This window comes from Mesorhizobium sp. P2_E7 (assembly GCF_056403855.1).
On record NZ_JBFUER010000001.1, the window covers coordinates 2,746,364 to 2,860,543 of the forward strand.

Annotated in this window: 103 protein-coding genes, 1 tRNA gene and 2 pseudogenes (1 of these 106 running past the window's edge); 51 read left to right on the top strand and 55 right to left on the bottom strand. The window is 62.6% G+C overall.

What is annotated here, in order from left to right:
• Together AC1DYC_RS13575 and AC1DYC_RS13580 are read right to left on the bottom strand one after the other, a co-directional pair.
• Positions 1–992, bottom strand: the 5' portion of a protein-coding gene (locus tag AC1DYC_RS13575; RefSeq protein ID WP_477406994.1) for a coiled-coil domain-containing protein. 160 nt of this gene lie to the left of the window's left edge; 992 of the gene's 1,152 nt are visible here — the first part of the coding sequence; it begins with the start codon at positions 990–992; its stop codon lies beyond the left edge, outside the window.
• Positions 993–1,291: 299 nt separating this feature from the next.
• Positions 1,292–1,828, bottom strand: a complete 537-nt coding sequence (locus AC1DYC_RS13580; RefSeq protein WP_235984549.1) for a DUF1134 domain-containing protein — start codon at positions 1,826–1,828, stop codon at positions 1,292–1,294.
• A 392-nt stretch (positions 1,829–2,220) separates the two neighbouring features.
• Here AC1DYC_RS13580 and chpT point away from each other — a divergent pair, with 392 nt between their 5' ends.
• Positions 2,221–2,850 (top strand): histidine phosphotransferase ChpT, encoded by a 630-nt coding sequence (gene chpT, locus AC1DYC_RS13585; RefSeq protein ID WP_477406996.1) that lies wholly within the window; start codon positions 2,221–2,223, stop codon positions 2,848–2,850.
• Positions 2,851–3,110: 260 nt separating this feature from the next.
• Positions 3,111–3,479, top strand: coding sequence for a response regulator transcription factor (locus tag AC1DYC_RS13590; protein ID WP_477285557.1), 369 nt, complete (start codon positions 3,111–3,113; stop codon positions 3,477–3,479).
• A gap of 87 nt (positions 3,480–3,566) precedes the next feature.
• Here AC1DYC_RS13590 and ctrA read toward each other — a convergent pair whose 3' ends face one another.
• Positions 3,567–4,262, bottom strand: a complete 696-nt coding sequence (gene ctrA / locus AC1DYC_RS13595) for a response regulator transcription factor CtrA (RefSeq protein WP_006203583.1) — start codon at positions 4,260–4,262, stop codon at positions 3,567–3,569.
• 450 nt (positions 4,263–4,712) lie between these two features.
• On the opposite strand from ctrA, the gene AC1DYC_RS13600 reads away from it, so the two are divergent.
• Positions 4,713–5,090 (top strand): flagellar export protein FliJ, encoded by a 378-nt coding sequence (locus tag AC1DYC_RS13600; protein ID WP_023669945.1) that lies wholly within the window; start codon positions 4,713–4,715, stop codon positions 5,088–5,090.
• Positions 5,091–5,193: 103 nt separating this feature from the next.
• Here the strand turns inward: AC1DYC_RS13600 and AC1DYC_RS13605 are convergent, their stop codons facing one another.
• A complete protein-coding gene (locus tag AC1DYC_RS13605; RefSeq protein ID WP_477406998.1) occupies positions 5,194–5,598 on the bottom strand; it encodes a winged helix-turn-helix transcriptional regulator in 405 nt (134 codons plus the stop codon).
• A 95-nt stretch (positions 5,599–5,693) separates the two neighbouring features.
• Between AC1DYC_RS13605 and AC1DYC_RS13610 the strand changes: the two genes are divergently transcribed.
• The gene (locus AC1DYC_RS13610) at positions 5,694–6,623 is read left to right on the top strand and encodes an NADP-dependent oxidoreductase (protein WP_477407000.1); all 930 of its coding nucleotides are present in this window, start codon (positions 5,694–5,696) and stop codon (positions 6,621–6,623) included.
• A 63-nt stretch (positions 6,624–6,686) separates the two neighbouring features.
• Here the strand turns inward: AC1DYC_RS13610 and sciP are convergent, their stop codons facing one another.
• Positions 6,687–6,962 carry a CtrA inhibitor SciP gene (gene sciP, locus AC1DYC_RS13615; RefSeq protein ID WP_013529904.1) on the bottom strand — a complete coding sequence of 92 codons (276 nt, stop codon included), beginning with the start codon at positions 6,960–6,962 and terminating at the stop codon, positions 6,687–6,689.
• Positions 6,963–7,219: 257 nt separating this feature from the next.
• Here sciP and mnmA point away from each other — a divergent pair, with 257 nt between their 5' ends.
• On the top strand, positions 7,220–8,410 hold the full coding sequence (mnmA, locus tag AC1DYC_RS13620) for a tRNA 2-thiouridine(34) synthase MnmA (protein WP_477407002.1): 1,191 nt from the start codon (positions 7,220–7,222) through the stop codon (positions 8,408–8,410).
• Positions 8,411–8,563: 153 nt separating this feature from the next.
• On the opposite strand, the gene AC1DYC_RS13625 is transcribed toward mnmA, so the two are convergent.
• On the bottom strand, positions 8,564–9,523 hold the full coding sequence (locus AC1DYC_RS13625; RefSeq protein ID WP_023683623.1) for a Gfo/Idh/MocA family protein: 960 nt from the start codon (positions 9,521–9,523) through the stop codon (positions 8,564–8,566).
• A 364-nt stretch (positions 9,524–9,887) separates the two neighbouring features.
• Here AC1DYC_RS13625 and AC1DYC_RS13630 point away from each other — a divergent pair.
• A tRNA-Met gene (locus AC1DYC_RS13630) sits at positions 9,888–9,964 on the top strand.
• Between the two features lie 29 nt (positions 9,965–9,993).
• On the opposite strand, the gene AC1DYC_RS13635 is transcribed toward AC1DYC_RS13630, so the two are convergent.
• Positions 9,994–10,305: a hypothetical protein gene (locus AC1DYC_RS13635; RefSeq protein ID WP_477407004.1), complete on the bottom strand. Its 312-nt coding sequence runs from the start codon at positions 10,303–10,305 to the stop codon at positions 9,994–9,996.
• 358 nt (positions 10,306–10,663) lie between these two features.
• Here AC1DYC_RS13635 and AC1DYC_RS13640 point away from each other — a divergent pair, with 358 nt between their 5' ends.
• Positions 10,664–12,256, top strand: coding sequence for a hypothetical protein (locus AC1DYC_RS13640; protein WP_477407006.1), 1,593 nt, complete (start codon positions 10,664–10,666; stop codon positions 12,254–12,256).
• Between the two features lie 143 nt (positions 12,257–12,399).
• On the top strand, positions 12,400–13,269 hold the full coding sequence (locus AC1DYC_RS13645; RefSeq protein WP_477407007.1) for a hypothetical protein: 870 nt from the start codon (positions 12,400–12,402) through the stop codon (positions 13,267–13,269).
• 388 nt (positions 13,270–13,657) lie between these two features.
• Here AC1DYC_RS13645 and AC1DYC_RS13650 read toward each other — a convergent pair whose 3' ends face one another.
• The 9 genes from AC1DYC_RS13650 to AC1DYC_RS13690 form a co-directional block, all read right to left on the bottom strand.
• Positions 13,658–14,365 (bottom strand): ABC transporter ATP-binding protein, encoded by a 708-nt coding sequence (locus tag AC1DYC_RS13650; protein ID WP_477407009.1) that lies wholly within the window; start codon positions 14,363–14,365, stop codon positions 13,658–13,660.
• The gene (locus AC1DYC_RS13655; RefSeq protein ID WP_477407011.1) at positions 14,362–16,080 is read right to left on the bottom strand and encodes a branched-chain amino acid ABC transporter ATP-binding protein/permease; all 1,719 of its coding nucleotides are present in this window, start codon (positions 16,078–16,080) and stop codon (positions 14,362–14,364) included. The genes AC1DYC_RS13650 and AC1DYC_RS13655 overlap by 4 nt, the downstream gene beginning before the upstream one ends.
• Entirely contained in the window at positions 16,067–16,936 is an 870-nt protein-coding gene (locus AC1DYC_RS13660) for a branched-chain amino acid ABC transporter permease (RefSeq protein ID WP_477407013.1), read from the bottom strand. Before AC1DYC_RS13660 ends, AC1DYC_RS13655 begins: the two co-directional genes overlap by 14 nt.
• A gap of 150 nt (positions 16,937–17,086) precedes the next feature.
• Positions 17,087–18,271, bottom strand: coding sequence for an ABC transporter substrate-binding protein (locus AC1DYC_RS13665; RefSeq protein WP_477407015.1), 1,185 nt, complete (start codon positions 18,269–18,271; stop codon positions 17,087–17,089).
• A 34-nt stretch (positions 18,272–18,305) separates the two neighbouring features.
• Positions 18,306–19,391: a CobW family GTP-binding protein gene (locus AC1DYC_RS13670; RefSeq protein WP_477407016.1), complete on the bottom strand. Its 1,086-nt coding sequence runs from the start codon at positions 19,389–19,391 to the stop codon at positions 18,306–18,308.
• A complete protein-coding gene (locus AC1DYC_RS13675) occupies positions 19,378–21,042 on the bottom strand; it encodes an amidohydrolase (protein WP_477407018.1) in 1,665 nt (554 codons plus the stop codon). The genes AC1DYC_RS13670 and AC1DYC_RS13675 overlap by 14 nt, the downstream gene beginning before the upstream one ends.
• A gap of 61 nt (positions 21,043–21,103) precedes the next feature.
• The gene (locus AC1DYC_RS13680; protein WP_477407020.1) at positions 21,104–21,877 is read right to left on the bottom strand and encodes an SDR family NAD(P)-dependent oxidoreductase; all 774 of its coding nucleotides are present in this window, start codon (positions 21,875–21,877) and stop codon (positions 21,104–21,106) included.
• Positions 21,874–22,671, bottom strand: a complete 798-nt coding sequence (locus tag AC1DYC_RS13685) for an SDR family oxidoreductase (RefSeq protein WP_477407022.1) — start codon at positions 22,669–22,671, stop codon at positions 21,874–21,876. The genes AC1DYC_RS13680 and AC1DYC_RS13685 overlap by 4 nt, the downstream gene beginning before the upstream one ends.
• Before the next feature lie 3 nt (positions 22,672–22,674).
• The gene (locus AC1DYC_RS13690) at positions 22,675–24,060 is read right to left on the bottom strand and encodes a transaminase (protein WP_477407024.1); all 1,386 of its coding nucleotides are present in this window, start codon (positions 24,058–24,060) and stop codon (positions 22,675–22,677) included.
• Positions 24,061–24,220: 160 nt separating this feature from the next.
• On the opposite strand from AC1DYC_RS13690, the gene AC1DYC_RS13695 reads away from it, so the two are divergent.
• Together AC1DYC_RS13695 and AC1DYC_RS13700 are read left to right on the top strand one after the other, a co-directional pair.
• Positions 24,221–24,967 (top strand): IclR family transcriptional regulator, encoded by a 747-nt coding sequence (locus AC1DYC_RS13695; RefSeq protein ID WP_477407026.1) that lies wholly within the window; start codon positions 24,221–24,223, stop codon positions 24,965–24,967.
• Between the two features lie 103 nt (positions 24,968–25,070).
• On the top strand, positions 25,071–26,030 hold the full coding sequence (locus AC1DYC_RS13700; protein ID WP_477407028.1) for a helix-turn-helix domain-containing protein: 960 nt from the start codon (positions 25,071–25,073) through the stop codon (positions 26,028–26,030).
• Between the two features lie 60 nt (positions 26,031–26,090).
• Here AC1DYC_RS13700 and AC1DYC_RS13705 read toward each other — a convergent pair whose 3' ends face one another.
• On the bottom strand, positions 26,091–26,816 hold the full coding sequence (locus AC1DYC_RS13705; protein WP_477285493.1) for an SDR family oxidoreductase: 726 nt from the start codon (positions 26,814–26,816) through the stop codon (positions 26,091–26,093).
• A gap of 220 nt (positions 26,817–27,036) precedes the next feature.
• Here AC1DYC_RS13705 and AC1DYC_RS13710 point away from each other — a divergent pair, with 220 nt between their 5' ends.
• Positions 27,037–27,861: an AraC family transcriptional regulator gene (locus AC1DYC_RS13710; RefSeq protein ID WP_477407030.1), complete on the top strand. Its 825-nt coding sequence runs from the start codon at positions 27,037–27,039 to the stop codon at positions 27,859–27,861.
• 36 nt (positions 27,862–27,897) lie between these two features.
• Here AC1DYC_RS13710 and AC1DYC_RS13715 read toward each other — a convergent pair whose 3' ends face one another.
• From AC1DYC_RS13715 to AC1DYC_RS13765, 11 genes are all read right to left on the bottom strand, one after another.
• Positions 27,898–28,875, bottom strand: a complete 978-nt coding sequence (locus tag AC1DYC_RS13715; protein ID WP_477407032.1) for a branched-chain amino acid ABC transporter permease — start codon at positions 28,873–28,875, stop codon at positions 27,898–27,900.
• A 2-nt stretch (positions 28,876–28,877) separates the two neighbouring features.
• Positions 28,878–29,771, bottom strand: a complete 894-nt coding sequence (locus AC1DYC_RS13720) for a branched-chain amino acid ABC transporter permease (protein WP_477407034.1) — start codon at positions 29,769–29,771, stop codon at positions 28,878–28,880.
• A 3-nt stretch (positions 29,772–29,774) separates the two neighbouring features.
• Positions 29,775–30,485, bottom strand: a complete 711-nt coding sequence (locus AC1DYC_RS13725; RefSeq protein ID WP_477303880.1) for an ABC transporter ATP-binding protein — start codon at positions 30,483–30,485, stop codon at positions 29,775–29,777.
• Positions 30,478–31,215 carry an ABC transporter ATP-binding protein gene (locus AC1DYC_RS13730; protein WP_477407035.1) on the bottom strand — a complete coding sequence of 246 codons (738 nt, stop codon included), beginning with the start codon at positions 31,213–31,215 and terminating at the stop codon, positions 30,478–30,480. Before AC1DYC_RS13730 ends, AC1DYC_RS13725 begins: the two co-directional genes overlap by 8 nt.
• Positions 31,216–31,332: 117 nt before the next feature.
• Positions 31,333–32,535, bottom strand: coding sequence for an amino acid ABC transporter substrate-binding protein (locus AC1DYC_RS13735; RefSeq protein ID WP_477303365.1), 1,203 nt, complete (start codon positions 32,533–32,535; stop codon positions 31,333–31,335).
• Positions 32,536–32,568: 33 nt separating this feature from the next.
• Positions 32,569–32,961, bottom strand: a complete 393-nt coding sequence (locus tag AC1DYC_RS13740) for a nuclear transport factor 2 family protein (protein WP_477407037.1) — start codon at positions 32,959–32,961, stop codon at positions 32,569–32,571.
• Between the two features lie 16 nt (positions 32,962–32,977).
• A complete protein-coding gene (locus AC1DYC_RS13745; protein ID WP_477407039.1) occupies positions 32,978–33,772 on the bottom strand; it encodes a MoaF C-terminal domain-containing protein in 795 nt (264 codons plus the stop codon).
• Between the two features lie 9 nt (positions 33,773–33,781).
• The gene (locus AC1DYC_RS13750) at positions 33,782–34,570 is read right to left on the bottom strand and encodes an SDR family NAD(P)-dependent oxidoreductase (RefSeq protein ID WP_477285508.1); all 789 of its coding nucleotides are present in this window, start codon (positions 34,568–34,570) and stop codon (positions 33,782–33,784) included.
• Between the two features lie 198 nt (positions 34,571–34,768).
• Positions 34,769–35,356 carry a YceI family protein gene (locus tag AC1DYC_RS13755; RefSeq protein WP_477407041.1) on the bottom strand — a complete coding sequence of 196 codons (588 nt, stop codon included), beginning with the start codon at positions 35,354–35,356 and terminating at the stop codon, positions 34,769–34,771.
• A 34-nt stretch (positions 35,357–35,390) separates the two neighbouring features.
• On the bottom strand, positions 35,391–36,284 hold the full coding sequence (locus AC1DYC_RS13760; protein WP_477407043.1) for a hypothetical protein: 894 nt from the start codon (positions 36,282–36,284) through the stop codon (positions 35,391–35,393).
• Positions 36,281–36,457 (bottom strand): hypothetical protein, encoded by a 177-nt coding sequence (locus AC1DYC_RS13765; RefSeq protein ID WP_477407044.1) that lies wholly within the window; start codon positions 36,455–36,457, stop codon positions 36,281–36,283. Before AC1DYC_RS13765 ends, AC1DYC_RS13760 begins: the two co-directional genes overlap by 4 nt.
• 42 nt (positions 36,458–36,499) lie before the next feature.
• Between AC1DYC_RS13765 and AC1DYC_RS13770 the strand changes: the two genes are divergently transcribed.
• Positions 36,500–38,002 (top strand): aldehyde dehydrogenase family protein, encoded by a 1,503-nt coding sequence (locus AC1DYC_RS13770; protein WP_477407046.1) that lies wholly within the window; start codon positions 36,500–36,502, stop codon positions 38,000–38,002.
• Positions 38,003–38,006: 4 nt separating this feature from the next.
• Positions 38,007–39,596 carry a GMC family oxidoreductase gene (locus AC1DYC_RS13775; RefSeq protein ID WP_477407048.1) on the top strand — a complete coding sequence of 530 codons (1,590 nt, stop codon included), beginning with the start codon at positions 38,007–38,009 and terminating at the stop codon, positions 39,594–39,596.
• 5 nt (positions 39,597–39,601) lie between these two features.
• Here AC1DYC_RS13775 and AC1DYC_RS13780 read toward each other — a convergent pair whose 3' ends face one another.
• Positions 39,602–41,089: an aldehyde dehydrogenase gene (locus tag AC1DYC_RS13780; RefSeq protein ID WP_477407050.1), complete on the bottom strand. Its 1,488-nt coding sequence runs from the start codon at positions 41,087–41,089 to the stop codon at positions 39,602–39,604.
• A 15-nt stretch (positions 41,090–41,104) separates the two neighbouring features.
• Complete coding sequence (locus tag AC1DYC_RS13785) at positions 41,105–42,547, bottom strand: APC family permease (RefSeq protein ID WP_477407052.1); 1,443 nt, start codon at positions 42,545–42,547, stop codon at positions 41,105–41,107.
• A gap of 177 nt (positions 42,548–42,724) precedes the next feature.
• On the opposite strand from AC1DYC_RS13785, the gene AC1DYC_RS13790 reads away from it, so the two are divergent.
• From AC1DYC_RS13790 to AC1DYC_RS13805, 4 genes are read left to right on the top strand one after another with little or no spacing between them, the layout of a single operon-like run.
• A complete protein-coding gene (locus AC1DYC_RS13790; RefSeq protein ID WP_477407054.1) occupies positions 42,725–43,489 on the top strand; it encodes an IclR family transcriptional regulator in 765 nt (254 codons plus the stop codon).
• Positions 43,490–43,519: 30 nt separating this feature from the next.
• Positions 43,520–44,782: a Tm-1-like ATP-binding domain-containing protein gene (locus AC1DYC_RS13795; RefSeq protein WP_477407056.1), complete on the top strand. Its 1,263-nt coding sequence runs from the start codon at positions 43,520–43,522 to the stop codon at positions 44,780–44,782.
• Positions 44,779–45,444: an HAD-IA family hydrolase gene (locus AC1DYC_RS13800; RefSeq protein WP_477407058.1), complete on the top strand. Its 666-nt coding sequence runs from the start codon at positions 44,779–44,781 to the stop codon at positions 45,442–45,444. The genes AC1DYC_RS13795 and AC1DYC_RS13800 overlap by 4 nt, the downstream gene beginning before the upstream one ends.
• A gap of 24 nt (positions 45,445–45,468) precedes the next feature.
• Positions 45,469–46,836, top strand: a complete 1,368-nt coding sequence (locus AC1DYC_RS13805; RefSeq protein ID WP_477407060.1) for an aminotransferase class III-fold pyridoxal phosphate-dependent enzyme — start codon at positions 45,469–45,471, stop codon at positions 46,834–46,836.
• A gap of 80 nt (positions 46,837–46,916) precedes the next feature.
• On the opposite strand, the gene AC1DYC_RS13810 is transcribed toward AC1DYC_RS13805, so the two are convergent.
• Positions 46,917–47,783, bottom strand: a complete 867-nt coding sequence (locus AC1DYC_RS13810) for a helix-turn-helix domain-containing protein (protein ID WP_477407062.1) — start codon at positions 47,781–47,783, stop codon at positions 46,917–46,919.
• Positions 47,784–47,879: 96 nt separating this feature from the next.
• Here AC1DYC_RS13810 and AC1DYC_RS13815 point away from each other — a divergent pair, with 96 nt between their 5' ends.
• Both AC1DYC_RS13815 and AC1DYC_RS13820 read left to right on the top strand, forming a co-directional pair.
• Complete coding sequence (locus AC1DYC_RS13815; RefSeq protein ID WP_477408296.1) at positions 47,880–49,424, top strand: 4-hydroxyphenylacetate 3-hydroxylase N-terminal domain-containing protein; 1,545 nt, start codon at positions 47,880–47,882, stop codon at positions 49,422–49,424.
• Between the two features lie 24 nt (positions 49,425–49,448).
• A complete protein-coding gene (locus AC1DYC_RS13820) occupies positions 49,449–49,958 on the top strand; it encodes a flavin reductase (protein WP_477407064.1) in 510 nt (169 codons plus the stop codon).
• Between the two features lie 183 nt (positions 49,959–50,141).
• Here the strand turns inward: AC1DYC_RS13820 and hpaR are convergent, their stop codons facing one another.
• The gene (hpaR, locus tag AC1DYC_RS13825) at positions 50,142–50,546 is read right to left on the bottom strand and encodes a homoprotocatechuate degradation operon regulator HpaR (RefSeq protein WP_477408298.1); all 405 of its coding nucleotides are present in this window, start codon (positions 50,544–50,546) and stop codon (positions 50,142–50,144) included.
• A 224-nt stretch (positions 50,547–50,770) separates the two neighbouring features.
• On the opposite strand from hpaR, the gene AC1DYC_RS13830 reads away from it, so the two are divergent.
• From AC1DYC_RS13830 to hpaH, 5 genes are read left to right on the top strand one after another with little or no spacing between them, the layout of a single operon-like run.
• Positions 50,771–51,157 (top strand): 5-carboxymethyl-2-hydroxymuconate isomerase, encoded by a 387-nt coding sequence (locus AC1DYC_RS13830; protein ID WP_477303397.1) that lies wholly within the window; start codon positions 50,771–50,773, stop codon positions 51,155–51,157.
• A 29-nt stretch (positions 51,158–51,186) separates the two neighbouring features.
• Entirely contained in the window at positions 51,187–52,704 is a 1,518-nt protein-coding gene (hpaE, locus tag AC1DYC_RS13835) for a 5-carboxymethyl-2-hydroxymuconate semialdehyde dehydrogenase (RefSeq protein ID WP_477407066.1), read from the top strand.
• A 13-nt stretch (positions 52,705–52,717) separates the two neighbouring features.
• The gene (hpaD, locus tag AC1DYC_RS13840; protein WP_477303401.1) at positions 52,718–53,698 is read left to right on the top strand and encodes a 3,4-dihydroxyphenylacetate 2,3-dioxygenase; all 981 of its coding nucleotides are present in this window, start codon (positions 52,718–52,720) and stop codon (positions 53,696–53,698) included.
• A 19-nt stretch (positions 53,699–53,717) separates the two neighbouring features.
• Positions 53,718–54,593: a fumarylacetoacetate hydrolase family protein gene (locus AC1DYC_RS13845; protein WP_477407068.1), complete on the top strand. Its 876-nt coding sequence runs from the start codon at positions 53,718–53,720 to the stop codon at positions 54,591–54,593.
• A complete protein-coding gene (gene hpaH, locus AC1DYC_RS13850) occupies positions 54,590–55,393 on the top strand; it encodes a 2-oxo-hept-4-ene-1,7-dioate hydratase (RefSeq protein WP_477407070.1) in 804 nt (267 codons plus the stop codon). The genes AC1DYC_RS13845 and hpaH overlap by 4 nt, the downstream gene beginning before the upstream one ends.
• A gap of 69 nt (positions 55,394–55,462) precedes the next feature.
• On the opposite strand, the gene AC1DYC_RS13855 is transcribed toward hpaH, so the two are convergent.
• From AC1DYC_RS13855 to AC1DYC_RS13910, 12 genes are all read right to left on the bottom strand, one after another.
• On the bottom strand, positions 55,463–56,284 hold the full coding sequence (locus tag AC1DYC_RS13855) for a D-glutamate cyclase family protein (protein WP_477407072.1): 822 nt from the start codon (positions 56,282–56,284) through the stop codon (positions 55,463–55,465).
• A gap of 158 nt (positions 56,285–56,442) precedes the next feature.
• Entirely contained in the window at positions 56,443–57,258 is an 816-nt protein-coding gene (sctT, locus tag AC1DYC_RS13860) for a type III secretion system export apparatus subunit SctT (RefSeq protein ID WP_477407074.1), read from the bottom strand.
• A 10-nt stretch (positions 57,259–57,268) separates the two neighbouring features.
• Positions 57,269–57,538 (bottom strand): EscS/YscS/HrcS family type III secretion system export apparatus protein, encoded by a 270-nt coding sequence (locus AC1DYC_RS13865; protein WP_477407076.1) that lies wholly within the window; start codon positions 57,536–57,538, stop codon positions 57,269–57,271.
• Positions 57,539–57,554: 16 nt separating this feature from the next.
• Positions 57,555–58,208: a type III secretion system export apparatus subunit SctR gene (gene sctR, locus AC1DYC_RS13870; protein ID WP_477288481.1), complete on the bottom strand. Its 654-nt coding sequence runs from the start codon at positions 58,206–58,208 to the stop codon at positions 57,555–57,557.
• Positions 58,201–59,301, bottom strand: coding sequence for a type III secretion system cytoplasmic ring protein SctQ (sctQ, locus tag AC1DYC_RS13875; RefSeq protein WP_477407078.1), 1,101 nt, complete (start codon positions 59,299–59,301; stop codon positions 58,201–58,203). Before sctQ ends, sctR begins: the two co-directional genes overlap by 8 nt.
• A 111-nt stretch (positions 59,302–59,412) precedes the next feature.
• Positions 59,413–59,886, bottom strand: a complete 474-nt coding sequence (locus AC1DYC_RS13880) for a hypothetical protein (RefSeq protein WP_477303415.1) — start codon at positions 59,884–59,886, stop codon at positions 59,413–59,415.
• A complete protein-coding gene (locus tag AC1DYC_RS13885) occupies positions 59,873–61,231 on the bottom strand; it encodes a FliI/YscN family ATPase (RefSeq protein WP_477407080.1) in 1,359 nt (452 codons plus the stop codon). The genes AC1DYC_RS13880 and AC1DYC_RS13885 overlap by 14 nt, the downstream gene beginning before the upstream one ends.
• Positions 61,228–61,845 (bottom strand): type III secretion system stator protein SctL, encoded by a 618-nt coding sequence (sctL, locus tag AC1DYC_RS13890; protein ID WP_477407082.1) that lies wholly within the window; start codon positions 61,843–61,845, stop codon positions 61,228–61,230. The genes AC1DYC_RS13885 and sctL overlap by 4 nt, the downstream gene beginning before the upstream one ends.
• Entirely contained in the window at positions 61,842–62,456 is a 615-nt protein-coding gene (locus tag AC1DYC_RS13895) for a SctK family type III secretion system sorting platform protein (RefSeq protein ID WP_477407084.1), read from the bottom strand. The genes sctL and AC1DYC_RS13895 overlap by 4 nt, the downstream gene beginning before the upstream one ends.
• Positions 62,456–63,295: a type III secretion system inner membrane ring lipoprotein SctJ gene (sctJ, locus tag AC1DYC_RS13900; RefSeq protein ID WP_477408300.1), complete on the bottom strand. Its 840-nt coding sequence runs from the start codon at positions 63,293–63,295 to the stop codon at positions 62,456–62,458. Before sctJ ends, AC1DYC_RS13895 begins: the two co-directional genes overlap by 1 nt.
• Positions 63,296–63,305: 10 nt before the next feature.
• Entirely contained in the window at positions 63,306–63,920 is a 615-nt protein-coding gene (locus AC1DYC_RS13905) for a hypothetical protein (protein WP_477407086.1), read from the bottom strand.
• 17 nt (positions 63,921–63,937) lie between these two features.
• The gene (locus AC1DYC_RS13910; RefSeq protein WP_477407088.1) at positions 63,938–64,582 is read right to left on the bottom strand and encodes a type III secretion protein; all 645 of its coding nucleotides are present in this window, start codon (positions 64,580–64,582) and stop codon (positions 63,938–63,940) included.
• A gap of 475 nt (positions 64,583–65,057) precedes the next feature.
• Between AC1DYC_RS13910 and AC1DYC_RS13915 the strand changes: the two are divergent.
• Together AC1DYC_RS13915 and AC1DYC_RS13920 are read left to right on the top strand one after the other, a co-directional pair.
• Positions 65,058–65,503, top strand: a pseudogene (locus tag AC1DYC_RS13915) (L,D-transpeptidase).
• 3 nt (positions 65,504–65,506) lie between these two features.
• A complete protein-coding gene (locus AC1DYC_RS13920; protein ID WP_477407090.1) occupies positions 65,507–66,421 on the top strand; it encodes a LysR family transcriptional regulator in 915 nt (304 codons plus the stop codon).
• Between the two features lie 46 nt (positions 66,422–66,467).
• On the opposite strand, the gene AC1DYC_RS13925 is transcribed toward AC1DYC_RS13920, so the two are convergent.
• Both AC1DYC_RS13925 and AC1DYC_RS13930 read right to left on the bottom strand, forming a co-directional pair.
• A complete protein-coding gene (locus tag AC1DYC_RS13925; RefSeq protein ID WP_477407092.1) occupies positions 66,468–76,481 on the bottom strand; it encodes a LysM peptidoglycan-binding domain-containing protein in 10,014 nt (3,337 codons plus the stop codon).
• A 589-nt stretch (positions 76,482–77,070) separates the two neighbouring features.
• Positions 77,071–77,931, bottom strand: a complete 861-nt coding sequence (locus tag AC1DYC_RS13930) for a MurR/RpiR family transcriptional regulator (protein WP_477407094.1) — start codon at positions 77,929–77,931, stop codon at positions 77,071–77,073.
• 216 nt (positions 77,932–78,147) lie between these two features.
• Here AC1DYC_RS13930 and AC1DYC_RS13935 point away from each other — a divergent pair, with 216 nt between their 5' ends.
• The 6 genes from AC1DYC_RS13935 (at position 78,148) to AC1DYC_RS13960 (ending at position 83,422) form a co-directional block, all read left to right on the top strand.
• Entirely contained in the window at positions 78,148–78,324 is a 177-nt protein-coding gene (locus tag AC1DYC_RS13935; RefSeq protein WP_477303437.1) for a hypothetical protein, read from the top strand.
• An 89-nt stretch (positions 78,325–78,413) separates the two neighbouring features.
• Complete coding sequence (locus AC1DYC_RS13940; RefSeq protein WP_477407096.1) at positions 78,414–79,406, top strand: FHA domain-containing protein; 993 nt, start codon at positions 78,414–78,416, stop codon at positions 79,404–79,406.
• Entirely contained in the window at positions 79,403–79,837 is a 435-nt protein-coding gene (locus tag AC1DYC_RS13945) for a hypothetical protein (RefSeq protein ID WP_477407098.1), read from the top strand. Before AC1DYC_RS13940 ends, AC1DYC_RS13945 begins: the two co-directional genes overlap by 4 nt.
• 17 nt (positions 79,838–79,854) lie before the next feature.
• Complete coding sequence (locus AC1DYC_RS13950) at positions 79,855–80,166, top strand: tetratricopeptide repeat protein (RefSeq protein ID WP_477332766.1); 312 nt, start codon at positions 79,855–79,857, stop codon at positions 80,164–80,166.
• Positions 80,163–82,322: a type III secretion system export apparatus subunit SctV gene (sctV, locus tag AC1DYC_RS13955; protein ID WP_477407099.1), complete on the top strand. Its 2,160-nt coding sequence runs from the start codon at positions 80,163–80,165 to the stop codon at positions 82,320–82,322. The genes AC1DYC_RS13950 and sctV overlap by 4 nt, the downstream gene beginning before the upstream one ends.
• Before the next feature lie 59 nt (positions 82,323–82,381).
• Positions 82,382–83,422, top strand: a complete 1,041-nt coding sequence (locus tag AC1DYC_RS13960; protein WP_477407101.1) for an EscU/YscU/HrcU family type III secretion system export apparatus switch protein — start codon at positions 82,382–82,384, stop codon at positions 83,420–83,422.
• A 35-nt stretch (positions 83,423–83,457) separates the two neighbouring features.
• Here the strand turns inward: AC1DYC_RS13960 and AC1DYC_RS13965 are convergent, their stop codons facing one another.
• A complete protein-coding gene (locus tag AC1DYC_RS13965) occupies positions 83,458–84,462 on the bottom strand; it encodes a putative hydro-lyase (RefSeq protein WP_477407103.1) in 1,005 nt (334 codons plus the stop codon).
• 400 nt (positions 84,463–84,862) lie between these two features.
• Positions 84,863–85,636, bottom strand: a complete 774-nt coding sequence (locus AC1DYC_RS13970) for a DeoR/GlpR family DNA-binding transcription regulator (RefSeq protein ID WP_477407105.1) — start codon at positions 85,634–85,636, stop codon at positions 84,863–84,865.
• 105 nt (positions 85,637–85,741) lie between these two features.
• Here AC1DYC_RS13970 and AC1DYC_RS13975 point away from each other — a divergent pair, with 105 nt between their 5' ends.
• From AC1DYC_RS13975 to AC1DYC_RS14005, 7 genes are all read left to right on the top strand, one after another.
• Positions 85,742–86,383, top strand: a complete 642-nt coding sequence (locus tag AC1DYC_RS13975) for a TIGR00725 family protein (protein WP_477407107.1) — start codon at positions 85,742–85,744, stop codon at positions 86,381–86,383.
• A gap of 80 nt (positions 86,384–86,463) precedes the next feature.
• Positions 86,464–87,243 carry an ABC transporter permease gene (locus AC1DYC_RS13980; protein WP_477407109.1) on the top strand — a complete coding sequence of 260 codons (780 nt, stop codon included), beginning with the start codon at positions 86,464–86,466 and terminating at the stop codon, positions 87,241–87,243.
• Positions 87,243–88,286 carry an ABC transporter ATP-binding protein gene (locus tag AC1DYC_RS13985; RefSeq protein ID WP_477407111.1) on the top strand — a complete coding sequence of 348 codons (1,044 nt, stop codon included), beginning with the start codon at positions 87,243–87,245 and terminating at the stop codon, positions 88,284–88,286. The genes AC1DYC_RS13980 and AC1DYC_RS13985 overlap by 1 nt, the downstream gene beginning before the upstream one ends.
• Positions 88,287–88,310: 24 nt before the next feature.
• A complete protein-coding gene (locus AC1DYC_RS13990; protein ID WP_477407113.1) occupies positions 88,311–89,384 on the top strand; it encodes an extracellular solute-binding protein in 1,074 nt (357 codons plus the stop codon).
• Positions 89,385–89,447: 63 nt separating this feature from the next.
• Positions 89,448–90,278, top strand: a complete 831-nt coding sequence (locus AC1DYC_RS13995) for an ABC transporter permease (RefSeq protein ID WP_477407115.1) — start codon at positions 89,448–89,450, stop codon at positions 90,276–90,278.
• A 686-nt stretch (positions 90,279–90,964) separates the two neighbouring features.
• Positions 90,965–91,168 (top strand): Flp family type IVb pilin, encoded by a 204-nt coding sequence (locus AC1DYC_RS14000; RefSeq protein ID WP_477407117.1) that lies wholly within the window; start codon positions 90,965–90,967, stop codon positions 91,166–91,168.
• Between the two features lie 506 nt (positions 91,169–91,674).
• Positions 91,675–93,807 carry an adenylate/guanylate cyclase domain-containing protein gene (locus AC1DYC_RS14005; protein ID WP_477407119.1) on the top strand — a complete coding sequence of 711 codons (2,133 nt, stop codon included), beginning with the start codon at positions 91,675–91,677 and terminating at the stop codon, positions 93,805–93,807.
• 165 nt (positions 93,808–93,972) lie between these two features.
• Here AC1DYC_RS14005 and AC1DYC_RS14010 read toward each other — a convergent pair whose 3' ends face one another.
• On the bottom strand, positions 93,973–95,790 hold the full coding sequence (locus AC1DYC_RS14010; RefSeq protein ID WP_477407121.1) for a patatin-like phospholipase family protein: 1,818 nt from the start codon (positions 95,788–95,790) through the stop codon (positions 93,973–93,975).
• A 341-nt stretch (positions 95,791–96,131) separates the two neighbouring features.
• Here AC1DYC_RS14010 and AC1DYC_RS14015 point away from each other — a divergent pair, with 341 nt between their 5' ends.
• From AC1DYC_RS14015 to AC1DYC_RS14030, 4 genes are all read left to right on the top strand, one after another.
• On the top strand, positions 96,132–97,319 hold the full coding sequence (locus AC1DYC_RS14015) for a magnesium transporter (protein WP_477407123.1): 1,188 nt from the start codon (positions 96,132–96,134) through the stop codon (positions 97,317–97,319).
• 493 nt (positions 97,320–97,812) lie between these two features.
• Complete coding sequence (locus tag AC1DYC_RS14020) at positions 97,813–99,057, top strand: tetratricopeptide repeat protein (RefSeq protein ID WP_477407124.1); 1,245 nt, start codon at positions 97,813–97,815, stop codon at positions 99,055–99,057.
• An 88-nt stretch (positions 99,058–99,145) separates the two neighbouring features.
• On the top strand, positions 99,146–99,871 hold the full coding sequence (locus tag AC1DYC_RS14025) for a FecR domain-containing protein (RefSeq protein ID WP_352586370.1): 726 nt from the start codon (positions 99,146–99,148) through the stop codon (positions 99,869–99,871).
• A gap of 15 nt (positions 99,872–99,886) precedes the next feature.
• Positions 99,887–101,839 (top strand): CHASE2 domain-containing protein, encoded by a 1,953-nt coding sequence (locus AC1DYC_RS14030; RefSeq protein ID WP_477407126.1) that lies wholly within the window; start codon positions 99,887–99,889, stop codon positions 101,837–101,839.
• A gap of 439 nt (positions 101,840–102,278) precedes the next feature.
• On the opposite strand, the gene AC1DYC_RS14035 is transcribed toward AC1DYC_RS14030, so the two are convergent.
• Entirely contained in the window at positions 102,279–102,992 is a 714-nt protein-coding gene (locus tag AC1DYC_RS14035; protein ID WP_477407128.1) for a LacI family DNA-binding transcriptional regulator, read from the bottom strand.
• Between the two features lie 336 nt (positions 102,993–103,328).
• Here AC1DYC_RS14035 and AC1DYC_RS14040 point away from each other — a divergent pair, with 336 nt between their 5' ends.
• The 6 genes and pseudogenes from AC1DYC_RS14040 to AC1DYC_RS14065 form a co-directional block, all read left to right on the top strand.
• Positions 103,329–104,294: a substrate-binding domain-containing protein gene (locus tag AC1DYC_RS14040; protein WP_477407130.1), complete on the top strand. Its 966-nt coding sequence runs from the start codon at positions 103,329–103,331 to the stop codon at positions 104,292–104,294.
• A gap of 98 nt (positions 104,295–104,392) precedes the next feature.
• Positions 104,393–105,448: an ABC transporter permease gene (locus AC1DYC_RS14045; RefSeq protein ID WP_477407132.1), complete on the top strand. Its 1,056-nt coding sequence runs from the start codon at positions 104,393–104,395 to the stop codon at positions 105,446–105,448.
• An 11-nt stretch (positions 105,449–105,459) separates the two neighbouring features.
• Positions 105,460–106,284, top strand: coding sequence for an ATP-binding cassette domain-containing protein (locus AC1DYC_RS14050; RefSeq protein WP_477407134.1), 825 nt, complete (start codon positions 105,460–105,462; stop codon positions 106,282–106,284).
• Between the two features lie 88 nt (positions 106,285–106,372).
• Positions 106,373–107,374 carry a Gfo/Idh/MocA family oxidoreductase gene (locus AC1DYC_RS14055; protein WP_477407136.1) on the top strand — a complete coding sequence of 334 codons (1,002 nt, stop codon included), beginning with the start codon at positions 106,373–106,375 and terminating at the stop codon, positions 107,372–107,374.
• Positions 107,371–108,330, top strand: a complete 960-nt coding sequence (locus AC1DYC_RS14060) for a sugar phosphate isomerase/epimerase family protein (RefSeq protein WP_477407138.1) — start codon at positions 107,371–107,373, stop codon at positions 108,328–108,330. The genes AC1DYC_RS14055 and AC1DYC_RS14060 overlap by 4 nt, the downstream gene beginning before the upstream one ends.
• A gap of 1 nt (position 108,331) precedes the next feature.
• Positions 108,332–108,550: pseudogene (locus tag AC1DYC_RS14065) on the top strand (hydroxypyruvate isomerase); the annotation flags it as partial.
• Here the strand turns inward: AC1DYC_RS14065 and AC1DYC_RS14070 are convergent.
• Positions 108,519–108,986 (bottom strand): methyltransferase, encoded by a 468-nt coding sequence (locus AC1DYC_RS14070; protein WP_477407139.1) that lies wholly within the window; start codon positions 108,984–108,986, stop codon positions 108,519–108,521. The pseudogene AC1DYC_RS14065 and the gene AC1DYC_RS14070 overlap by 32 nt on opposite strands.
• A 225-nt stretch (positions 108,987–109,211) precedes the next feature.
• Here AC1DYC_RS14070 and AC1DYC_RS14075 point away from each other — a divergent pair, with 225 nt between their 5' ends.
• Complete coding sequence (locus tag AC1DYC_RS14075) at positions 109,212–109,871, top strand: L,D-transpeptidase (RefSeq protein WP_477408302.1); 660 nt, start codon at positions 109,212–109,214, stop codon at positions 109,869–109,871.
• A 9-nt stretch (positions 109,872–109,880) separates the two neighbouring features.
• Positions 109,881–110,393 carry an OmpA family protein gene (locus tag AC1DYC_RS14080; protein WP_477407141.1) on the top strand — a complete coding sequence of 171 codons (513 nt, stop codon included), beginning with the start codon at positions 109,881–109,883 and terminating at the stop codon, positions 110,391–110,393.
• 79 nt (positions 110,394–110,472) lie between these two features.
• On the opposite strand, the gene AC1DYC_RS14085 is transcribed toward AC1DYC_RS14080, so the two are convergent.
• The 4 genes from AC1DYC_RS14085 to AC1DYC_RS14100 all read right to left on the bottom strand — a co-directional run bounded on the left by AC1DYC_RS14085 (position 110,473) and on the right by AC1DYC_RS14100 (position 114,117).
• Positions 110,473–111,267: a bestrophin-like domain gene (locus AC1DYC_RS14085; protein ID WP_477407143.1), complete on the bottom strand. Its 795-nt coding sequence runs from the start codon at positions 111,265–111,267 to the stop codon at positions 110,473–110,475.
• A 133-nt stretch (positions 111,268–111,400) separates the two neighbouring features.
• Entirely contained in the window at positions 111,401–111,919 is a 519-nt protein-coding gene (locus AC1DYC_RS14090) for a DUF5943 domain-containing protein (RefSeq protein ID WP_477407145.1), read from the bottom strand.
• A gap of 12 nt (positions 111,920–111,931) precedes the next feature.
• Positions 111,932–113,206 (bottom strand): metal-dependent hydrolase family protein, encoded by a 1,275-nt coding sequence (locus AC1DYC_RS14095; protein ID WP_477407147.1) that lies wholly within the window; start codon positions 113,204–113,206, stop codon positions 111,932–111,934.
• 26 nt (positions 113,207–113,232) lie between these two features.
• Positions 113,233–114,117, bottom strand: a complete 885-nt coding sequence (locus tag AC1DYC_RS14100) for a fumarylacetoacetate hydrolase family protein (protein ID WP_477407149.1) — start codon at positions 114,115–114,117, stop codon at positions 113,233–113,235.
• Between the last annotated feature and the right edge of the window lie 63 nt (positions 114,118–114,180).

The window sequence follows — 114,180 nt, forward strand, 5'->3', positions numbered from 1 at the left end:
ATCTGTTCGCGCAACGCATCGCTGGCATCATTGCCATTAATAATGGGCTTCGCGACTCCAGCAGCGCCGAGCTCCGTCTTCAACCGCTTGTTCTCCCGCGCCAGGGTCGTCAGCCTGGCTTCCAGTCGCTCGCGATCGCCTTCGAGCTTGGCGAGCACCTTGTCGACCTCATCGTTCCTCGCGGGGACATTGTCCTGAACACCAGTCAGACCAGCAGCCACGGCGCCTCCCCCTGCCTCGCCCTTTAGCCGTTCGCGAAGCCGGGCCAGGTCCTTTTCGCGGCGATCGAGCTTGTCCTCGCGATCGGCAAGCGTGGCGAGCAGGCGCTCGAGCTTCTTCTCGAGGTCGGCGGTTCTCTTCTTCTCGGCCTTCAGCACGTCGCGCGTGGCCTTGCCCTCGGCGACGACTTCCTGATGGCGCTTGTCGGCTTCCTTGCGCTGGCCGCGCAGCACCGAAATGTCGTTGGCAAGCTTTTCCAGCTCGGATTCGCGCGCCACCAGTTCGATCTGGCGGTTGCTGGAGGAGAAGGAAGCGTCGTCATACATGTGCTCAAGCTTTTCGAGCTCAAGCGCGCGCTTTTCCATCAAGCGCTCGGCTTGTACGAGCTTGTCCGTCAGCTGCTGTATCTGCTGCTCGCGATGCAGGAGCAGTTCGTTTTTTTCGCCGAGCTCCGAAAGCGCCTGCTTCTTGTCCTTGCGCTCGACCGCCAAGCCTTTCAGCGCCTCGCGCCCGCGACTGATCTCGACGAGCTGCTCATTGGCCTGCTCACGCAGCGTCTTGACGCTCATTTCGAGCCGGCGCGTCGTCATGGCGAACTCGGCCCGCACGCTGTCCTTGTCGGCCTGGATCTCCTCCAGCGTTCGGGGCACAGACGCCTCGACGCGCTTGCGTGTCAGCGCGACCGCTCGCCGCCAGATGGCCGGCGCAACCAGCAGCGCCAGAAAGCCGGCGCACAGAAAGCCGAGGGCGAAGAACAGGATCGACTGGACCAAGGTGACTACCCGTTACGGGCGGGCCGCTATTCGGCAACCGCCAAGTCTGGACTTTGCCACGTTCGCATGACGCAAATCCAGCGCTGCGGCAAGAGTATGCCGCAGGTTCGGCTTGTGACCTCACAAAATGCGCTCGATGGCATGATCTCGGGCTGAGGGCATGTTGAGATTCAGGTCAGGCCGAGCCGAGAATGGCTGATACCTGCGCTTCCGGTACTCACGGACCAATGTCCGCTCCGTTCCGGTTCTCGGTATCAACCATTCTCGGCTCGGCCTGACCTGAATATCAATATGCCCGATCAGAAGGGGTTCCAGGTCGGCCTCTGCGTCAGCTTCAGATAGCCGAGATTGACGCCAAGCCGCGCGCCGACGCCGGTGCGGATCGGCACCAGCAGCACCCTGTTGTTCTGCAGCACGTTGAAGCCGACGCCGGCCACGACATAGGCAGAACCGGCAACGCCGCCGAACCGGTTATAGAGATTGCTGACGTCGTCGAGATTGTAGACGAGCATCATCACCCGCGATCCCTCGCCGCCGAAATCCCAGCCGAGCGACGGACCTTGCCAGAACACCTTATGGTCGCCGGCATTCTTGGTGTAGAGCGTGCCTTCGCCATAGGTCAGGCCGCCGATCACCGCGCCGGAACCCTCTTCGCCGAGCAGATAGCCATTGGGCAGGCCGTAGGAGGCAAAAATCTTCTCGACGACGGTGGCGAGACCGCCCGACGTCGCGCCGAAGAACTTGTGGCCGGAATCGACGATCTCCTGAGCGGTGTATTCCTGCGCCCGCGACGCAGAGGTTGAAAAGGCGAGAGCGCCCATGAGGGCAATCGCCATGAAGAAGACACGGACAAAGGTCCGGTCGTAGAATCGGGAAACCATGCTTCCAATCTCCGTCAGGGAGCACTTTCGCCGACGCCTCGCACCCCGCACGGCTCTTTAGGCGGCCGTTAAGGATGACTGTTACGGGCAAACTATGCCGTAATCCTTTTTCAACCATTAACCTCCCACATGAACATGGCGGTTCGAAGGCTGTTCTGACCGTCTGCGCGGGCTCCCATCCTGTGTAAACTCGCCATTTTTGCTAACGAGAATTGTGGATTTGTTGCTGCACGCCCGGGCGCTGTGTATTCAGAAGCGCTGGGGAAAGGGCGTGATTCGGGTGGGTAAGGCGCGGCTGACGGTCGCGTGGCCACCAGGACGTGAATTTTTAGCAGGGATTTTCGCCGATGGCCGAGCTTTTCTCTCTCTCCGCACCAGATCTCGCAGCGCTGTTGTGCAGCCGTGTCTGCCACGACATCATTTCGCCGGTGGGAGCCATCAACAACGGCCTTGAACTCCTCGACGAGGGCGGCGCCGACGAAGACGCCATGAAGCTGATTCGCCAGAGCGCCAGAAACGCATCGGCCCGCCTGCAATTCGCCCGCATCGCCTTCGGCGCCGCCGGTTCGGCCGGCATGATGATCGACACCGGCGACGCCGAGTCGGTCGCCATCGCTTTCCTGAAGAACGAGAAGCCGGACCTGGTCTGGAACGGGATTCGCGCCCTGCTGCCGAAAAACAAGGTCAAGCTGCTGCTCAATTTGCTGCTCGTCGCCAACGCCGCCATCCCACGCGGCGGCAAGCTTGTGGTCACGCTGGAAAGCCTCGACACCGAGCCGCGCTTCGCGCTTGCCGCCAGTGGTCCGATGCTGCGCGTGCCGCCGAAATTCCTCGAACTGCATTCCGGCAACAAGCCCGAGGAGCCGATCGACGCTCATTCGGTCCAACCCTACTACACGCTGCTCTTGGCGCGTGAGGCCAACATGACGATCTCGATCCACGCTACCGCCGAAGAGATCGTGCTGTCCGCGGCCTGACGATCCGTGGCCGTTTGCCGGCTCGACCGACAGCCAAGAACAAACCAAGTATTTTTCGCCACTGATATTTGCGGGCTTGGCCGAAATTCAGAACAGCCAAGTTTCATCGCCTGTGGCGCGTCCGCGGGCACGGGCGCGCAAACGACATTTTTGCAAAAACTTTACCTAACGGCTTTTCGGCTTCTTTACCAGATCGGCCTAAGATGCATTCCGATACCCCGGATGCCGCCGGTTCGCCCCAAGGCAAAGAGGACCCGGAAATGAAGCGCTGCATGTTTGTCGACGATTCAAGTGTGATCAGGAAGGTCGCAAAACGGATTCTTGGCGGCTCCGACATGATTGTGATCGAAGCGGCCACCGGACTTGACGCGGTCGAGATGTGCGCCGCCGAAATGCCCGATGTCATTGTCGTCGACGGCGCCCTGCCCGACATGCAGGCGGTCGATGTCATCCGCCAGGTCCGCGCCATGGAAAGCGCGATCAAGCCGCAGATCCTGATTTCGCTGGTCGAGGTCGATGTCGCCTCGATCATGAAGGCAAAGCGTGCCGGCGCCCAGGGCTATCTCTTGAAGCCGTTCAATCGGCCGCAACTGCTCGAACGCTTTCGTACCCTGAAGATCGCCGCCTGATTCGGGTCGAGGTCGAACGGAAGGGACAGCAAAAAAACCCGGCCTGAGCCGGGTTTTTTGCATTGAATTCAATCAGATGGTGTTCGCTCAGGCGCTGACGCGGATGTCTTCCGGCTCGCGCAGCACATAGCCGCGGCCCCAGACCGTTTCGATGTAGTTCTGGCCACCGGACGCAGCGTCGAGCTTCTTGCGCAGCTTGCAGATGAAGACGTCGATGATCTTCAATTCCGGTTCGTCCATACCGCCATAGAGGTGGTTGAGGAACATTTCCTTGGTCAGCGTGGTGCCCTTGCGCAGCGAGAGCAGCTCCAGCATCTGGTATTCCTTGCCGGTCAGATGCACGCGCTGGCCACCGACTTCGACGGTCTTGGCATCGAGATTGACCACCAGGTCGCCGGTGGTGATGACCGACTGAGCATGGCCCTTGGAGCGGCGCACGATGGCGTGGATGCGGGCGACCAGTTCGTCCTTGTGGAACGGCTTGGTCATATAGTCGTCGGCGCCGAAGCCGAGGCCGCGCACCTTGTCCTCGATGCCGGCCATGCCGGACAGGATCAGGATTGGCGTCTTCACCTTGGAGAGGCGAAGTGTCCGCAAGACCTCGTAGCCTGACATGTCGGGAAGGTTGAGATCGAGAAGAATGATATCGTAATCATAAAGTTTACCGAGATCGACACCTTCTTCGCCGAGGTCGGTCGTATAAACATTAAAACTTTCGGATTTGAGCATCAGCTCGATGCTCTGAGCGGTTGCACTGTCGTCTTCTATCAGCAGAACGCGCATTTCATTCCCCTTTTCTGCCGCCGGACCATGTCACGACCCATCCGGGACCGGAGCAGTGATTGCCTGAACAGAAGGCTGCCATCGAATGGTTAACAAAACCTAATTCCGCACCCAGGACGGTACCAGATTTTTTAACCGCTTTCTACACCCTCTTGAATCTAATGATGAATCACAGAACCAAATCGCTAATGCAACACATTAATAAGTCGGACTAAGTGACTCAAGGGACTCGCTGGCCGGCTTCCGTATCGGGAGCCGGAATTTTTACCCGGCCTTAAGTCCTCGCCCTTATGATTAACAATGCCCGTAAACGAATGGTTACCGCCGGCAAAAAACTTTAGGAATTTGTTTCCCATAGTTCGGGGAATGCCGGTGGATACGGGTGGCGCCAGGCCCTGGCGGGCGGATTGGACGATATGTGCAGGTGTGCGTTTGCGGGAGTACCGAATCATGAAGTCACGTGAAAACCTCGTTCGGCTGAAGCAGTTTCAGGTGAATGAGAAGCGGCGGCAGCTGCTGCAGCTCGACATGATGATCGCCGAGTTCGAGCGCATGGCCGTTGAACTGGAGCTTCAGATCACCGCTGAAGAGAAGAAGGCCGGCATCACCGACATCAATCATTTTGCCTATCCGACCTTCGCCAAGGCGGCGCGTCTGCGCCGCGACAACCTCAGAAACTCGCAAAGCGACCTCGCCCAGCAGCGAAGCGCTGCCGAATCATTACTCGGCGAAGCTGAAGCGGAGCTTTCCAAGGCCGAAATGCTGGAATCGCGTGACACCAAGATCCGCGATGCGGAACTCGGCGGCCGCAGCGCCATGATCGGCTGAAGACCGGGTTCGACCCAGCCGGCGCCGACTGACGCCGTGCTTTGCGTGTAGCCGCGCCAAAAGGCTCGAGCGCTGCTGATCTGGCCGCAAGGCGGCCGCAGCCTCACACCTGTGCCTGCAATTCCCCATCCTGGATCGCAGCCGCCCTTGCCCGCGCCTCCTTGATGTCGGGCACATGCTCTTCCGACCAGGACCGTATCTGGGTGAGCAGCCCCGCCAGGTTCTGGCCAAGTTCGGTCAATTCATATTCGACCCGCGGCGGAATCACTGGAAAGATCTCGCGCCGCACCAGCCCGTCGCGCTCGAGAATGCGCAGCGTCTGCGTCAGCATTTTGGGCGTGATGCCTTCCAGCCTGCGCGCCAGTTCGCCATTGCGCATCCGGCCGCGGCGCAATGCGCAAACCACCAGATAGACCCATTTGCTGGCCAGCATTTCGAGCACGGCGTGTGAAGGGCACGTCCGCTGGAACGCATCATAGCCGAAGCCACAATCATTGTCACTATCCATGGGGTACCTATATATAGAAAAGGTACATACTAGACAAGAGAATATTACTATCCAAATGATAGCGGCATAAAGAACCCAATCAGGAGAGATATCCCATGCGTGCCGTTGTCCAGAATTCCGTCGGCGAACCCGACGTGCTCGTCATCGCCGATCGTCCAACCCCTTCGCCCAAGTCAGGCGAAGTGCTCGTTCGCGTCCACGCAGCCGGCATCAATCCGGTCGATGGTGCGGTGCGCGCCGGCTATTATCCATTGCTGGGCGAGCCGCCCTTCACCCTTGGCTGGGATATTTCAGGCACGATCGAGGCGGTTGGCCCGGGCGTCAACGGCGGCCTCAAGGTCGGTGACGCCGTGTTCGGCATGCCGCGTTTTCCTAAGCAGGCCGCGGCCTATGCGGAACTTGCCGTCACCCCGGTCGATGAAATCGCACCGAAGCCGCAAGGCATCGACCACAATCAGGCCGGCGCGCTGCCGCTGGCCGGGCTGACCGCCTGGCAAGGCCTTGTCCGCCATGGTGGGCTGAAGCACGGGCAGCGCGTGCTGATCCATGCCGCGGCCGGCGGCGTCGGGCATCTGGCGGTGCAGATCGCCAAGGCGCGAGGCGCCTATGTCATCGCCACCGCCAGCCCGGGAAAACTCGATTTCGTCCGCTCGCTCGGCGCCGACGAGGTCATCGACTACACCAAGGGCGATTTTGCCGCCGAGGTCGGCGACCTCGATCTGGTGCTGGACCCGATGGGCGGCGACCATGCCGACCAATCGCTGACAGTCCTGAAGGATGGTGGCGTCCTGGTGTCGCTGCTCAACGTCCACGACACCACCCGGGCCAAGGCTGCGGCGCGAAACATCCGCGTCGAGCGCATGTCCGTGGTGCCTGACCGCGAAGGCCTCGTTGAGCTTGGCAAACTGGTCGATGCGGGAAAGCTCACTGTCCATGTGGCAAAGGCTTTTCCGCTCGAACAGGCAGGCGCGGCGCACGCCTTTCTCGCCACCAGGCCGATCGGCAAGGTGGTGCTGACGGTCTGAAACAGGCCTTAAGACAGGCAAAAGGGCGCGGTTACCGCGCCCTTTTCTGTTGAGATCCTGGCTCTAGTGCCGGTATTGCTGGATGCGCGTCGTGCGCAGCCCGGCAAGGCCGTATTCGTCGATCGACGCTTGCCAGGACAGGAATTCCTCGGTGGTCAGCTTGTAGCGCTGGCATGCCTCGTCGAGGCTCAAAAGCCCGCCGCGAACCGCAGCAACCACTTCCGCCTTACGCCGGATAACCCAGCGACGTGTATTCGTCGGCGGCAGATCGGCAATCGTAAGAGGGCTGCCGTCAGGCCCGATAACATATTTGACTCGCGGTCTAACAAGATCGGTCATCGTACTCTCTACAAAAAACTCAAAGACCCAATCCCCACCACATTACCGCCACAGCTTTAAAAATTGCCTAAGCGAACCCTAATGACTAGGTAAGGATCATGAACGCCGCGTTAGTCTTTTCGTCGGCATTTGAGTGAACGGCCGGGAGACGCGCAATTTTCCCGCGAAATCGGCGCTGCCGCAAAGCTGGCGCCGTTGATGTGGTTGACCTATATTCGCGCCACTGCCATTGAAGCGCCGCGCAGAACGAAAGAACCATGAACAGCCTCGACCTTCCCGCCAGCCCGCAAAACACCCGCGTCGTCGTCGCCATGTCGGGCGGCGTAGATTCGTCCGTCGTCGCGGGCCTTTTGAAGCGCGAGGGCTATGATGTCGTCGGCGTCACGCTGCAGCTCTACGACCATGGCGCGGCAACCCACCGCGCCGGCTCGTGCTGCGCCGGCCAGGACATTGACGACGCCCGCCGTGTTTCCGAGACATTGGACATCCCGCATTACGTGCTCGACTATGAAGAGCGCTTCCGCAAGGCGGTCATCGATCCCTTCGCCGAGAGCTACGTCGCCGGCGAGACGCCGATCCCGTGCGTGTCCTGCAATCAGACGGTGAAGTTCGCCGATCTGCTGGCCACCGCCAAGGACCTTGGCGCCGACGCGCTCGCCACCGGCCACTACATCCGCTCCGGCGCCAATGGCGTCCACCGCGCGCTCTACCGCCCGGTCGACGCCGACCGCGACCAGAGCTACTTCCTGTTTGCCACCACGCAGGCGCAGATCGACTACCTGCGCTTTCCGCTCGGCGGCCTGTCGAAGCCTGCGGTGCGCGCCATTGCCGAAGAGATGGGGCTGACCGTCGCCGCCAAGCAGGACAGCCAGGACATCTGCTTCGTGCCGCAGGGCAAATATTCCGACATCATCGCCAAGCTGAAGCCGGCTGCCGCCAATCCGGGCGACATCGTCCACATCGACGGCCGCGTGCTTGGCCGCCATGACGGCATATTGCGCTACACGATCGGCCAGCGCCGCGGCATCGGCATCGCGTCTGGCGAGCCGCTTTATGTCGTCCATCTCGATGCCGACCGGGCCCGCGTCATTGTCGGCCCGCGCGAGGCGCTGGAGACGCACAAGATCTACCTGCGCAACATGAACTGGCTGGGCGATCGCTCGCTGTCGGACATCCCGGCGGCCGGCATGGAGCTGTTTGCCAAGGTCCGCTCGACGCGGCCGCCGCGGCCGGCCGTGCTGCATCACCGCGCCGGCGCGACATGGGTGGAGTTGGTCGACGGCGAGTCCGGCATCGCGCCCGGGCAGGCCTGCGTGCTCTATTCCGATGACGGCAACGAGGCCCGCGTCTTCGGCGGCGGCTTCATCGAACGCTCCGAGCGCGGCGCCGAGGCCGAAGCCATGCTGACCCGGCTCGCCGCCCGTCCGGCACAGGTTCCCGCGGAATAGGTTCTGCCCTCTCAGAGGCCGTTTCGAAATTCGCTCTGGCGAGTCATATGGTGGTGGTTTCGAGAACCGGAGCGGAGCGGACATTCGGGTCCGTGAGCACCGGAAGCGCAGAAAACGCCATCAGATGGCCGCCGGAGTAGACCGGTCTCGGTCTCAGGACTTGGTGTGGGTGACCGTGCCCGCGGTCAGGATGCGCAGCACCCTGATGGCTTCCTCGCCGCTGGTGCGCGGCTCGGCCCGCGTCTCGATGCACTGGATGAAGTGCTCCAGCTCGCGCGTCAGCGGCATGCCCTGGCCGACCGCGACATAGGACGGCTCGTTGGTGGTGAAGGCCCACTGGCCGCTGTCTTGCCACACCGCGTGACGATAGACGGCAAGCTTGCGCTCCCACGGCTCGACATCGTCGAACACCGCCATCGCCTTGGTGCCGACCACGGTCAGCCGCCGCTCGCGGTAAGGGTTGAGCCGCGAGGTGAAGAGATGGCTGCGCAATCCGTTGGGAAAGCGCATATGCAGATGCGCAAAGTCGCTGAGATTGTCGAGCAGTGCCGCTCCCTCACCCCTGACCTCGATCGGCTCGGTGCCGGTGATGGCCAGGATCATCGACAGATCGTGCGGCGCCAGATCCCACAGCGCATCGTTTTCGGTGTGGAATTTACCGAGGCCGAGGCGATGCGAATGAATGTAGCGGACTTCGCCGAGCTCGCCATTGTCGATCAGCGCCTTCAGCGTCTCGAAGGCGGGATGGAAGCGCAGGACATGGCCGACCATGAACACGCGGCCATTGTCCTTTGCCGCCTGCACGGCACGCTCAGCGTCGGGCACCGTCAGCGCAATCGGCTTTTCCACCAGCACATCCTTGCCGGCTTCAGCGGCGCGGACGGCGAGATCGGCATGGAATTGCGGCGGCAGCGCCATGACGATGGCGTCGATATCGTCACGCACGAACAGCTGGTCGGGCTCGATCGCCAGGCAGTCCTGCTCGCTGGCAAAACCTTCGGCCCGCGCCCGGTTGGCATCGGAAACCGCATGCAGCGCGCCGAGCGCCTTGAGGGTGCGGATGTGGTTGCTGCCCCAGTATCCGCAACCGAGGACTGCAATGCGCGGCTTCATCAGCTTCAAACTCTAGATTTCTTGGCCGAGACATAGCGACGTGCCTCGCCGAACTCAACCCCGGGGACCAGAGCATGGTCCCGAAAAGTGGGAACCGGTTTTCTCGGACAAGCGGGGAACCCGTTTTGTCCAGAGACCATGCTCAAACAAAGACTGGAGCCCCGTCGCGACTCCATCGGGATGGAACAGGCTCTAGCGTCAGATGTCTGCCCGGCAAAGCTTTTCGCCCGGCGACAATATGCCGGCATGGTCGACGCATCGATGCTTGACAGGCTCGCCCTCCCAACCTTATATCCGCGCGACCTTGGCGAACGCCTCGAAATGCCTTTCGATTTAAGGCGCATTTCGGGCCTTTCGCCGCCCTGGCGGGGTAGCTCAGTTGGTTAGAGCACGGGAATCATAATCCTGGGGTCGGGGGTTCAAGTCCCTCTCCCGCTACCACCGCTCCCCCCGAAGGGAGACGCGTTGTTTCAGGTCCTGTTGACCATCGCCGACAGATAGCCATCAATCACGATCGCGCGCTGCTCACCCGGCTTTGGCGGATGAACGGTCACTGCTGACACGATCGAACGGAGGTGTTTCCTCGCCCCTTCCGAGACCAAGCCATTGGTTGCGATAGCGTCGGCAAGGGCTTCGAGGTCGCGTGCGTAACGCGCCACAAGTGCCGGTTTCAGCGTCACAACCTTGGGCGGTTGAGGCAGGACGGCCAGCGCAGCTTCGAGCTGCTGGCGCTCGGCGCGCAGCTCGGGTAGGCGCTGCTCGGCTTCGGCCTCGGAGATCATGCCGTGCAATCGCCCTCGCAATCGCATTCCGGGAAATTGCTGCAGACGTGCTGCTGCTTCCCGTCTGGTGCCACCGTCAGCGGCGTCAGATCGAAAGGGGGCCACTGCGGGATTCGTTCAGATCATCAGGGCGAAAGGCCTGTGCGCCACAAGCGGTTGAGCCGGTCGATTGCGTCGCGCCCGCTCATGGCAGCAACCAGCCGACCGCGACGAAGGGCGTCGCGAACATGAGAATGCTGGCGACGGTCAGGCCGCCCTGCACTCACCATCTGACCGTCTGGGCCCAGCCAAATTTCGTGGCCCAATGAAACCGCGCTATACGCTTCGGTTGTGCGGTCAACTCAGCGGGTTAGATCAAATGGACGACGACGAAATTCCTCCGAACAGGGTCACATTCAGAAACATCGAGGAAAAAGCGAACTCTCTGCGTGAATTATTGACGGAACCCATCTTCTCTAGATTGATGCGCGGCCATGAAAAGTATGCCAGCGCGGAAGATTTAGAAGCTCGCTTTCGGGCAATGAACGCCGTCCACCCGTTCGTACACGCTTGGTATGAAACATTGGACAGCGCAGCTAAGTCACTCGCGGCCGGCTCTATGCAAATTTCGGAGGAAGCGACATTTTTGCTTGAACTACAATTCGCTCTCTATTTTCATAAATCGAGTGAAAGTTACGCAGAGATACTCAAGAGGCTAATCGATAAAAAGCAATTCTTTTCCACATTATTTGAATTATTTATATCTGGCACATATTCATTTGAGTTGGGGCAAGATGTTAATTTCGTTCCAGAGAGCACTGTCCACGGTGAAAAGCGGCCCGACCTCGTGTTCAAATCAAGTGACGGTGCTCTCGTTTATCTTGAGTGCAAAAGCATGCTCGACGACGTGCGAATTGAGCAGCGAGTTTGGTTGGATATTCAGGCTGCTATTGCTAGGAAATTGGAAAATTCGCCTATGGGTCTTGCGGTGGTCATACGCGCTAATAGTAGGATTAAAGCGCGCGACGGCGACGCCATTATAGTAACAGCCTCCGACATGATCGATAATTATCCGCGACGGACACGTGCGGGCACAGATGGCTTCGCACTGCGAGTTTCCCAGATTTTGGAAGTCGGCCAGCACATGGAGTTGCCGTTTGAAGTTCACGCCCTTGAGGGCGCAGATTCGATGATGGGAGGCGCCGAGTATTACGAGGCAGAAATTGAGGGAGTCACAAAAACGTTTGCCCGAAAGCTCTGGAAGATCGATACATTTACATTCCCGGACACGAAGCAGTCAGAACGAATCATTGGCCTCATTAAGAATGCCAGCAAAAAACAGCTCCCGCCTGACGCCCCGGGCATAATTCATCTGCAGATTCCATATCGAGATCCGCGCCACTTTCAGTCGGTTCTGGATGAAGTAAAGAGCGCAGTCGATGACGAGAGCTCCAAGCGGGCTCATATATGCGCTATTGTAATAACAGGGCGCTTTCAAGACAAAGGAAAGCACAAGAAAGCGGGAAGCGATCCGATCCTCACTTTTCATTCCGTCATTCCAAACTATAACGCCAAATTTGTCCTTCCGAAGGATTTTCGGTTGCTGGGATCTCATCCTGATATGGTGATCACCGACGAGAATGACGTCGAAAGACCATTTGAAATGGGTGAGGAAGGAGGCCTGCTGACAGAGTTTGCGCCCGAAACAGAGTTATCGGACCATGGGGGCGTTCATATTGTCCAATATTGCTCTCAAGATGGCCGACAACAGATCAACGTTTGGCAAGATTTTAACAACCGTGCACGGGTGGAAATATGGCACGAGAAGGCCGGACACCACACGTTGGATGTCGATCTGAGTGCGATCCGGTTGAACCAACCGAACAAGGCGTTGGTGACCTGGAGTAAGCGAGGCATCAGATTCGTCATCAACGGGAATGAGGTGATCAAGTCGTACAGCGGCGACGATTGACCGCCCCCAAGCCTGGATTGGCTTTTTAGCCCCTAACCCTTCTTGACCTCGCCGCTATCGAGCCGAAAGGGTGAATTCCTATCAGAACGCACATGATACGTTGGCTTCGTCCAGATTATCATTATTGGATTTCGGAGCGGTCGATGACAATGAAACCGGAGCCTTTAACCGCTCCTTTCGAAAAGATCGAAAGGGCCAAAGCCCAAATCGAGGAGTTCAATACCGCGCTCGGCTTGTTTCTCAAAACCGCTCAGCATCGAATCACGCCCCACCCAGATGTTGACAGTCCAAATATTGTCCTCAGGTTCAAGCTTAAGGGCAGTGTTCCCAACCGATTGGCGGTAATCGCGGGGGAGATCCTCCATAACATCCGGACCCCCCTGGACCAAATTCTTGCCGCCGTTGCGGTCAAGCACGGTTGGACGCAGGGAGATGTTTTTTACCCCTTCGGCAGGAACCAGCAAGAATTCGAATCCCAACTGATCCGAGTAAAAAAGCTCCCTCCTGACGCAATCCAAATGATCAAAGAAACCAAGCCCTATTTTTCTGGGGGCGCCCCACTTTTGGCGGGCGTCCATTTCCTCAACAAAAGTGACAAGCATCGTGTTGGTTTGGTGCCAATCGCCATGCGGTGCGCCACGGATATTCAAGCTCTTATCGTTTCAGAAGGACGTGTGCTCACAGTCGGCCCCCGCAAGGGTCGTCACTTCATAAGGGACGAAGACAACAACCTTAGCCAACATATAACCGCGAACCAGCCCCGCATGGAGTTTGTCGATGGTAAAGCGAAAATTATCCTTGAAGTCGAAGGACCCGCCACGGTCGAAGATTGCATGGAGATCATGACGGTGACCCCCACCACGAAGTTTGAGGCGGACCTTCAGCCCACCTTCAACGTAGCGTTTGGCGACCTCGAGGGATTTGAAAGAGAGCCTGTTGTGAGCACCCTCTACCAGATGCGAGCTCTCGTCGAGCTCATCTTGCTGACGTTCGAAAGACGATTTTTCTTTTAGCGCCTGCCAACCCTCGCCGCTGGACCGTCTCGACCCAGCCAAACGGGACTTGAACCGGGGGGGGGTGGGGACGAAACGGGCTCCCGCTTCCACTACTCCCCCCGACGCTTTGACTCTGTTGGGGAAGGCTTTCTCGCGTGATGTGTCGTCATCGTGTGATGCGTCCTCGCGCCTGTGGGCATTCGCACCCCGCGGGCATTGCACCAGAATCATCCTGCACTATGGTGTCGGCGATACTGTCTCGATACGAACCGCCGATGCGCACCACCAGGACGGCCCCCCGAATCCCTCGATCTCCACGGCGCGTGTGATCCGCATCAAGGTGTCGCCCGGTTGGTGTGTCCGTGCGGCATCGGGAATGCTTTACGCCTTCCGAAGGGACCAGCCGTCAAGCCGCCTCCGCGGCTCCGCCGAGATAGAGCCGGTGCAGTTCGTCCGGCGATTGGCTGAGCTTCGCGCAGTCGCCGTCATAGACAACGCGGCCACGGCGCATGACATAGGCGCGGTTACCGATCGACAGAGCGAGCGCGGCGAACTGTTCGACCAGGAGCACGGCGAGCCCGTCATCGGCGAGCTTGCGCACCGCGCTCATCAGTCGCGTGACGATGACCGGGGCGAGGCCCGCCGACATCTCGTCGATGAGCAGCACCTTAGGCCGGGTGAGAAGCGCACGCGCAATGACCAGCATCTGCTGCTCGCCACCAGACAGCAGACTTGCTTTCACCGCGCGGCGCTGCACCAGTTCGGGGAACAGCGCATAGGCTTCCTCGATGTCGGCGCCCGGATGCAGGCTGACGCGCAAATTCTCTTCCGTGGTGAGCTGACGGAAGACTGTGCGCCCCTGTTCGACATGCGCAAGGCCCTCGCGCGAACGAGCGCCAGGGCGCGCCTTTTGCAGTTCGCGGCCATCGATGACGATGGTGCCGCCGGCGATCGGGATGATGCCCGACAGGCCTTCGAGCAGCGTTGTCTTGCCGGCGCCATTGGCGCCGAGCACAACGCTGATCGCGCCGCTCTCGGCGACGAGATCGACCGAGCTGACGACCGGCAATTCGGCACGGTTGATCGACAGGTTGGAAACGACGAGCCTGCTCATGCCGCCACGCTCTCTTCCTCGATGCCGAGATAGGCTTTCTTCACCGCACGGTCGCCAAGCACCTTGGCCGGCGGACCGGAAGCAATGACCTGGCCGAAATCGAGCACGGTGACTTCCGAACAGACTGCCCGGACCAGATCCATGTCGTGCTCGACCAGAAGCACCGCCGAGCCGAACAGCTTTGGGATCTCGACGATGCGCTTGCCGAGCCGCAGCGTCTCTTCATGCGACTGGCCGGCGGCCGGCTCGTCGAGCAGCACCACGGCGGGGCGCGCCGCAACGACGCCGGCGACATCGAGCAGGCGCCTGGTGCCGGCATCGACCGAGGCGACCAGCGTGTCAGGATGCGGGCAATCCAGCCAGTCGAGCACCGCCTTGGTTTCGCCGGCCGACAGTCCCTTCGCCGCCAACGCCAGATAACCACCGACGGTGAGTTCCGGCGCGATGCGGGTGGTCTGCCAGCTGCGGCGAACGCCGGCACGGGCGCGCTTGCTTGCCGACATGCCTTCGAGCGGCTGGCCGCTCAAGCTGATGCGGCCCTCATAGGACGGCAGGAAGCCGGCGACCGCGTCGATGAAGGTCGATTTGCCGGCGCCGTTCGGACCGATGAGTCCGGCCACCGTGCCGGCGGCAACGGTGAGGCGGACATTGTTCAGCGCGACCACGCTGCCATAGCGGACCGTCAGCCCATCGATGGCGAGCGCAGCCCCTGCCGGACGCTGGACCGCCGACGGCAAATCCTGCGCGTTCGCCGCAGTGCTTTTCAGCGCCCGAACCGGCAGCAATTTGCGGAACTGGCGCCGGAAAGTCTCGCTCATCGTCTCGCCGGACGCCAGCGCCTGGGTGGCGCCGACGGCGAACAGCACATTGCCGATGTCCTGCGGCCAATCCAGGCGACGCAGAAGCTCCGGGAACATGACGACGAGCAGACCGCCGATGATCGCGCCTTCGGCGAAATGCGCGCCGGCCATCACCGACACCGCATAGAGCGAAAGCGACTGCATCATGCTGAAATTTTCCGAAACCAGCGTGCCGAGATAGCCGGCAAGCAGGCCACCCGAAATGCCGGCGACGAAGGCGCTGATGGCGAAAGCCGAGAGCTTGGCCGTGGCGATGCTGACGCCATGCGCCGCGGCGGCACGCTCAGAATGCCGGACCGCCAGCCAGGAGGCGCCGAGCCGCGAACGGCTGACGAATTCAAGCGCCACCGCAATCGCCACGTAGAACAGAAGCACAAAGACGAAATAGCCCTCGTCGCTGTCGAACAGTTCCGGCCGCGGCACCTGCAGGAAATCGGTCTGGCCGGGGTAGGTCATGGTGGCCAGAATGGTGTCGAAGGCGGTGGCGAAGGACAGCGTGACGATGGCGAGGTTGATACCGCGCAGGCGCAGCGCCGGCAGGCCGATGGCAATGCCGAACGGCACTGCCGCCAGTCCACCGATCAAGGTCCACACGGCCAGGCCGCCGGGCGCCTCGGCGAGGTTGAGATAGCCGACCGTCCAGGCGCCGACACCGGCGAATGACATCTGGCAAAGCGCGATCATTCCGGTGCGGCCGGCGACGAGGCCGAGGCTCTGCAGCGCAACGCCAGTGATCAACACCGAGGTTGCGAGGAACACCCAATAGGGCGGCAGTAGGCCAGCAAGGGCGGCGGAGCCGGCGACAAGTGCGACGACGATGATGGCGAGCGAGGCTCGCAGACTAGCGCGCTTCATCCCAGCGGGCCTCCCGCTGTGACCAGAGAAGAACGGCAAGCACCACCAGGAACGGAATGGCGCTGCGGTACTGGCTGATGGAATCGACCGAACTTGCCAGCCCTTCGACGACACCGAGTGCAATGCCGCCGGCAAGTGTCCACCAGAAGCTGCGAAAGACGCCGACCAGTGCCGCCGCCAGCGCCGGCACCACCAGCAGGCTGAGTGTCATGAAATTCGGCGAGCGCTGCGGCGCGATGATCATCAGCGCGAAGGTGGTGAAGGCGCCCGTCATGCCCCAGACGAGCAGTGACAATAGCTGCACGCGCACGCCGAGCAGTTCCGCTGCCATCGGCCGGTCCGCCAGCGCACGCAAATTGAGGCCGACCTTGGTCCTGTTGAGGAAAAGGTCCGAGAGGACCGTGAACAACACAGCCAGCCCGATGGTGAGCACCGAGGCGATGGTCACCTCGACGCCAGCGAGGCGAAAGGCGGAGCCGGGGAAGAGGTCCGGCATGTTGTGCGGATGCTGGCCGCCGGTGAGGCGCAGCCCGATGGCGATCAGGCCGACAAGCAGTGCGACCGTGACCGCCGCCTTGGTCGAGGCGCTGGCCTCGCCGAACCACCGCGTCATGATGAAGCCGATCGCGGCCCCGGTGAGCGTGCCCGCCGCAACGCCCGCCAGCACCGATGGCCAGATCGGAAAGCCGGCCTCGAACAGCGCGATCAGCACGAAGGTGCCGGCGGTGCCGATGGCGGCTCCGGTAAAATTCACCACGGCGACAAGCCGGTAGGTGAAGACGGCGCAGACACCGAGCAGCGCATAGGTGCCCCCGGCTGTCAGTCCCGCCACGGCGGATGTGAGCAATGCGTTCATCGTTTTCCCGATTTTGGAAAGCGGGCCAGCGTCGGCCCGACATATTTGTCGAGATCGGCGCTGCCCCTCATAGTCCTGCCGGATATTTCTCCCTGTAAACGGGGAGAAAGAGCCTGACCGCAAGAGGCAGCGCCGACGCCCGGGAGGACCTCACTTGGCCTGAGGCAGTACGACCCAGTCCGGCGTTTCGACCTCCCAGGCGCCACTCTCGAGTTTCATCACCTTGGTCGCTTGCATCGGCGAATGCGTCTTGTCCTTGCCGAAGACGTAGGCGCTGCCGGCAAGCGGATTGGTTAGCGGCTGCATGTCGTGCAGGGCTTGGCCGACGCTTTCGCGTGTCACCTCGCCATCGATGGAGGCGACCACTTTGAGGAACAGTTCAGCGGCGAGATAGCCGCCCTGCGAGAAGGCGGTGAGCGGACGGCTCGCCTTCTGCATGTCGGCGATCCACTGCGCGTTCGCGGCGGAGCCCTTCTCGGTATAAGGCTCCCATTCGGTGCCGGCATAGATCGGCTGCTTGCTGTCGGCCAGCGCCTTGGCGACCTCTTGCGTGTAGCCCGGCGCCAGGAACAGCCAGTTGATGCCAGAGATCTTCTGCGCGTCGACCGTCTTGATCAGCTGCACCACCTGCGGTTCGACCTGGTTGGTCAGCACCGCATCGCAGCCGGCGTCGCGCGCCTTGATGACATAGGGCGTGAGATCGCCCTGGAAGGGCAGCGTCAGGTCGAGCAGATGGATCTTCTGGCCGCTGATCGTCTCCCAGTTCTCGATCGCCTTCTTGTAGGCCTCCTGGGTGCCGCCGATGATGATGAAGAAGGCGCAGAGTTTCTTCGCCTTCAGCTCGTTGGTGGCGTAATAGGCCATCGCGGTCGACAGCGTGTAGGGACCGACATTGACCGGCGCGACATTGGGCGAGGAGAAGCAGGCGGCGTCGACGCCAAGGCCCTGGACCGAGAGGATCTTCTTGCGGCTGTAAGTGGCGGAGTTGACCGCGCAGTCGAGCAGGCTCGCCGAGCCGACCAGCGCCACCGCTTCCTTGTTGTCGATAAGGTCGCGCGCAGCTTGTGCGGCGACCGCCGGATCGGCCTTGTCGTCGGCGATCGTGTAGTCGATCTTGCAGCCATTGATGCCGCCGGCGGCGTTGACCGCGTCGAAAGCGGCCTGCGTTGCCTTCGGCACCTCGCTGAAATCAGCAGGCCCCGTGACGGTCGATACGGCGCCGACCTTGATCGCGCCGTCCTTGCAGGTCGGACCTGCGGCGAAAGCCGTACCAGCGACAGTGGAAAGGCCGATGCCGGCCAGTGCCGCGGTGAGAAGTCTCGATTTCCAATGCATCTTTGTCTCTCCCATTTTTGTCATGCGGTTTTGGTCAGGCGGCGGCGCGCACCGGCGCGGCGATGCTGGCGGGGTCGATGGCGGCAAACTTCACCAGCGTGCGCGCTATGGTCTCGCGCTCGATGTTGCGCACGATGAACACCAGTCGGGTGCGATGATCGGCGGACGGCCAGCGCTCGAGCCGCGTCGGCGGATGAAACACGTGCTGTACGCCGTGCAGGACAAGCGGCCGCTCCGGCTGGTCGGAGACATAGACAAGGCCTTTGAAGCGCAAGAGATCCTCGCCCCTCAGCGCCGCGACATAGTCGAGCCAGCGGGCAAAGGCGCTCCACTCGACAGGCCTGTCGATGACGAAGCTGAACGACTGGATGCCGTGATGCGCGTCGTGATGATGGTCGTGATCGTGGCAGTCTGGCCCGCAATGGTGATGGCCATGCGCGACCGCTTCCAGCCTTGCGGCGACGCGTGTCACGTCGGCCGCAGCGTCGGCGGGCAAGCTTGCCAGCAGATCGAGATTGACCTCGCCGTTCAGGGCAATGATTTGCTCGACAGTCGGCGCCAGATGCTCCAGCCGATGCCGCAGGTCAGCAAGCGCATCACCCGCCAAAAGATCGGTCTTGGTGATCAGCAGCCGGTCGGCGACCGCGACCTGCTTGGCCGCTTCCGTGTGGCGCGCAAGTGTCGTCGCGCCGTTGACCGCGTCGACCGTGGTGACGACGCCGCCAATGCGAAAGCTGGCCGCAACCTCATTTTCGGCCATCAGCGTGTGCAGGATCGGCGCCGGGTCGGCGAGCCCGGTCGTCTCGATGATCACCCGGGACAGCGGCGGCGTCTCACCCGCCTGGCTCTTGCGGTCGAGTTCCTTCAGCGTGGCGATAAGATCGCCGCGCACCGTGCAGCAGACGCAGCCATTGTCGAGCAGCGTGAACTGTTCGTCGCTCGCTTCGATCAAAAGATGATCGAGGCCGACTGCCCCAAACTCGTTGACGATAACAGCAGCGCCCGTCAGCGACGGCTGGCGCAGCAGACGGTTGAGCACCGTCGTCTTGCCGCTGCCGAGAAAGCCGGTGAGGACCGTCACCGGGATCCTGCCATCGCTGCTGGGATCAGGCGCGTTCATAGACCACCCTCCCCTCGAACCAGGTCGCCAGCACTTTGGTGTCCGCGAGATCGTCCGCCGGCGTTTCCAGCACGTTACGGTCGAGCACGATGAGGTCGGCCGACTTGCCGATCTCGATCAAACCGACAGTGTCGCCGAGGCCGATGGCGCGGGCCGAGTTGATGGTGAAGATTTCCAGCGCCGTCGCGACATCGATCGCCTGCTCCGGCCAGAGCGCGGCACCCGGGAATTCGCCGCTTGGATTGCGGCGCGTCACCAGCCCCTCAATGCCATCCCACGGGTCGGGGTTCGGCATCACCGGCCAGTCGGACCCGCCGGCAAGCAGTGCGCCGGCGGCCAGCAGATCCTTGTTCGGCCAGAAGCGCAGCGCGCGCGCCTCGCCCATGGTCTGCTTGTGGCCTTCGAGAAAGCTGGTCGGATACCACAGGAAAGGCGAGAGATCGGCGACGACGCCAAGTTCGGCGAAGCGGGCAATGTCCTCCGGCGCGATGTAGCTCGCATGCGCGATGTGGTGCATCACTTTGGTCGGCCCGTTGAAGGAGCGCACGACATCGATGGCATCGAGCGCCTGGCTGACGGCGGCATCACCGGCGCAATGGATTTTGACGCCGAGGCCGAGCTTCTCGCATTTGCCGACCCAGCGGATCAGCTCCGGCACGGTGACGATTGTCGAACCGCGAAAACAGCAGCCGACTACCGCATCCTCGATATAGGGCTCGTGGAAGGCTGCGGTGCGCGCGCCCGGCACGCCGTCGAGGAAGATTTTGACGAAATCCGGCTTGGCATGAGTGCCGCGATAGTGTTCGCGCAAGGCGATCAGTTCGTCGCCGGCAATGCCGAACATGAAGGAAGGCTCGACCGCCGGCATCGCCGACACGGACCAGGCAGTAAGCTCACCGCGATCGTCGAGGCCTTTCAGCGCCGCCAGCACCGGCTGCATGGCGGCGGCGTCGAGGAAAGCGGTGACGCCATAGGAGTTGAGCGTCGCGATCGAGCGCGCCATCGCCGTGCGGCCCATTTCGTCTGTGTAGTGGCCGGACAGCGCAATGGTGCGCTCGATGATACCGGCGGCGGTCTCGATCATCATGCCGGTCAGTGCACCGGTCGCAGCATCGCGGCCAATCGAGCCCTTCTCCGGATCCGCCGAGGCGGCGGAAAGGCCGGTGAGCGTGAGTGCCGCCGAATTGACCCAGCGGTTGTGATAGGTGTCGTCGCGCAGCATCACCGGCCGGCCGTCGCTTGCGCGGTCGAGCGCCGCCAGCGCCTCCAGCGTGTTCAGCTTAGGCAAGAGATCGCTGCCCCACTGGCCGCCGATGATCCAGGATCCTTCGGGCGCCTTGGCCGCCGCCTCGCCGACGCGCGCGATCAGCGTCTCGAAGCTCGACGTCGGCGGGAAGCGCAGTTCGAACAGTTCGGCAATGCCACCCATCATCAGATGCGCGTGCACGTCGACGATGCCCGGCATCATCATGGCGCCCTTGAGGTCGACGACGCGCGTCGAAGCGCCTGTCAGCGCCGCTATATCGGCGCCTTCGCCGACCGCGATGATACGTCCGCCCTTGACCGCGATGGCCGAGGCCCAGGGCCGTTTGCGGTCCAGCGTGTAGATGCGGCCATTGGTGAAGACCAGCTCGGCACTTCTGTCAGGCATTCTTTCTCCTCCCATTTCGATGGCCAGCGCCTCCACGCCAGCTGATAGATTTCAGCTCGTCTCACACCGCCCGGCTCTGCGTCGGCGCGCGGCCGCCGCCATCCGCCACCAGCACCGCGCCGGTGACGAAGGACGCATCGTCGGATGCGAGGAACAGGCAGCAGGACGCGATCTCTTGCGGCTCGGCGACACGGCGCAGTGCGATGCGGCTGGTGAGTGCTACGAACTCTTCCTCCGATGTCGAGCCGTTGGCGGCTGCGGCCACCTTCATCTCGTAGACGCTCATCGGCGTGCGCACCCAGCCGGGCGCAACTGCATTGGCGCGGATGCCATCCTGGCCATGTGCGAAGGCGAGCGAGCGCGTGTAGGAAACCAGTGCCGCCTTGCTGGCCGAATAGGCGGCGTTCTGGCCGCTGGCGTTGAAGGCGCCGACCGAGGCGATGTTGACGATCGCGCCGCCGTTCTTTTTCAACAGCGGCAACGCTGCCCGGCACACCATCATCGCGCCGGTGACGTTGACGGCAAAGCTCTTCGCCCAGGTTTCGTCGCTCAGCGTCTCCGGCTCGTCGAGGATCATTACGCCAGCGGCGTTGACGACGATGTCGAGTCGGCTGGCGCAGGCATCGATGGCTCTGGCTATATCCTCGCCATTGGTGATATCGCCGCGCACGGCAATGCCGCCGCTTGCCTTCGCAGCCTCGTCCAGAACCTCGCCGCCGTGACCGAACACCACCACCTCGGCGCCGCGGCGCCCGAACAGTTCAGCGGTGGCCCGGCCCATGCCGGTGGCGCCACCAGTGACCAATGCCTTGCGGCCTTCGAGACGCCGGCTCATGTGAGCCCCCAGTGCCGCTCGACGGCATAGCCCGTCTCCGGCAAGGTCGAGCCGCCGTCGACGACGATGGTCTGGCCGGTCGTGTATTTCGCCTGCTCGGAAGCGAGATAGAGCATGGCATAGGCAATGTCGTCGGCCTCGCCGAGATGGCCCATCGGAATGAACTGGCCGAGACGGCCCGTCACCTCCGGCTTGCTCATCGTGCCGCGTCCAGGCTTGGCGATGAAGCCGGGCTCGACGCCGTTGACGGTGATGCCGTCGCGCGCGAACTCGAAGGCCGCGCCCCGGATGAAAGCGTTGACGCCGGCCTTGGCCGCCGAATAATGCGCGCCACCGGCCATAGCCACACGCGCCGAGACCGACGACGTCACGAGGATGCGGCCAAAACCGTTTTTGCGCATCGCGGGCGCCACCGCCTGCGCCAGCCAGAAGCATGCCTTCAAATTGATCGCCAGCGCCTCTTCGAGCTTGTCTTCATCAAGCTCTTCGATTGACGCCCAGGGACAGCCGCCGGCATTGTGAACCACGATGTCGAGCCGACCGGTCTCGCCCATAATAGCGCCGACAAGTTGAAGCAGCGCTGTGCGGTCAAGACCGGATAGCGCGACGGCACGAACGGACAGGCTTCGCGCCGTGAGGTCCGCCGCAAGCGCCTCGGCGACATCGAGCGTGCGGTTGGCGATGATCACCGACGCTCCGGCCTCTGCGAGTCGCGTGACGATGGCGGCGCCGATGCCACGTCCGCCGCCGATGACCAGCGCTGTCCTGCCCTTGAGGTCGAACGGGTTCGCCATCGCTCAGACGACGCCGCGAACCAGATCGACGAAGCGGCCGAAGACCTCGGTATGGCGCTCGACATCGGCTGGCGACGTCGCCGGGCACATCAGGAACATGGTGTGGAACGGCGTGACCAATATGCCTTCATTCATGTAGAAAGCATGCAGCAGCGTCTCGAGATCGCCGCGCCGGCCGGCAATGACATCGGCACCGCTGCGCGGTGGCTGCGGCATGAACATGATCTCGGCGCGAGCGCCGGTCTGCGTCACATGCCAGGGCAGTTTGTTGGCGCGGATCACGCCCCACGCCGCCTCGGCCAACCGCGTCGCATTGGCGATCATGATCTCGAAATTCGCAGGCGTCAGCACCTCTTCCAGCACCGCGCGCATGGTGGCGATGGTGAGAGCATTACCGGCGAGCGTGCCGCCAATGCCCAGATGCGCCGACTGGCGCACGCGCGGATTGACCAGTGGCACGATTTTCCACAGCCGCTCGGCGATCTCCTGCGAGACGCCGAAGATGCCGGCTGGAATGCCACCGGCGATCGCCTTGCCGGCAACGAGAATATCAGGCTCCAGCCCGTGCAGCGCTGTGTAGCCACCGGGGCCGCTGGAGATGGTGTGCGTCTCATCGATGATCAGCACCGTGCCGGTGCGCCGCGTGATCTCGCGCAACGCCTTGTGAAAACCATCGGCGACCGGGATCATGCCGAAATTGGTCATCAACGGCTCGGTCAGCACGCAGGCGACATCGCCATGCGACAGCGCTTCTTCCAAGGCTGCGACATCGTTGAACTCGACCACCCTGGAAACAGTGGAATGATCGACGCCGTTGGGATGGATCATGTTGCGCATGCCGATCCTGCCGTCGCGAATCTCGACATGCGCCTCCTCGACGCCGCCGTGATAGCAGCCGGAGAAGACCAGCACTTTTGCGCGCCCGGTGATCATGCGTGCGATGCGGATGGCGCCGCGATTGGCATCGGTGGCCGAGGTCGTCAGCGTCCAGTAGGGCAGGCCGAAGCGGCGCGTCAGCTCGGCGCCGACCCACAGGCTCTCTTCCGTGGGCAGCATCATCGTGGTGCCGTTTTGCAGCTGGCGCACCGCGGCGCGCGTCACCGCCTCGGGTGCATGGCCGCACATGCCGCCCGTGTCGCCAAGCGCGAAGTCGACATAGTCGTGGCCATCAATGTCCCTGATATGCGCGCCGCGCGCCGAGGCGGCATAGACCGGGAAGCCGCCGGCCCAGCGCCGCATCCAGTGCGACGGCCCGCCATAGAGGAAGTGTGTCTTGCCCTCTTCCCACGCCGCCGCCGAACGCGGATGCGTGTCGAGGAACCGCGCCTGCTCGCGATCGAGCAGCTCGTCGATTGATGCGGCATGCGCATCGCTTCTGCTGGCAGCCATCACAGTGCTGAACTCTCCCTCGCGCGATTTTTCGGGGCACAAGACCGCGCCCACATCGGTTCACTATTTGAACCTGTGTTTTGTATGTTATAGACACACTGCCGACAGGAATGAGCGCTGTCAAGTTAATTCACATGCGAAGTATCTCGGAGAATGCACAATGAGCACGGTGAGCAAGGCGGTGTCGTTGCTGGAGCTGTTCACCCTAACGGAACCCGAGATCGGCCTGTCCGACCTCGCCCGCCGGGCCGGCCTCGACAAGGCCACCGCCAGGCGGCTCTTGATGGCGCTCGCCGACCACCGGCTGATCGAACAGGAGCCGCAAAGCCGGCACTACCGACTGGGCGCCGGCCTGTCGCGGCTGGCCCGCATCCGCGACGCGCATTTTCCTTTCGTGCGGCTGGCAACGCCCATCATCCGCGAGTTGTCGCTCGAGACCGGCGAGACGGTGCACCTGACGGAATTCAGCGCCGGCGCGTTGATCACCGTCCATGTCGAACTGTCGGTCAAGGCCAACCGCGTCAATGTCGATGTCGGCCAGGTGCTGCCGCTGCATGGCACGGCGTCAGGCATCGCCTTCCTCGCGGCGTCGCGCCCCGAAGTGGTCGGCGCCTATCTGGAAAAGCCGTTGCAGGCCTTCACGGCACACACGATGACGCGGCCTGCCGCTCTGTCCAAGGCGGTCACGCTTGCCGCCTCACGCGGCTATTCGCGCAGCGCCCAGGGCTATGAGGAAGGCGTGCACAGCATTGGTGCGGCGATCCTCGGCGGCGACGGCCAGCCGATCGGCACGCTGGCGATCGCCTCGCCCGTCTCGCGCATCGACGACGCGATTGCGGCGAGCCAGGGCGCGGCGGCGATCAGGGCGGCCGGGCAGATTTCGGCGCGGTTGACCGGCGAGGCATGACGCAATCTCCGCCGTTGCGGCGAAGATGATTAGCATGTTAACTTCCCTGCCGGTTGCACCGGCTCTGGCCTTGCTGCTCAATCCTGCGAAGACAGGAAACGGAATGAAGATGGAGGAGACTATGCACCATGTCAGCGTCGCCGACGGCGAGGCATTCCTGTCGGCATCGCGGATGCTGTTCGGCCCAATCACGCAGCGCTTTTCGCGCGGCGAGGCACCGTCGTTGCCCAAACTGGTCTCGGTCAATCTCGGCGCCTGCCGCCTGTCCGAGATTAAGGCCAAGTCGCATCTGGTCGTCAATGACCGCGCCTTTTGGCGCAGCTTCGATCCCGACGCGATCAAGATCCTGATGCAGCTGAAAGGCCGCAGCCGCTTCGAACAGCAGCAGGTCGCCGTCGATCTCGGCCCGCGCGCGGCGATTATCTACGACCCGGTGCGCAGCTACTCGCTGCAGAACCTCAGCGATGTCGACCAGTTGATCCTGCAGGTGCCGCGCTCGACCTTCGGCGACGAGACGCTGGCGCGCCTCATGGCGCCGCTGCCGCTACCAGGCGAAGACGACAGCCTGACCCATATCGTCTCCGGTCTGATGCAGATGGCGATCGGCGCGGCGCACAAGCTCGACGAGGCTGCCTGCCGCCGCGTCGGCGAAAGCCTGATCCAGCTCGTCAACGGCCTGATCCAGGCCAAGCCTATGGCGCCTGAATTCCGCCGCTCGCCGCTGGAGGCGCTGCGCGAGCGCATCGTCGCCTATATCGACGCCAACCTCGCCCGCAGCACGCTCTCGGCCGAAGACATAGCCCGCCACATGGGCTGCTCGCGCCGCTATCTGCATCGTGCCTTCGAGGGCGAAGGCGCCACCCTGGAACGCTTCGTCTGGGACAGGCGGCTGGAGCGCAGCAAGGAAGAATTGCTGTCACCGGCGCGGGCGTCGGCATCGATCTCCGAAATCGCCTTTGCCTGCGGGTTCAATTCGAGCGCGCATTTTTCGCGGGCGTTCAAAAGCAAGTACGATGTGGCACCGCGGGAATTGCGGGAGCGGATGATGTCGGTGGTGCATTAGGGGCATGCCGTTTGCCGGATTTGGTGAGCGTTATGGCTCACCGAAATCCGGCAGCAGCTTCTACATATTGGCGGCGGTTGGCCGCACGATCACTTCGTTGACGTCGACCCCATCGGGTTGGTCGAGCGCGAAACGGATGGCGCGCGCGATGGCGTCCGGTGTCAGCGACTTCTGCCGCCACTCTTTCAGAGCCGTGGCAACCTGGGGATCACTGATATCGTCGCCCAGTTCGGTTGCGGTCACGCCGGGAGAGATGATGGTGGCGCGGATGTCGTCATGCTCCTGCCGCAGCCCTTCGGTGATCGCCCAGACGGCATATTTCGTGCCGCAATAGACAGCCGCGGTGGGCAGCACGATATGCGCGCCGACCGAGGCGACGTTGACGATGTGCCCGTTCTTCTGGGCGACGAAGCGCGGCAGCACCGCGGCGATCCCGTTCAGCACGCCGCCAATGTTGACATTGATCATGCGAGACCACTCATCGCGCTTCAGCGCGGCAAGCGGCGATAGCGGCATGACGCCGGCATTGTTGACCAGCACATCGATCCGCCCGAATTCGGCATGGGCGGCCTCGGCGAAGGCGTCGAAGCTTGCCGCATCCGTCACGTCGAGTTCGCGCCACGCGACGCCTTTGCCGATTTCCGCGGCCAGTGCCTTGAGCCGCTCGGTGCGGCGAGCTCCGATGAACAGTCTGGCACCTGCCGTGGCAAGTTCCCGAACCGTCGCTTCGCCGATGCCGCTCGAGGCACCGGTGATGAGCACAACCTTGTCTTTAAGTCCCGTCATGATCGTATCCTTTTCGCTGCGGTGACGGGGAGATAAATGGCGGCGAACCGGCAAAAGGCGGTAGCGCGATCGTCCAAAGAGTTTGCACGATCCTCCAAATGAGCGCGAAACGGCTTGCAACATTGGGCGCCATGGAGATTTATGCGGCATGGATAAAATCGACGAACTCGCCCGGCTGATCTCCCGCTTTGCCCCAAATTCGGGAATGGAAGGCACCAAGGTGCCACGGCTGACGCTCATTCGAGCCAATCAGCCCAGCGCGCCAATTCCCGCGGTCTACGAAGCATCGCTTTGCATAATCGCCCAGGGATCGAAGCGCGTTTCGCTCGCCGACCAGAGCGTGGTCTATGACGCAGCAAGCTATTTGCTGGTCTCGGTCGACCTGCCGCTGGTCGGGCATGTTCTGGAGGCGAGTCCAGCGGCGCCCTACCTTTGCTGCAAGATCGATTTTGACAGCGCTGCACTGGCCGAGTTGCTGGTGAACGAAGGACGTGCTGCCCCCGGCAGGGACCTGCCGGTGCTGGCGACCTATCCGAGCGACCCCGACCTGATCGATGCGGCCTGCCGGCTGGTCAGGCTGCTCGATCGCCCAGAAAGCATCGCTGTTCTGGCGCCGCTGATCGAGCGCGAGATTCTCTACCGTCTGCTCACCGGACCGCATGGCGCGACGCTGCGCCAGATGGCGTCGGTGGACAGTCATCTGAACCAGGTCAGTCGGGCCATCGCCAAGATCCGCAATCATTTCCAGGCGCAGCTGCGGATCGACGAGATCGCCGTCGCATCAGGCATGAGCCCGTCGTCGCTTCATGCCCACTTCAAGGCGATCACGCGCATGACCCCACTCGAATATCAGAAACAGTTGCGGCTGCAGGAGGCGCGACGGATCATGCTTGTCGACGGGGCAAGCGCAGGCACGGCCGGCTTCGCGGTAGGCTATGACAGCCCGTCGCAATTCAGCCGTGAATATCGCCGCCTGTTCGGCGCGCCACCCCGACAAGACATCGACCGCCTTCAGGCCGTGCCCGGTTCAGCTGCGGCCTATTGAGCGGCGCCAGCAGGAGCACGGCCGATCAAGGGCAAATCAGGCGCCGGTCGCCCTCGCCCTGCCGGCAAAACTACGCATCAGACCCTTTGGCAGAAATAGCATCGCCAGGATGATCGTCAGGCCTGAAATCACCGGGTGGTAATCCGGCACGACGATCTTGGCGAGGTCGAACACCGCATACATCACCAGCGCGCCGAGGATGGGGCCAAGCACTGTGCCGGTGCCGCCGACCACGGTCATCATCAGTGGCAGGAGCATCCAGTCGAGGTCGAAGACGGAGTCCGGCCCGACATGGAAGATGTAGAAGGTGTAGAGGCTGCCAGCGACGCCGGCGATGAAGGCACTGCCGGCGAAGGCGGCGACCTTGACCTTCAGCACGTCGATGCCGTTGGCCGACGCCGCCATCTCGTCGTCACGCACGGCGATCAGCGCCAGCCCGTAGCGCGAACGCATCAGCGTGCGGATGGCGAGCGCGGTGGCGACCATCAGGCCAAGCGCGACCCAGTAATGCGGGCGCAGCGTGTCGAAGGTGCTGGCCGGCGCGACAATGCCGAACGCGCCGCCGGTGAAGTCGCCGCCATTGACGAAGAGCACCTTGACGATCTCGCCGAAACCCAGCGTGCCCAGCGCGAAATAGTCGCCGCGCAGTTTTGACAGCAGCGGCAGGCCGATAATGGCTGCGGCGATGGCCGCGACCACGCCGCCCAGCGCCATCGTCACCGGATCGAAATAGTAGATGCCGGGATGGCTGTCATAGAGCGAGCCCCAGAGATAGTTGCCGCTCCACAGGATGGCGGTGGTGTAGGCGCCCAGCCCGAAGAAGGCATGGCTGCCGAGGCTGATTTGACCGCCGAAGCCGGCGACCAGATTCCAGCTCTGCGCCATGATGGCGTAAAGAAAGACGAAGAACAGAAAGGAGAAGGCGTAGGCGTCGACAGCGCCGGGGAGGAACGGCACCAGCGCGAGCGCGGCGACGACAACGACGGCGATCCATTGCATGGCTTGATTCATCATTCTCAAGCCTTCTTGTAGGGTCGGCTGAACAGGCCTTCAGGCTTGAACATCAGCACCAAGAGAAACACGCCGTAGGCGATCGCGTTCGTCCAGCCGCCGGAGATGAAGAACTGGACATAGGCTTCGATCAGGCCGAGCAGGATGCCGCCGGCGAGCGCGCCGCTGACGTTGCCGATGCCGCCCAGCGCCAGCGCCACCAGCGCCTTCAGGCTGAAGATGAACCCGGCGAACGGGTTGAACGGAAAGGTGGTGGCCACTGCGACGCCGGCGGCGCCGGCCAGCGAAATGCCGATGGCAAAGGCAATGGCATTGACGCGGTGAGGACTGATGCCCATCAGCGTCGCGGCATCCATGTCTTCCGAAGCGGCGCGCACCGCCTTGCCGATGATGGTCTTGCGCAGGAACAGCACCACCAGCCCGGTGCCGGCCAGCGCAATCAGGAAACCCATCGAGCGGGTGAACGAGGTGCGCACGCCGAGCAGCTCAACGCCTGTCGCGGTATAGGAGGTGACCACGGCAGCGGTGTTACCGCCCCACACCACCGTCATCAGGTTCTGCACCAGAAACATCAGGCCGACGGCGATCAGCAGCGAGACGTTACGGTCGGCCTCAGCGGCAGCCTTGCGAAACAGGCCCTGATAGAGCAGCCAGCCGACGCCGAGCCCTACCGGAACGACGATGACGAGCGACAGGAACGGGTCGATGCCGAGGCCGTAAAACAGCGCCCGCACGAAATAGGCGGCGAGGATGATCATCGCGCCTTGCGCCAGAAAGATCAGCCGCATGGTGCCGAAGATGAGGCTGAGGCCCACCGCGGCGACGCCGTACATGGCGCCGCCAAGCGCGCCGTTGAGCGACAGCTGGAGGAGGATGTCGGGGGACGGAATGCTAGACATCATCTACTCCAACACGCCCATATAGGCCTTCTGGATTTCAGGATCGGCGATGAGCTCGGCGCCGGTGCCTTGCATGGCAAGCGCGCCGGTCTTGAGCACGAAGGCGTAGTCGGCGACCTTCAACGCCTGGTGGATGTTCTGCTCGACCAGGAGGATGGTGACGCCCTGGCCGTGCAAGGTCTGGATGAGCGCAAACATCTGCTGCACGACCAGCGGGCTCAGGCCCAGCGACGGCTCGTCGAGGATGAGCAGCGACGGCTCCGACATGGTGGCGCGCGCGATCGCCAGCATCTGCTGCTCGCCACCGGAGAGCGAACCGGCTTTCTGGTTTGCGCGTTCCTTCAGGCGTGGAAACAGTGCATAGGCTTTTTCCAGCAATTCATTGGTGCGCGGTCGCGCCTTTGGCTGGAAGGCGCCGAGCTCAAGGTTTTCCAACACCGTCATCTGGCGAAACAGGCCGCGCCCTTCCGGCACATGGGCAATGCCCATACGGGCGATGGCTTCAGGCGCTTTGCCGACCAGCGACTGGCCGGACAATCTGATGTCGCCGGCCTTCGGCGTCAGCAGGCCGGAGACGGTTCTGAGCAGTGTGGTTTTGCCCGCGCCATTGGCGCCGACAATGGCGACGATGGTGCCGGCATCGACATGCAGCGACACACCCCAAAGCGCGCCGACATCGCCATAGGCGACCTTGAGGTCGCTGATTTCAAGCAGCCGGTTCGCCAAGATAGGCCTCGATCACTTTGCGGTTTTGCGTGACGTCGCGCGGCGTGCCGTCGGCGATCTTTTCGCCATGATCGAGCACGATCACCCGGCCGCACACTTTCATGATGGCGTCGACCTTGTGTTCGACCCACAGCATCGAAATTCCCTTCTCGTCGCGGACGCGGCGAATGACATCGACCATGCGCTGGATCTCGGTCGGGTTGAGCCCGGCCATCGGTTCGTCGAGCAGAAGCAGCGCCGGCTCGGAGGCAACGGCGCGCGCGATCTCCAGCATGCGGCGATCGGACAGCGTCATATGCGCGGTCAGCATATCGCGCCTGTCGGTCAGGCCGACCAGTTCGAGCGCGGCGTTCGCCGCTTCGCTCGCATGCTTGACGCGCCCCCCAGCTCCATAGACGGCGCCGACCATGACATTCTCGAAAGCGGTCATGGTGAGGAAAGTGCGCACCAGCTGGAAGGTGCGGGCGATGCCCAGCCGCGAGATACGATGTGGCGCGATGCCGGTAATATTCTGGCCACGAAACAGCACCTTGCCTTCGCTCGGCGCATAGAGGGCGGTGATGACGTTGAACAGCGTCGACTTGCCGGCGCCGTTCGGACCGATCACGCCGATCAGCTCGTTGGCACGAACCGCGATGTCGATGTTGTTGAGCACCACAAGCCCGCCGAAGCGCTTCTTGACCGCCTCGAGGCGCAGCAAGGTTTCGTCAGGCTGCATCGTGTTTCCGTCTCTCCGGCGATACTTCTCGCGTGTGGAAATTGTTTGAGGTCAGCGCCGCCCCTCACCTGCCTGCCGGCATCCTCTCCCCGTGGAACGGGGAGAGGAGCGCTGTGATCAGCGCTTGTCCCAGGCCGGCGCCGGCTTGTAGGTCCAGGTGCCGTCCGGATAGATCAGCTGGTGCTTGCCCTGCCACCATTGCGTCGCGACGCTGGGGATCAGCGCAAAGCCGGTCTCGTCGAATTTGAGATCGCCGACGACGGTGTCCTTGAACTCCTGGCCGAAGATGGCGTCATGGATTGCCGAGGCATCGGTACTGCCGGCCTTCTCGATCGCTTGCGCCAGCACCTGGGCGTTGGCGTAGAAGGCGCCGACGGTGACGGAGTCCTTCTTGAACTCGGCCTCGTAGCGATCGCCGAGTTCCTTGGCACCCTTGTAGGGGTAGCTCGCCGACCAGAAACCGTCCGTCATGATGTAATCGGAATCCGCGCCGAGCGCTTCGTGGAACTCGCCGGTCCAGGTGCCCTTCCAGCCATGCAGATAAGGCACGGAGAAGCCGAGCTCCTTCATCTGTCGCAGCAGCGTGACGGTGTCGGCGGGTGACCCGAAGACCAGCATGGCATCGACATCGGCAGCCTTGAGCTTGGTGATCAGAGCCGAATAATCGGTGGCGCCGATTGCCCATGGGTCGTCGACGGCGAAGGTGTAGCCGTATTTCTTGGCCGCCGCCTCGAAGGCGCCGCCAAAGCCCTTGCCGTCGGGCGAATCTTCCGAGACCAGCGCCGGATGCTTCGGCTTCTCGTCGGCCGGCAGCTTGTCCCAGATCTCGAACGGCACTTCCGCACCTGGTCCCGGATGGAAGAAGAACAGTGCGGAATATTTCAGTTTCAACGGCTGCCATTCGAACGGGAAGGCGGTCGTGATCATGTAGAACTTCTTGTATTTTTCCGCGACGATGGCGCCGGCAATGTTCATCGGCCCGGAATGGGTCGACAGCAGCGCATCGACCTTCTGCACCTTGATCAGGTTTTCCAACGCCGAGGCGACCTTGCCCTCCGAGCTTTCATCGTCGGCGACGACCAGCCGCACCTGCAGCTTCTTGCCCGCCACGGTGATGCCGCCCGCCTTGTTGATGTCGGCGACGGCCTGCTCATAGGCCCATTTCTGTTCCTTGCCGTCGCCGGCCAGTGGCCCGGTCAGCGAGATCGGCGCACCGATGACGATCTCGTCGCCGGCGGCATAGGCAGCCCCCGCGCCGCCGAGCGCCAGTGCGCTCGACAGCGCCAGGCCCGCCAGCATTGCCTTCAGATTGTTTCCCATTTCATCCTCCCAGTTGTGATCGGTCAGGCCGCCTCAAACCATCGCGGCCGCAACCCGTTTGGTGTCGGTGAACTGTTCGAAGCTGACGGCCTTGCCGTCCTGCATTTCCCAGACATGGACGACGCGCGCGGTCATCGGCCTGCCGGTCTTCTTGTAGGTGCCGGAATAGGTGCCGACACCAACGATGGTCGTGCCGCCATCGACCAGTTTCTCCAGCGCGAATGTGTAGCCGTCCCAGTCTTCGCCGATGCGCTTGAAGACACCCGCCATGACGGCGTCCGGGCCGACATAGGTTCCGGCATAGGGAAAGCCGGCCATCTCGGTCCAGGCGGTGCCGCTGGTAAGCGGCGCCATCATCGCAGCCAGATCTTTCGCGTCGGAGCCGGCATAGTGCGCCTTGATGGCGTCGTAGTTCTTGTTGCTCATGGTTCTCTCCCAGCGCTCAGACTGGTTCCTGGCCGCGGTCGTAGACGGTCCGCGATTTCTTCTCGATGAAGGCGCCGGCGGGCTTGTTCTCGATCGTGCCTTGGCTGGTGATCCCCAGGAATTTGCCGGTCGAGCGCATCGTGTCCCAATTGTAGAAAAACAGCGACGCGACCGGGATGATGAACTCGCGGAAGCCGAAGACGTAGAGGTTATCGGCGAATTTCCAGGTGGTGGCGAGATCGACGTCGCCATGGCCGCGCTGGAGCCCGACCAGGTTCTGCCAGGCATAGCGCTCGGAGCTCAGATAGATGTGCTCGTAGACGTGGTTGGGGCTGTACGTGTAGTGCGCCGTCAGCCCGACCAGATCGCGCGTCGGCGCCGGCTCGCGCCCGGTCGGCGGCACGGAAGCGTCGCCGAGCACGCCAGCGGCATAGACCTGCGCCACGCGCGGCTCGCCGGGCGCTTCCGCGGCCTCGCGCACACGCTCGCGCACCGACAGAACGCGACGCGTGGCGGTCGAGACGATGAAGGCTTCATCCTCGGCCGGGCTGGCGGCGAAAGTCATGTTGATGAAGAACACCTGCGGCGCCACTTCCAGCGCCTCGTACCAGTCGACGCCGGCATCGCTGCCCTCGCTCCACGCCACCGTGTCGGCGGCGGTGAAGGCGAGATCGATGACACGGCCGCTGTTGAGCGTGATCTTGAAGGTCTGGCCGACAAGCGCCTTGGACGTGGCCATCCGGTTGGTAGCGATGCCGGCGGCAAAGTCGTCAAAATGTTTCCAGTCGGCGGGTCTGTTCTGGTCGTTCATGGCAAATCCTCAGTCGGCAAAGGCAAGCGTTGGCAGGTCGACGACGGTGGCGCCGCCATCGACGGTCAGGATCGAGCCGTTCATCATCGACGCCTCGCCGGAAGCGACGAAGCAGATGACGTTGGAGACCTCTTCCGGCGTTGCCGGGCGGCCGAGCGGCACATCCTTGGTGACGAGCCTGTAGGCCTCGTCGATCGAGCCCAGCCCATGCTTGTCGACGATCACCTGCATCTGCTCGTCGGCCATGCTGGTCGCCACCCAGCCGGGGCAGATCGTGTTGGTGCGCACGCCCTGGCGGCCATAGTCGCGCGCCAGCGATTTGCCGAAGCCGATGCAGGCATGTTTCATGGTGACGTAGCCGGCCGCGGCCGGCCCGGCGAAGAGACCGGCAATCGAGGCGACGACGACGATGTTGCCCTTCTGCGCAATGAGGTCCGGCAGGCATTCGCGGGCGCAGACGAAAGCGGTGTCGAGATTGAGACGTGTCGCGAGCGCCCAGGTCTCGTCGCTCATCGTCACCGTCGGGCCAACGCCATGGCCGCCGGCATTGGCGACCAGAATGTCGACCGGGCCGAACCTCTCGTGCACTTCGGCAAGCGCGGCGCGCACCGCCTTGGCATCGGCGGCATCGCCCTGCACCACCAACCCGCCAATGTCTCTGGTGACGGCTTCGAGCGGTTCGCGCCGCCGCCCCATCAGCACCACTCTGGCGCCGTCGGCGGCCATCCGCCGCGCGACAGCTGCGCCGATGCCGGTGCCGCCGCCGGTGATGAAGGCCGTCTTGCCGGAAAATCTCATCGCTGCTGTCCCTAGGGCGCAAGGCCCAATGTCGCTGTTCGTCGAGGCCAAGTGTGCGATGGACGCGCGTTGCGCGTCTTGTCCGAGCGGGAACTTTGTTTTGACTGAGCGCGCACTTCAGCCCTACCCCCGGACGTGCCGCGCGACCTCCCGGTCGCACGGCGGCCACCGCACACCCCCGGAGCAATTCGCAGTGGCCTATTTCTTCACCGCCTCAAGATCGATGACGACGTCCACCTCCGGCCCAAGGCCAAACCCGTCGGCGGCCTTGGCCATCGGAAAGTCGGCCGCGCTCAGTTTAGCCGTGGCGCTGAAGGCCGCTTTGGTCAGTGTCGCATCCCACGGCGCCGGGGCCTCGTTGATCAGCTTCACGTCAAGTGTGATCTCCTTACCGACCCCGCTGATGGTGAGATTGCCGGTGACCTTGCCGGTCTTGTCATCGACCTTCTCGACCTTGGTGCTCTCGAAGCTGATCGTCGGGAATTCGGCGGCGTTGAAGAAGTCGGGTCCCTTCAGATCGCTGTCGCGCTGCTCGAAGGCGGTGTGGACAGAGCCGACATCGATCTCGGCCTTGACGCTGCTCTTGGTGACATCGGCCTTGTCCATCACAATCGCGCCCTTGACGGCATCGAACTGGCCATGCGCGATGCCATAGATGCCGTGCTTGATGGTGAAGGTGACCCAGGCGTGCTGGCCGTCGATCTCGTAAGTGTCGGCATGCGCCGATACGGCAAGCATCGATGCGCCGGCAAAAGCGAGCGCGGCAATCAGGTTCTTCGGTGTCACATGTCTCTCCATTGGTTGGCGTGTTGAAACGGGTTCAGGAAAAGCCGAGGGCAGCCCCATGCGGTGCCCAGATGATCGCCACCAGGATGGCCAGCATTGCCGGCAGGGCGATCAGCAGGCCGGCGATGAGCGGCCGCAACGGCCGCGCGCCGGGAAGGAAGCGCTGCAGCGGACCGGACACCAGCGCGGCAGCGATCAGCGGCAAGGGTGAGAGTATGAGTGCCATGGGATTTGCCTTGGGCGCCAGCAGCGCCACCTGGATCAGCACCGTGGCAGTAGCGTAGAGGAGCAGGAAGGCGACACTCTTGCCCCAGGCGGCAGCTGTGCCGCCGCGCAGCGTCGCCAGATACTGGACGAGGCACCAGCCACCGACCAAGGCGGCAAGCGCCCCGAGCAATTGTCCTGTTACGATGGAAGCGCCAAGCACCGAAACGATGGCGCCGGAGAGCGCCATGGCAAGCACGGCGGCCGGCACAAGGAACGGCGCTTCGACTTCAGGCGATGGCGATGCGCGCAGAGCCATCGCGACAGCACCGCCGACGGTCGCCAGCAGGCCGACAACGATGGCGGCAATCATCTGCAGATCGAGCGCGCCGGCGCCGATGCGCCGCCAGCCCAGCCAGAGAAATGCCGCCACCAGCGCCGCCATGACGATGATGCTTGCCGTTCGACCGCTCAACCCAGGCAAAAGGCCTATGACGATGCCGGCAAAGGCGAGATAGATCAGCTTCTGGCTGGCCGCGACCGGCGGCACGGCCGGCGGTCCGAGCGTGTCCCAGTAGAAGAACAGGGTAAGAGCCGCCCACAGCAAGGTCACCACCAGCGACGAGGATGCCAAGGCAGAGCGCGCCAGGAACGCGAACACGATGCCAAGCAGCATCGGCAGCGCCGCGGTGACGACCATCGGATTGCCCAGAAACACGCTCAAATCGCCGACACTCCTTTGACAATCTCAAAGCCCGAAACGCGAGCTCCGCGCCGGTCGACGCCGAGCCAATCTTGATTGGCAACGCGTTTGCCGTCTTGTCCGAGCGGGAACTTTGTTTTGACTGAAAGCGCACTCGCGCCCATGGCGGCTTGAAGCGCGGCGAGGCGCTCCATAACCCTCTCGAAAACGGCTCATCAGCATTCGAGGAGGATGGCGTGAACGAGAGAACCGTGCCGCCGATCAGCGCCGCCGCAGCCGCATTCCTGTCGCGCCCGCACCGACCCTTCATCAACGGGCGCTTCGTCAATGGTCTCGCCGGCGAAGGTCTTGCGGTCGACGATTCCGCCTCCGGCGAGATCGTCACCCATGTGCCGGAGAGCGGCGCAGAACTGGTCGACCAGGCGGTGCGCGCCGCGCGCGCCGCGCTCGAAGGTCCATGGGGCTCGATGCGGCCGGTCGACCGCCAGAACCTGATGCTGAAGCTTGCCGACGCCATCGAGGCCGATGCAGATCTGCTGGCTGAAATCGAAAGCATCGAGAACGGCAAGTCGCTGGGCGTCGCGCGCATGCTAAGCGCCGGCGGTTCCGTCGATTGGCTGCGCTACTATGCCGGCTGGGCGACCAAGCTCGAAGGCTCGACCTTCCAGGTCTCTATCCCGGTGCCGCCCGGCGCCAAACACCACGCCATGACGGTCATGGAACCGGTCGGCGTTGTCGGCGCCATCGTGCCATGGAATTTTCCCCTGCTGATCGGCATGTGGAAGATCGCGCCGGCGCTGGCCTGCGGCTGCACGATCGTCTTGAAGCCGCCGCAGGAAACGCCGCTGGGGTTGCTGCGGCTCGCCGAACTGATCCAGCAGGCTGGGTTTCCGCCCGGCGTCATCAACATCGTCACCGGTAGCGGCAGCGTCACCGGCGAGGCTTTGATCCGCCATCCCGGCGTCGACAAGCTGACCTTCACCGGTTCGACCGAAGTCGGCAAACGCGTCGGCCACGCCGCCGTCGACCGCGTCGCGCGCTTCACGCTGGAGCTCGGCTCCAAATCGCCGATGATCCTGCTGGCCGATATGGAAGAAGGCATCGAGCCGCTGCTGGCCGGCCTTGGCATGTTCTTCAACCAGGGCCAGGTCTGCACTTCGGCGGCGCGAATCTTGATCGAGAAGTCGATCTATGACCGTACGCTCTCACGCCTTGCCGAGATCGCCGACGGCATGATCATGGGCGCCGGCCGCGATGCGGGCGCGCAGATCAACCCGCTGGTCTCGGCCAAGCACCGCAACAGCGTGCAAGGTTTTGTCGACCGCAGCCTGGCGGCTGGCGTCGAACGCTTAAGCGGCGCACGAACGGTTCCGGGCAAAGGCCACTATGTGGCGCCGACCATTCTGCACAACGTCAGACCCGAGATGGAGATCGTGCGCGAGGAGGTGTTCGGGCCAGTGGTCGCGGCGATGCCGGTCGCCGATCTCGATGAGGCGATCCGCATCGCCAACGACACGCGCTACGGCCTGTCGGCCTCGATCTGGACCCGCGATTTGGGCAAGGCGATGACAGCGATCCACGGCCTCAAGGCCGGTACGGTGTGGGTCAATTCGCACAACACGCTCGATCCGGCAGCGCCCTTCGGCGGCTTCAAGCAATCCGGCATCGGTCGCGAGCATGGTCGAGCGGCGATCGACAGCTATCTCGAAACCAAGACCGCCATCATGCGCTACGCGTGACGCGATGACGGAGGTTTACGACTACATCGTCGCCGGCGCGGGTTCGGCCGGCTGCACCGTGGCAAGCCGGCTGGTTGCCGCAGGAAAAAGCGTGCTCCTCGTCGAGGCAGGACCGGCCGATGATACGCGCTTCATCGACATGCCCGCCACCTTTGCCAAGGTGATCGGCACGGCGCGCAGCTGGATCTATCAGTCTGATCCCGAACCCAGTGTCGGCGGCCGCTCGCTGCCGATCCCGCAAGGACGCACGCTCGGCGGCGGCTCGTCCATCAACGCCATGCTCTACATCAGGGGCCAGCCGCAGGATTACGATGGCTGGCGCGATCTCGGCTGCCCCGGCTGGAGTTGGGACGATGTGCTGCCTGTCTACAAACGACTGGAGCGCAATGAGCGGCTTGCCGGCGAACGCCATGGCAATGACGGTCCGCTACCGGTCTCCGATCCGCGCTACCGGCATCCGCTGTCGCTCGCCTATGTCAGGGCGGCGCAGCAGGCCGGCTATCCCTTCAATGATGACTTCAACGGTGAATGCCAGGAAGGCGTCGGCTTCTACCAGACGACGACAGCCAATGGTGAACGGCAGTCGGCGGCAAAGGTGTTCCTGCGGCCGCTCGCCGGCAACGCCAACCTCAAAGTGGTCACCGACGCGCAGGTGACGGCGCTGACGCTGGAGAATGGCGCCGCGAGCGGGCTCTCCTACACGACCCCGGACGGACAGACCCACACCGCCTCAGCGAGGGCCGAAGTGATCCTCGCCGCTGGCGCGCTGGCAACGCCGAAGCTGATGATGCTGTCAGGCCTCGGCCCGGCCGGGCATCTCGCCGAGATGGGCATTCCGGTCATCCGCGACATGCCTGCGGTGGGCCAGGATTTGCAGGATCATGTCGCGGCACCGCTTTATGCGCTGACCCGCAAACCCATCTCGCTGCTCGGCGAGGATCGTGGGCTGAAGGCGTTGCGGCACGGCATCGAATATCTGCTGTTCCGGCGCGGCCTGCTCGCCTCCAACGTGGTCGAGAGCGGCGGCTTCTTCGACACCGACGGAGACGGCCGGCCGGACATCCAGTTCCATGTGCTGCCGGTGATGATCGAAAATGCCGAACACGGCTCGGTCGAGCGTCATGGCATGGAGTTGAACCCGTGCGTGCTGCGGCCGAAATCGCGCGGTTCGGTGCGGCTGCGCTCGCGAAATCCAGGCGACCCGATCCGGTTCACCACCGGCTTCCTGTCGCATCCAGATGACCTGGCGCTGCTGCTTGCCGGCATGAAGGTGGCGCGCAGCATCCTGCGCCAGCCCGCGCTGCGCGAAGTGGTTGCCGAGGAGCTTGCGCCGGGCAAAGCCGACGACCTCGGCGACGACCAAATCGTCGACCACATCATCCGCCACGCCAAGACCGTCTATCACCCTTGTGGTACCTGCCGGATGGGGACGGACGATGAGGCAGTTGTCGATCCCCGGCTTCGCGTGCGCGGCGTGCCGCGCCTGCGCATTGCGGACGCCTCTGTTATGCCGAGGCTGACCAGCGGCAACACCAACGCGCCGGCGATCATGATCGGCGATCGCTGCGCGGATTTCATCCTCGGCACGGCCTGACTCGGTCAGCCGAGATTGATCCACGCCGTCTTCAAGTCGGTGTATTTCTCGATCGCGTGCAGGGACTTGTCGCGGCCGAAGCCCGACTGCTTGACGCCGCCGAGCGGCACGGTGATGTCGGCGCCGCCATAGGTGTTCACATGCACGACACCGGCATTGATGGCGCGCACCATGCGGTGCGCCGTCGACAGGTTCGATGTCCAGACGGCCGAGGCAAGACCATAGACGGTCGCGTTGGCGAGCCGCACCGCCTCCTCCTCGGTGTCGAAGCGCATCACCCCGAGCACCGGCCCGAACACTTCCTCGCGGGCAAGCTGCATGTCTTGCGTCACATTCTCGAAAATGGTCGGCGCCATGTAGCTGCCGCCGGTCTCGGTCAGGATGCGCTCGCCGCCGGTGACGAGATGCGCGCCCTCTTCGGAAGCCTTGGCGACGAAGCCGAGATTCTTGGTCAGCTGCTCGGCGCTGGACACCGCGCCGATGTCGCTGCCGAGATCGAGCGGATCGCCGACCTTCAGCTTCGTGGTTGCCTTGAGAAGCTCGTCCATGAAGCGGTCGTAGATCGAGGCCTGGACCAACAGGCGCGAGCCGGCGACACAGACCTGGCCGGAATTGCGAAAAATGCCGTTGGCCGAGACCACGGCGGCCTGGCTCAAATCCGGCGCATCGGCAAAGACGATGTTGGGCGACTTGCCGCCGAGTTCGAGGAAGACGCGCTTCAGATTGGAGCGCGCGGAATATTCGAGCAGCCGGCGGCCGACAGGGCCGGATCCGGTGAAGGCGACGGCGTCGACATCCATGTGCATGCCGAGCGCCTCGCCGGCGACCGAACCGCGGCCGGTGACGACGTTGAAGACGCCCTCGGGCAGCCCGGCCTCGGTGGCGAGTTCAGCCAGCCGCAGCAGCGTCAGCGAAGCGATCTCCGGCGGCTTGACGACGATGGTGTTGCCCGCCGCCAGCGCCGGCGCGATCTTCCAGGCGCCGATCATCAGCGGGAAATTCCAGGGAACGATGATGCCGACGACGCCGAGCGGTTCCTTGTGGATCAGGCCAAGCACAGTGTCGGCGGTCGGCGCGATCTCGCCATAGACCTTGTCGATCGCCTCGGCATAGTAGCGGATGGTGCCGGCGGCCGAGAGCGGCTCGGCCTTGTAGGCCATACCGATCTCGGTGCCATTGTCGCGCACGCCGAGAACGGCAAGTTCCAGCGCGTACTTCTCGACCAGTTCGGCGAATTTTATCAGCACCTTCTTGCGGAAGGCTGGGGCCGCGCGCGACCAGGAGCCTTTCTCGAAAGCCTTGCGCGCCGCGTTTACGGCGGCGTCGATGTCGGCCGCACCGCCATTGGCAATGGAGCTGATCGTGCGGCCATCGATCGGGCTGATCACATCGAGATGGGAACCGTCGGATGCGGGGAGCTTTCGCCCCCCGATCCACAGGCCCTGCGCCGCGATGGTCTGCGCCCGCAGGCGATCGATGGCCGATTGATCCAACTCATTCCTCCAAGATCAGACCGGCTGGCTGCCGAGCCGGGCAAAGGCTTCAGGGCTGCGGCTGCGCAGCGACGCCGCCAGCGCGAAACCGATGATGCCGGCGATCAGCACCAGCCCCGGCAGCAACACGCCGAGGAAGCCGGAAGCGCCCGACAGATTGCCGAAATTGATGACGATCTCGACAATGATGAACAGAAGTGCCAGCGCCGCAAGCCCGGGCAGGATTTTTGCTTTCAGCGCGCTCGGCTCCAGCGTCGGGTTGCGGCTGAAGAATGCCACCACGGACAGCGAGGTGAGCGCCATCAGAACGATGATGCCGAGCGTGCCGACATTGGTCAGCCAGGAAAACAGCGCCAGCACCGGATCCTGGCCGGTGGCGGCGAACAGCCCCACCACCACCGCCGCGATCACCGTCTGGATCAGCGAGCCGACATGCGGACTCTGGAACACCGGATGGGTGACGCCGACGGCTTCCGGCAGCAGCTTCTCGCGGCCAGCGACGTAGAGGTAGCGGGCGACGCCATTGTGGAAAGCAAGCACGCCGGCAAAGAGGCTGGAGACGAACAGGATGCTCATCAGTTGCGTCAGCATCGGACCGACATAGCGGTCAGAGAGACCGAACAGGAAGGTGGTGGGATCGGCGAGCGCCTTCAGCGACGGCACCAGCTTGTCGACGCCTTCGCCATTGGCCATCAGCCAGCTGGTCAGCATGTAGAACACGCCGATCACCAGCACCGAAATGTAGGTGGCGCGCGGCACGGTGCGGTGCGGCTCGCGCGCTTCCTCGGAATAGATGGTCGTCGCCTCGAAGCCGATGAAGGCGGCGAAGCAGAACAGGAGGCCAATCGCCGGCGAGCCGCTGAGGATCTGCGTCGGCGTGAACGGCGCCAGGCTGAGGCCGGAATCGCCACCCTTGAACAGGATTGCGAGGTCGACAACGAGCACGACGAGATATTCGAGCAGCACGAGCACGGTGAGGATCTTGGCCGAGAGGTCGACGCGGCGATAGCCGAGCACGCCGACCAGCGCGATGCCGACGAAGCACCATACCCACCAGGGCAGGTTGATGCCCCAGCCGGCGAACAGGCCGGAGGTGGCGGCGCCGAACAGGCCGAACACGCCGATCTGCATGGCGTTGTAGCTGAGGATCGCGATCAGCGCGGCGGCGCCACCCAGCGTGCCGCCAAGACCACGCGCGGTGTAGGCGTAGAAGGCGCCGGCATTGGCGACATGGCGGGCCATCGCGACATAGCCGACCGCAAAGAGCAGCAGCAGCACGGTCACGATCAGGAACGTGCCGGGAATGCCGGCGCCATTGCCCATCAGCATTGAGAGCGGCACGCCGCCGGCCACCGCCGTCAGCGGCGCGGCAGCCGAAACCACAAGGAATGTCACGGCGCCGACGCCGAGGCTGTTCTTCCTCAGCCGGTTTGTTTCGCCGGTATCTGTTGTCGTCATCTTTCCCTCCATTCCGCGCTGCGGAAGCCAAGTGTCCCTGAGACGCCGAGGGCCTTCTGTGAGGCCAGTATGCATTTCACTATTTGCAACGGCATTTCGATATTAGACTTGCAAAGGAATCGACTTGCTGTCAAGTTAATTCGCACGTTAAGTATCTGGTGGAGGATCAGAGACGATATGAGCACGGTGGCCAAAGCCATTTCGCTGCTGGAGAGGCTGGGGCACGGCGCGCCCGAGACGGCGCTTGCCAACCTCGCCAGGGGCGCCGGCTTCGACAAGGCGACGACGCGCCGGCTGCTCGTCTCGCTGATCGCGCAAGGCCTTGTCGAACAGGACGAGACGACGCGCCGTTATCGGCTCGGCGCCGGCATCACCCGGCTGGCGCTGATGCGTGAAGCGCAGTTCCCGTTCCTGCGCATGGCGGTGCCGGTGGTCGAGGCGTTGGCTGCGGAGACCGAAGAGACTGTGCATCTCTCTGAATATTCCAGGCGCGGCCTGCTCTCCATTCACGTCGTCGAATCGACCAGGGCCAACCGTGTCAGCGTGCCGCTCGGCGAGGCCCTGCCCTTGCACGCGACCGCGTCGGGCATCGCCTTCCTGGCCTTCAGCGACGAGCGTACGCGCGCTGAAGCGCTCGCCGGCCCGATGCCTGCCTTCACGCCGTTCACCATCGGCGATGCGTCCGTACTGGCCGAGCATATCGCTGCCGCCCGCCGCCGCGGCCATTCCATCGGCGCGCAGGGTTTCGAAGAAGGCGTGATGAGTGTTGCCGCGCCGATCCTCGGCGCTGACGGCTACGCCATCGGTACGATTGCGGTCGCAGCCCCACGGGTGCGGACGCAAAAGGGTGAGATCGAACGCCTTGGCGTCAGCGCGGCCGCCGCCGCGCACGAGATCGGCGACCGGCTGTTCGGCAAGCTGCCTGGACAGAAACGGGCATAACAACCAACAAAAGACTGCAGGGAGACTGACGTGGAGGACAAACGCCGAATCCTGGTTATCGGCACCGGCGACACCAAGGCCGACGAGCTTCTGTTCATGCGCGAGCGCATCGAGGCCGTCGGCGGCGTCGCCGTGATGATGGACGTCAGCGTGCTCGGCGACCCGCCTTACAGACCGGAGCACGACCGCCATGCGGTGGCGCGCGCCGCCGAGACGACGATCGAGGCGATCATCGCCAGCGGCGACGAGAACTCGGCGATGACGCTGATGGCGCTTGGCGCTTCCCGTCTCGCGCGCTTTTTGTACGATCAGGACGAAATCGACGGCTTCATCGCGCTTGGCGGTTCGATGGGCACCGACCTCGCGCTCGACGTCGCGCTGGCGCTGCCGCTCGGCGTGCCGAAATTCGTCGTCTCGACCATCGCCTATTCGCACCTTCTGCCGCCGGACCGGATCGCCACCGACCTGATGATGATCCTGTGGGCGGGTGGCCTTTATGGCCTGAACAGCGCCTGCAAGGCGGTGCTGTCGCAGGCGAGCGGCGCGGTGGTGGGCGCCGCGCGCGCTGCCATCAAGCCGGACGAATCCCGGCCACGCATCGGCATGAGCTCGCTCGGCAAAAGCTGCCTGCGCTATATGGTGACGCTGAAGCCGGAGCTGGAAAAGCGCGGCTATGAAGTCATCGTCTTCCACACCACCGGCATGGGCGGCCGCGCGCTGGAAGCGATCGCTGCGCAAAAGGGTTTTGTCGCGGTGATGGACTTCAGCCTGCAGGAACTCGCCAACCATTTCACCGGCTCGGTGGTGAGTTCCGGCGCCGACCGGCTGGAGAATGCCGGCCGCCAGGGCATCCCGCAGATCGTCGCGCCTGGCGCCATCGACATGGTGGATTTTCCGACCTGGCAGCCGGTGCCGCCGCGTTTTGCCGATCGGCCTTACCATGCCCACAACCGCCTGCTTGCGTCGGTGACGTCGGGCGGTGAAACACGCCGGGAGATCGCGCGCGCCATTGGCGAGAAGCTTGCCGGCGCGACCGGTCCGACCGCCTTCATCCTGCCCGCCGGCGGCATCCAGCAATGGGACCAGCAGGGCGAGCCGTTGCACGATCCGGACGCGCTTTCGGCGTTTGTCGAGGAGATGCGCTTGAGCGTGCCGGAGAATGCCGAGCTGCACGAGATATCCGGCCACATCAATGACGCCGCCTTCAGCGCCAAGGCGCTGGAAATCTTCGATCGCTGGGTGGCCGAAGGCATTGTCCCGCTGGGCGCGCCGACAGGCGGGCGCGCGGCATGAGCAGTGTAAAGGCTCAGGCGTTGGTGCTCGATTTCGGCGGCGTCGTTACGCGCACTCTGTTCGAGACGCATGCGCTTACCGAGCAAGCGCTTGGACTGAAGCCAGGCACACTGGGCTGGCGCGGACCGTTCGACCCGGCCTCCGATCCGCTGTGGCGCGCCATGCAGGCCGACGAAATCAGCGAGCGCGACTACTGGAAGACACGGACAAGCGAGGTCGGCCGGTTGGTCGGCGAGGACTGGCACGACATGTCGACCTTCGTGCAGCGGGCGCGCGGCGCCGATCCGCAAGCCGTGATCCGGCCCGAGGCTGAGCAGGCGATCCGCACCGCGCACGCAGCCGGCGTGCGACTCGCCATCCTCTCCAACGAACTCGACCTGTTCTACGGCGCATCGTTTCGCGAGCGACTGCCAATGCTCTCGCTGTTCGAGACGGTCGTCGATGCGACCTATACGCAAATCCTCAAACCCGACGCCCGCGCCTATGCGATGGTCGGCGACGCGCTGCAATTGCCGCTTGCGGCCTGCGTCTTCGTCGACGACCAGAAGCGCAATATCGACGGCGCTGATGCTGCCGGCATGCTCACCGTACATTTCGACGTCGCCCGACCGGCGCCAAGCTATGCCGAGGCGCTTGGCCTTTTCGGCCTCGCCCTCTCCTGATTGAAAACCCCGGAGTCCTCCCCGATGCGTGACATCAACTTCCTCACCGAAAACAACGCCAAGTCTATCTGGCATCCGATGGCGCATCCGGCCGAGATGCGGGCGACGCCACCAAAGATCATCGTCAAAGGCGAAGGCGCTTCGGTCACCGATGTCGAAGGACGCACCGTGCTCGACGCCGTCGGCGGCCTGTGGAACGTCAACCTTGGCTACAGCTGCGATCCGATCAAGAAGGCGATCGCCGCGCAGCTCGATGCGCTGCCCTATTATTCCGGCTTTCGCGGCACCTCGACCGGACCGTCGATCGAGCTCGCCTATGAGCTCACCGAATGGTTCGCGCCGGAAGGCATGGTGCGCGCCTTCTTCACCTCCGGCGGATCGGATTCGGTCGAGACGGCGCTCAGGCTCGCCCGGCAATATTGGAAGATCCGCGGCCAGGCCGACCGCACGAAATTCCTGGCGCTGAAGAAGGGCTATCACGGCACGCATTTCGGCGGCGCTTCCGTCAATGGCAACGCCAATTTCCGCCGCAACTACGAGCCGCTCTTGCCCGGAGTCTTCCACACGCCGGCGCCGATGACCTATCGCAACCCGTTCGACGAAACCGATCCGGCGAAGCTGGCAAAACTGTGTGCCCGCGCGATCGAGGAAGAGATCGCCTTCCAGGGCGCCGACACCATCGCCGCCTTCATCATGGAGCCGGTGCTCGGCGCCGGCGGCGTCATCGTTCCGCATGAGAGCTTCATGCCGATGGTGCGCGCCATCTGCGACCGCCATGACATATTGCTCATCGCTGACGAAGTGGTCACCGGCTTTGGCCGCACCGGCGCCTGGTCCGGCTCGCGGCTCACCGGTGTGAAGCCGGATTTCATGACCATGGCCAAGGCGATCACCTCCGGCTATTTCCCGCTTGGCGCAACGTTGATCGGCGCCAAGGTGGCCGACGTCTTCGAGGCCGACAAGACCAGCTTCGGCTCGATCGGTCACGGCTATACCTATTCCGGCCACCCGGTCGGCTGCGCGGCCGGCATTGCCGCGCTCGCCGAGACCAGGCGGCTTGCACTCAACGAGAACGCAGCGGCGCGCGGCGTCGAACTCGGCAAGGCACTGGAAGCTCTGAAGGTGAAGCACCAGCTCGTCGGCGACGTCCGCTACCAGGGCCTGATGGCTGCGATCGAGGTCGTCTCGGACCGCGGCGCCAAGAAGCCTGCCGACAAGAAGACCATGGCCGCCATTGCTGACGGCGCCTACGCCGCCGGCGTCATGCTGCGCGTCTCCGGCAACAACCTCATCCTGTCACCGCCGTTGATCATCACCGCTGCCGATGTGGCAAAGATTGCGGAGGGGTTGGATGCGGGGCTCGCGGCCGCAGCCCTAGGGAATAGGGAATAGGGATTAGGCAGTAGGGAATAGGCTGAGGAAGAAAGCGCCTACTGCCTACTGCCTACTGCCTACTGCCTACTGCCTACTGCCTACTGCCTAACCCCTCCCCTCCGCCACGCCGCCGGCGCCACACCAGCCGCATCTCGAAAGAACCGCGAGAAGTAAGCCGGATCGTTGAAGCCGGTCTCATAGGCGATGTCCTCGATGGTGCGGATGGTGAACAGCAGCAGGCGCTTGGCCTCGACCAGCCGTCTGTCGTTGACCGCTTGCCGCACGCCGCAGCCGAGCACCTGATGCGCTGCCTTGTCGAGCAGATGACGCGTCGTGGCGAGTTCTTCGACATAGCGTTCGACCGGCCAATCGTCGCGGAAATGGCGGTCGATCAGCCGCCGCAGCCGTCCGCCCAATGCTACAGCCGCCGGCACCGTCACAGGATGCGATTGGGCGTCGAGCCGGGCGATGTGCGACAGCGCCACCGCAACCAGCGGCGGCAGAATTTTCTCCATGCCGGCTTGCGCCTCGCTATATTCGGCCTGGATCATTCCAATCGTCTCGCTGAGCCTCTGCCAAAGTGCCGCCTCGCCGCGACCGGTGATGATGACCGGCTGGTCGAGCGCCAGCGCGGAATGTTCGGCGATGGCCGCCAGCGCAGCATCGGCGACCGAAACGACAATGGCGTCGGTGCCGAGCTCGATTTCGAAGCCATGCACCACCCCACTCGGCATGAAGCTCACGGTCGGCGCTGAAAAACTCCAGCTTTTGTCCTCGATCCGGTAGGTGCCGCTGCCACTCGTCCAGAAGGTGATCTGCGCCATTTGCGGGTGCTTGTGCGCAAGAACCCGGCCGCGATGCACGGAAGCACGGGCCTGCACAGTCTCGACATGCAGGAAACCGACGTCGAGCGAGCGTGCCGGCTCGCCATAGACGAAGAATTCCGGGATGACGGTCTGACTCATGGCTGGCCGGAAAAAGTCCAAGCGGTTTTGTGCTTTCGTCCATAACCCATAGAGGCGCCGGAGGCTACTGTCCTCACCATCAAAGGGAGGATCATGATGCGATCGGAAGATTTCCGGGCCGACAAATCGCGGCCGTTCACGGGCACCGAATATCTGGCGAGCCTGCGCGACGGGCGCGAGGTCTATATCAATGGCGAACGTGTGGCCGACGTCACCAGCCATCCGGCGATGCGCAATTCGGCGCGCTCGCTGGCGCGCCTCTACGATGCGCTGCATGATCCCGCCCAGCAAGCCGTACTGACTTCGCCCACCGACACCGGCTCGGGCGGCTACACACACAAGTATTTCCGCGTCGCGCATTCTTCCGCCGACCTTGCTGCGCAGCAGACAGCGATCGCGGAGTGGTCGCGTATGTCCTATGGCTGGATGGGCCGTACGCCGGACTACAAGGCGGCGCTGATGAACACGCTCGGCGCCAATGCCGACTGGTACGGGCCGTTCAAGGACAATGCCCTCGCCTGGCATAAGCGCGCCCAGGAAGCGGTCCTGTTCATGAACCACGCCATCGTCAATCCGCCGATCGACCGGCACAAGCCGGCCGAGCAGGTGAAGGACGTGTTCGTGCACATCACCAAGGAAAACGATGCCGGCATCTGGGTGTCGGGGGCCAAGGTGGTGGCGACATCGTCCGCGCTCACCCATTACAATTTCCTCGCGCAGAGTTCGGCGACGGTAACGGAAGATCCGTCGCTGTCGGTGATGTTCATCGTGCCGATGAATGCGCCGGGGATAAAAATGTTCTGCCGTGTCTCCTACGAGCAGACGGCCAACACCGTCGGCCATCCCTTCGACTACCCGCTGTCGTCGCGCTTCGACGAGAACGACGCGATCCTGGTGCTCGATAATGTCTTCATCCCCTGGGAAGACGTGCTGGTGCTACGCGACGCGCCAAAAATCCTCTCCTTCCATCCGGCGTCCGGCTTCATGCACGGCTATTGTTTTCAGGGCTGCACGCGTTTTGCCGTAAAACTCGACTTCCTCGCCGGCCTGCTCGCCAAGGCGCTGCGCGCCACCGGCGGCGATGCCTTCCGCGGCAACCAGGCGGCCCTCGGTGAGGTGATTGCTCTGCGCCACATGTTCTGGAGCTTTTCCAACGCCATGGCGCACAATCCGATCCCGTGGGCGAACGGCGCGGTGCTGCCGAACCTGGAGGCCGCGCTCGCCTATCGCACCTTCATGTCGGAAGCCTATCCGCGAGTCATCGACACGGTGCGCCGGGTGATCGCCTCGGGACTGATCTATCTCCCGTCATCGGTGAAGGATTTCGGCAATCCCGAGATTGACCGTTACCTCGCGCAATATGTGCGCGGCTCCAACGATATGGGCCATGTCGTGCGCATCAAGATCATGAAACTCTTGTGGGACGCGACCGGCACCGAATTCGGCGGCCGCCACGCGCTCTACGAACTCAACTATGCCGGCGCGCCCGAAGAGGTGCGGCTGCAGGTGCTGAAGGGTGCCGAGCGCGGCGGCCGGCTGAAGCAGATGGAGGAGTTAGTCGACCAATGCATGGCCGACTATGACGAGACGGGCTGGACCGGCGACACCTGGCTGCCGCCGCTGACCGGCCCGGCCGGCTGAGCGAGGCCGACCATGGAAGTGGCCATGACACCGCAAGTCGCGAGGCTGGAATTCCGCGAGGCGATGGCGCGGGTCTGCGCGCCGGTCAACATCGTCACCACCGACGGCCCGGCCGGGCGCGGCGGCTTCACCGCGACCGCCATGTGCAGCGTCTCCGACGATCCGCCGACGCTGCTCGTCTGTATGAACGAGCGCTCGGCGCAAACCGGCCTTTTCCTCGCCAACCGGCGCTTCTGCGTCAACGTGCTGACCCAGTCGCACATGCATCTGGCGGCAAAATTCGCCGGCGCGATCCGCGACATGGCCGAGCGCTATCAAGCCGCGCGCTGGCAGACCATGCCGTCCGGCATGCCGGCGCTGCTCGACGCCATCGTTTCCTTCGATTGCGAGATCGGCGCGGTCAACAAGGTCGGCACGCACAATGTGATGTTCGGCCGCGTCGTCGACATCCGCCACGGCAGCGACGAGGCAGCTCTGCTCTATGTCGGCCGCAACTATATGCAGCCAAGCGCGCTCGGAAGTTTTGGCGGGTGAGGAGCGCTCTTGCCTTCTCCCCTTGTGGGAGAAGCTGGATCGGCGCGCAGCGCCGAGACGGATGAGGGGTGTTGGAAGGAATGAGGCCGCGGCGATTTCGAACGTATTGCCAAGCTGGAGCACCCCTCATCCGACCGAGCTTCGCTCGGCCACCTTCTCCCACAGGGGGAGAAGGACAGGCGCTCACTCTTCTGCCGACTCCGACTGGATCAAACTCTCCAGCATATCCAGCAACCGCTCGTGCTCTTCGGCGCCGTAGCGCTTCTCGATTGCATCATAGATAGCGACGCGCTCGGGCGCCAACTCCTCGATCAGCGCAACACCGCTCGAACTGATGGCGAGCAAGGCCCGGCGGCCGTCATCCTTGACCTTGTTGCGGGTGATGAAGCCGCGCTCTTCCAGCGTCTTGATGATGCGGGTCAGGCTGGGCGGCAGGATCGACGCGCGGTTGGCAAGCTCGGTTGCCTCAAGCGGCCCGGTTTCTGCGAGCACACGCAGCACACGCCATTGCTGCTCGGTAATATCGTGGCGGGCCAGCATCGGCCGGAAATGCGCCATGATCACTTCGCGGGCGCGAAGCAATGCCATCGGCAAGGAGCGGCGTGTGCTGGGCGGTAGCAAGATCAGGTCTCCGAAAAATCCATCCAGTCCGAGTCGCGGTTGATATCAGCGCCTGGATCGCAGCTATATCCGTCATTTTACCGGGAGCGGCAATCCCGGCCCTTCGGGGCATAGAACGACGCTTGACATTCCAGCGTCAAGATGTAATTCACATGTTAATTACAAGACCGTGGCGCCGGTGGAGGAAAGCCTTGCCGCATATGGCGATCGAATATTCCGCGAACCTCGATGCGAAAGTCGACATGCCGGCGCTGTGCGAACTGGTTTCTCGCACCATGCTCGACACCGGCGTATTCGAACCGGGCGCGATCAGGGTTCGCGCCTTTCGCGCCGAGGCCTATGCGATTGCCGATCGTCTGCCCGAGAACGGCTTCATCGACATGAACCTGCGCATCGGCAAGGGCCGCAGCGCCGAGGACAAGAAACGCGCCGGCGAGGCGATCTTTGCGGCGGTCTCGGGCCATCTGGCATCGCTGTTTGCCACCCCGCATTTCGCGCTGTCGCTGGAGATCCGCGAGATCGACGCCGAACTCAGTTGGAAGAAAAACGCCATCCATCCGCGCCTGCGCGGCAAGTGATCAGGCGATAGAGAAACAGGAAAGACCCGATGGCGGCACTGGACGACAATCTGAGGAAGGCCGAGGCCTATCTCGAGCGCTTCCGCAAGGACGGCGTGCTCAACCAGATCGGCGGCGAGGCGGTACCTTCCGTCGACGGCTCGACATACGAGACGATCTCGCCGATCGACCTGAAACCCATCGCCACGGTGGCGCGCGGCAAGGCGGCCGACGTCGACCGCGCCGCCAAGGCGGCCAAAGCGGCGTTCAAGGACTGGGCGGCGATCTCGGGCGACGCGCGCAAGAAGCTCCTGCATAAGATCGCTGATGCCATTGTTGCACGCGCTGAAGAGATCGCTTTCGTTGAATGCATGGACACCGGCCAGTCGCTGAAATTCATGGCCAAGGCGGCGTTGCGGGGTGCGGAAAATTTCCGCTTCTACGCCGACCGCGCGCCGGAGGCCCGTGACGGCCAAACCATCCGTGCGCCGGGCCAGGTCAACATGACGACGCGCGTGCCGATCGGCCCGGTCGGCGTGATCACCCCGTGGAACACGCCGTTCATGCTGTCCACCTGGAAGATCGCGCCGGCGCTCGCCGCCGGCTGCACGGTGGTGCACAAGCCCGCCGAGCTTTCGCCGCTGACGGCGCGGCTGCTGGTCGAGATCGCCGAGGGAGCCGGCCTGCCCCAGGGTGTGTGGAACCTCGTCAACGGCTTTGGCGAGGATGCCGGCCGCGCGCTGACCGAACACCCCGACATCAAGGCGATCGGCTTCGTCGGCGAAAGCCGCACCGGCTCGATGATCATGAAACAGGGCGCCGACACGCTGAAGCGCGTGCATTTCGAACTCGGTGGCAAGAACCCGGTGATCGTTTTCGCCGACGCCGATCTGGAGCGCGCGGCGGATGCCGCCGTCTTCATGATCTACTCGCTGAACGGCGAGCGCTGCACCTCGTCGTCGCGCCTGCTGGTCGAGGCTTCGGTACACGACAAGCTCACCAGCCTGGTTGCGGAGAAGGCAAAGCGCATCAAGGTCGGTCATCCGCTCGATCCCGAGACGGTGGTCGGCCCGCTGATCCATCCGGTGCATGAGGAGAAGGTGCTGTCCTACATCGAGATCGGCAAATCGGAAGGCGCGGTCGTTGCTGCCGGTGGCGGCAAGTTCGCCGGCCCGGGCGGCGGCTGCTATGTCAGCCCGACCCTGTTCACCGGCGCCACCAACACGATGCGCATCGCCCAGGAGGAAATCTTCGGGCCGGTGCTGACCGCCATCCCCTTCAAGGACGAAGCCGAAGCACTGGCGCTCGCCAACGACACGCAATACGGCCTGACAGGTTATCTCTGGACCGCTGACGTGACCCGCGCCTTTCGCTTCACCGATGCGCTCGACGCCGGCATGATCTGGGTCAATTCGGAGAATGTGCGGCATCTGCCGACGCCGTTCGGCGGCGTGAAAAGTTCGGGCATCGGCCGCGACGGCGGCGACTGGTCGTTCGACTTTTACATGGAAACCAAGAACATCGCGTTCGCCACGGCGCCGCATTCGATTCAAAAGCTCGGCGGTTGACCGGAGAGACATGATGCCCCTGCCCCAACCCAACCTCTATCCCGCCTTCAACATCGTGCGGCTCAGCCATATCGAGCTTGCTGTCACCGATCTGACGAAATCCCGCGCCTTCTATGTCGACACGCTCGGCCTGCAGGTGACCGACGAGACCAGTGACGCCATCTATCTGCGCGCCATGGAAGAGCGCGGTCACCACTGCATCGTTCTGCGCAAGGGGCCAACGGCGGAAGCGCGCGACCTCGGCTTCAAGGTCTTTTCCGACGAGGACCTCGACAAGGCCGAGCATTTCTTCAAGGGCAAAGGCCTGCCGGTCGAATGGGTCGAACGCCCCTACCAGTCGCGCACTTTCCGCACCCGCGACCCGCACGGCATTCCGCTCGAATTCTATTCGAAGATGGAGCGGCTGCCGCCGATCCATCAGAAATACGCACTCTACAAGGGCGTGAAGCCTTTGCGCATCGATCACTTCAACTGCTTCTCGCCGAATGTCGACGAGGCGGTTGCCTTCTACAACGAGCTCGGCTTTCGCGTGACGGAATATACGCAGGACGAGGAGAGCCACAGACTGTGGGCGGCCTGGATGCACCGCAAGGGCGGCGTGCACGACATCGCCTTCACCAACGGTGTTGGCCCGCGCCTGCACCACGTCGCCTTCTGGGTGCCGACGCCGCTCAACATCATCGACCTGCTCGACCTGATGTCGACCACCGGCTGGCTGCCGAACATCGAGCGCGGGCCGGGTCGGCATGGCATTTCCAATGCCTTCTTCCTCTACATCCGCGACCCCGACAACCATCGCATCGAGATCTATTGCTCGGACTATCAGACGGTCGACCCAGACCTCGAGCCAATCAAATGGGATCTGAAGGACCCGCAGCGTCAAACGCTGTGGGGCGCGCCGGCGCCAAAAAGCTGGTTCGAGGAAGGGAGCGTGTTTGCCGGTGCAAAGCCGCGCACGTCGGATCTGGCGGCCTCGCCGATCATTGCGCCTTAATGGCCACGGAGTTTTGAGTATGAGCCATGGACGCCTCGCCACCTTCACCGTCGGCGGCAAGACGCGCTACGGCGCAATCACCGACAAGGGTGCTGTCGATCTTTTAGCGCGGCACAGCCAATGGCCAACGCTGCGCGAGGTGATCGAGGCTGGCGCCTTGCGGCGAATAGCCGAGGAAGCGGATGCCTATTCCCCCGACTTCGCGCTCGACGCCATCGCCTACGAGATCCCGGTCCCCTCGCCGGAAAAGATCATCTGCGTCGGCGTCAATTTTCCGGACCGCAATGAAGAGTACAAGGACGGACAGGCTGCCCCCTCCAACCCGTCGCTGTTCATCCGCTTTCCGCGCTCCTTCGTCGGCCACGGCGCGCCGCTGGTGCGGCCGCCGGAATCGCCGCAGCTCGACTATGAGGGCGAGATCGTCATCGTCATCGGCAAGGGCGGCCGCCGCATTGCGGAGGCCGATGCGCTCGGTCACATCGCGGCGCTGTCGCTGTGCAACGAAGGCACCATCCGCGACTGGGTGCGTCACGCCAAGTTCAACGTCACCCAGGGCAAGAATTTCGACCGCACCGGCTCGATCGGGCCATGGCTGGTGCCGTTTGCCGACGAGGCGCAGATCGCCGACATTGCGCTGACCACGCGCGTCAACGGCGAGCTGCGCCAGCAGGACCGCACCGGCCGCATGATCTTTTCGTTCCGCAAGATCATCAACTACGTCTCGACTTTCACCACGCTGGTGCCCGGCGACGTCATCGTCACCGGCACACCGACCGGTGCCGGCGCGCGTTTCGACCCGCCGATCTGGCTGAAGCCGGGCGACGTCATCGAGGTCGAGGCCGACGGCATCGGCCTGCTCCGCAATGGCGTCATCGACGAAGGAGCCGCCCGATGATAACGGAAGCGCAAGTCGAGGATGCTGCAAGCAGGCTGTTCGAGGCCGAGCATGACCGCCGCCAGATCAGGCTGCTCAGCCTCGATTTCCCTGAAGCGACGATGGACGATGCCTATCGCGTTCAGGCAGCACTGGTGAAGCGGAAGGCCGCATCGGGGCTCACGATCAAGGGCTGGAAGATCGGACTGACCTCGAAGGCCATGCAGCAGGCGTTGAGCATCGACATTCCCGACTCCGGCATTCTGTTCGACGACATGTTTTTCGAAGACGGCGCAACGGTGCCGGCCGGCCGCTTCATCCAGCCGCGCATCGAGGCCGAAATCGCTTTCGTGATGAAGGCGCCGCTGGCCGGCCCCGACATATCGATCGACGATGTGCTCGACGCTACCGACTACGTCGCGCCTGCGCTGGAAATCCTCGACACCCGCATCGAGCGGATGAACAGGGAAACCGGCAAGATCCGAACCTTCTTCGACACGATCTCCGACAATGCCGCCAATGCCGGCATCGTGGTGGGAGGCCGTAAGGCCAATCCGCGTGAAGCCGATTTGCGCTGGATCGGCGCCATCGTATCGCGCAATGGCGAGGTCGAGGAAACAGGCCTTGGCGCTGGCGTGCTCGACCATCCGGCCAAGGGCATCGTCTGGCTCGCCAACCGGTTGCATCAATACGGCATGCGCATCGAGGCCGGACAGGTCGTGCTGTCAGGTTCCTTCATACGACCGGTCGAATGCCGGCATGGCGACACCATCGTCTCCGATTTCGGTCCCTACGGAACGATCCGCATCGCCTTCGCCTGACAAGCAGCAGCCGAATTCGATGCGCTAGGTGCGGCAAAATGATGCCCACTCGATTGTTCGGGCGGCATCTCAGGACCGACGCATCTGACCCTGCTGCGCATCCACATCGGTAATCAGCATGTGACCTGGCGACACCGTGACACACAACGCCAGTTCGGCGCGTGCAAGGGCATCTTGGGCCGTGAGGCTGCTGGCCCAGAATACAGGGACTTCACCTTCCCTGATTTCGGCCGCATCGCCCCAGTCGGGCGCCATCAAATCCTTGATACCGATCGCCGCCGGATCGCCAACATGGATGGGAGAGCCGTGAGCATGCGGGTAGCGTGCGGTGAGCGCGCGCACCTTGTCGACATCGCATCGTTTTATCGGCCGCATCGAGGCAAGCATCTCACCCCCGAACGGCCCAACCTGGCACGTCTCGATTCTGGTTCGGAAAGTGGGTGGTGTTTTTCGATAGTCGGTGCTGCGCAGCCTCACCCCCTTTTCAGCAAGCGCTGAGTCTACGCTCAAGGCACTGCCGAGCGCGAAGGCGGCAAAGTCGTCGCGCCACAAATCGATGATGTCCGTTTTCCAGCCAATGACCTCGCCGAAACAATAGATGTTGTACTGCGGGGCGTCGGTTCGGATATCGATGTCGCCAAGGGTCGGCAACGACGGGCTGCCGATGCGGTTGATGCCGACCAGCGGACAAGGTTTCGGATTGCGAACGCAAAACTGATGAAATTCGCCGGCAAAGCGGCGCGGCAAAATAACAACATTGGCCTGGAGTTTGCCGCGCGCAAGTCCGGTTGTGCGCCCCTCATAGGCGCCTGTTCTGACAAGTTTGCGCAGCCGGCTTGACTCGACGAGCCGCAAATCCTCAGACATCAGTGACGTGGAAGGGTAAGCCATGGCTTCCAGAGGTATGCACGGTTCAGAGTCAGGTCGTGATTGTCTAAGATCATCGACCCCTCGTCTGCCTGTCAAATTCTTATAATCTTTCCTTGCCGATAAATTCTATTTATTGGCCGGCCAATGCCTACTCTACAGACAGATCCTGCCACTATGCTTCAGCGACAGCCTCGACAGGCTATCGCCTCTATTTGCCGGCCGGCCTCATGCAGGAAACCGAGGTCGCGATTCATATAGAAAATGAGGAATGCGGCGTAGAGGACGAAGACCAGGCTGAAAACCAGCGTCTTGACGACCAGCGAGAGCGCGAAAACGTTGAGATGGGGGGAAGCGCGGGCAAGAAATGCCAGCACGATGTCGGACAAAAGCATGCTGATGACGAGGGGAAACACCAGGGTGAGCGCCATCATCAGGATGCGGTTGAGCAGGCCCAGGAACAGCAAGGCGGCCTCCTTGCTGAACACGGGCAGGAGCGCGTCGACCGGCCAGAGGCCATAGCTGTCATAGATGCCGGTCAAGGAGAGCTGGAGCCCGCCGGCCGCCAGATACATGCTGAGCATCGTAACCGCGAGCAAGGTGCCGGTGGAACTGGTTTCGTGGGTCATCATGGGATCGATCAGGGTCCCCATCGTCGAGCCGCGCTGCAGGTCGAGAATGTCGCCCGCCGCCTCGGCGGCCCAGAACGGGATCCCCATCGCCAGGCCGAGCGTCACGCCGACGACCGCCTCCTTGAGAATATAGAGGACGACCAACGTCATCGAGATGTCGGCGCTCGCCAGCTTGCTTGCGATCATCGGAAAGACCGGGACCGCCAGCGCCAGCGCAACGCCGTTGCGCAGAAGCCCCGACAGCGGCACGCGCGAAAAAAGCGGCATCAGCAGCATGAAGCCGATCAGGCGGGCCAGCGCAAAGCTGCCGGCGAGAAGGTAGAGCTGAAACTCCCGGAGGGACGCGAAGAGGAGCTCGGCCGCCATGTCGTGCGGCTCAGCGCGTAAGGGCCGGAAATTCATCCAGCGCCGCCGATGCCTGCTGGGCAATCTGCTGGCCAAGCAGCGGGCCGGTTACCATGATGACCAGCAGGATGACGACGAGCTTGATGGTCTGCGGCAGCGACTGGTCCTGGATCTGCGTCAGCGCCTGCGCAAGGCCGACAAGGAGACCGACGGCAAGTGCTGCGACGATTGCCGGGCTGGACGCCAGCAACACTGTCATAAGCGCGCCCTGGACCTTCGCCAGGATGAGGTCGTCGTTCATGCAGCTCTCCTGCGCGTCAAACGTAACTCAGGATGAGGCCATGCATCAGCCTCGACCAGCCGTCGATGGCGACGAACAAAAACAGCTTGAGCGGTATCGAAATGAGGACCGGCGAAACCATGATCATGCCAAGCGTCATCAGGACATTGGCAACGACGATGTCGATGATGAGAAAGGGCAGATAAAGCAGAAAGCCGATCTCGAAGGCACGCGTCAGCTCGGAGGCGACAAAGGCCGGAACAAGGATCGAGAGATCGTCGTCCCTGAGGTTCTGGCGCGCTTCCGGCGGCCAAAGCCGGCTGGTGCCGTCGAGGAAGAACTGCCGCTCCTGCGGCTTGGTGAACTTCATGAGATGCCGCCGCAACGGCTCGCGAACCAGTTGCGCCGCCCTGGCGATGTCGTCGGTGGTCTGGAGCTGGACCTGCCCCTCTTCAAGCCGGTTCATCATCTCGCTCAGCACCGGCGTCGTGACATAGACGGTCAGCACAAGCGCGATGCCGTAAAGCACGAGATTGGGCGGCATCTGCTGGACGCCAAGGGCGTTGCGGATGAGAAACAGCACAACCGATATCTTCAGAAAGCCCGTCATCGTGACGACTGCCAGGGGCAACAGGCCGACAAGGCCGATGGCCAGCAGGATCGCGAGCAGGTTGGGCGAATTCTCAACCATTGTCGAACATCCGCAGGATCCGTACGCCCAGATGATCCCCCACCCGCACCACCTCGCCGCGGCCGACACGTTTGCCGTTGGCCATGATGTCGACCGTCTCTTCTACGGCATCGGGAAACGCAACGATGGCACCAGGCGCAAGCTGCCTGACGTCTCCAAGCGGCATGACCGTGCGACCGACCTCGAAAGCGAGCGCAACGGGCAGCTCGTCCAAGCTCGATTCTTCCAATGTCTGGCCGCTTGGCGGTGTCTTCTGATCCATGGTCCACTCCCAGTTCGATCCGGCGATTGCCGCCGGCGCGGCAAGCAATTGCGACCCGGCGGCTGTCAGGCGCACCGGCGCGAAAAATCGCTCCGCGACAATGATTGCCGCCGTTCGGTCCTTCTCGGCATCGCCCAGGAGGATGACATCGTCGGGCTGCAGGCTGCGAAGCATGCCAAGGGTGATTGTGAGGGCGTCACGCCGAAGACAGACCAGCAGCGGGAAATCGGCCGGAACCGGAAGCGATGCGCCGGCCTCGTCAAGGAGGCGGGCCATGCGAACCGCGAGCACGGCATCGTCGGCAAAGAACGTGCATTCCGTCGTTTGACCGTCACCGCTCAAGGCAAGGGCGAAAGGCGTCGTTGGCGGCGGTGCGGCACCGCGTTCGACCGAGATGAATTCTATCTTTTCGCCGAGCGCGCCCTCGAGCCTTTCAATGTCGTGCGCCAGGATAGCTTCCAGCAGCAAGGCGGCGTGCGGAGGCGCAAGCTTGCTCAGGTCCACCGAAGGCTTCGCCTTGGCCAACAACCGTTCGACGGCGCGAAGCGGCAGTTGCAATGTTGCCCCCTTTGCACCGACCGTCACGCCGATCGCGCACAGGGATTGCTCCGCCGCGTCCGTTGCCGGCCACCGGGCGGCAATTTCGGCTTTGTCGCCCGCAACCGTGATCCGCGCCTTGCCGCGCCGGCGGTAGAAGGCGTTCAACGCCGCCATCTCGGTTGTCGTCACAGATGCCGGCATCAGCCGTTCGGCACCGTCTGTCCGGCGGGGCTGGCGCTGCTCCCGATCCTGTCGCGTCATCGTTTCGGCTGACGCCAAAGCCTGCAGCATGTTGCGTTGATCTCCACCGTCAGGGCCGCGTCATCGGGCCGGGGCGCTGCCGTTCCGCAAGAATGGCGAAGCGCGTCTCGTGCCTTTTGTTTTCAAGCAATTGCGAAAGACCTAGCGCGACGAACCACGTTCATCCTCCTCGGCGAGTTCCAGCAATGCGAGACGGCGACGCGCGCCCCGCCTGTCCAGGGCCTCCGTCAACCGGTCCAGTTTCGACACCGCCAGCTGGCGCGCATGATGGCGGCGGCGGGCTGCCGACAGTTCCGATGCCAGGCGGTCCCTGTCCGCATCCGCGGCCTTTTGCCGATCGCGCAGTTCCTCGGTCCTGCCGGCGGCGGCCTCGAAGCGGCCCCGAAGCCCATGCAGGCTCGCGACCTTGACCGGACGGCCAACGAGGGAACCGAACGCCGCATCCTCGGCATCGGCCGTTTGACGCACATGCCGGCTGACCGCCGTGGAGGCATCCCGAGCGATCACAGCCGCCCTGCGCTCAGCGCCATGTCCCTTGATGACGTCCTGCAGCGCGCGGTCTTGCCTGCGGCGCCTGAGCTCGCGTAGTCGAACGATCATGTCATGGTCGGTCATTGACGATGTCCCGCATGCGTTGACGTGTGGTCTCGAAATTTTCCTGGGTGGCAGAGGGCTGGCGCAGGAAGGCGTTGATCGCTTCCATCTTGGCCACGGCCTCGTCCGCGATCGCATCGCTGCCCTTTTCATACTCACCGACACGCAGCAAAAGTTCGATGTCGGCGTAGCGGGCAAGCAGCGCCCGCAGATGGCCCGCATCGGCGCGATGCGCCGGTTGCGTGACCGTTTCCATGAGGCGGCTGCGGCTGCGCAGCACATCGATGGCGGGAAAATGGTTGCGCTGCGCCAGTTCGTTCGACAGGAACACATGGCCGTCGAGAAGGGCCTGGACCTCCTCCGCGACGGGGTCGAGCGTGCCGTCGCCTTCCAGAAGGACGTTGTAGAGGCCGGTGATCGAACCGATGCGGCCGGGGCCGGAGCGCTCGAGCAGGCGCGGCAGAACCGCAAACAGCGACGATGGAAAGCCGCGGCGCGTCGGCGGCTCGCCCGAGGCCAATCCGATCTCGCGCTGCGCGCGGGCAAAGCGCGTGATGTTGTCCATTGCAAGCAGGACGTGCTTGCCCTGATCGCGAAAATATTCGGCAATGCTGGTCGCCACATAGGCCGCCTTGACGCGCTCGATTGCAGGCCTGTCGGACGTCGCCACCACAATGATCGCCCGCGCGCGCCCGTGCGGCCCGAGCTTGCGGTCGAGGAATTCGCGCACCTCGCGACCGCGCTCGCCGACAAGGGCAACCACGGACACGTCTGCATCGGTGCCGCTGACGATGTCGGACAGGAGGTTCGACTTGCCGACGCCGGGCTCGCCGAAAATGCCGACGCGCTGGCCACGCGCGCAGGTCAGCAACCCGTCAAGCGCGCGGATGCCGAGCTGGATCGGCTCGGAGATCAGGCTGCGCTCCAGCGGCGATGGCGGATAGGCGTTGACGGGGTAGGTGCCGGTAATGCCTTCGGGCGAAAGCGGAGTGCCGTCCAACGGCTCGCCGAGCGCGCTGATGACGCGCCCGAGGAGGCCGGGACCGACGGGCACACGCTGGTCCTTTCCGGTCGCAAGCACTTCCGTCAGGTTCGACAGGCCGGCCACATCGCCGAGCGGAACCAGGATCGCCATGTCGTCGAAGAAGCCGACGATTTCGGCCCTGGCGACGGCTCCGGTCCTGGGGTCGGACAGTTCGCAGACCTCGCCGATGCGGGCTTCCTCGACGGTCGCATGGATGACCCAGCCGGTGACCCTGCGCACCCGCCCCTTGCGAGGCCGGCTGGCATCGTCGCGCAGCACCGACCGCAGGTTCGGAATGATCGACGCCAGACGGCTGTCGCTCTCGGACACGGGCGCCGTCATGATGTCTGTGCCCTCGCGGCGATCGCGCTTTCTATGGCCCGCAATTGCGCGTCGATGCTCGCGTCGACGACGGCAAAGTCGGTCGACAAGGTGCAGGCGCCGGCGTCAAGGTTTTCATTCGTGTCGATCTCGACCGTCATGCCCAGCTGGCTGTCACGCAACACCGCATCCAGTGCATCGCGCACCTTGTCCAGGGCGCCGGGGTGGATCTGGACCTTCAGATGTTTGCCTCTGCGCAGTTCGGCAACGGCTTGTTTGGCGGCTTGCGCCACAAGCGTGCCGACATCGAATTCGCCAAGCACGCGCTCGACCACGCCAAGCGCCAGGCTGACGACCTCGTTTTGAATGCCGCCGAGGTAGCGATCCACCTTGACTGCTGCCTCGCTTATCAGGCGGGCGGCTTCCTCTTCGCCTCGCGCCTTGCCGTCGTCATAGCCCTGCGCATATTCGGCCGCATAGGCGCGCCGCGAGGCCTCCCGCAATTGCTGCGCTTCACGCCGCGCATTCTCGACAAGGGCATAGCCCTCTCCCAGTTCGCGCGCCTCGGCCGCTCGCAGGATGCGGGCGTGGGGGCGTAGCGATATCACGCCGGATGCCTTGTGCGGTTCGCTCATGGCCCCATCGCTCGTCGCACAATGGCAGGCCCGGTCTTGATGAAGGCTTCGTCTGCCTTCTGGTCGATCAGCGGATGCGGCATGAGCTTCAAACGCACGCGCATGCCCGTGTCGCCGGACAGCGACTGACACCAGGCGCCGAGGCAACGCAGGCCGTCCGCATAAACCAGGCCATGGACATCTTCCAGCGGCCCGGTCGGCCGCAGCGGCCCGGTCAGATCGCGATTGGCGAGGGCAAAGGCGTAGGCATCGGCTCCAAGCGCTGCCTGCAGGGCGGCAGCTTGCCGGCCGGCAATGACCGAGGCCAGACTGCCGGCCCAATAGATCGCACCGGACCGAAGCGCGATGTCCTCCAGCGCCTCGCCGGAGGCAAGGGCGATGGCCCGATCGATGTCATCGGCAGGCGGCGCGGTTTCCAGGGTCAGACCGTAGCGCTCCATCAAAATTCCGGACAGCCGGCCATGCAGGCGTTCAGCACCAAGCATGTGCAGGCATGCGGCTTCGTCGATCGAACCGTTGAAGCACGGCACCAGCCGCGCCGCATCCGCATAGGAGGCGGGATTGAACACGAATGCCTGCCAGCCAACACTCGGCGCCGGATCTTGCTGCATCACGTCCTCTTCAACGGGATTGCCGCGGGATCCAGCGCGTAGACCCCGGACGGGCGTCGGCGCCACTGCAGGTATAAAAGCCGCGAGCCCAACGCCAGGATGACCGCCGCCATCCCGCAAAACAGCCACATGGCCGCGTTGAGGCTGTCCGGATGCAGCCAGATGCCGAGGAACGATGTGAGCCTCGGCTCGGTGACCGCCTCGGGCGCCGGCGCCGCCACCGGGATGAGCGTGACCGAGACATTGTCATAGGTCAGCCCGGCCACGCCCTTGGCCACCAGCATCTTGACCTGCGGGACGAGCTCGTTCATCGCAACCGATGCACGATGCCGGATGAAGACCGACGCCGATGACGGGACCAGCTGTTGCCGCAGCGGGTCGTTTTCGGGCAGAACGAGGTGAACGCGCGCGGACAGCACGCCATCTATGTCGGAGATCGTCTGCGACAGTTCCTGGCTCAGGCCGTAGATCATCGTCGCCCGCTCCTCCACCGGCGACGAGACCAGCCCGCCTCGCTTGAACACATCGCCCAGCGTCTGAAATTCCTGTTTGGGCAAACCGTTCTCATCGAGAATGGCCATGGCTTCGGCGAAGCGGCCCTTCTCCACCGAAACCGCCATCTTGCCGTCCTTGGCCGTTTCGCTTTGCGCCGCGATGCCATGGCGCATCAGCGTCGCCACGATCTCGTTTGCCTGCCTCTGGTTGAGTCCGGAATAGAGCTCCACGGAGCATGCCTGAAGCAGAAGAACTGGGAGCAAGACGAGCGCGAAGCGCCCGCGCGCAACGCAATGGTTCAACAGTCTTGTCAACAGCGGTAAGGACAGGTTGGGCACGAACACTCCTTGACGCCTACTGTTGCTTGACGAGCGCATTGGTCGACGAGGTGGCGGCGGTGACGCTGCTCGTCACCAGTTCGAGATTGGCGGCCGCCCACATGACCGAGATGTATTTGTCGAGGAGTTCCTCGCTCGTCCCCGGATCGGTCGGATTGTCCGCTGCCCCGGTCGTCTGCTCGGGCGATTGCCCGGCCGTTGCTTTCGCCGACGAGGCCGGGTCTCCGAAGGCCTTCTGCATGCCCTGAAGCGGTCCTTTCAATGCGTTGACGGCCGCGCCGAACATCTCGGATGGCCCTTTGAACGCCATGCCGCCTGCCTTTTCCGCCTCGGCCAGATATTCAAACAGCTGTCGCTCAACGATCGGTTCGATTCTCTCAGGATTGGAGGATTGCCCGGCCATGGCCGGGCTGGCGCCGGCCGATGCCTGCGCCACCTGCTGGCCCGGCTGCGCGGTGATATCGCCACGCTCAACCGCGCCGGCTTTGGCCGCTTCATGCTTTTCCTGCATGGCGCCGACCATGCGGTTGCCCTCCGGCGTCGCGGCGGCAATCGCTTGCTGCTGCGTGCCGGCGCTTGCGGCCAGGCTCGAAAGCGTGGCCTCCAGCGCTCCGATGGGTGCGATAGCCATGGGCTTGACCTCCGTCCTCAGTCGAGCTTGTAGGAAGGCACATCCACCACCTCGGCCTGCTTGGCGCCGCGAAAAACGCGGATTGATGTGACTTTCGCGGACTGCTGCTTGGGTTGCGGCGCGGCCTGCCCGAGCGTCTGCTTTACCAGCGCGATGTAGGAAGGCGGACCCGATACCGAGACGGCTTCATCCTGCCTGGAGATCGTGACGGGAAACCTTGGGTCGAGCACGCCCAACCGCGAGAGTCGGTCCTGCGCTCCGGCCACCGCGTTGGCACTGAGGGGCAGTATCTCGGTGCGAATTTCGGCCTCGGTCGAGACGTTCATGACGATGCCGTCGAAATGCCAGACCAGGCCATAGCGGCTGCAGATCGCTTCGAAAAATTGGCGGGCTGAACTCTGCGGCATGCCGGCGCCCAGCCGCCCCTTTACCTCGGCGCTGACTCGTATGGGCATACCCATATTGCGCCCCAGTTCGACGAGCGCGTCCGACACGGACTGGTCGATGGCAATGTACTTGTAGGGCCCTGACGGCCAGTGCGGTTCGGCAGCGGCGGACCGGTCGGCAAGACCGAGCATCAGCAACAATGCCAGAATGCCTGTCCCGGCGGCCGCAGCCGCCGCCTTCAGGTCTAACCGGTCAATGTAGCGTCCAGTCGTCATCTGATCCTGCACGAGGCTTGCAATCGGCCATCATCCGCCACGTCGCTCGAAAGCGGCGCCTGATCATTCTATCGCGCGGACATCGACATTGGAAGTCCAATTGGAATGCGAGTATTAAATTCGTGCCAAATGTTGCGCAGGATCGGCAAAACGCTATGGTGTGGACCGAATCGGATGCAACCACCGACATCGCCGGCACGGACAGGCAAGAAGTACAGCTACAGGATCGGTCTTTGTGACAGGAAACGACGGTCCGCTTGCAAGACAGCCGGCCGGGGTTGCCGCGCGAAGCCGCGGCCGGGCGGCGTCGGGCGGCGCATGGCTGATTGCCGGCACGATTGTGTCGGCACACGCTCAATCGAATGGCGGCTACGATCCCAGAAGCTGGACCTACGACCAGGATAGAAGCCTGCTAGTATCGCCTGCCGCTCCTGACGAAGCGCCGGATGAAGGCCCGGCGCCGGCGCGCTCTGCGATGTCAAGGCAGGTCGTGGACTTCAACGAGCCTCAACCGAAGGGATCGATCGTGATCGACACCACGCAACGGCGTCTCTACTACGTGCTGGGGAACGGTAAGGCGCTGCGCTATGCGGTGGGCGTCGGCAGGCAAGGGCTGGAGTGGCCCGGCCGCGATACGATCTCCAGCAAGAGAGACTGGCCGGACTGGCGGCCGCCCGCCGAAATGCTGTCCAGGGAAGCTTCAAGGGGCCGGGTCCTGCCGGCACGCGTTCCAGGAGGACCAAACAATCCATTGGGCGCGCGCGCCCTCTATATCGGCAACACTTTATACCGCGTTCACGGCACCAATCAGCCATGGACCGTCGGCCAGGCGAATCCGGATGCATCCGCATGACGAACGAAGATGTGATCGACCTCTATGACCGGGTAAAGATCGGCGCCCAGATCATTGTCCGGCATTGAACCTTGATCCCCTTTAACATCAAACAGCTCGAGACCTTTCTGCTGGTTGCGACCTTCGGCAGTTTTCGCAAGGCGGCCGACCGGCTGAACACGACTCAACCGGCGGTATCGGCGCGAATAGCGAGCCTCGAGGAGGCGCTCGGCGCCAGGCTGTTCGAGCGCCAGAGCAGCACGGTCAAACTGACTGCCGAGGGCCAGCGTCTGCTGCCGCCCGCGCAACGCGTTTTGCGCGACGCCGAACGCTTGCAACTCGCCGCCAGCTCGCTTTCCGAAACGGCGGGAGTGCTGAGGTTAGGCATGGCCGAATCAATCGTGCACACATGGCTCTCGGACTTCCTGGGCGAGCTCAAAGAACACTACCCGCTTGTGGAGACCGATATCGTCGTCGACGCCACGACAACGCTGCGCAGCGAGCTGATGTCTCATCGAATCGATCTGGCGGTGCTGATGGGACCCGTGCTGGAGTACGGCATCGAGAATGTCGATCTGCCGTCCTTTCCGCTGGTATGGGTCTGCGCGCCAAACCTGAAGTTACCGAAGTCCGGTCAACTGACCCTGAACGAGCTGATGCAGTTTCCAATCATCAGCTATGCCCGCAGCACGAGGCTCTACAGCGAAATCCACCGCAAGCTCAGCGGTGAAGTGGAACAGACGCCGCGCATCTTTCCCGCCAACTCGCTCGCGGCGTCGATCAAGATGACGCTCAACGGCATCGGCATTGCCTCATTGCCCGAACAAGTGGTGCGGGAACACACCGCGGACGGCACATTGCGCATCGTCGACTGCGAATGGCATCCGTCCGATCTGCAATTTACCGCTTCTTATCCTTCGGAGCCCTCAAACTCCGTAGCCGAGAGGGCGGCCAATCTCGCCGCCTGCGTCGCCCGAAGGTACGCGGCACGAGCCGTGGAACCATAGCTGCCCGCCGCTTTGGCGATGCGGCGGGCGCTCTGTCCGCGGGCTGTCAGACCGATCTGTCGGGCAGATAGATCCTGTCGCCCGAGACGATCATATCCGGCGTCAGGATGTGATCCATGTTGAGCATCATTGTCTGCGCGACATCGACCGACTGGCTCCTGGCGATCAAGCGGATGGTGTCGCCGCTTTGCGCCTGGACCCAGCGATAGCCATCCTTCTCCAGCGTGGGGTTCGTGCGGCCTTCGGCATCGCCTTTGCCCTGGGGCTCGACATAGTTGACTGCCTTCAGGCCGCCACGCGGTCTCCCGCTTGTGGGAGGCGGCGACTGCGGTTGGGAGGACGTCGATTGAGGCGCCGGCGGTTGCGATGACTGTGGTGCTGGCGGTTGAGAGGCCGTCGTTTGGGGCGCCGGCGACTGAGATGACTTAGGCGATGGTGGCACCGGCGACTGGGACGTCGTTGGTGTCGGTGTCGGTGTCGGCGGTGTGGCAGGCTTTACCTTCCAGGGTTCGCCGTCGAGAGTGTCCCAGGCAAACAGGATCATGCCGACGCCGAAGGTTATTCCGAGCGAGAGGCGATCGGCCGTCGCCCAGCGCTTGTCGGACTTGGCCCTGTCCTCGGATTCCTGCTGCGTCCTGGGAGCCGGCTTGCGGTTCAGAACATCGGTTCTGGCGGCCGACGCCCAGAATTCGCTGCAGCCGACCGTGAACAGGCCGCCCGCTACCCAGGCCAATGGGGAATCGAGGTTCTGGAATGTGTAGAAGGCCGACCCAAGCACATAGAGCGGTTCGCCGAGATGCTCGCCCGCATTTCGGAATACAGTCCGTCCTGTGAAGACTTGCAGGCCGGTCTTGGTGCCGAAGATGATATTGCCAAGACCATAGGTGCCGTTCACCCACAGATTGTCGCCATGCAGGGCAGCGTTGACGGACCCTGGCGCCGCGAGGACGAAGGTTACCGCATTGATGGCGTTGAGCGTTCGCCCAAGCCGCGTGTTGCCTGCCGTGGCGTTGGGAAACAATGCCTGGGCGCTGAAGACAAGGCCACGAACGCCAAAGGCCACGCCGGCGGCCGTCGCCGAGATATGCGGCGGCAGGGTCTCCCGTATCGTAATGGCGGCGGTGGTCATCCCGCCGAACGTCGCGAGCAATTCGCGGTTTTCCTTCCACCTTGCATGGCCCAGAACTTCGTCGACCGCGGCGGCCTGTACAGGCGTCATGGTCTTCTTGTGAGTTGCCCGGAAAGTCGTCATCTGCAGCGAGGAAAGCGCCTTGGCCTGATCCGCTGACATCCACCCGAACTGCTCGGGCGTGAACTTGCGAAACAGGCCCGGGCTCATTTCGCCGAACAGTTTTGACGGCACTTTCTCGATCTGCGGTTGGGTGAAGGCTTCAATGTGGTCAAGCGGGAAGTCACCCCATTGGGCCAAGGTCAGCTGCGGGACCTGCTTTTCGGTCAGCCAGGGGACCTGTCCTGCATCGAGCTTCGTCACATCGACCCCGCCGATCTTGTCGTCGGGGATCGCTGCGACCATGGGCTCTGTAAATGAATTCAACCGGCCAGCCTCGCCCAGATCCGCGAATTGCTTTGAGGTGAACTTCGCGACCTGGTCGGGTTCGAACCAGGCAATCCGGCTTGGATCCACCTTCGTCATATCGAAGAGGGCGACCTTGTCTCCCGTGATCTGCTGCCATTGCGGCCGCGTAAGGTTTGAACTCAAACCGGTATCGATCAGATCCTGCGTCTGTTTGTCGGTGAGATTGCCTATGTGGCCCTTGGTCAACCAGGGAATTTGTTTCCCTTCCAGACCCGCAATGTTGACATCAACGATCTTGGTCTCAGGGATGGCGCGCAATTGGGCCCTGGTGAGATGAGGCAGCAGGCCCGCACGATCCATGTCACCCAACTGCTGTTTCGTCAGTTTCGCCACCTGCTTGGGTTTCAGCCAAGAAACCTGGTTCGGTTGAAAATTGCTCATGTCGAGTCCCGGCACTCGAGCGAGCGGGACCTTCTGGACGCTACTTTGGGTAAACCCCTTCTTGGGCTGGCCTTTGTTTGCGGGCGCGGGCTGGCCGGGTTGCAGCAGAGGTCCGGTGGCGCCGCTTATGTAGTGGTCATACGATTTGTCGGCCTGGTTGCGATAAAACTCGGTGTAAGTCCCCTCGCTGGTGCTCGGCTGTTTGTCGCCAATCAGCTTTGCCATGTCGGCGATAGCCTGGGGCCGACCGATCTCGCCGGACTTGTATTGGACGAATATTTCGGCCATCGGCACATCACCGGCGAGAATTGCAGCCGGCTTGCCGCCATTGGCCGCAAGCTCGTCGGCCACGACATACTGAGTGAATGTCGCTTCGCCCTCGGGGTGCAGATTGGCTGAGACCACCGCGTCGCCATGAGCCTGCTGGTCGCTGAAATTGTCGGGTTTGAGGTCGACCGCGCCACTGGCAGCGTGCTTTGACTCATGGCTGAAAAGGTCGACGAATTCGGCAAGCACGGTGTCGCCGTCCGAGCCGGGCGCGCGGAACGTTTCGGCGTCGACAAAGATGACGCCCAGATTGCTATCGAATTGCGATCCGGTCGCTGTCACGTCCTCGCCGGTGCCGGCGTCGGAAAGCCTGAGATCGCGCCGCGCCGGGTTGACGATACGCACGCCCCTGTCATGAGCGTCGCGCAGAAGGCCCATAAGCGTTGGCGACCTGCTGAACTGATCCACCAGATTGTCCCTGGTGACTTCCGGCATGCCGAGATCCTGATGCAGCATGTCATTGAGCAGGCTCGACGCCTCCTTGCGATTTGCCGCGATTTCGGCCGGCGTCAGAGGCTTGGCCATGGGGTTGTCGAATAACCCATCCAGGACGACTCGTTGCTCTTGCGATGGCGGCCTTGGCGCCGGATTGCCAGGAGTGGCGATGTCCCTGCCTGTTGGCGATGAAGGCAGTATGTTTTGACGGGCATCGCCCTCGAACAACAGATTGAGGTAATGAGCCTGCGTGGGCGTCAGTTCGCCCCGCGCCTGCTGATCCAATTGTTGCCGCAGTGCTTTCCACGCCGCCTTGCTCATGCCTTCGGGCCGCCCCTGGGCAGTGGCGAGCTGGTCCGGATACGGCGCATTGCCGAGTTCCGGGAACACATCCGATACGCGTTCGCCGGCAAGCCTGAGCTGCGGATCTGGAGAGGCCGCCGTCTCGCCGAGATAGGCATCGAGATGCGCCAGGAAATCCGGTGTCACGCGCCCGCTAGAAGTCCCCAGCGCGGACAGGACCTTGTTTGCGCCTTCGCTGAATTGGGGATGCGGGCGCGCGGTCCGGTCATGGGAAACCAAGGCCTTGTTCACCGAGCCGACCTCCGCCGTCAGCAGCGGCAATTGCGGAAGGCTCACGGACGCGCCGAAGCCGTAATCCGTCCGGTCCAGCCGGTTGACGGGGCCAGCGCCCGCCTCACGTGGCACACCCTGGAAGGCAACGCTGCCGCGCCAGGGCTCCTTGCCGCCTCCGAAAGGCGCAACGACGCTGAAGTTCCGGTAGAGGACGCGATCGTCCATACCGGGCACCTTGCCTTCGGCGCTGTAGTGGCTGGCGCCGCCTCGCGTGGCCTCTTCCCAGAACGAGGCCGCCTCACGGCTGAGCGGGCCTTCTGGCCTCAGCGTGTAGCCCGGCCGGCCGCCCTCGCCGCCAAGATAGTAGAGCTTGCGCGCGACGAAGGCTCCGCCGACGGAGAAGCCGCCGATGGATATGGACAAGCCAAAGGCTTTTTCGCTCTGGTATGTATTCTTGGTCAGCATCGGCGCAGCGCCGACCCACCGACTGTTCGCGTCGTCGAAAGCGAAGTTCGGCCGGTAGCCATTGGCGAACAGTGTCTGACCTCTCGCATCGTCGGGATGGACAGGCAGCAGGAAGCCGGTGCCGCTGGGACCGTTGTTCTTCAAGCTGAGTTCCCCATAGGCCTGGCGGCTGGGCAGCGGCAAACTGATGCCGAACATCGATCCGCCGAGACCAAGCGTGTTGGTCGCCAGGCTGTTCAGGGCCGGCCCGCCAACAATGTTGGACTCGTGCTCCTGCAGGAACCAGGAGACCGTCGCGCGATCGGAACGCCAGACCCCTTGCGCATCGGTGAAGAAGTTCGGCGAGCGCCACGAGCTTGCGCTGTCGGCATCCCGCAATTGCTGCAGAAGGACAGGCACGGTGCTGTTGATTTCGGTGCCGACCTTGGGCTTGCCGCCAGGCAGTGCGTCCGCCAGGGAATGGGCCAGCGACCGGACAGCGGGATCGGCGGATTTTTGCTGGTTGGCGGCATAGGCGCGCATCTCTCGCCACAGATGCGGCGTCCACGTGTCGTGCCCGGACAGAACCTTCTCATTGTAGCGGCCTTCCGGCGAAAGCTTGCCGGATGGGCTGAACGCCCGTCCCGGCTGCAGCCTGGGACCGTAAACCCACGTGCCGCCGGCATCGGCGGCAAGAACCTGCAGAAGCGCGTCCTGCTGCTGTGGCGTCACGGCCTTGCCGGGCTTGGTGGCGCGTCCCTTCAAAGCCGGCAGCGCGGCCTTTGCCGCGGCGGCAAGGCTCGGATCGGTGGCGCCGGTCGCGGCCTCGACGTAATCGCGCACGATATCGCGGCCGGCATCGGTCCACCGGGCATTTGCGGGCAGCGCTCCCGATGTCAGCAACTGCTCGCCGCCAGGCAAGCCGCTTTCGGACGACAGACCAAGCCGGCCGATCACTTCGGCCGGCGACTGCGGCAGTCTGCCTTGCGCGCCGAACACCTGGAGGGTCGTCACGCCGTTCGTCGAAAGCTGCCCGGCCGGCTTCGAGCCGGTGAAGACACTGTTCTTGTCCGCACCGAGTATTTCGGTCAACGCATGATGCTGAGCCGGCGTCATTTCAGTGCCGGCCTCTGGCAGGCCCCTGCCCCCCAGTTGCAACCTGGTCGTGGTCACGGCATCGCGTAGAACCGGATCCGTCGAACGCTCGAGCGAATGCAGGTAGTCGCCGACGAGTTCCACCTGCTGCGGTGTCCATGTCGATGCAGGCGTTGCCGTCTCGCCGGGCAGTTCCGGCAAAGTCGCGGCAAGCGTTTCTCCCAGCGCCGAGCGGTTCGTGATCTCGGCATTGTCCTTGGGATCGAAGGTATGGACCTCGTGCGCGGGCGTGTTGACCCGAAGCTGGCCGTTTGGCGTCGTCATAGACAGGCGTTTGGCCCGCTCGACGGTCGAGCCGGAACCGAGGTAGCCGGCTTCCGTGACATGTTCAACCGGCACGACGTCGCCGTGGACAATGCTTGCCTGCGGGCCGGCGATGATGACTGTCGCTTCCAGATATTTGCCGCCCGCCTCGACATAGATGCGCTGTCCCGCAGCGGCCCCTTCCGGAACCGGTCGCTGGTAGATGCTGTCGACCAGTTCGCCAAGCTTCGGATAGTCATAGCGGGGGGCGGTGTCGAGGTAGCGCGTACCGATGCGCCTCAGGCCGGCTTTGATGGCGAGGAACGTCTGGCCGAAGCTCAGCGGGTTTGACGAGAACCTGTTGATGACCGGCGTGCCGTCGGACCGAACGGGCCGGGGTTGCCCGGTGTCGGTCACCGCACTCGTCTCGGCCTCTTGCCGCGTGACCGGTTCGGTTGTCCAGCGGCCATCGTCGCCGAGATAAAGAACCGGCAAGGAAGGGTCGAGCACGACGGGAGCCGGCACCGGCTTCGCTGCGGCCTCGATTGCTTTGGTTTCAGGCAGGGCCGTCGTTCTTTGCTCCGCCGGCAGATTGAAGTCGGAAAGGGTCTCGCCGGTATGGCGGTTGCCGATCGTATAGCGCATCAATGGATGGGAGCCTCCCGCGGAACCGCTGGCGTCCGGTGAGGTTTGATCGCCCGAAAAACTGCGGCTTTCCGGGTTCCAGATCAGGGGACGCTGCGCATTCGCCGCGACCACCGTGCCTGGCACGACGATCGGATCGCTGTCGGCGGGCGCATCCCCCTCCGGCTTTGTCGATGACCGCGAGACTGGAACCAATGCGGTGCCAGGTTCGCTCGCGCCACCGGCATCGTCCACGTCTTGGCGAATGACGGGAAAAGCAGGATCGTGGTAGACCAGTTCGCCTGTGTCCACAAACACGCCGTCTGCGTCGGCTTCCAGAAGTTTCATCGGTTTTCCCGAATGGCCTATGGCTGGCCCGGAGGTCCAGGAATCGGTGTAGTCGGACGAGGCATCCTCATTGAAGCTGGCGGGCCCTCCCTCGTCGCCTGTTCCCGGGCGTAGCGTGCGCAGCCCGTGTATGCCCAGGCCAGTTCCGGTAACGCCGGTACCCACGCCAAGGATTGCGTTGGCGAACTGGAGACCGCTCATCTGGTCTCCATTGCTGGCGAGATCGATAACCGACGCACCGACCAACGGCAGGCCTGCAGACACAGCGCCGACATCCACGCCCCAGGCCGCTTTGTTGAGCTTGGTGCCCGATTGCATATAGGTTTGCGTCGCATCAGCCAGCGGCGAACCCGCGCGTGTCGCGCCGATGCTGCCACGGAAGGCCTGAAGCGCGTTAATTTCCTTTTCGCCCAGGGCGACCTTCCCAGCCATGCCCACGGTGCGAAACGTGCTGGAGACTCCCGGCAAAACCGTTGTCACGACGCTGCCGATATTCATCAATGAAGCGCCATCGTCCCACTCGCCACCGTGGTCCAGATAGTCGACCTCCTTCATCAGTGCCCGGGCCCCGAGATACGCCGCTCCCGTATAGGCTATTGGCGCCGCGACCGGCGCTAAAGGCGGTATAAACGACAGGACGGTGGCGATGCCGGTGCCGAGGCCGATCAGCGGATCGACAAGCCTGTCCATGACCGAGACGTGACGCGCATCGACCACCTCGAGCGCGATCTTGCCGTCATCGCCGGCCTTCATCTCAAGGCCCTTGGGAATAACCAGCTTGCCGCCTTCGGCAAACTGTATGGTGTGGTCCTGCATATCGGCCACGTCGGCAAAATCATGCGAAGTCGCATCGACAAAACGGGTGCCGCCGTCGCCGTCATGCACGGCAAAGAGGGCCGTCGGCCGCATGCCTACGTCTTTATCGACGTAGAAGATCGGCACGACGCGCACCGCCGCATTCTTGCCGCCGATATCGCGAATCGCTTGCGCCACATCGTCGACCGTCTTGCCGCCTTGCTCGGTCGAAGGATCGAGATTGAGCGCACGGGCTACAGTGTTCTCGAGGTCCTTGCCCGGCTGTTCGTGGAACGTGTTGTCATAGCCCGATTTCAGCATCTGCTTGAATTTGGGCTGATAGATCACATCGAGCGTCTCCTGCTCATGCCTGTCCAGGTAGGATCTGTCCACGCTGGCGTTGCGCTCGATCAACAGCGAGGGCTCACTCGCCATGAGCTTGTGGTAGTCGCTGAAGCCCTGCACCACCTGGCGCAAATCTTCCGCTTTCGAGATCTTGTTGCTCGTTGCTTTCAGCGCCAGCTGGGCGGCAGCCAGCTTCGGATCGACCCAGCGGCCGGTGGCGTCGCCGTCCTGTGTATCGAGATCGATCCAGACCGCCTTGCCGCTCTGTGTCAACGCATCGATGCCTATCTGCGAATAGGCCTGGGCAACGTCCGGCGCCACTTTGATGGTCTGCCCGTCAACATCGATTTCGACCGGCTTCTCGCCTTTGGCCAGGGTTCCGTCAGGCGCGTTGATGGTTCCAGATCCGTTTGGCGCCGCAAGGCCCTTGTTGACGTCGGCCTGCAGCCCGGCCAGCTTGGCTTTCAAGTCCGCAATGCCCTTGTCGAGCTGCCCGTTGAATGTGTCGTTGAGCGTCTTGGCCGCATCCTGCTCGGCGACCTTGACGGACTGCAGACCGTTTGACGTGCATTGCAGCGCGTTGGAACCATCCCCTTGCAGAAGTTGCTGCCAGTCCTTGTTGAGCTGGCGGTCGCGGTAATCATTGCGGACGTGCTTGTTGTCCGGCCCGTAGGTAAGCGCCTGTTCGGTCGTTCCCTTGTCGAAATGATTGACCACCCACAGCTGTCCATCATCACGAACCTCGAGGGTGGATTCGTGATAGTGTCCCAGGTAGTCCCCGTTGTAACGGCTCACCGCCTCGCTTGGGTCGAATTTCTGCTTGGCTAGATACTCGATGAGCAACTTCTGCTCCAGAGCGTCCTGCCGCGCGCCGACCTGCGCGGCGTTGTTGTGGGCGTCGTAGTAGTTCTGTTGGGCCTGCGCCAGATCCAGCTGACTGGTCGCGGCAGTCTGCAGCGCCTTGAGGTCCTTGTACTCCTTGGAGTCCACGGGAACGCCTTTGAAGTCGGCCTCATTCAGCATGGAGTCGATGGTGAGCTTGTCGCCCTTGCTCAGATGCAGACTTACTTCGGAAAACTGCCTATCGGTGGCGGCATGGTCGGCAACCTTCTGAGCGTATGACGGTCCGGGCGGGGCGCCAACCGGCCCCACGGAAGGCACATTCGGATTGGTCAGCGGGGCGAGCTTGCTGTTGCCCGCAATGGCCTCGCTGAGCACACGTCCTGCGTTTTCATACTCGGCGCGCGCGCCTTGCGCGTTCTTGAGCATGGTATTGGCCTTGGTCAGCCGATCCTGTGCCTCGGCGAGCGTTCCCTGCGGCTTCTGCACGGTCCATACCTGCCCCAAGGGGGCCAACCCCTTGTTGACGGTGGCGCGCGCTGCGGAGACGGCGTCTTTGTAGGCGGGATCGAGAAGTTGAACGTCCAACTGAGCCTGCTGCTGGGTAGCCAGCGCGCGTGTCTCATTTACCCGCGACCACGCAATGTTCTTGTTGATCATGGCCTGGGCAACTTGCGGATCGACCCAGGTCCAGACGCCATCGATATTCATCGGCGTCCACTTCCCGCCGGAAGGGGCGTTGCCTGGCGGCGGGGTGCCGAACGTACCAACCACCTTGTTGTTGCCGTCAAGCTGGGCCGGCTTGCCCGGGCCGTATTTGTCGAGCAAGGCCTTCAAATCCAGATCGGCCTTCGACGCATCCGCAATCAGACCAGGCAAGGCCTCCCCGGCCAGAATGCCCTCGACAAGGGTCTTCACGACCTGGCCTTCCTTAGCCACCTCGGGGTCGCTGCTGTTGGGGTTCACGGCCATCAAGGTTTTGGCCAGCGCCGCCTGCGTGCTTCCGGCATCGATGGCCAGATCGGCGCCCGTGGCGGCGTTGTGCAGCGTCATGCTGCCGTCGGGCCTGGTGGTCAGCGTGTAGCCATTGAAGGTGACCGTTACGGTCGTACGGCTGCCGCTCGCGACAGTGACCTTTTCGCCCGGATGGATGACTGAATCGCCAGGTGAACTGAAAAGCTGCGGGTTGGCCCGCCGCAAGTCGTCAACCGTGACGCCATATTGTTTCGCAATCGCGCCCAGGCTGTCGCCCGATTTCACCTCGTACTCGATCGGCTTGCCGCCGTTGATCTGCTCGGTGGTCGTGGTTGTCACCCGGCCGTCCTTGTCGGTGACCGTCTTGACTTGCGTCCCAGCCTTTGGATCGACGGCGGTGGTCGTGGTCTCGCCTGTCGCGATGGTGCGAACGGTTTCACGGGTCTTGCCGTTGCCGTCAGACCATTGCGTGGTTTCCTTGCCACCGGCATTGGTCACGACAGTGCGTTCGTCGTGCTGGATGTCGTTGGTGTAAACGGTTTTTGCGCCGGTGTGCGCGTCGACGATTTCGACCGACTGGACGTCGCCATTGTCGCTCGTTGCCGCCACGCTCTTGACCTTGTAGCCGGCCGCCTGCAACTCGGCGGTAACCTGTTCCGGCTTGAGATTGTTCTCCCGCGCGATCTGGTCGATGCTTTTCCCCGCGGCCAGGCCGTCCGTGATGATGCGCGTGCTGTCGCCGCCCGGCTTCTGCTTGGGAGCCAAGGTGGTCTTCGTTCCATCCGGACCGGTAACGGTGGTCACCGGAATGGACGGGCCGCCGCGCGGCGTCACCGTCTCCACCGACGCGCCGTTCGGCATCGATGTGCGCTCCGTTACCGTGCCCGTGCCGAGATCGTCCTCGTAGCGCGTCGTCACCGCGCCGGTGTCGGAATTGTAGCTGCTGGTCTCCTTGCGCCCGAGCCCGTCGCGCACCGGCGTCGAGGTCGCCGGCCCGCCGGTCTTTTCCTGCACGCTCGTATAGTAGCTGTCATGCTGGTAGTCGTAATACTGCGTGACGGTGCGACCGGTGCTGTCTTTTATGCTCGTGGTTTGGACGTCGCCGTTGCCGCTGACGGACACATCCATATGTCCGGACCTCAGTGCATCGATGACCTGGTCGGGCCTCATACCGCGCGCGGCGGCGATCTGGTCGATACTCTTGCCGCGCACGGCTTCATCGACGATGCCGCGCGCCGTTGCCGCGTCATCCTCAGGCTTGCCGACGCCAAGCTTGAGAGGAGCCATGGCGGTCGGCGCAAACTCGTTGCGCTGAGGAAAGATGTATGGCGTCAGCGCCGTGGAGGCGCGCACCGGCTGAAAGCCGTTTGTGGTCGCATTGGCGCGCGCCAGGTTGGTCACCGACGCCGCTTGCGCCTGAAGCCGGGCTGCCTCGATCGCGCTCGCAATCGCCTTTTGCAAATCGAGCAGGGTCCTGGCGAACGATATCATGGGGGCGACCTCCGGATTGCGTTGCCGGCGACAAGACAGCCGCCACCCGCTCCGGTCGCACCCCTTGAGGATGCTACCGCGCGGGCTTCCAATAAATGCCGAAAGCGGCGAGTTGCTCTTCCGACTGCCTTACCCGTTCCGCAGCATCCGGCTCGGAGCGCGCCGCCATCAGCGCCACCAGCAGTTCGACGGCCGCGAAAGCCGGCGCCATGCTGCAAAAGAACGACTGCGAATTCGATGTGACGATGATCGTCTCTTGTGCGATCCGCGCGAGCGGCGCGACGCTGCTGTCGGTGATCGCCACCACGCTGACGCCTTGCCGGGCCGATTGACGCGCCATCTCGATCGTCGCGCGCTCATAGGGCGCCATGCTGATGGCAAGCACCATGTCGCCGCGGCCGGCGCGCCGGAGAGCGTCCAAGCCCTGGCCGGCCATTTCAGTAACGACAGCCACAGTGCGGTCATCGTCGGCCAGGAGCGACATGAGGTGCGCGAAGTGGCTTGCGACGGGATAGGCCGCGCGCGAGCCAAGACCGAAAAGGCGTCGCGATCGTTGCAGGACGTCGGCGGCGGCAATGATCTGCATGGCGCTGGTATATTCGCCGAGGCTCGAAATCTGGGCGGCAAGACTGTCGGCCACGACGCCGGCCACCGAATAGCCCGTTTCACCGGCTCCTCCGATCGCTTGCCGTGTCGTGCCTCGCGTGCTCGCCTCGCGCAACGCGCGAGCGTAGAGGCTGCGCATATCCTCGTAGCCTTCGAGGCCGAGCCATCGCGCCAGCCGCATCATCGTGCTGTGCGAAACGCCTGCCTGTTGCGCCTGTTCGCGCATCGACATCAGCGCCACATCCTTGGGATGATCCAGCACAAAACGCGCCGCTACCCGCAACTGCGGCGGCATCGTTTCGAAGCGCTCGACCAATAGTTCCGCCAACGGACCATTTTCCATTTCATCAAACCCCTTTGACCCCTATCGCAGCTTACGCCTCAGACGCCTGCAATGCAACACTTGGAACTAAATTGGTTCATAAATTCCAAATGGACTTCCAATTTCAGTTGGACTGCCGTAAGGTGATAGTCGCAAGAGGCCAGACAGCATCGCGCGGTCGCCTGGCGTTTGTAATTCGAATGGTTCTTCAAGGAGACGATCATGACCACAACCCCTCCGATCACCTCTGGCGGCTCGCCGGAAGACAACCTCGAGAAGATGATCAAGCAGCAGGAACGCATGTTCAGCCTCGAGGTAAAGAAAGATACCGCGAAATCTGAACATGACATGAAAATGGGCCTGGCGAGCACGATGGGCCGGTCCGCCGAAAAAGTCTGACGGCTTACCGAATTCACGCCGCCGCGAACAAGCGGCGGCGTCCTCGCCGCCCGGCACCTTGAAAACCGTCATTGGGGAGACGAACCGGCATGACCGCCTTTTCAGCCGGCAAGCCAATGGAAGCGGTGCAGTTGCCACAGTTGAGGGCTGCAGGGACGACGCCCGCCGGCCATCCGATCGTCCTGGCCGTCATTCACGGCGTGCACGGCGGCGCCGAAATCAGTCTGCTCGAACCCGTTCACACAATCGGCTCCAGCACCGAAGCCGACATAGTCCTTGGCGATGCCGGCGTAGGGCCGATTCACGCAAGGCTGCGCCGTCACGGCGGCATCGTCGAGATCGAAGCGATCGGCGGTGACGTGGTCCTCGCCTCGGGCGAGACGATCGAGGAAGGACATGGCAGCCGTTGCAGGCTTCCCGTCATCATGACGCTCGGTGGCGCGACGGTCCGGCTGGCCAGCCAGCGACGGTCGACGGATTGGACCGCTGCCGGCCGCCTGGCTATGGCCGCGGGCTGCATCGTCTTCGTCCTGTGCGCGATCACCTTCACGGCAAGCGGGCTGTCGAAATCCTTGCCCGGCCTCACCCACCTGGCGTCGGCGTCGGACGGCGAGCCTGTCAAAGTCGCCTTCGCCGACCAGGCCAGGCAACGGACGCTCGACGATTCCTCGCCGCTCATGGCGCAGACCCTTGCCGAGGCGGAAAGCCAGCTCAGGCAGCGCCTCGACCAAAGCGGCCTGGGCGCTCTGACCATTGAGAAATCATCGGAGCGTCTCGTGGTCTCGGGCGTGATCGCCAATGACATGTCGGGCACATGGACCGAAACGCAGTCATGGTTCGACCAGAAATTCGGCGCCCATGTCGCGCTTGCCTCCGCAGTCATGATCGGCAACGCCCAGCAGGCGCCGCGGCTGATGCTGCAGGCGATCTGGTATGGCGAGCAGCCCTATGTCATCGCGGCCGACGGAGCCCGCTATCACGAAGGCGCCTTCACCGACGACGGCTGGACGATAAAGCATATCGGCGACACGGAACTCCTGCTGACCAAGGGCGGCGCCACGGTCGCGCTGAAGTATCAATGAGCCGCCGGCTCGAAGGGCCACGGCTGGACACGGCGCGAGCGGACGGCCGCGACGTCCGCCAGGCCGAAAGCGTTCGCGGCCAATCGATCGGCCGGCGACGCATGAACGACGCGGAGAGAACCGCAAGCCGCGCCCGGCAGGCGGCATCGGCCGGAGCCGCGGGAGACCCGCAAGTGCCGGAATTCCAACCGGCCAGAAATGCAGCCGACCTGTCTCTCGACGAGGTGCTCCTCGACTTCGTCATGCCCGTCGGCGCGGAGTCTGGAATCCTGCGGCGCTGCGTGCCGATTTTGCAGCGCTTCGTAGCGGACCTGGTTCCAGACCTTGAGGGCGGCGAGCAGCTCAGAACGCTTGCCGTGACGTTGATGGAAGAGGAAATCGAGCGCCATCGCAATCTGGTCGGTCGCATGCAGGAAGGAAGCGGAATCTGATTGAACCGCAAGAACCGGTGCATCTGCTGCATGTCCTGGGCTATCTCTACGGGTGTCACGGCCAGGCAAAGCGGGGCGTGGCCTACCTGCTCATCGCCGCGCAGCTCGAGCCACGCAATGCCGGCGTGCTGAAGACGCTTGCCCATCTGCTGATCCTGGAGGGCGAAGCCGAAAAGGCGCTGGCGACGGTTGCCAGGCTGGAGACCATGGACGGGAATGACCATCCGGCTCTCGCTCTCTTGAAGAGCCGCGCCCTGCTCGCGGCCGGCCGCAAGACGGAAGCGCGCAGCGCGCTCCGCAGCTTCCTATCGCAAAGAGGTAGTCAATGACGCAGCGGCTCCTGCAACTCCTGGTCAAGCTGTCTCGCCGCAGCGACCTGGTCGTCGCCGTCCTCCTGCTTTTCGCGGTGGTGATGATGCTCATCCCGCTGCCGACATTCCTCGTCGACATTCTCATCACCACCAACATCGCCATCAGCGTGCTTATCCTGCTGGCCGCGTTCTATGTTTCGCATCCGCTGCAGTTTTCCTCGCTGCCGTCGGTCATCCTGATCGCCACGCTGTTTCGGCTGGCCATCACCATCACGACGACACGGTTGATCCTGCTGCAGGCCGATGCCGGCGGCATCATCACCACCTTCGGCACCTTCGTGGTCGGCGGCAGCATCGCCGTCGGCCTGGTGATCTTCATGATCATCACCGTCGCGCAGTTCATCGTGGTTGCCCGCGGTGCCGAACGCGTCGCCGAGGTTGCCGCCCGCTTCTCGCTGGACGCGTTGCCGGGCAAGCAGATGAGCATCGATGCCGAGTTGCGCAACGGCGATATCGACCAGGCCGAGGCGCGCCGCCTGCGCCAGCAACTCGAACGCGAGAGCCAGCTTTTCGGCGCCATGGACGGCGCGATGAAATTCGTCAAAGGCGACGTCATTGCCGGCATCGTCATCATCCTGGTCAATCTCATCGGCGGTTTCAGCGTCGGCACGCTGCAGCACGGCATGTCGCTCGGAGAGGCGGCCACGACCTATGCGCTGCTTACCGTGGGTGACGGGCTGGTCGCGCAGATACCTGCGCTGCTCGTTGCCGTTGCGGCCGGAACCATGGTGACACGGGTCGGCAGCGCGGATGGAAAAGGCGATCTCGGCGCACAGATTACCAGTCAGCTCCTGCGCGATCCCCGAGCCATCGCACTGGCCGCCATCATCATGGTCGGCCTGGCCCTGGTGCCGGGCTTTCCAGCCCTGGTGTTCCTGGCAATCGGCGCCTGTCTTGGGGCGGGCGCCTATCTGATAAACCGCGCAATGCGGCGCCCCGACGAGGACGAGGACGCGGGCCAGGCCGCGGCTGGGGCTGCCGGCGACGGCAAAGCCGCGCTCGCAGCGCCTCAGACCCTGGCGCTGCCTGCGTCCTATCGCATTGTCGTGCGTCTCGGACGAGGGCTGGCGCAGGCTATATCGGAGACCGAATTCAGCACGCTTGCCGAAAGCGTGCGCGGCGAATTGTTCGGCGACCTCGGGGTCAACGTTCCAGCCATCGGCATGGAGGTCGACGAGACCGCTTCGCCGCGCGGCATCCGCATCGACCTGGAAGGCGCACCGATCCTCGACGAGGAAATTCCTGCCGCGCGCGTCCTCGTCGAAGCCGATGCCACACATCTCGAACTGCTTGACGTGACATTCGAAAAGGCGTCGCCGGTTGCCGGCGGGCGCAAATCCGTATGGGTCGACGAGCGCAATGTTCACGTCTTGAAGGAGGCAGGGTTCAGCTTCGCGACGCCGGCCGAAGTGGCGGCAAGATGGGCGAGCAACGCGCTTCGTCTTTATGCCGGTCATTTCGTCGGTATCCAGGAGACACGCAAGCTCCTGTCCGACATGGAAGGCGAGTACGCGGATCTGATCAAACAGGCACAGGAAATCGTGCCGCTGCAAAAGATCGCGGAGGTTTTGCGCCGGCTCGTCGGCGAAAACGTGCCGATCCGCAATCTGCGCCTTATCCTCGAAGCCATCGTCGAATGGGGCCAGCGCGAGCAGGACGTCGTGCTTTTGACGGAAGGGGTGCGCACGGCACTGAAACGCCAGATCAGCTTTCGTTGCGCGGATCGCAACAACATCATTGCAGCCTATGTGCTGCAACGATCAGCCGAGGACATCCTGCGAAAAGCCGTGCAGACCATGTCGAGCGGCACATTCCTGAACCTGTCCGACGACGATGCGCAGGCCCTGGTCGGGGAGATCGAACAGGTGCTTGCGCACAATACCGCCAATGCCGCGCCCGTGGTGCTCGCAGCCATGGATGTGCGGCGCCATATGCGCAGCCTGCTGGTGCACAATGGCATCGAACTTCCGGTCCTGTCCTTTCAGGAACTGGCGCAGGAATTCAACGTCCAGCCGCTGGCCACGATCACCGGTCGTTCCGGCAAGGCCGGGCGCGGCGGCGCGCAATCGCTGCCGCCGGCGCAGGCAGAGTCCGAGCGCGAGGCCGCTTCGTGAGCAAGTCTGGCGGACGGGATATTGTCGGGGAGCGGGAGACGCACGGTTAAGATCGAAAGATGAGCCAGGAAGCGGAAGAAAAAACACTGCCGGCTTCCGACAAGAAGCTGCGCGATGCTCGCCGCAAAGGACAGGTGTCGCACAGTCGGGATCTTGTCTCGGGCTTTACCTTCCTTGCAGTGCTGGCCTATCTCTACGTCGCATGGCCAATGCTTCTGGACCACGTTCTGCAACTGGTTCAGACCGTGACCACACCCGGCGGCGCATTCGCCGATATCAGCATGCGAGCTGTGCGACACACCTTCTCGGTGCTGATGATCGCCACCTTGCCATTGGTTGGGATCGTTGTCGTGCTCGCCATCGTCTTCGGCATGCTGTCGACGTTCGGCCCGGTCTTTTCCTTTGAACCGCTGAAGCCGCAATTCGACAACATAAACCCGGCAAAGGGTCTTCAGAAAATCCTGTCGCTGCGCAATGTCATCGAATTCGCCAAGAGCCTGATCAAAGTGGTTCTGTTGGCCGCCCTGTTCGCAATTGTCCTGGCTTCGTCGCTGCAGCCGTTGTTCGACGCGCCCGGCTGCGGCCAGACATGCCTTGGGCCGACCGTCCTGGCCGTACTGGTGCCGCTGGGCTCTGCCGCAGCCCTCGCCTTCGTCGCTATCGGCGTGATCGATGTTCCATTGCAGCGCTGGCTGTTTCTTCGCGACATGCGCATGACAGTGAGCGAGTACAAGCGTGAAAACAAGGACCTCGAAGGCAATCCCCTGATCCGCCAGGAACAGCGGCGGCAACGACGTCAGGCCGTGACGAGGCCGATAAGGCTTGGCGTGAAAAATGCGGTGATCGTGTTCGTTTCCGCCGACCGTGCCGTGGCGCTGCGTTACATCAAGGGCGAGACGCCGGTGCCGGCGGTCGTCGCCAAAGGCCAGGGCCGCGCGGCTGGCGAACTGGCAGCCCAGGCGCGTGAGGCAGGCATCGTCGTGGCCGAGGATGCGGCGCTCGCCGAAGCCTTGTTCGAGGGGGCGCCGATGGGGTCCTATATCAAGCAGGAGATGTTCGCGCCGGTCGTTCGCCATCTCTCCCGCAACGGCCTCACCTGAAGCGCGCCGCGCAGGAGCGTTCGGACGATCCCGCTTCAATAGACTCTGAAGGGACCGATATCGGCGCGGCTATCGACATCGGTGATGAGCATGTAGCCGGGCGCGTTGGTGATGAAGATTTCCGGGCGCGCGCGCTGCAGGGCATTCTGTGCGGTAAGGCCCGACGCCCAGAATACTGGAACTTCATCTTCCCGAACCCCAACCGCGTCGCCCCATTCCGGGGCCTCGATGTCATTGATGCCGATGACGTCCGGCGCGCCGATGTGGATTGGCGCGCCATGGGCCTGAGGATAGCGAACCGAAATCGCCCTCACCTTGTCGATATCGATGCGGCGGATCGGGCGCATGGAAACAGCTATGCTTCCGCTGAAGGGTCCCACACGGACTGCCCTGATGGCGCTGCGATAGACCGGCACCTTCATCCCCATCGTCACATGGCGCAGCTCGATGCCACTTTCGATCAGCCTGTTCTCGAACGTGAAGGAACTGCCCAGGGCAAATGTGGAAAAATCTCCCCGCCACTCTTTGGTTATGTCCGTCTTCCGGCTCACCAATTCGCCAAACCGGTAGACATCGTATTGCGGCGCGTCGGTGCGCAGATCGATGTCGCCGAGCGCTCTTATGTGGGGCGACCCAACATTGCCTACCGCGACCAGTGGGCATGCCTTTGGGTTTCTGGCGCAGAACTGCTGAAATTCGTGGGCATATCTGTTTGGGATCACCACGATATTTGCCTGAAGTTTGCCTGCCGACAGACCAGGGGTCCGTCCTACGAATTGCCCCAACCTGATGGAAATGCGCAGCCTTGCCGCGCTCATTTTGCGGACGTCTTCGTCCTTCTTCCATGTGAGTAGCCGGAGAGTTGCGGCGCTCATGGCAACACCATGCGCAGAGCCGTCCCGGCCATTGGCGGGGTTGGGCGCTTTCCTGGTCCGATTTCCCTGCGGAATGGTTGAATGGGTTGCAGCCTGAAGTCGGCGCAAGACGGTCCCAGGCCGCAATCGTCGCACGGCCTGGTCGTGCCATATCGTTTCAGGCATCCGACCTTCCGGCAGGATGCGTGGCAATGTCGCTGCCTCATTATCGAATTTACAGCGACCGACATCCTTCTCCCTCGTAGGGCAGGATGGACTCTATGATCTGAGTGGTCTGTGCGCGATACCGCATGAATTGATCCCGATACCGCATGCTGTTGCAGTGGCCTCCAGCAGCCCGTTTCCCTGGTCCCTCCGGCGCCACGGCGAATCTCGAACACATCGTGAGAGGACCTGAACTGCAGGCTTCTGGCGCACGCGCCCCTGGTCGCCGCCGGGAGAATTGCTGTCGTTCTCATCGTGATGGACCTAGAGAGAAAGGATCCTGTCAGCCCGTGTCGCCGCTTGCCCGGATCGTCTTCAACAATGCCTGTTGCGTTGCTTGCCGGTACCAAACATGGGGTCGCTAAGGACCGCCAGCTTTCTCGACCCGGTAGCCGAATGTCGCGACGAAGCGTTTGCGGTCAGCCGGGCTGATTGCATCCGTGACGATCGTGAACCCGGCGCCGGGAGGGGCGACGCGCACCAGTGCGCGACGAGCGAATTTCGAGGAATCGCCGACCGCGAGCACATGCGCCGACCGTGCGATCGCCTGCTGCTTGACCGCCACTTTCTCAAGATCGAAATCCATCAGTGCGCCATCCTCGTCGAAGCCGGAATAGCCGAGCACCGCGTAGTCGAAACGGAAGCGACCTATCATGGCCAACGTCGTCTCGCCGGCCAGCGAACCGTCGGCGCCGCGCACCGCGCCGCCGAACACGAAGAGATCGATACCGGGGCGGCCGGTCAAAATCGCCGCGGCCGGCAGGCCCGCCGTGAAGACGCGCAGCCGCCGCTTTCCACATAGGGCCCGCGCGACGGCTTCGACGGTGGTGCCGACATCCAGAAAGACGATACTGTCCTCGGGAATCAACTCCGCCGCCCGCTCAGCGATGCGCAGCTTGGCATCAGCGGCAACCGTTCGCTTTTCGGAGTAACCCAGACGCACGGACGCCTCGCACACCCCGACGCCGCCGTGAAAGCGCTGCAACAGGCCTTCGGCATCGAGCTTGATGATATCGCGACGCACGCTCTGGGCCGAAACGCTGAAATCGCGGGCCAGCGTGTCGATGGTGGCAAAACCGTGCTGGCTGACGATCTCGACGATGCGCGCCTGCCTTTCGGTAATCTTGTCGTTCAAGCTGGCTTCCATGGGTCCGACCTTGTCGCGGCAGCTTCGAAGTGTGTAAGATATCTTCCATACACTATCGCAGCATGATAAGCCTGCGGCAAGAGGAGAATAATGGTGAGCGAAGAGTTTTTATGGTCGGCGTCCGAGAAAGCCCTGTTCGGGCCGGACGGCCGGTTCGATGCCTGGGCCATGGTATGGCGCCCTGGCGACGGGCCTGCGGACGCAGTTGCCGTCAGCGCAGTCGAGGCACTGCGCAGGCTGGCCGCCAATGGCGGCATCCGCCGCGTACCGGTCGGCATAATCGGACCGAAAATCGCCACGGACGACGAATTGGCAATGGCCGAACATATAGGCGGCGAGCTGGCGCGGCTCGGCCTGCAACTGTTATGCGGCGGCAGGAATGGCGTGATGGAAGCCGCCTGCAAGGGTTGCAGCGATGCCGGCGGAATGGCGATCGGCCTGCTGCCCGACGACGAATGGACCGCGGCCAACGACTATGTCGCCATTCCCATTGCCACCGGCATCGGCCCGGCCCGCAACGCCATCATCGCCCGCGGCTGCCAGATCCTTATCGCCATAGGCGGCGGGCACGGCACGCTTTCTGAAATGGCGCTTGGCCTGCATTTCAACCGCCCGGTTCTGGCGCTCGGCAACACGCCTCCGGTCGACGGCGCCACCCTGTGCAAGGATGCCGGCGAGGCCCTCGCCCGCCTGGCCGGATACATTCTGCGAGGTCAGAAACCAAACTTGTCATAAATCTATCACTCGCTGCGGATACATGACACGATGAACGAAAACTTCCACGTACAGCCATTCAAATCAGAGGGACGCGGTTCGTGCTGCCAGTAACCGTTTTCTATCTGATCTTTCTGGCAGCGCCGATCCTGCTGTTGCTCATGGGTTCGTTTGGCGAGACGTGGAGCAACACGCTTCTGCCGCAAGGTTTTACCGGGCGCTGGTATGCCGAGATCGCGGCGGACCCGAGCTTCCGCCGCGCCTTCACGACCAGTCTTCAGGTCGTGGCGGCCACATGCGTCCTCAACATCATCGTCGGCCTGCCGCTGGCCTACGCCATCCACTCGGCAGCCCATCGCGGCCTGCGCTTCGCCGCGAGGCTTGCCGCGCTGATGCCGGTGGCTGCGCCCGAACTGGTGCTGGCCTTCGGCTTCATCCTGGTCTTTTCCTCGGACAGCCTGCCGTGGCTCGGCAGTTTCTGGCTGCTCGTCGCCGCGCATCTCGTGCTGACGCTTCCCTACAGCGTCACCACGCTGCTTGCCGATATGGAACAGCTGCGCCTTGCCGACTACGAAGGCGTGGCAGCTTCGCTTGGCGCGGGCTTTGCCCAACGCGCCCGCGACATCGTCGTGCCGCTCCTTGGCGCGAGCCTGACCTCTTCCCTGCTGACGGTGGCGGCGCTGTCGATCGGCGAGTTCCAGATTTCCAATCTGATATCCGGCTTTCTCTCGCGCACCTATCCGGTGGTGCTGCTGCAGGCGTTCTACGGGGCGACGGGATTTGCCTGCGCGGCAACCGTGGTGCTCCTCGCATTGGCCACCATGGCATCGCTGGCGAGCTCGCTCGCGGCACGCACGACGGCCGGCGGGAGGACGGCCTGATGCTGGATCTCGACCAGGTCTCGTTCCACTATCCGCGCGCGAACGCCGGCGTCAGCGATGTGACGCTGACAGTCGCGCCGGGCGAGTTGGTCGCCGTCATAGGCGCTTCCGGCTCGGGAAAGACCACCTTGCTCAACCTGCTTGCCGGCTTCCTGACCCCGGCTCAGGGACGCGTGATCATCGACGGCAAGGATGTCTCGGCCATGCCGCCGGAGCGGCGCGATCTCGGCATCGTGTTCCAGTCCTACGGCCTCTTCCCGCACATGCGCGCCTGGGAGAACGTCGCCTATCCGCTCAAGGTGCGGGGCATGACGCTGACTGAGCGGCGCAGGCGTGCGCTGGAGGCCTTGGAGCGCGTCGGCATGAGCAACCGCGCCGACAACGCACCGCGCGAACTTTCAGGCGGCCAGCAGCAGCGCGTGGCGCTTGCCCGCGCGCTGGTGTTCCAGCCGCGCGGCCTTTTGCTGGACGAACCGCTTTCGGCGCTTGACGCCAATCTGCGTGTCGAGATGCGCGACGAGATCTTGCGCGTGCAGCGCGCGGCCGGCATCGCAACGCTTCTGGTGACGCATGACCAGCAGGAGGCGCTGTCGATCGCCGATCGCGTCGCCGTCATGCGCGACGGCAGGCTGGTCCAGGTGGCGCCGCCGCGCGAGCTCTACGACAGCCCTGCCGATGAGGCGGTGGCGCGCTTCGTCGGCGAGGCCAACCTCTGGCGCTCGACCATTACGGCCGCGGGCCACATCGAAACGCCGGTCGGCGTTCTCGCCTGCGACACGGCCGGCCATGCCCCTGGCGCGACCGTCATTGCGCTCGTGCGGCCCGAAAGCGTGGTTCCGCTCGGCGCGGATGCCCTGAGACACGTCAACGCACTTGCCGGCAACATCGTCGCCGACCGTTTCCTCGGCTCCACGCGCCGCATCGATCTTGCCGTCGGCAACGGCACGGTGCGGCTGGAAACTCGCATGCGCGAAGACATAGGCGGCGTCGCCATCCCGCCGGACGCGATCCGGCTGCTGCCGCCCAGCCAGCAAACCAGTTAGTCAAGCGACAGAGAGGAAATCGCAATGAACACGCATATCGGCCTCGGCGCCGCCCTTCTGGCAGCCTCACTGCTAAGCACGCCTGCTTTCGCCTTCGATGGGCCGGAACTCTACCAGGGGGAGCAGGCCCTTTACGACGCGGCCCTTCAGGAGGGCATGGTCGTCTCCTTCGACACCGGTCCGACCTGGGCCAACTGGGCTGCCGAATTCAAGGCCTTCAAGACCCGCTATCCGGGCGTCGAAATGGTCTACAACGATCTTGGCTCGGCCGCGACGGTCGTGACGCTCGACAAGTCGAAGAACCGCCCCCAGGCCGATTCCGCCTACTACTTCGCCGCGTCCGCGCTCGACGCCGCGTCCAAGGGCCTGGCGGCCGATTTCAAACCGGTCAATTTCGACAAGCTCCCGGAAGCTTTCCGCCATCAAAACGGCCAGTGGTTCACGGTCCATACGCTCAACGTGTCGTTCCTCGTCAACACCAGGCTGGTCAAGAACGTGCCGCAAGGCTGGGCCGATCTCTTGAAGCCCGAATACAAGAATTCCATCGTCTATCAGGATCCGCGCTCGACGGGGCAAGGCCAGGTGATTGCCTTCGCCGCGGCCTTCGGCAATGGCGGCAGCATGGACGACGTTCAGCCCGGCATCGACTATCTCGGCAAGCTGACCGCGGCCGGCAACGTTCTGCGCACCGTCGGCACGACGCCTTACGCCCAGTTTCTGAAAGGCGAGATCCCGATCTGGATCGGCTACGAGAATGACGGCCTGAAGGCCAAATACACGGACGGCATGGGCGACGACATTGCCGTGGTCATGCCGAAGGAAGCCTCCGCGGCCGCACCCTACGCCATCTCGCTGGTCAAGAACGGGCCGAACCCGAATGCGGGCAAGCTCTGGCTCAACTTCATCATGACAGAGACGGGACAAGGCATCTTCGCGGAAGGTTTCGTGCGTCCGTCGGTGCCTGGCGTCAAACTGCCCGAGAGCGTGGTCGGCAAATTGCCGGACGCCCCGCAACTGAAGCCGATCGATATCGTCAAGGCGACCGCCAGGAAAAGCGAGATCGATGCCGGCTGGGCGAAAGCGGTGCTTGGCCAGTAATCATTGCCGCATGGCGGTCCGCGAGGACGAACCTCGCGGACCGATGCACAGCAAGGAACAAAAATGTCCGTAAGAACGCCCAGCGCCGTCACTGCGTCATTCGCCGTGCCAGGAACGGTGGTATTCGGCCTGTTCTTTGTTTTGCCGCTGGCCGCCATTCTGACCGAAGCCGCGAGCGACGGCGGTTCCGCCTTCGCCCGCGTCTGGGACGATCCGACGTTCTGGACCGGCTTGCGCGGATCCATCCTGCTTGGCGTTGCCGCCCCGCTCTTTTCGCTTCTCGTTGGCGTGCCGGTGGCCATCACGCTGGCGCGCCTGCCGCCGCACATGCGCACCTCGCTGTTGATCGCCATCTCGCTGCCCTTGACCTTCTCCGGCCTGATTGTCGCCTATGGCTTCATCTTGCTCTTGGGACGCGCGGGCTTCGTCACGCTGCTTCTGGCAAAGCTCGGCTTCGACCCGGCGGCGGTCGGCGGCTTCATCTTCTCCACCTTCGGGCTCGGCCTCGCCTATTCCTACTATCTGGTGCCGCGCGTCGTTCTCATCGTGCTGCCGGCCGTGCGCAATTTCGACACCGTTCAACTGCGCGCAGCGCGCTCTCTGGGAGCCAGACCCCTGCGGGTTTTGGCGGATGTTCTGATACCGCAGATCATGCCTTCGCTGATCGCCGCTTTCTGCCTCACTTCGGCGGTGTCGGTCGGCGCCTATGGCACCGCGCTCGCCCTGGTCGGCACGCAAGTGAACATTCTGCCGCTGCTGCTTTACAGCAAGATCTCCGAGACCGGCACGGACCTGCCATCGGCAGCCGTCATCTCGATCGTCCTGATGGCGATCTGCGCCTGCGCCATCGCCATCGGCGAGATCGTCTTCAGCCGCTCCAGGACGCGCGGCTGACCGCGACTTCGGCGTCTGCCGCCAGCCGGATTGCGGTTGGCGGCCACTACAAACCAACAACAGGCCAACGAGTCGATTTACTCATCCGAAGCAGGATGGTGCGTCGGCAAGTCCGCCCACTCGCGGAGCGAGAAATTCGATGTCGGATCAGCCGGGGCGGCGTCGCTGGCGCGTAGCCGGTCGAACCAGTTGACCACCCGGCCAATAGGTCAAACGCCCTTTGTCCCAACTGCAAAGGCTGCCCGTCGCGGCGCAGCAAGCGGTCCGTGCCGTCGAGCACGAACGGGCCAAAGGAGTTGTGTGCATCTTCCATGGACACAATGATAGCCTGTCTCCTCGAGCTGGTCATCGCACGCTCGCTGGACAGTATGTCTTGCTCCCAACCCGCATCGGTCGATCGCGAGTTCTTGAGATTAGCTCCCGCTAAATAACGGGATATATCTGGGACTTAGGGCCTACGCATTGGTCGCAAACCAACTGCGACTTATAGTTAAGTCAGAAATTTATGTTGCTTCACAGATACTTAGCTGTAAAAAAAGCTGAGCCCAAAGCATCCAAAGGTTAACCGTTTGTTAAACGATAGTTGACTCGTCCCCGTTTCGAGGAAGACGATCAGCATCGGGACTGGGGGATGAGCACCTACAGGGGCACCTTTGTCCGGGTAATGGGTAACAGGGGTTAGACAAATGACGAAACTTCTCAAGCAGTTCCGCGACGACGAAAACGGCGCCGCCATGGTCGAATATTCGATCCTCATCGGCATCATCGCAGTCGCATCTATCGGGTTCATCATCGGCATTGGTGGTTGGGTCACCGGCCGCTTCACCGGCCTTTGCACTGCCATGGACAACTCGGGCATCGGCTCTTGCGCTTCCGGTTCCGGCAGCTAATTGACCACATCGCGCGCCTAACCAGCGCGCATGCGATAGATGGCATGGGGTGACTTGGAGGTTGCCCCTGCGCCAGGCTATCGGCCTAGAGGGAGCCGGTGTTCATAGCGCCGGCTCTTTTTCGTTGTCTCAGTTTGAAAGTCTCGCCAGACGCCCTTAACAATCGCCAGCGCGGGCGGCAGCCCGAACCTAGCCCTGAGGCTTCTCACGCGGCTGCGCCGGCCTCGTTCCATTCCACTGGATGCACGCGGCCTTCTTGCCGGTGATGGTCTCGATCGACTTCAACAGAGGCTCACAGACGTCGCGAAGTGTACGGCAGTGCTCGCTCCTGCCGTGCGGTCCACGGGACATCGACAACGCATTCCCGCACACGTCTCGCAGTAAATTTGGTATGCATATGCGAGGGAGAGGGGAAAAACAGATGAAACACGATCCTGGCTTGCCGTCCGGCGCGGCGCCGACGCTCCTGTTTCCAAAGACCTGATGCAAAAGCAAAGCAAGATCTCATGTCTTCTTCAGATGTGACCGGCTCATCCAGTCCCGCAGGCTGGGGATTGGCTGCAAAGCTTTTTACAACCCTCGTCTTTCTTGGCGCGATCGCCGTCATGGTCACCGGGGTGCTCGGTTACTTCCGCGCCCGCGACGCTCTCGAAAAAGCGGTCTTCGACCAACTCACGGCCGCTCGTCAGACCAAGACGCGCCAGGTAGAAACCTACTTCCGCACGATCGAGGCGGAACTGCGCCTGCTTGCCACTTCAAAGATGGTGGCCGATGCGACACGCGAGTTCCGGACCGCGGTCGACCAACTCGACCGGGCAGGCGCGCCGCCTGACCTGCGGCAGAGGGTCGGCGATTGGTACGCTGAGAACTTCATCCCCGGAATGACGCGCACCCTGGGCCGGGAACCAGCCCTGTCGGACTACCTGCCGGTCGATGGTGCCCCCTACTTTCTGCAGTATCACTACATTGTGGACAATCCCAACCCCGCGGAGCGACGCAACCTTCTCGACGACGCCGGCGACGGAAGCGAATACTCCAGGCTGCATGCCATATATCATCCATTGATGCGCGCTGCGGCTACCACGGTCGGCTTTTTCGATCTCATGATTGCCGATCCCAAATCAGGTCGCCTGATCTATGCGGTCCAGAAGGAGGTGGATTTCACCACGTCTCTTCAGTTGGGTCCGTACCGCAGCGCCAACGTCGCGGCCGCCGTCGCCCGCTGCTCGCAGATCGCGGACCCGTCAGCCATCTGCCTCGTAGATTTCGCCTCTTATGCGCCATCAAGCGGCGCGCCGACAGCCTTCATGGCAGCACCGGTGATTGCCCAGGGCGTCGTCATCGGCGTGCTGGTCGCGAAACTGTCGAATGATGAGATCGACAACGTTGTCACCGGTAACCGCCGCTGGCGGCAGGAAGGGTTCGGCGACACGGGTGGGGCCTATCTCGTCGGACCCGATTATCTGGCGCGCTCTGGACCGCGGGCGTTCTACGAGAACCGGGATAGCTTCTTCGCCGACCTCAAATCCGTCGGCGCCTCGGAAGAGGAGATCGCCGCCATTCAGCGTTACGGGACACCAGTGCTGCATCAGCGCATCGACACCAAGGCCTCCCGTGCCGCGCTGGCCGGTGTCGAGGGCACGGGCGAGATCATCGGATACCGTGGTGTCCCGACGCTCGCTTCATGGGGACCGCTCGCGATTTCCGATCTCAAATGGGCTATCGTCGCCAAGATCGACAGCGCCGAGGCCTTTGCACCGATCGCCGAACTCCGCCGGGATCTGTTGCTCGCCGGAGGACTGGCGATGCTCGTGGTCGCGGCCACCGCCGCCTGGCTTTCGCGCGCGCTGCTCGGACCGCTCCGCGATCTCACTGCCGGGGTCAAACGCTTCTCTGCCGGCGACTATGCGACCAGCGTGCCGGTCCGCACGCGCGACGAGATTGGCGAACTCTGCTCGGCCTTCAATGGCATGGTTGAGGATCTGCGCCAGAAGAATGTCGTGATCGAGACCAAGAACCGCGAGAACGAGCAGCTGCTGCTCAACGTCCTGCCGGCACCGATCGCCAATCGGCTGCGCGCTGGCGAGGAGAGGATCGCCGACGGCTTCGCCGAGGTCACGGTCGCCTTCGCGGACCTGGTCGGGTTCACGGCACTCACATCGGACATGCCGCCGCACGACGTCGTGATGTTTCTCAACGGACTCTTCACGCGCTTCGACGTTGCCGCCAACGATCTCGGCATCGAGAAGATCAAGACGGTGGGCGACTCCTATATGGCGGTGTGCGGCCTGCCCGTGCCGGTGGCCAACCACGCCGAGCGCATGGTCCGCATGGCCATCCGCATGGTCCACATTACCCGCGAGCACGCGATGGAACACAACGTCTCGATGAAGCTCAGGGTTGGCGTCAACAGCGGGCCAGTGGTCGCCGGCGTCATTGGCAAGAGTAAGTACATCTATGATTTATGGGGTGACACAGTGAACCTGGCGAGCCGCATGGAGTCGGGTGGAGTTCCCGACTCCGTTCAGGTGACGCGCCCCGTCTACGAACAGCTCAAGGACCAGTTCATCTTCGAGCCGCGCGGCGCTATCGAAGTCAAAGGCAAGGGAAAAGTGGAAGCCTGGGTGTTGAGATTTTAGTGGCGGGGCAGCTCCGATGCCGGTTTGCCCTCTACCTGTTCGGCGTCAATGGCTTTCGCCGCCGGCGCGACTTGGGCGTCCTGAGGGGATCGGACCCGAATGTCCGCTTCACGCCTCAACGCGGTCAGCCGGTCGTCGTTCAACTCGATCCGCTCGCCGACCTGCTCAACCGAGCACCGCCCGGAGCCCTGAGTCGTCCTCGCGGAGACGTTCCTCGATCCATTGCGCCGTGCGGTCGTAGGCGTCCGAAAACAACTCGGAATGCCGACTCCAATCCATGAAGGTGCTCGAAACCTGCGGACAGACCAAGACATCCTCGTCGCCGACGGCAATGTCCTGCGGCCCGTGTGCCAGGATACTCGCCGCAATAACCTGAAGCATGCTCGGAACCTGCGGCAGGCGGGCACGGCCGAAAGGGTTCAGCAGGGCGATCGCCAGTTCCGATCTTCCGGGGATGCGGTCATAGTCGATGTGGTATTTTTGCGGTGCACTGGACCCAAAGCTCACGATGACATTGGGACCGGTCTTGAGTTCCCTCATCTGTTCCAGCGGCAAATTGTTCATGATGGCGCCGTCCACCAGCATATCGCCGTCAGCCGTAAAGAACGGCGGCAGGACACCCGGGAGCGAGCCGGATGCCCGAACGGCTTGCCAGAGTTTTCCACGACGGTGGACATGGGGCTGACGGCTGCTCAGATTGCTCGAAAGCGCAAAGAACGGAAACCAAAGATCTTCGATCAGAACGTCGCCGTATTCCTCCCGAAGGGCTCGATCGAAGGCTTTGTGATCCAGAAGCGCGAAACGCGGCCAGGTGGGGCGCCGAAACGCCCGACTCTTGACAAATACGTTGTGCGTGCCGCGGTCGATCTGCTCCGCGTCCAGCCCTCTTGCGAAGCCGGCCATCATCGCCGCTCCGGAACTCGTCCCGCCGAGATAGTCGAAGCGCCCGCCCGCCTCGACGAAGGCCTTGTAAACGCCCAGATGGGCGCTGCCCAGGGACCCACCCCCTGCCGCCACGAAGCCACGTGCCTTGCAGGAAATAAATCGGACCAGGCGCTGGATATCAGACGCGTCCTCCAGCGCAACATGATGATGCTGGCCGACATGGGGGCGCTCATCGAGCCACGCAGAGGTGCCGGAGACCGCAGCCGAGCGATTGTCGTGAATTAAGACAAGCCGACCGGTCGATGGTGAATGGACCGATAGCGCCAATTCCTCGGACGTGTTCAAGCGAGGCGAGGAGGACGCGTTCGCTAGCAGCAGAACGGTGTCGGCCTGGCGAATGCAGACTCGTGTCCATTCATTAGGTTCTTCATCCGCGACGTAGACAACGAATTCAGCTTGCGCCTCCAGTTCGTTCAACCAGTTAAGGACCGGCTGGTCGTCGATCGGACGACCTGGGAACTTCGCGTGGACGTCAAGCCGGGAAACGAACTGAGCGCGTGTGACCGCGCCGAACTCTTGCTGTAGGTGCCCGATGAAAACCGGTGAGATGCGACTTCCGCCGGCTGCAATGATGGCAAGCGTTCGGATTTTGGCAGGTTTCTGGAGACCTGACAAAATCGGAGATTGCGTGGCGAACCGGCGCGCCAGAGATATTGTGACCGCCTCTCTCAGGTTCGGCAGAGCCTCGGCCGCCTTCTCGAAATGACTACGACTGATTTCAAGGACGATCGAATCGCGCGCTGCAAGGACAGTGGCCGTACGGGGCAGCCCTGCAAAGAAACCAATTTCGCCGACCAGTTCGCCCTGCGCGATCTCGGCGACCGAGCCAATCCGATCTCCTTTGTGTACCGTAAAGCGACCGGACAGCACGACGAAGAACCTGTCCGATGGATCGCCTTCGCGAACCAGGACCTCACCGCGCCTTAGGACCCGACGGTCGGATTCGGCAGCCAAAGCCTCGAGCGCCAGCAACGACGCACGATCGAACATCAATGTCGCCGACATTAACCTCGCGGCGAGAGAGTCGGCGGAGGACATTTTGAGCCATCCGGGGAACGCATTCGCTTCGGTATTGTATCCTGTACCGCTCGTGTTTGCAGCATCGCAAGGCGATCCGAGCCGAACCGCAACGTTGCCGGCTGAGCCCGTCTAGGGGCGGGGCAGCTCCGATGCCGGCTTGCCCTCCTCCTGTCCGCCGTCAATGGCTTTCGCCGCAGGTGTGACTGGGCGCCCTGAGGGGACCCGCTTCGCGCCTCAGCCCGCAATAACTTCGAGAACCACAAGGCGGACTGCCGGGGCCGCAAGAAGCTGTCATTTTCCGCACTGGTGCGATCCGATACTTTACATACTATGTGACCTTCAATCGGGGGCCATAGCAAATGAAAGAAGAGACCGGCGTTCAGAAGTTGGTGCGCACGCTACGTGCCCGAGCACCTGATGACGCAGCTGAATTGCTAGCCAGAGAGTCTCCCGAGTTCATCCGCGACACACTGAAGCTGTTACCGGACGGGCACGCCCGTAAGGTGGCCGAGCATTTGCCACTGCACATGCGGCCCATCGGGCCTCATGACGGTGGCGAGGATATCGCGATGCCCGAGTCGCTCATCGAGCTGATGGACCCGATTTCCGCCAGCGTTCCTGTCGGGACGACAGTTGCTGCCGCAGTTGAAGCTGTCAGACGCGCCCAGGTGCCGACCGAGCTCACTTATCTCTACGTCACGGACGAGGGCAATAAACTGGTTGGCCTGGTGGTCCTGCGCGATCTGATGCTGAGCGAACCGGACGCCATTGTCGATCAGATCATGCTGCCCAAGCCGTTCGCTCTCAATGTCGATCTCCCTTTGAGCAACGCATGCGAGGCAGCGGTACGGCGTCACTACCCTGTCTACCCGGTGGTGGACGCCGAGAACCGGCTGCTCGGGCAGGTTCGCGGTTGGCGCTTGTTCGAGCAGCAAATCATTGAGATTTCCGCCCAGTCTGGCCAGATGGTAGGTGTCCAGAAGGAGGAGCGCTCTTTTACGCCCTTGTTCTCAGCCTTCTTGAAGCGTCATCCGTGGCTGCAGTTGAACCTCCTGACGGCCTTCCTGGCCGCATTCGTGGTCAGTTCGTTCACAGGCACGATAGAGAAGATCGTCACCCTGGCGGCGTTCCTCCCGGTCTTGGCCGGGCAGAGCGGAAACACCGGCTGCCAGGCACTGGCCATGACGCTGCGTGGCCTTGCCTTGGGGGATGTGGACAAAAGACCGAAGCTGCACTTGGTGATGAGAGAGGGCGCGCTCGGGATCGCTAACGGCTTGCTGGTCGGCATTCTTGCGGCTGCGGCGATGTGGTTCTACGCCTCGAGGCAGCCGGAGTCGGCGGCCCAAGCGCCCATGCTGGCACTTGTGATCCTGCTTGCCATGTCCGGAGCGTGCCTCTTGTCCGGAATCTCCGGCGTGCTGATCCCGTTGGGCCTGCGCCGGGTCGGTGCCGATCCGGCGGTCGCTTCGGCGATCTTCCTCACCACCTTGACTGATATTGTAGGCATGGGCCTGATGCTGTGGCTGGCCACCATGCTCGTGCTGTAGCAAGGCGCGTCCAGGGACGCGTCCCTGGGGATTGGGGGCAATAAGCTGGCCTCGTCGCCTTCGGAGAAATTGCGAGAGCCAGGCCGCACCGCGGACGCATGAGGAGCACCTCAGCATTTCGACCTTTGTGCAACGCGAAGGAAGACCTTTGGATAAAACGTGCGCGACCTTGAAGCCTCATCCGGTGACCGGATACGCGCAGAATCGCGCAAACAATGTAGATCTTGTTCCACTTAGGAGTTTGAATTATTTGCCACTAGAGCCGGATACTCCAATTACGTTCAGCAACGCTTGAGAAGATGTCTCGGCAAACAGCGTAGCCGAAATAGGAATGAACCCAAAAATTTGTTGCGCAGCTGCAACAGCTGCTGAGGCTCGCACGGTCTGGTGACGGTTCCGTCGCCTTTTTTCTTGTAGTCGTGCTAAATCCTTCGCACTAGTCGGGTTCGGGTGGGTTCTCGGCATGCTATCTTCGGCTCGAACGATCTTCGGCTTGGCCGCAGCGCTGCTTTTTAGCGGCGTGTTGCCGGCTGGCGCACAAGGTCTTTCTACGGTCTATGACGATGCGTTTTCGGCCCGCATCGCCAGTCCGGCCGACAATGGAACACTCGCCCAATTCGTCACGGTTGCGGTCAACGCGGGACAATACGATCAGGCGATCTCCTCAATCGAGCAGTATCTGATCAAATACCCCCGCGATGCGCGCGCCCGGCTGGCGGCCAGCCGGCTGTATTATCATGTCGGGTCCTATGAATTGGCCCGGAGGCAGGTGCAGTACGGCATCGAAGTCGGCGGTCTGACCGCAAGTGAGCAGCAGGAAGCTGTTCGCCTGCTGGCGCGCATCGAGCGCGCGTTGCGTGGCGTCACCTGGGAACTCGCCCTGACTGGAGGCGTATTCAGCGCATTCACCGATTTTGAGCCAGGCGGGGCGCAGGACGACGACAGCTTCGTCTCGCCCTACGGGCGGGCCGACGGCTTTGTTCGGTGGGACCTCGGCACGCCAAGTGCTGACGCCCTCGTTCTTTCGGGCTCGTTGACGGCGACAGAGCGTTTTTTCACGGAAGACCTGTCGGTTCCGGGTAGCGAGAAGACTTTTGTCCACGGCAACGCAGCGATTACCTGGGACAAGGGGCTGCCCAACAGTGGGATTGATTCGCTTCGCCTGCTGCTTTCCGCGTTTACCGCGACAGATCGTTTCGACAGCGATATCCACGAAACCGGCGTCGGCCTCAGTGGACGTTTCCTCGTTCGCCCGACGGTCGAGACGACCCTCTTCGCCGGTGGCGGCTACATCGATCTAAGCGCCTCGCAAGGCATTTTCGCCGATAGCAGGGTCTTCTATGAGGCAGGCGGCAGCTACCGCTTCCGTAATGGCCAGGCGCTCGGACTGCGCTTTGTCGGCTCGAATGACTTCGCTTCAGGATCTGGCGAAATCGGCCGCAGCTACACGGGCGAGGTCCGCTATGGCGGCCTGTTGATGACCGTACCGGATTTTTTCGCATGGTCGCACCAGATCGCCTTCTCGGCCGGCCACAGCGACACTCCCGATCTGTCTGTCGGCATCGGCACAAATATCAAGAGCGACTTCTGGCGCATTGCCTCGGAAAGCGATTTTCAGATGACGGAAGCCCAGAAGATAAGCGTTGATCTCGCCTATCGAGAAACCAACTTCGCCATCGCTAACCGAGACCAAAAATCGTTCGAAATGCTCATGAGCTATACGTTGACGCTCAATTGAAAGGGCCGCGATGAGGTACCGTCCGATCGCGATTTTAATCGCCTGCCTTGCCTTCGCGGCACCCTCCGCCGCTGAGACGGTCGGGTCGATGACAGCCTATCAGACCAACATCGTCCGCAATAACGGTGGGACAATGAACGTTGGTGCCGGCGTCGAACTGGGCGACCAGCTGCGCAGCGATCCCACCGGTCTTGGAATGCTGGTGTTCCGGGATGAATCCAGCGCCAAGATAGGTCCGAACACCAGCCTGACGATCGATGAATTCGTCTATAATCCGGGCTCCGGCTCGGGAAAGATCGATATCGGGATGAACAGCGGCCTGGCCCGTTTTTATGGCGGTCAGGTTTCGAAACGGGGCGTCATGCAGGTTGCGACGCCGCACATGGTGCTCGGGGCGAGGGGCGGCATCATCGAAGTGCTGGTGGCAGCCGGCCAGACCGTCGGCATACTGCGCGCCGGCCGTATGACCTGCACGATCAATGGCAAACGGCTAGTCATCACAAACCCGGGCTACGCCTGCACATCGGAAGATGGCAAGCTGCTGGCCGGCTACGGCGGAATCGACACCTTCCCGATATTGGACAGTATCGACCGGATAGCCGGTACCGGCCTGCCAGGCGCACCGGGTCCTGGATTGGACGTAAGCGCAATTTGTGCGTCGGCGCTCGGCGGCTCGCTCAAAGTCTGCGACTCCACGGACGGCGCATTGCCAGGAGTGGTCATGGAATTCCCTGACAGCCCAACGCCACCTGTGGGCAGCGGGGGGCGGAGGGGCGATGGCGAGGGCGATGGCTGCTCCCGCTTCTGCAATTAAGCCCGGTCGTTCGGTATGAGCCCCTTTGCCGATTGGCGCTGGGCTGATCGGCGTTGGGCCGATTGGCGCTGGACCGTGAGGCGCAAGATATCCGGTCTCGTGCTCATTCTTTTGCTGCTCGCTTGCCATTTGGCTTTCGACGGGCCGCTGTCGCGCCTGCGCGAACGCACGTACGACTTCTACCAGTTTCTCGCCCCACGCCAAGCGACGAGCAATCCTGTCGTGATCGTCTCGATAGACGACGCCAGCCTCAATGCACATGGGCGATGGCCCTGGAACCGTGGCCTCTTGGCCGATCTGGTCGATGGCATCACCCAATCCGGCGCGTCGGTGGTCGGGCTTGCGCTGGTACTCCCCGAAGCCGACACCTCGCCTGAGGGCATCGCCGGAGACAAGCGCCTGGCCGCAGCGCTGGCCAAAAATCGGACGGCGCTTGCCGTCAGCCTGGGCAATGAGGCGACGGTTTCAGAAGCAGAACCCAAAGCCGGCTGGTCGATCGTCGGGCAAGTCCCGGATACACTTCCCGGCTTCACCGGCCTGACCGGCTCGCTTGCCGAATTCTCGCACGCGGCCGTGGGCCTCGGCGTGATTCGCACCTTGCCCGATCCCGACGGCGTACTGCGCCATGTGCCGCTGCTCTGGATTCGCAACACCGCTCAAGGCGTGCAACTGTGGCCGTCCTTCTCACTCGAACTCCTGCGCCTTTACGCCGGACAGGACGGTTACATAGCCCGGATGAATGCAGCCGGGTTCGACGCGCTCAGGATGGCCGGCGCCATTGTGCCGCTCGAGCCGGAGGGGGGCATCCGCCTCTGGGAAACCGCCACCGATACGCCCCGCCTGTCTGCCAGCACCATCCTTTCGGGCCATGGCGATCCGCGGCTACGGAACGCTATCGCCATTGTCGACCTGTCGGCTGTGGGACTGACGCAGTACCTGCCCACGCCGACGCATCCAACGCGACCAGGCGCGGACATCCACGCCGATGCAATCGCCCAGATGCTTGCCGGGCGCTACCTGGCAGAGCCAACGCAGGCGCGAATGCTCGAGCGGCTCTGGTTTCTCCTCAGTGCCGTCGTTTTCATCGGGCTTTCCGGCATGCTCGCTGGGCGTGTCGTGGTTGGCGCCCTCGCCCTGACGCTGCTGGCCGTCACGCCGTTCGTATTCGGCGCTCTCGAGTACAGCCTGCAGGGCGCACTCTATGACCCGCTGCAGCCGGCGCTTGCAACGATCATGGTTGCGGGCTTCGAAGGCTATGTCCTGTACAGGCGCAGCGAGCAGCGCCGGTCCACCCTGACGCGACAGTTCTCCCAATATCTTTCGCCCTCCGTGGTACAGCGCCTCGCAAGCTCGGACACAGAGGCAATCCTGTCCGGCGAGAAGCGCGAGATCACAATCCTGCTCAGCGACATACGCGGCTTCACGACGATGAGCGAACAGCTCGACACCCAGGAAATCGCCAAGGTGGTCAACCACTTCCTTGGCATTGCGACCGATGAGATCCTCAAGCGCGACGGCACCATCGACAAGTTCATGGGCGATGCGGTGCTGGCCTTCTGGAACGCACCGCTTGATCAACCTGATCATCGCGAGCGTGCGCTCGAGGCGGGCCTTGCCCTGATCGAGCGGGTGAAGCTCGAAGACGCCGCTTTCACCGCGGATGGCCATCGCTCCATCGAAATTGGCGTCGCCATCGAGACCGGCATCTGCTCGGTAGGCAATTTCGGCTCCGAACGACGCTTCGATTACACCGCGATCGGCTCCCCGGTGAATCGCGCGGCACGGCTCGAATCGACGACCAAGAAGCTGGGCATCCCCCTGGTGCTTGGACCGGGCTTTGCGGCAGGAGCACCGATGCCGGTCGTCCAGGCGGGCGCCTTTGAGCTCCAGGGTTTCAAGGGCGAGGTACCGGTTTTCACCGTTCCGGAGATGCAAGCTGCCGAGCCGCGAAGTACAGAGCCAACGTGAGCAATCTGGCGCCCCCTTCCATCGTCGAGTCGAGGACGTCTTGATTCGGCCCAAAGCGGACGTGAAGAGGTAGGTGCACCCCAGCCTATAATTTGGATGGCCAACTTAAGGGCCAAGTCGTCATCAAATGCTCTCGGGGCTGTACATATCGAATGGAAACGTGATCCTAAATACCCCGTGATCAGGACCTGCGTTCTTCGCTTTCACCAGAGTTGCAATAGTCTCTGATGCAAAACGCTCTATGGGGTGTGACAGGATCAGCGAAATCGTACCGTCTATCAAAGCAGCCCGCGTATCTTCAAAGAGTTCATAGCCTACGGTAACGAAGTCTTCCCGTTTTGGAGTAGCCCGGAGTGCGGCTATCGCACCTGTAACACCGCCCCCTGAGATGAATAGTCCGCACATATCCGGATGGTCTGTCAGGAGCTTTTCGACATGTTCACGGCGCAACCACGGCTGACTCATAAGTTGGCAACGGTTCGAGCAGCGTGAATCCCGAATTATGTTCACGAAAGTAAGAACGAAACCCGCTTTCGTTCATTTCCTGGTTTCGCAATCGGTGGCTGCCCACAAGAATGCCTATTTTCCCCGGCTGTCTCACCATGCGGTCAAACGCCCAGGCAGCGGTGCGTCCTACTTTCCAATTATCGAGCCCCACAAAGCTGATGCCTCCCTTGGCCGTGAGGGGGCCGATAAGTGAAACGATCGGCACGCCGCTTTCAAGAACTGCGTCAATCGCGTCAGCAACGGCAGGATGCTGCGGCGCTACAATCGCAAGTGCCTCGCACCGCCCGCCGAGCGACTGAATATGTGCCGCGACTTTCTCCGGCGTGAGGTCTTCCATATACTCGACCGTTAGATCGATATTGCAGGCAGGATAAGCTTCCGCAGCTTGCGCAATTGAATCGCCGAGTAGGCGATAGAAGCGTCTCTCCCGTCGCTGCAGTAAAACCCCGACACGGTGGGTCACCTCTTGTGCCTTCGCCGCCTGCTTGATGGTGCCAAGTCCGTAGAAGGCGATTTCCTCAGCGGCTGCCAAAACGCGAGTGCGCGTATTGCTCCGGACCGATCCAGGCTCGGATAGTACACGATTGACCGTTGACACGGATACACCTGCAGCTTTTGCCAAGTCTGGAATGGTTGGTCTCTTCATGTCAAAAATTCCATTACTCTGGTTTCGGCATCTCAAAAAAAATCATCCGTACAAATCGTTGAGATGATTTGAGACGAATTTCTGAAGCGATCATAATCCAGATTGACCTGAAAGATGTCAACGTAGCATTCATTACGCGTTGACGGTGCTCAGCGATCTAGGAGCCGTCAGCGCTTTGGGGGAGGCCCAGCGCACAATTTGGACGAGGAGGCTCAACGTCGTTGTGTTGAGGTCGCGGACCTGCGCGTGCCTACCGGCATCGGCCGCACGGCCAAAAAAGGCAAAAAAGTATGTCGAGCCGCAGCCATGCGGCTTTAACCTGAGGAGGAATTCGACATGTCGTTCACCAAGAAAATCGCCGCCGCAGCCATGGCATTCATGCTGGCATCCAGCGCTCATGCGGGTAACACGGATATCGCCGTCATTGTGGGTTCGGCCCAAGACGGCTTCTGGAACATGGTCAAGAAGGGCGTCGATGATGCATCGCTGATGGTCAAGGCTAATGGCGGCACCGTCAATTTCATGCAGACCCAAAACTATGACAACTTCGGCCCGGACCTCGCTTCGCTAATCGAACAGGCTGTAGCCCAGGGTGCCAAAGGTATTGCTATCCCGAACTGGCTGCCTGAATCCGAAACCCCTGCCCTCAAGGCTGCGCGGGACAAGGGCGTGGTGATCATCTCCTTCAACGCTGGCCAGAGTGAGATGGATAATTACGGCTCGCTAAACTATTTCGGGTCGGACGAATATCTGGCAGGTGTTGAGGGTGGCAAGTATCTCGCTTCTCATGGCGCAAAGAAAATCCTTTGCCACATCCAGAACCCAGGTGCCGTAAATCTCGAGACCCGCTGCAAGGGCGTTCAAGACGGTGCGAAGAAGGCTGGCGCAGACACCTTCATCCTCCGTGTTCCTGCTAACCTTGACCAGGACATGAATGGTACCTCTGAAGCAATCAAATCCGAGCTGATCGCCGATCCGTCCATCGACGCCGTCATCACGCTCGCTGCATGGGCTGCAGATGCTGCCGCTAGCTCCATCGAACAGCAGAGCAAGACCGGCAAGATTGAGCTTGGCACCTTTGATATGTCGGCCTCGGTTCTGGATCGCATTTCAAAGGGCACCCAGACCTTCGCAATCGACCAGCAGCCTTATCTGCAGGGGTACCTCGCGACCTCCATGCTGTTTGCAAACCTGAAGTTCGGCACTGCGATTGCAACGAAGCCGGTTCTGACTGGTCCCGCGATTGTCGACAAGACCAATGTCGCTTCGGCAATCGAAGGCGTCAAACTCGGCGCACGTTGAGGCTGGCGCGAGGCTGAGACCTGGCCGCTAACCCGGCCGGGTCTCATCCATGCCTCCCTCTATGCACTTCGTCTGCGGCAACTGAGGATTTTGCTTCCATGACCGCCACAAACCTAAGAACCAACACCGTTGAAACACCCGCCATCGAGAGTGAATCGGCCATTTCATCCATCAAGGCCTTTTTTCGCACCCCTGCGGCTGGTGCTTTCATGGGGTTCGTGGCTGTATTCATCCTTTTTGCTATGTTCGGATATAGCCGCAACTTTTTGTCCGTGGCCGGTGTAACTACGTGGGTGAACTTCGCGTCACTCATAGGAATGATTGCAATTCCGGTCGGGTTCCTGATGATTGCCGGTGAACTCGATATTTCAACCGGTGCGGTACTTCCCGCCTCCACGATGACAGTTGCTATTGTCTGCGAGCACTATCAGATGCCTGTGCTTGTCGGTGTAGCTGCAGCGCTTGCCATCGGTGCACTGATCGGCTTCATCAATGGATACATCGTAACCCACACGCGCGTGCCGTCGTTCATCGTGACGTTGGCGACGCTCTTTGCAGTGGCAGGCCTTACGCTCTACCTGTCGATCTTCTTCATCAACAACACCAATTCCTTCTATCATGCGCCAGATTGGGCTAAATCGCTCTTCGGCGGGAAGGTGTATGGCTTCAATTCTTCCGTCTTCTGGTGGGGTGGGTTTGTCGCAGCATTCGTCTTCTTTCTGCATTACTCTCCCAAGGGAAGCTGGGTCTTTGCTCTTGGTGGAGACCAGGAAAGCGCGAGAAACGCAGGTATTCCTGTAACCAGAATGAAGATTGCACTCTTCATGCTGTGTTCCATGTCGGCGACCTTTGCTGGCGTCCTTCAGGTGATGACATTCAGCTCCGCAACGTCTCAGGCCAATTTTGGCCTAATCTTCAACACCATTATCGCCGTGGTCGTAGGTGGCGTTCTCCTCACGGGTGGTTTTGGTACTGTAATGGGCATTGTCTTCGGGGTGCTCACCCTTTCCATTGTTACCCAAGCTATTGGTTTCACAGAGATCGACAGAAACCTGTCTTTCCTAATTATCGGTGTCATGCTTTTGATCGCTGTCCTGCTCAATGACACGTTTCGTCATTTGGCCACCAGCTGGTCGACGTTCAAGAAGAAATAGGGAGAGCGGCAATGTCCGACAAGAAACCCGTTCTCGAGTTTCGAAACGTCGACAAATCGTTCGGCCATATTGATGTTCTGAACGATATCAACCTCAAGGTCGGTGAAGGTGAAGTGCTCTGCCTGCTTGGCGACAACGGCGCGGGTAAGTCGACGCTCATCAAAACGCTGTCTGGTGTCTATCAGCCGACGCGTGGCGAAATTCTGATGGATGGTCAGCCCGCACTGTTCTCCAGTCCCCGTGAGGCTCAGGAACGCGGGATAGCTACGGTTCACCAATTCGGTGGGACATATCCATTGATGTCCATAGGACGTAACTTTTTCATGGGTTCGGAGCCGACAAAGGGTTGGGGACCGTTCAAATTTTTCGACCGCAAAACCGCCGCCCGGGTGGCAGTTGCAGAGATTCAGAAAATGGGGATCACACGCATCACCGACGGTAATCGTTTGGTCGGTGGCCTTTCCGGAGGGGAACGCCAGTCGCTCGCGATTGCCCGTGCTGTCTATTTCGGAGCTCGTGTTCTCATTCTTGACGAGCCGACGGCAGCCCTCGGCGTCAAGCAGGCTGCTCACGTACTGCGTATCGTCAATGAAGCTAAGCGTCGTGGCCTGGCGGTCATTTTCATCACCCATCAGGTGATGCATGCCATGGCAGTGGGCGATCACTTCACAGTGCTCATTCGTGGTGCAATTGCAGCTGACTTCCGCAAGGGGGAAAAGACACGCGAGCAGATCGCTGATCTGATGGCCGGTGGTGAATCCATGGCGAGTCTCGAAGCCTCTATTGAAGGCTATATGGAGACCCATGACGGTCTTCCGCCACCCCCCGCTCACTGAGTGAATATGGGCATAGCCGCCAGGTAGCGGAATTTGTTGAATGGAAAGCGGTTGGGCTTTGGCCAACCGAACGCAAGGAGTTTGTCCAATGGTGCGTGTAGCAGTCATTGGTGCAGGGCTGATGGGCGCTGACCACGCCAGGATCGTCGTAGAGGAAATGCCGGGCGCGAGCCTTCAGGTGGTCTGCGACATGGATGAAGTCCGCGCACGCAAGGTGGCCGATGCCCATGGTGCGGCAGACGTTGCAAGTAATCCGGAAGCCGTGATTGCCCGTGCCGATGTGGATGCGGTGATCGTCGCGAGCCCGGACTTCACGCATGCGCCGCTGTCACTCGCCTGCATCAGCGCGGGCAAGAAGGTGCTCTGCGAAAAGCCCCTATCGCAGTCCCCGGCAGAATGCCTCTTGGTCATGCAGGCCGAACAGGAATCTGGTCAAAAGTTCGTCCAGCTCGGCTTCATGCGGCGCTACGACCAGTCCTATGTCGAGATGAAAGAGGCAATTGAAAATGGCACGCTGGGCCGAGCCCTGATGATGCACAACTTCCACCGCAATGTGGAAACGCCAGCCTCCGACTTCACCGGCGCCATGGCAATCACCAATTCCGCCCCGCATGAGTTCGACGTCGTGCGCCATCTACTTGGCACCGAATATGCCTGGATCTCTGCCTTCCAGCCGAAGCGCTCTGATCGACGCGTCGCGCCGGTCTTCATGGTGCTCGAAACCGTCGATGGCCAGCTCGTCAACATCGAGATCAACAACAACGCTGCGTATGGCTACGACGTTCGTGCCGAACTCGTGGGCGAGCAGGCGAGCATTTCCATGAGCCATGTCGCTTATACCCATCTCGAACGCTCGCTTGGCGTCCACACCGGCTACGATGCCGATTGGCGGACCCGCTATTTCGATGCCTATCGCCGCCAGAACCGCGCCTTCCTACGCTTCGTCGACACAGACGTGTTTCCCGACATCGCATCGAGCTGCTGGGATGGCTATGCCGCAGCCGTTACCGCCGAGGCAGGCGTAACGGCACTCGCTTCCGGGCAAAAGCACCGCGTCACTATGATTTCCAAGCCGGAGTTCTACGCATGAAACTGGGTTTCGTATCCGACAGCCTCGGCGGCATGCCGCTCGAAGACCTTCTCGACAATGCTGTCCGTATGGGCGTCTCCGGTATAGAGGTCAACACCTGCGGCTGGTCGACCGCACCGCATTTCGATCTCAGGTCCATGGTAGGTAACATGGCCGCGCAGAAGGACTTCCTTAGGGGCTTTTCAGATCGTGGGCTTGAGGTGATCAGCCTCAATGCCAATGGCAACCCGCTTCACCCAACCGATCCGGCCCAGGGCGAAGGTCTGAAGAACACCATCCGGGTCGCAGGCGAGATGGGCATCAGGACGGTCTGCACCATGTCTGGCCTGCCTGCGGGCAATCCGTCCGATACCATGCCAAATTGGGTCGTCTCTTCCTGGCCCCCGGAAACGCAGGGGATCCTCAAATATCAGTGGGAAGAAAAACTCTTCCCGTTCTGGACCGAGATCGTGGCGCTGGCAAATGAATGCGGCGTGGAAAAGATTGCGCTCGAACTGCATGGAAACCAGTGCGTTTACAACGTGCCGTCGCTCCTGAAACTCCGCCAGCAGGTGGGCCCGATCGTCGGTGCAAACCTCGACCCCTCGCATCTGTTCTGGATGGGGGCCGATCCGCTGATAGCAGCCGAGGCGTTGGGTGAGGCCGTCTATCACGTCCACGCCAAGGACACATTCCTAAACGCCCCGAAGCAGGCGGTGACAAGCCTCCTCGAAAACGGCAGTCTTACCGATGTTCCGGCCCGCTCCTGGTCCTACATCACGCTCGGCTTCGGCCACGGCGAGAAATGGTGGCGGCAGTTCTGCTATTGCCTGAAAATGGCTGGTTACGATGGCTGGCTCTCCATCGAGCATGAGGACGTGCTTCTCAATTCGCTCGAAGGACTCGAAAAATCCGTGGCCCTTCTCAAGGATGTCATGCCGGTTGCACCGGCCGATTTCAAACTCCAGGAAATCTAAGATGACCTTCCAACTTGCCGTTTGCGCCGAAATGCTCTGGCGCGACAAGCCAATCGAATGGCGGGCGAGCCGCCTGAAGGAGATGGGCTTCGGCGTCGGCCTTTGGAACTGGCCCGGCTGGAATCTTGATGCGCTTGAAAAAACCGGTGCCACCTTCACGATCATGAATGGCTATCTCGAAGGTCGCCTCACCGATGCAGAAGGTTGTGAGATGCTTCTGGCGTGATCGCGAGCATGCCTCGCACATCAGTGTGGGCATCCAAGATAGCGCGCAACAAGCCACCACTCCCGCCTTCAATGTCCACTACGATCCCGGCACCAGAGAAGTCGTAGGCTGCTGCCACCGCCGCATGACGATCGTCGGGGCTGTGCCGCATGAACTCGTCGAAAACGGCGCCCTGCTCGGGATTGGCCTTGAGATACTCGAAGTTTGGCATACCGAAGGTCGCCTCGAATGCAGGCTCCCCCGTCACGATCGTGTGGTGCAGGTTGCTCCAGGCGGCCCAGGTACTCGGCAGGCTCCAGTAGAGCGCTGCGTAGTGGAGGGTCGGTGATGCGTCGCTTCTCAGGCATACCGATTGGTGTGTCTGGGTTACTCTGCCCGCATCATCAACGGCGCCGAAGGCAGCGAGAGCCCGGCACAAACGCAGCAACATCTCAGGATGGGCACCGCTGTCCGCCCCGAATGTGCAGCGCAACTTCCGCAAATGGTTCAACGGCCAGTGTCACCCCCGAAATCCAACCCGGACGATAGCCCGATTGACGGTCCGCGTCATTCCGAAAGCGGACTGTCCGCCACGGGCCAATTGCAGCATTTTCCACTTTGAGGCGAAATAATTCTCAACTATGGTCAGCCACGCTTAAGGCATGGGGGATTGCCGATGGTTTTGTCACGCAGGGGTGTCGTGATTGGTGGCCTGGCGCTGGTCGCGGCCAGTGCAACCGGCACTGTTGTTCAAGCCGCAGCGGCAAAATCCTTTTTTGCCGGTACCGCCACCGACAACAATTTTGTCTATCGCAAGACCAACTTTGCCAAGATCGACAAGAGATGGCATCGCCAGATTGTCAAGTATTTCAGCAGCGAGCCGGTCGGCACCGTCGTGGTCGATACCCGCCACCATTTCCTCTACCTCATCATGGAAAACAAGACCGCCATCCGCTACGGCGTCGGCGTCGGCAAGGAGGGCTTCAAATGGTACGGCCGCGCGACGATCGACCGCCGCGCGCTGTGGCCGCAATGGGTCCCGCCCCCCGAAATGCGTAAGCGCAGGCCGGAGCTACCGCCCATGATCGAAGGCGGCGCGCCCAATAATCCGCTCGGGCCGCGCGCGCTCTATCTGTACCGCGACGGCGCCGACATCGGCTACCGCCTGCATGGCACGCTGGAGCCATGGAGCATCGGCACCGACGCTTCCAGCGGCTGCATCCGCATGTTCCCGGAAGACATCATCGACCTCTACCAGCGTTGCCCGATCGGCACCGCGGTGGAGGTCCTGCCGCACATCGCCGACCAGGCGCCCCCTTCCACCACTGTCGAATGATGGCGCATCATGAACCGCATGATTGAAAACGCTTGCCGGCTGCTCGCTGCCAGCCTGCTGGTGCTGGCCGCATCCTGCTCGACCAGCAACACGCTGGCCCCGCCCACGCCCGACGTCACCAACGCCGAGATTGCCGGCTTCCAGAACGTGCAGCCGGGCAGCGAGGAGGATTTTATCCTCAATGTCGGCCGCCGCACCTATTTCACGAAAGGTTCGGCCGCGCTCGATTCTGTCGCCAAGACCACCCTCGACACCCAGATCGCCTGGTTGTCAAAGTATCCGCGCTGGCTGCTCAAGCTGCAGGGTTTCGCCGACGATCCCGGCGCAAGCGAAACAGCGCTGTCGCAGCAGCGCGCCGATGCAGTGATGAACTACCTCGCCGCCGGCGGCATTGACCGCAACCGCATGTGGGCCAAGGGCTACGGCAAGGACAGGCTCGTCCGCGACTGCCCCGACAACGCCTGCAGGTCGCAGAACCGCCGCGTTGTGTCCAATCTACGCGATGAGAGGGACGACTCCTAGGAGGCTGCTGTTTTGCTTGTCACCAAATCAGAGCCTCACAACGCGATGGAATTGGCCCGTCTTAGCACTCCTGCCCGTATCATCCGCCGCCGCCCGCCTTGGCTTCCGGCATAACTTGCAGCAACGGTTGCGGTGATACTGCGATCTCTCCCGTAAAGGGCCGGTCGTGGGCAAGAATCAAGAGAACGGATGCCGCCACGCCGGTCGCAAAACTTCCAAGAGCGATCGCCGATGCCATTCGGTTATCACTATGAACGATCGCGATCGCGAGAAGAGCACAGAAGGCTTGCAGGATCAGGCAGGCCCACTTAGTAGGGTTGACCTGTGCCGAGCTGACGAGAACCCGCTGGCGACGCGCCTCGAAGGCGTCTTCAAGCCACCTCGTAATCTCGCGCTGCGCGATCTCCTGGCCGGGATTGCTTGGCGTCAAAGCCAGCGTCGTCCGCAGCGCCTCGTTAAGCGCCGGCGGAATTATGGTGAGGGTCGCCGCGCTCTCGGCCATCAGCGGCCACTCCTGGCTCGTCGTTTCCTCGATATAGCTGCGCACCAGCGTCCGTAGGCGCGCCTCGGGCTCCCCGGGAAAGCTGCTCGCCAGAAGCACGACCGACCGCAACGCACTGGCCTCGCGATTGACTGCCGCATTGGCGCGATCGTTGTCGCTCCAGACCTGAGCGGCGGTGAACGCCACAAACAGGCCAAAGATGATACCGAGCGGCGGCAACATGCCAGGCGAAAGCGCCTTGAACGACCGCGCCGTGGAGCCCGCTGACAGAGCGGCGATGACTTGGTGCAAGATGAACGCGACGACATAGGTGGCCCCGAACACGACGACAGTCATCCAGGCGAGTGGAAGAGTATGCAACCAGCCACTCATAGTAGCGCCTGCCCCATCCTGAGAATTCGTCGTCAGCGTTTGTAAGGCCGTCGTTCCACTCGTGGCAATGCCACTGTGTTCCATCGTGTCAACAAAACTCTATGCACGTGCAATCGGCTGACAACCGGCGTGCTTACGCCGCGAAGTCGAAGCGGCAATGGTCGTGCCGGCCATCGCAGGCGCAATAGCTCTCCTCGCATTCCACTGCTGTCGGATCCACGATGCCGAGCAGGAATGAGAAAGCGCCAGTGATAAAACCTTCGAACATGTAGCAGACGCGCTGTCCGCGCTGCTGCCCGGCTTCGAGCGCGAAGATCGAATTCCTCAGGCTGATGCTGCCGCGGCGGCCGGCGATATCCAGCACGTCAATCGAGAACTGGCCCCAGCCGCGTTGCGACAGGCGCTGGAAATAGTGGCGGAACGTCGCCTCGGGATCGAGACCCTTGCCGCGCACCTGCGCCTCACACCATTCGATGGCCGATTTCGCCGTCGATGCGCGCAGGATGACGCGATAGGCCTCGCGGCCGAGGGCTGCCTCGACCGCGAGATGGTTGTTCACCAGAAAATGCCTGGGCAGATAGACCATCGGCAGCCCGTCGGTCCGCCAGATGCCGCTCTCGTCGTCGACATCGATCGGAACCGCGGGCTGCATGATGGCTGCCGATTAAGCCGCTTGCCGCTGCGAAGCGAACGAGGCCGACTGGTCCTTGTAGAGCTCGCCATCCTTCATGATGACGATGAGGTTCTTCTCATGCACCATCATGTCGAGATCCTTCAGCGGATCGCCATTGACCAGCAGAAGGTCCGCGATGAAGCCTTCCTTGACCATGCCGAGTTCGTCGCCGAGGCTCATCACCTGGCCGCCAAGCCGTGTGCCGCATTGCAGCGCTTCGCTGGGCGAATAGCCCAAGAGGTCGACGAAGTGTTTTAGATCCCGCGCGTTGGTGCCTTGCGGCGTCTGCGCGAAACCATAGTCGCCGCCGATCAGCGCGCGCACGCCGCGCTTGCGCAGTTCGGTGTAGACCTTGCGGCTGTCGTCGAGGATGCGCTGCATGCCGAACTTCACCGCCATCTCATGGGTGAAGCCGAAGGGCTCGCCCTCGTAGAGCGTGCCGTAGATGATGCCGATGGCCGGGCCGACGAAGATGCGGTCCTTGGCCGATTCCAGCGCATCGAGCGCTTCCTCGTCAGCGGATTCGCAGTGGTAGATGACGTCGACGCCGCACTTGACCGCGCGCTTGACCGAACCGGCGGCGCGGGCATGGCAGTTGATCTTCTTGCCGAAGTCACGCGCCACCGACACCGCCGTCATCACTTCGGCCTCGCTCATGACGGTGAGGCCGCCATGTGCGGCGGGGCTGAGATCGTCGCCCGAAATGTTGATCTTGATGTTGTCGGCGCCTTCGCGGCAGCACAGCCGCACCGCCTTGGTGATCTCCTCGACGCCATCGGCGATCATGCCGAAGCTCTCGTGATACATATGCTGCTGGCGCTCGTCGCCGAGGCCGCCGGTGACCGTGATCTCCGGGCTGCCGGCGCGCATGCGCGGTCCCGGCAGACGGCCGGCATTGATCTCGTTGCGGATGACGATGTCGAGCCTGAGCTTCGAGGTCGCGGCGCTGTAGGCGCTGGTGAAGCCATGGTCGAGCAAGGTCTTGGCGTTGCGCATGGTGAGCAGCAGATGCTCCTCGGGCGGGATCAGGCCGAGATCGGAATCCTTGATCGCGCCACCGAAGGAAATGTGAGCATGGCCTTCAACAAGGCCCGGCATCAGCGTCATGCCGCGGCATTCGACCGTCGTTGCGCCCTCGCCCGACAATTGTCCTGGCGTACGCGCAATGGTGACAATGCGGCCATTGTCGACCAGCAGATCGGCCGGAAAGGCATCGGCGCCGGTGCCGTCCCAGATCATGGCATTTCGAAACATCACTCTTGTCATGACATCGTCCTTTCGCGTTTGGCGGGTTACTGATTGACGGCTTGCCGGGCGGCGACATCGTCGGCCACGACATTGGACAGGATGCCGACGCCTTCGAGCTCGATCTCGCAGACATCGCCATGCTTCATGAACAGCTGCGGCTTGCGCGCCATGCCAACACCGGCCGGCGTGCCGGTGACGAGAATGTCGCCGGGCTCCAGCGTGATCGCTTCGCTGATGATCGAGATCAGCGATGCCACGTCGAAGATCATGTCGTTGGTCGAGGCGTTCTGGACGACCTCGCCATTGAGCCGCGTCTGGATGCGCAGGCCCTTGCCGCCCGGCGGCAACTCGTCCGCCGTCACGAAGATCGGCCCGAACGAACCGGTGCCGTCGAAATTCTTGCCGACGGTCCACTGCGGCGACTTGGTCTGGAAGTCACGGATCGAGGCGTCATTGAAGATGGAATAGCCGGCCACATGGCTCAGCGCTCTATCTGGCGCGATGTGGCGGCCGGCCTTGCCGATGATTGCCACCATCTCGCCTTCATAGTCGAGCTGGATCGAGGCTTCCGGCCGGCGGATCGCCGCGCCATGCCCGATCAGGCTGGTCGAGAAACGGGCGAACAAGGTCGGATAGGCCGGCGGCGTAAAACCGCTTTCGATCGAGTGGTCGACATAGTTAAGGCCGACGCAGATGATCTTGCCCGGGGTCGCGATCGGCGGCAGCCATTCGACCGTCTTCGCATCGATCTTGCGACCGCAGGCCAGCTTCTCGCCGGCGGCGTAGAGCGCTTGCCCGCCTTCGGCGATCAGTTCGTCCAGCCAGCCCGGAAACATCGCATCGCTTGCGTCGATGCCGCGAAACTCGCCTGCCGGCAAGGCGATCGCCAGCCCAGGTCCCCGCGACGATTTATAAGCTGCAAATCGCACTGGCCATATCCTCGTTGGTGAAGGCTGGACTTTGTTGAGAAATTATATATCTGTCAACAGAGA

Excerpts from the sequence above, each read along its gene's own strand:
- AC1DYC_RS13580 (WP_235984549.1), bottom strand. The coding sequence starts at position 1,828 with ATGGCGATTGCCCTCATGGGCGCTCTCGCCTTTTCAACCTCTGCGTCG.
- chpT (WP_477406996.1), top strand. The coding sequence starts at position 2,221 with ATGGCCGAGCTTTTCTCTCTCTCCGCACCAGATCTCGCAGCGCTGTTG.
- AC1DYC_RS13590 (WP_477285557.1), top strand. The coding sequence starts at position 3,111 with ATGAAGCGCTGCATGTTTGTCGACGATTCAAGTGTGATCAGGAAGGTC.
- ctrA (WP_006203583.1), bottom strand. The coding sequence starts at position 4,262 with ATGCGCGTTCTGCTGATAGAAGACGACAGTGCAACCGCTCAGAGCATC.
- AC1DYC_RS13600 (WP_023669945.1), top strand. The coding sequence starts at position 4,713 with ATGAAGTCACGTGAAAACCTCGTTCGGCTGAAGCAGTTTCAGGTGAAT.
- AC1DYC_RS13605 (WP_477406998.1), bottom strand. The coding sequence starts at position 5,598 with ATGGATAGTGACAATGATTGTGGCTTCGGCTATGATGCGTTCCAGCGG.
- AC1DYC_RS13610 (WP_477407000.1), top strand. The coding sequence starts at position 5,694 with ATGCGTGCCGTTGTCCAGAATTCCGTCGGCGAACCCGACGTGCTCGTC.
- sciP (WP_013529904.1), bottom strand. The coding sequence starts at position 6,962 with ATGACCGATCTTGTTAGACCGCGAGTCAAATATGTTATCGGGCCTGAC.
- mnmA (WP_477407002.1), top strand. The coding sequence starts at position 7,220 with ATGAACAGCCTCGACCTTCCCGCCAGCCCGCAAAACACCCGCGTCGTC.
- AC1DYC_RS13625 (WP_023683623.1), bottom strand. The coding sequence starts at position 9,523 with ATGAAGCCGCGCATTGCAGTCCTCGGTTGCGGATACTGGGGCAGCAAC.
- AC1DYC_RS13635 (WP_477407004.1), bottom strand. The coding sequence starts at position 10,305 with ATGATCTCCGAGGCCGAAGCCGAGCAGCGCCTACCCGAGCTGCGCGCC.
- AC1DYC_RS13640 (WP_477407006.1), top strand. The coding sequence starts at position 10,664 with ATGGACGACGACGAAATTCCTCCGAACAGGGTCACATTCAGAAACATC.
- AC1DYC_RS13645 (WP_477407007.1), top strand. The coding sequence starts at position 12,400 with ATGACAATGAAACCGGAGCCTTTAACCGCTCCTTTCGAAAAGATCGAA.
- AC1DYC_RS13650 (WP_477407009.1), bottom strand. The coding sequence starts at position 14,365 with ATGAGCAGGCTCGTCGTTTCCAACCTGTCGATCAACCGTGCCGAATTG.
- AC1DYC_RS13655 (WP_477407011.1), bottom strand. The coding sequence starts at position 16,080 with ATGAAGCGCGCTAGTCTGCGAGCCTCGCTCGCCATCATCGTCGTCGCA.
- AC1DYC_RS13660 (WP_477407013.1), bottom strand. The coding sequence starts at position 16,936 with ATGAACGCATTGCTCACATCCGCCGTGGCGGGACTGACAGCCGGGGGC.
- AC1DYC_RS13665 (WP_477407015.1), bottom strand. The coding sequence starts at position 18,271 with ATGCATTGGAAATCGAGACTTCTCACCGCGGCACTGGCCGGCATCGGC.
- AC1DYC_RS13670 (WP_477407016.1), bottom strand. The coding sequence starts at position 19,391 with ATGAACGCGCCTGATCCCAGCAGCGATGGCAGGATCCCGGTGACGGTC.
- AC1DYC_RS13675 (WP_477407018.1), bottom strand. The coding sequence starts at position 21,042 with ATGCCTGACAGAAGTGCCGAGCTGGTCTTCACCAATGGCCGCATCTAC.
- AC1DYC_RS13680 (WP_477407020.1), bottom strand. The coding sequence starts at position 21,877 with ATGAGCCGGCGTCTCGAAGGCCGCAAGGCATTGGTCACTGGTGGCGCC.
- AC1DYC_RS13685 (WP_477407022.1), bottom strand. The coding sequence starts at position 22,671 with ATGGCGAACCCGTTCGACCTCAAGGGCAGGACAGCGCTGGTCATCGGC.
- AC1DYC_RS13690 (WP_477407024.1), bottom strand. The coding sequence starts at position 24,060 with ATGGCTGCCAGCAGAAGCGATGCGCATGCCGCATCAATCGACGAGCTG.
- AC1DYC_RS13695 (WP_477407026.1), top strand. The coding sequence starts at position 24,221 with ATGAGCACGGTGAGCAAGGCGGTGTCGTTGCTGGAGCTGTTCACCCTA.
- AC1DYC_RS13700 (WP_477407028.1), top strand. The coding sequence starts at position 25,071 with ATGAAGATGGAGGAGACTATGCACCATGTCAGCGTCGCCGACGGCGAG.
- AC1DYC_RS13705 (WP_477285493.1), bottom strand. The coding sequence starts at position 26,816 with ATGACGGGACTTAAAGACAAGGTTGTGCTCATCACCGGTGCCTCGAGC.
- AC1DYC_RS13715 (WP_477407032.1), bottom strand. The coding sequence starts at position 28,875 with ATGATGAATCAAGCCATGCAATGGATCGCCGTCGTTGTCGTCGCCGCG.
- AC1DYC_RS13720 (WP_477407034.1), bottom strand. The coding sequence starts at position 29,771 with ATGTCTAGCATTCCGTCCCCCGACATCCTCCTCCAGCTGTCGCTCAAC.
- AC1DYC_RS13730 (WP_477407035.1), bottom strand. The coding sequence starts at position 31,215 with ATGCAGCCTGACGAAACCTTGCTGCGCCTCGAGGCGGTCAAGAAGCGC.
- AC1DYC_RS13735 (WP_477303365.1), bottom strand. The coding sequence starts at position 32,535 with ATGGGAAACAATCTGAAGGCAATGCTGGCGGGCCTGGCGCTGTCGAGC.
- AC1DYC_RS13740 (WP_477407037.1), bottom strand. The coding sequence starts at position 32,961 with ATGAGCAACAAGAACTACGACGCCATCAAGGCGCACTATGCCGGCTCC.
- AC1DYC_RS13745 (WP_477407039.1), bottom strand. The coding sequence starts at position 33,772 with ATGAACGACCAGAACAGACCCGCCGACTGGAAACATTTTGACGACTTT.
- AC1DYC_RS13750 (WP_477285508.1), bottom strand. The coding sequence starts at position 34,570 with ATGAGATTTTCCGGCAAGACGGCCTTCATCACCGGCGGCGGCACCGGC.
- AC1DYC_RS13765 (WP_477407044.1), bottom strand. The coding sequence starts at position 36,457 with ATGGAGCGCCTCGCCGCGCTTCAAGCCGCCATGGGCGCGAGTGCGCTT.
- AC1DYC_RS13775 (WP_477407048.1), top strand. The coding sequence starts at position 38,007 with ATGACGGAGGTTTACGACTACATCGTCGCCGGCGCGGGTTCGGCCGGC.
- AC1DYC_RS13785 (WP_477407052.1), bottom strand. The coding sequence starts at position 42,547 with ATGACGACAACAGATACCGGCGAAACAAACCGGCTGAGGAAGAACAGC.
- AC1DYC_RS13790 (WP_477407054.1), top strand. The coding sequence starts at position 42,725 with ATGAGCACGGTGGCCAAAGCCATTTCGCTGCTGGAGAGGCTGGGGCAC.
- AC1DYC_RS13800 (WP_477407058.1), top strand. The coding sequence starts at position 44,779 with ATGAGCAGTGTAAAGGCTCAGGCGTTGGTGCTCGATTTCGGCGGCGTC.
- AC1DYC_RS13805 (WP_477407060.1), top strand. The coding sequence starts at position 45,469 with ATGCGTGACATCAACTTCCTCACCGAAAACAACGCCAAGTCTATCTGG.
- AC1DYC_RS13810 (WP_477407062.1), bottom strand. The coding sequence starts at position 47,783 with ATGAGTCAGACCGTCATCCCGGAATTCTTCGTCTATGGCGAGCCGGCA.
- AC1DYC_RS13815 (WP_477408296.1), top strand. The coding sequence starts at position 47,880 with ATGCGATCGGAAGATTTCCGGGCCGACAAATCGCGGCCGTTCACGGGC.
- AC1DYC_RS13820 (WP_477407064.1), top strand. The coding sequence starts at position 49,449 with ATGACACCGCAAGTCGCGAGGCTGGAATTCCGCGAGGCGATGGCGCGG.
- hpaR (WP_477408298.1), bottom strand. The coding sequence starts at position 50,546 with ATGGCATTGCTTCGCGCCCGCGAAGTGATCATGGCGCATTTCCGGCCG.
- hpaE (WP_477407066.1), top strand. The coding sequence starts at position 51,187 with ATGGCGGCACTGGACGACAATCTGAGGAAGGCCGAGGCCTATCTCGAG.
- hpaD (WP_477303401.1), top strand. The coding sequence starts at position 52,718 with ATGCCCCTGCCCCAACCCAACCTCTATCCCGCCTTCAACATCGTGCGG.
- AC1DYC_RS13845 (WP_477407068.1), top strand. The coding sequence starts at position 53,718 with ATGAGCCATGGACGCCTCGCCACCTTCACCGTCGGCGGCAAGACGCGC.
- hpaH (WP_477407070.1), top strand. The coding sequence starts at position 54,590 with ATGATAACGGAAGCGCAAGTCGAGGATGCTGCAAGCAGGCTGTTCGAG.
- AC1DYC_RS13855 (WP_477407072.1), bottom strand. The coding sequence starts at position 56,284 with ATGGCTTACCCTTCCACGTCACTGATGTCTGAGGATTTGCGGCTCGTC.
- sctT (WP_477407074.1), bottom strand. The coding sequence starts at position 57,258 with ATGGCGGCCGAGCTCCTCTTCGCGTCCCTCCGGGAGTTTCAGCTCTAC.
- AC1DYC_RS13865 (WP_477407076.1), bottom strand. The coding sequence starts at position 57,538 with ATGAACGACGACCTCATCCTGGCGAAGGTCCAGGGCGCGCTTATGACA.
- sctR (WP_477288481.1), bottom strand. The coding sequence starts at position 58,208 with ATGGTTGAGAATTCGCCCAACCTGCTCGCGATCCTGCTGGCCATCGGC.
- sctQ (WP_477407078.1), bottom strand. The coding sequence starts at position 59,301 with ATGCTGCAGGCTTTGGCGTCAGCCGAAACGATGACGCGACAGGATCGG.
- AC1DYC_RS13880 (WP_477303415.1), bottom strand. The coding sequence starts at position 59,886 with ATGACCGACCATGACATGATCGTTCGACTACGCGAGCTCAGGCGCCGC.
- AC1DYC_RS13885 (WP_477407080.1), bottom strand. The coding sequence starts at position 61,231 with ATGACGGCGCCCGTGTCCGAGAGCGACAGCCGTCTGGCGTCGATCATT.
- sctL (WP_477407082.1), bottom strand. The coding sequence starts at position 61,845 with ATGAGCGAACCGCACAAGGCATCCGGCGTGATATCGCTACGCCCCCAC.
- AC1DYC_RS13895 (WP_477407084.1), bottom strand. The coding sequence starts at position 62,456 with ATGCAGCAAGATCCGGCGCCGAGTGTTGGCTGGCAGGCATTCGTGTTC.
- AC1DYC_RS13905 (WP_477407086.1), bottom strand. The coding sequence starts at position 63,920 with ATGGCTATCGCACCCATCGGAGCGCTGGAGGCCACGCTTTCGAGCCTG.
- AC1DYC_RS13910 (WP_477407088.1), bottom strand. The coding sequence starts at position 64,582 with ATGACGACTGGACGCTACATTGACCGGTTAGACCTGAAGGCGGCGGCT.
- AC1DYC_RS13935 (WP_477303437.1), top strand. The coding sequence starts at position 78,148 with ATGACCACAACCCCTCCGATCACCTCTGGCGGCTCGCCGGAAGACAAC.
- AC1DYC_RS13940 (WP_477407096.1), top strand. The coding sequence starts at position 78,414 with ATGACCGCCTTTTCAGCCGGCAAGCCAATGGAAGCGGTGCAGTTGCCA.
- AC1DYC_RS13945 (WP_477407098.1), top strand. The coding sequence starts at position 79,403 with ATGAGCCGCCGGCTCGAAGGGCCACGGCTGGACACGGCGCGAGCGGAC.
- sctV (WP_477407099.1), top strand. The coding sequence starts at position 80,163 with ATGACGCAGCGGCTCCTGCAACTCCTGGTCAAGCTGTCTCGCCGCAGC.
- AC1DYC_RS13960 (WP_477407101.1), top strand. The coding sequence starts at position 82,382 with ATGAGCCAGGAAGCGGAAGAAAAAACACTGCCGGCTTCCGACAAGAAG.
- AC1DYC_RS13965 (WP_477407103.1), bottom strand. The coding sequence starts at position 84,462 with ATGCCTGAAACGATATGGCACGACCAGGCCGTGCGACGATTGCGGCCT.
- AC1DYC_RS13985 (WP_477407111.1), top strand. The coding sequence starts at position 87,243 with ATGCTGGATCTCGACCAGGTCTCGTTCCACTATCCGCGCGCGAACGCC.
- AC1DYC_RS13990 (WP_477407113.1), top strand. The coding sequence starts at position 88,311 with ATGAACACGCATATCGGCCTCGGCGCCGCCCTTCTGGCAGCCTCACTG.
- AC1DYC_RS13995 (WP_477407115.1), top strand. The coding sequence starts at position 89,448 with ATGTCCGTAAGAACGCCCAGCGCCGTCACTGCGTCATTCGCCGTGCCA.
- AC1DYC_RS14000 (WP_477407117.1), top strand. The coding sequence starts at position 90,965 with ATGACGAAACTTCTCAAGCAGTTCCGCGACGACGAAAACGGCGCCGCC.
- AC1DYC_RS14005 (WP_477407119.1), top strand. The coding sequence starts at position 91,675 with ATGTCTTCTTCAGATGTGACCGGCTCATCCAGTCCCGCAGGCTGGGGA.
- AC1DYC_RS14010 (WP_477407121.1), bottom strand. The coding sequence starts at position 95,790 with ATGTCCTCCGCCGACTCTCTCGCCGCGAGGTTAATGTCGGCGACATTG.
- AC1DYC_RS14015 (WP_477407123.1), top strand. The coding sequence starts at position 96,132 with ATGAAAGAAGAGACCGGCGTTCAGAAGTTGGTGCGCACGCTACGTGCC.
- AC1DYC_RS14025 (WP_352586370.1), top strand. The coding sequence starts at position 99,146 with ATGACAGCCTATCAGACCAACATCGTCCGCAATAACGGTGGGACAATG.
- AC1DYC_RS14030 (WP_477407126.1), top strand. The coding sequence starts at position 99,887 with ATGAGCCCCTTTGCCGATTGGCGCTGGGCTGATCGGCGTTGGGCCGAT.
- AC1DYC_RS14035 (WP_477407128.1), bottom strand. The coding sequence starts at position 102,992 with ATGAAGAGACCAACCATTCCAGACTTGGCAAAAGCTGCAGGTGTATCC.
- AC1DYC_RS14040 (WP_477407130.1), top strand. The coding sequence starts at position 103,329 with ATGTCGTTCACCAAGAAAATCGCCGCCGCAGCCATGGCATTCATGCTG.
- AC1DYC_RS14045 (WP_477407132.1), top strand. The coding sequence starts at position 104,393 with ATGACCGCCACAAACCTAAGAACCAACACCGTTGAAACACCCGCCATC.
- AC1DYC_RS14050 (WP_477407134.1), top strand. The coding sequence starts at position 105,460 with ATGTCCGACAAGAAACCCGTTCTCGAGTTTCGAAACGTCGACAAATCG.
- AC1DYC_RS14055 (WP_477407136.1), top strand. The coding sequence starts at position 106,373 with ATGGTGCGTGTAGCAGTCATTGGTGCAGGGCTGATGGGCGCTGACCAC.
- AC1DYC_RS14060 (WP_477407138.1), top strand. The coding sequence starts at position 107,371 with ATGAAACTGGGTTTCGTATCCGACAGCCTCGGCGGCATGCCGCTCGAA.
- AC1DYC_RS14070 (WP_477407139.1), bottom strand. The coding sequence starts at position 108,986 with ATGTTGCTGCGTTTGTGCCGGGCTCTCGCTGCCTTCGGCGCCGTTGAT.
- AC1DYC_RS14075 (WP_477408302.1), top strand. The coding sequence starts at position 109,212 with ATGGTTTTGTCACGCAGGGGTGTCGTGATTGGTGGCCTGGCGCTGGTC.
- AC1DYC_RS14080 (WP_477407141.1), top strand. The coding sequence starts at position 109,881 with ATGAACCGCATGATTGAAAACGCTTGCCGGCTGCTCGCTGCCAGCCTG.
- AC1DYC_RS14085 (WP_477407143.1), bottom strand. The coding sequence starts at position 111,267 with ATGAGTGGCTGGTTGCATACTCTTCCACTCGCCTGGATGACTGTCGTC.
- AC1DYC_RS14090 (WP_477407145.1), bottom strand. The coding sequence starts at position 111,919 with ATGCAGCCCGCGGTTCCGATCGATGTCGACGACGAGAGCGGCATCTGG.
- AC1DYC_RS14095 (WP_477407147.1), bottom strand. The coding sequence starts at position 113,206 with ATGACAAGAGTGATGTTTCGAAATGCCATGATCTGGGACGGCACCGGC.